Below are 110,377 nucleotides of genomic sequence, written 5' to 3'. Positions count from 1 at the left end.
CGGTCAGCGTCCCCGTCGCGGCCAGAGCCGTGTACAGGTCGCCGTGCCCGGGAGGACACCACTCGAGTTCGGGGTCGGCCGGCCACTCCACCGGAAGCCAGTCGTCGTCGCGCAGCTTCGGCTCGCGCCCCTGAAGGAAGTCCAGCGGCACGGACTCCGTCCGGTCATGCAGGCCTGCGTGACGGCCCAACGCCCGCAGCGACGGCCCCCGGGTCGCGAAGGAGTTCATCACGAGCAGGGGCAGCCGGGCGCCGTACTGCTCCCGAAGGGACAGCACCTGCATCGCCAGGATGTCGAGGAAGCTGCGCCCGGACTTGACCTCCAGCAGCGACTTCGGCCCGGACAGGCCCATGCTGGTTCCCAGCCCGCCGTTGAGCTTGACGACGGCCAGCCGGTCGAGGACGTCCCGGGCATGGGCGGCGCTCGGCTCCGGCAGGTCGTCCAGGCGGGGCAGGTCGTTGAGCGGCTCGAGGACGCTGCTGAGTAGTTGTCCGGCCTTGGGGTCGGCGAGCTGTTCCAGGCGCCGCCGCAGCGCGCTGAGCTCAGGTGTCGCGGCACCGGCCGCCTCTGCCTTCCTTACGGTCGCGGTGATGTAGTCCGTCATCGGCCCCTCGGGTCATGCCGGTCCGGCCATCGCCGCGAGCATCCGTGTCCCACGTCGGGAGGACGGTGGTGGCCAGTCGACTGACAGACCTTGTCGGCGGCGTTTCGGTAGGCGACGTGATGGGCCTGACCGGGGCCACCTTCCGCGACACTGAGGCCGCTGTGCCTTCGCTCGAGGACGACGACCCGAGGCTGTCTCGCCGCCGGAACAGTTGATACTCGCCTCACAACGCTGGCTGCCAAAGACGTCGTCGGACAGCGCGCGGCCGGGCTGGTCAGGGTCGCAGATGCCGGCAGCAGGTTGTGGGTGATCGCGGCGCCGATCGGCCACGAATGCCGGCGGCGAACTTGGCTGAGGTCGTGTGGAGCCGTTTCAGCGCGACGGCGCCGTTGCGTCGGGGCGGACGACCTTGAGCGACTGTGGAGGGACCACGTGAGCTTCATGTGCTGTACTCGCACAGCACGACGGAGAATGTTGCCGGTCGTGCTGCCAGCTGGTAGCGCGGAAGCACGCCAGGTCCGCACGCCGCCGTGCCGAGGCCGTGCTGCGAAACGTCGATGTTTACCCAAATATGGTCGCCAGGCACGAGATCGGTCGGGTGCAAGGCCGCGTCGAGGGCCTCGCTGGTCCAGCGCCGGGCGGTGAACTCGAAGTGCGGGAGCCCCTCGATCCGCAGGCCGTGGCCGTTCGAGTCGGTGAGCGTCGCCCAGCGGACCTCGGTTCGGTTGCCGTTCTCCTGCGGCATCACGTACGGCGTTTGCATCTCGTCAACCGACCGGGAGAACCGTCCGACGCGCGCGTGGTGCCGGCTGTCCGGGTACGCCTCGCCGGGACCACGGCCGACCCATTCGACGGCTCCCAGTGCGGCGGGCACGGCCAGCCGCAGGCCGAGCCGCGGCAGCGGCAGGTGCCAGGCGCCGTCCGGTGCGACCTCGAGCACCAGTATCAGCGCGTCCTCGTCGGCGGTCCAGGTGTACGTCGCGAAGAGACCGACGTCGGTGCCCGCCGGCGCCACCCGGGTGCGGATCACCAGCGCATCCTCCTCGACGGTGACGCCGATCGTGCGATGGCGCATGCGGTGCAGGCCGAGCTCACGCCACGGCGCCGCGAGCGGCAGCTCGCCGGGGGCAGGCCAGCGATCGTTGTCCGTGGGCGCCCGCCAGACGTCCAGGCGCGGGCCAGCGAGCTCGAGAGCGCCGAGTCTGCGTAGTGTGCCGCTGTACGGGTCGAAGTCGCCGGGGCCCAGGCTCAGGCGGTCCCGGTGCACCGCTGGCGCCGTCGTCCGGCGGGGCCTGGACACCGGCGGCGCCGGCGAGACCGGCATCTGGCCCCACGCCACCTCGTGGCCGGCCGCCGCCCAGTCGGTGTCGGCGGCGAGCACGGCCCGCACGGTCAGCCACGCCTCGCTCCGCGTCACCGGCAATGGCGGCAGCGGGAGTTCGACCTGGCCGCCGGGGGGCACCGCTCCCACGTCGAGCGTGCCGTGGGCGCGGGGCGTGCCCTGCTCCTCCAGCGTCCACTCGAAGCTGAGGTGCGACAGGGTGCAAAAGTCGTAGCGGTTGACGATGTGCAGCATGCCGGTCGCCGTGTCACCGGCGATGAGGACCGGCTCGATGACCTTCTTGAGCTCGAGCAGCCCGGGCGACGCGGTTCGGTCGGGGAACAGCAGCCCGTCAGCCACAAAGTTGCCGTCGTGCAGTGGCTCCCTGAAGTCGCCGCCGTAGGCGAAGAAGTCTCGGCCGTCGGGAGTGTGTCGCCGGATCCCGTGGTCGATCCACTCCCACACGAACCCGCCCTGGCAGCGTGGGTGGCGCTCGAACAGCTCCTGGTACTCCGCGAGCCCGCCCGGCCCGTTGCCCATCGCGTGGGCGTACTCGCACAGGATGAACGGCAGCTGCCGGCGCCGGGCGTCGAGCGCGGGGTCGGCCAGCGGCGGCTCCTCGCGGCGGCCGATCGCGTCGACCTCGGCGTGGTCGGCGTACATGCGACTGTAGACGTCGACATGGGCGCAGGTGGGATCGCCCTCGTAGTGCAGCGGCCGGGATGGGTCACGCATCCGAGCCCACCCGGCCATCGCTGCCAGGTTCTGTCCGCTGCCACTCTCGTTGCCCAGCGACCACATGATGATGCTGGGATGGTTCTTGTCGCGCTCGACCATCCGGCGCATCCGGTCCACCAGCGTATCCGCCCAGCGCGGGTCGTCGACGGGATTGCCCCGCCAGCAGACCGGCTCGAATCCGTGGGTCTCCAGGTCGCACTCGTCGATGACGTAGAGGCCGAGTTCGTCGCACAGCTCCAGGAAGTGTGGATGCGGGGGGTAGTGGCTGGTGCGCACGGCGTTCAGGTTGTGCGCCTTCATCATCCTCACGTCGCGGCTCATCAGCTCCCTGGAGACCGTCCTACCGTGATCGGTGTCGAACTCGTGCCGGTTGACCCCGCGCAGCAGGATTCTGCTGCCGTTGACCTTCAGCTGCCCGTCCTCAACGACCACCGTGCGGAAACCGATCCGGACCGGCACCCGTTCGCCATCGGTCGCCAAAGTCCCGTGGTAGAGCCGCGGCACCTCTGCGTTCCAAGGCTCGACGTGGTCGATCCGCACCGTGTCACCGGTCGCGATGTCGAGTCCGAGTTCGGGGACAATCAGCCTGGCAGGCACGCTGGCATCGACACGCAGCGAGCCCTGGCCAGTGGGATGGTCGTACCCGGCGTGTACGAAGAAGTCGTCCAGGGCGGCTGCCGGCCTGGCCAGCAACGCGACGTCGCGGAAGATCCCCGAGAGCCACCACATGTCCTGATCCTCCAGGTACGAGCCGGCGGACCATTGGTGCACGCGTACGGCGAGCACGTTCTCGGCACCGGGTCGTAGCAGTGCGCCGACGTCGAACTCGGTCGAGACTCGACTGCCCTGGGCCGAGCCGAGTTCCTCGCCGTTGAGCCAGGCCCGCAGGCTGGAGTCGACCCCGCCGAACCTCAGAATCGCGTCCAGGCCGGCCCATGCGTCTGGGACGGCGAAGGTTCGCCGGTAGTCGCCGGTCGGGTTCTCGTCCGGCACGTGGGGTGGCTCTACGGGGAACGGGTACCTCACGTTGGTGTACGCCGGAGCGCCGTACCCGTGGAGTTGCCAGTGAGATGGCACCGGCAGCCGATCCCAGTGGGCATCGTCGTACGTCGCGGTCACGAAGTCCATTGACGCGTCGGCCCGCTCCGAGAACCGGAATGCCCACTGACCGTCCAACGACAACGTCGGCGCGTCGGAGTCGAACCAGGCGCGAGGATCACGCGTGCCTCGACTCGGCACCATGTCGTCGTGGGTCATGTGGCGGTGCTGCCGGGGGCGTATCACCCCTTGACCCCACCCGCACCCAGTCCGCCTCGCCAGTAGCGCTGCAGCATCAAGAAGGCGGCGATGATCGGCACGACCGAGAGCAGGGACCCGGTGAGCACCGCGGTTGCGAGCGTGGGGTCCTGCTGGGTTTGGGAGTTCCAGGCATACAGGCCCAGCGTCATCGGGAACAGTTCTCGGTCGACCAGCATGATGAGCGGGAGGAAGAAGTTGTTCCAGATGACGACGAACTGGAACAGGAAGATCGTCACCAGAGCGGGTCTCATCAGCGCGGTCGCCATGGTGAAGAAGATCCGGAATTCCCCCGAGCCGTCCAGGCGCGCGGCCTCGATCAGGGCATCGGGCACCGAGGCCGATGCGTAGATCCGAGACAGGTAGACGCCGAACGGGCTCACCAGGCTGGGCAGGAGCACCGACCAGTAGGTGTTCGTCTGCCCGACCTCCGCGAAGATCAAGAACAGCGGCAGCGCGAGCGCGGTTGCCGGCACCAGCACCCCCGCGAGGATGGTGTTGAAGATCGCCTCGCGGCCGCGGAACTCGTACTTGGCCAGCGCGTAGCCGGCCATCGCGGCGATGACCGTCCCGATGGCCGCGCCGACCCCGGCATAGAGCACGCTGTTGAGCAGCCACTTCCAGAAGATGCCGTCGTCGCGAGTCACGGTGTCCGAGATGTTGGTGCCGAGCTGGAAGTCGGAGAACCACAGCCCGGGGGTGGTCGTCAGGTCCCCGCGGTCCTTGGATGAGGCGACGAAGAGGTACCACAGCGGCAGCATGAAGCACGCCATGGCCGTGAACATGACCGCGACCGGCAGTACCGACTCGAGCGGGGCTCGTTTCGATGCCTGCGTCGGTGAGCCGGCGGGTACCACCGATGTGCTCATGAGTCCTCCCATCGTTGGGTGAGCCTGAGGAACACGAACGACAGCACGGCCGTGGCCAGGGCGAGCAGGAACGACACGGCCGCTGCGTAGTTGTAGGCGTTGCCCGACGCGGCCGTGAAGGCGAGCAGGTTGGGTGTGTAGGTGCTGGAGATGCTCGTCGAGATGCTGCGTAGCACCTGTGGTTCGGCGAACAGTTGCAAGGTCCCGATGATGGAGAAGACCCCAGTCAGGATGACCGAGTCGCGGATCAGCGGGATCTTGATCCGCAAGGCGGTCTGCCAGGCGCTGGCGCCGTCGACGTGTGCGGCTTCGTAAATGTCCTGGTCGATCGCCTGGAGGTTGGAGTATATGATGAGCATGTTGTAGCCGGCGTAGGTCCAGGTCACGATGATGGCGATGGACCAGAGCACCCAGGTGTTGCCGAGCCAGTCGATCGGGATGAGGTCGGCGACCGGGCCGAGCCCTGGTGTGAACAGGAAGCCCCACACGATCGAGCCGATTACCACCGGGACGGCGTAGGGGACGAAGTAGGTGAGCCGGAAGAAGCGCTTGAAACGGGCGGTCCTGGAGTCAAGCAGGAGTGCGAAGGTCAGCGCGATCAGCAGCATCGCCGGCACCTGTACGAATCCGAAGAGCAGGACTCGCCCTACGCTCTCGATCAAGGCGGGATCGCTGAGAGCTTGGCGATAGTTCGACAGCCCCCCCCACGCGTCTTCGGCCGGACCGAACGCACCCTCACGCTCGGTCACGAAGAAGCTGCGCACGAACGCGTAGGAGATCGGCACGATGTAGAACAGCAAGAAGAGGATCCCGAACGGGGCGAGGAGCCCGGCGATTGCTCGGCGCTCGGCCCTCCGGGACGGGTTCCCGGCGCGAGCTGGGCCGCCTGCCGGTCCGTTGGCGTCGGTTCTCGCGCTGTCGGTCTCGGTGGTGTTCAGGCTCATTTGCGTTCCACCTCCAGCGCCTGCAGCCGCATGGCTGTCATGGTGTCCTCCTCTGCGCCATCGAGCGCCTCGGACAGGGTGGAGTCCCCGCCCAGGGCTCTGCCGAAACCGTCGGCGAGCGATGCGTAGGTCTGGGTCATCGTCGGGCTCCAGATGAATTCGGCGTCGACGTTCCCGGCGGCTTGTGCGAAGACGTCGAAGATGTGCTGACCCCCGTAGAACTCTGAAGGCTGCTTCAGGAACGGGAGGTCGAGCCCGTCCTTGGTGGCTGGGTAGAGCCCACCGTTCTCGTTGAGCAGTTTCAGCGAGTCGGGGTCGGTGTTCAGCCAGAGCGCGAACTGGGCCGCCTCGTAGGGGTGGTCGCTGCCACGCATCACTGCCGTGGTCGAGCCTCCCCAGTTGGCTGCCGTGTGCTCGCCCTCCTCCCAGATCGGCATCGGCGCCACCGCCCACTTGCCCGAGGTCGTCGGCACGTTGCTGGCGAGGGTGGCGTTGCCCCACACCGCGCTGACCCAGGTGAGCAACTTCCCGTCGGCGAGCGCCTTGTTCCACTGTTCGGAGAAGCCCTGCATGTTGGCGACCAGGCCACGATCGATCAGGTCCTGCCAGTATTTCGCGACCTCGTCGCTCGGCGCGTCATCGATGTCGACAAGCCACTTGTCACCGTCGATCTCTGCCCACCGCGCGCCGTTCTGTGATGCCAAGCCGGCGAACCAGCCAGTGTCGCGCTGCGGGAAGTGGGTGATCTGGACCGAGGAATCCTGGTCGTGCACCGCCTCGGCCACGGCCGCGAACTCGGCCCACGTCCTCGGCACGTCGACGCCGTACTCCTCGAACAGGTCCTTGCGGTAGAACATCGCCATCGGGCCGGTGTCTTGGGGGATCGCGTAGACGCCCGTGTCCTCGAACGTCACCTGATTCCAGGCGAAGTCGATGAACTGCTCACCGGTGTCCGCCTCCAGGCACTGCGAGACGTCGCGCAGCCCCTGTTGCAAGCGGAAACTGGGCAGGGTGTCGAACTCGATCTGGGCCAGGTCGGGCTCGGTCTCGGCCTTCAGCGCGTTCGACAAGTTCTGGTAAGTGCCCTGGTTGCCGCCGGCCACGGCATTCAACTCGACCTGAATGTCGGGGTTCTCAGAGTTCCACAGGTCGACGGCCTCGTCGATGCCCGGAACCCATGACCAGAACGACAGCCTCACGGCCCCCGACGAGGGCTCGCACTCCGTCGAAGCGGGCTCAAGGCCCGCTCCGCTGCACCCGGCCAGCGTCAAGGCCAAGCCGAACGCGGCACCAATGGCTCCGACGCGGCAAGGCCGACTCCACCCGCCAACCACTCGGTACCCCCGTTCGCACCTCACGTCGGTCCCACAGACCACTGAGGGTCCGAGGAGGCTCCGGCTCGGAGCGTCGAGCCCGACCTTCTCGATGGGGTGCCCGATGCCTGCCCGACGTGGAAGGTCGCCGCGGCGGTCAGGGTGCGAGTCAGGGGACCCGTGCTGGGTAGATGGGCCTCGGTCCGTGAGCGGCGCGGGATCGAGTGCCTGGCGATCGGGCGGACCGCAGGTCCGGCGCTCACCGTCGTCGCGACTGTTGAGACGTAGTTGTCCAGCAACGTGGGGCCGACGGGCGAGCCTTCCTCGAGACAGTCCGGTCGAGCTGGCATCAGCACAACACCTCCAACTTGGGTGCGGGCGCGAACTTCAACCCGTTCCTCACCGCACGAAACTGCGCGCGACCGGTACACTAACAGAAAAACGTGCAAGTGACCTAGTTTGAATGTGGAAGGACGGATCGCAAGTGTCGGAGGCACGACGGCGAGGGCCCTACGCCAAGACGGCCGAGCGCCGTCAGCAGATTCTCGACGCTGCACTCCAGGTCTTCACGTCCCGCGGCTACCGCGCCGGATCGATGCGAGAGGTAGCCAGAGTCGCGGACATGAGCCTGTCCACCCTGATGCACCACTTCAACACCAAGGAAGACCTGCTGCTGGCGCTCCTCGAAAGGCGCGACGCCGACAGCCCCGGACAGCGCAGCGGCACCAACGACCTAGTCGCCGACGTGCTCTCCCAAGCCCGGTGGAACCAGACCATCCCCGAACTGATCGCGCTGTACACGGTGCTGTCAGCAGAGTCCATCACCGACGGTCACCCCGGACGCGACTACTTCACTGAGCGGTTCACCACGGTCAGGCGCGGCTTCCAAGAAGAGTTCGAGAGGCTCCGAGCCGCTGGACGCCTGAGAGAAGGCGTGGACCCCCGACTCGCCGCCGGCTGCATCACCGCGTTGTGGGACGGGATCCAGTTGCAGTGGCTACTGCAACCTGACGAGATCGACGTCGTTGCCTACCTCCGGGCCTTCCTCGACCTCATCACCCACCCCGCCGGAGAGACCATCAGACCTCGGGGGTGACTGGTCACTGGCGTCCCTAGCTTGACCAGCCTGTTCACGATCGGGAAGTCTCCCTGCTCTCGGTAGCACCGGGGACGCGGCGATCTAGCTCCCACCTTGACCCAGCGATCCCCGCTACGTCACCGTCGCCCCCTGATGGCGCCCTCGACGACTCCCTCCTCCGCTTCGGCCCCTCATTCACGTCCAGATTGAAGGGCGGCTCCTACCTCGGCGCACATCGAATCCGATCCGCAGGGCCAGCGGTCAGGTCCCAGAAGGGAACCTGCTACGGCATAAGTCCAGGTCGCATACGGCGTCGCTTCTCCCGTGAGTCCCGTAAGGTCCGTCCGGTGACGCATCCCACACATGTACCCCTCCTTCCGAGACTACGGCGACCCGGGCTGCCCCCCCGCCGATGACCCGCCGACACCGGACCTCGAGACAGCGGATGCGCTCATGTCTCGCCTCTTGGGCTGCGAGGCACTTCGCGGGCGCGATTTCGCTGTGACCAACACGTCCGTCGTTACAAGCGTGGTACAAACGGTGGGAGATCTTCGACGTTTGCGCAGGTCATAGTGGGTCAGTCAGTCAGTACTACGACATCTAGCTCTAGATATGGGAGATCTGATCGAACTCAGACTCCCGAGGCGCCGGAAGTGGCGGCTGACCTGCGGAAACTCTCGCAGGGCCGGCCGCCACTTTCGCTTTGGGGGCAGCGCGGGGTGCACGAGTCTGATCAGTACGAGGAACGAGATCGACCTCGTCCTGCCCAAAGCGTCTCTGACTCGTTGCTCATGCAGAACCAGACAAACCCGTCTGTCACTCGTCCGTGCATCAGCACCGGCCGCGTGACCCGAGAGGTAGGTCAGGTCAACCTGTCACCGGATCTGCTGCAGACCCCATCAGCAGTACGGCTCGCTGGCGGGCCGGCAGGTGCTGAACCGCTGCGACGAAAGCGATCCGCAGCGTCTCGCGTCTGACCAACCCGTTCGTCCGGCATCCCCGCCAGGCGCTCGTCCGGGCAGGGGGTCCAGTGACTGAGTTATCTCACCCGTTTGAACCCACCGCCGCCTCTCGGCGCATAGGCCAATCAGGGCACGATCTGTCCGGGCGGAGTCAGCGCGGCGAGGACGGTTGCACGGATCAGCGTCGGCGCCTTGTCGGCGGCGAGCTCGCCGCGGTGGACGGCACTGGAGGCGGCATGAATCACCCCTTGGATGGTCGTGACCTGCCAGCTCAGCGGCATGTCGGTGCGCACGCTTCCCTCGCGGCGCGCGCGGCGCAGCACTCGCAGCACTCGTCGCGTCGGCTTGTGGTGCGCTTGGCGGAAGTCGCGTTCCGGCATGGCAGCTTGCGCGGCGAGCACGAGCCCGCCAACCCGGTGAGTCACGTGCCAGCTCGCCACCAGCAGCCGACCGAGGGCCTCGCGAGCGTCGCCGTCGAGGTCCACCGCCTCCAGCTCGGCGTCGGAGGCTGCCATCTCGCGATCGACGGCCTGGCCGACCAACGTCGCGCGGTTGGCGAAGTGGGCGTAGAGCGTCACGCGACCGACACCGGCCGCGGCCGCGATCTCGTTGATGCTCGCTTCCGGGTTCACCGCCAGGCAGGCCGTGGCCGCGTCCAGAATCGCCGCAATGTTCTTGCGGGCATCCGCGCGCTTCGCCGTTTGGCCGGTTGCTGCCGAGGACGGGCTCATCCGGGAAAGTGTACGCAGTCGTCCGGGTTCTGTTCTAACTCGAATACGTTTGTACGAGTTAGATTGACTTCATGCATGAGTACGACCCACGCTTCCGACACCGCGACGACGGCCCATCCGCGGCGATGGGCAGCGCTCGGGTTGCTTGCTGTCGCTCAGTTCGTGCTGATCCTCGACATCTGAGAAGAGGCCCTGCCGGGCCTCTGACCTGCGGGTTCTCCAGCCCCCGTTCACCGTTTCCCCGAGTTTTCCCCGGGGTGGCGGCGGCCGGGGGCTGCGCCGTTCCCGCGGTGACCGGGCCGGGGGTGGACGCGCGCCTCCCCCCGGATGGCCGGTCGGCTGACCCGCCGGTTGCGACTTGCCGCTGCTCGAAGGCCGCCGCGGCTACACCCGGCCCTGCGCTAGGGGCGAGCCTCCGGCGGTCGTGTGCGGCATCGTGGTGCGAGGCGACGCGGTGCCGGAACAACCGCAGGTGTGTCCAGCGTCGCGGGCGACCACCCGATGGGTGGCGGGCATTGCCCGCCGATCCGGCGGTCGGACGTTCCGGGTCATGAGTACCTCTCAGCCCCGGCCCCAGAGCCCGGCCCCCCAGTCCCTGTCCGCCCACTCCGATATCCCCACCTCGCCGACCTCCTCGACCACCGGCGGTCCGAACGACACGACCCAGAACTCGACCAGGGGGCCGATCATCATCGGCGGCGTCACCGTCACCGGCCCCAACGCGAAGGGCTACTACCGTCTCAAGTGGCACGAGCCTGACGGCACCGTCGGCGACACCTCAGGCTCCCGTGATGAGGCCTATGCGCGTCTCAAGGCTCATGACATCAACTCGCGCCTGACCCAGGCAGCCGGCCCCAAGGCCACCACTCCCCTGACCCACGTGGTCGCGGCGTTCCTCGCCGAGGGCAAGAGCCCCTACAAGGAGAAGCGGCCCTACAAGCAGGCCCAGCTCGACGGCCTTCAGCACAAGCTCCGGCGCGGGCTCCGCGGTCTCGAGCACGTGCGTGCGATGGACCTCGACCGCCGGCTCTGCGACGCCATCCGCTCGCAGGCCGGCACGCACAACGGGGTCGTCGAGAACACGAATGCCCTGCGCGCTCTGCTCCACTGGGGCTACCAGGACGGCTACTTCACCGCCGCCCAGGTCGAGCTCCTCCCCCGCTCGAGCGCCACCCCCCAGCCCGTCCACAAGACGACCCGGACCCTCATGACCAGCGATCGTCACGCGCAGCGCGCCCGCAAGGTCGGCCAGGCCGAGACCTACATCGAGGACGAGGACTGTCCCAACGAGGCGCAGATCGAGGCCCTCGCCAACGCCCTCGGCGAGCACTTTCCGCTGTGGGGAGTCCTGGCCTGTGAGCTCGCCGCCAACACGGGCATCCGGTGGGGCGAGCAGTTCCAGCTCACCGCCGCCGACGTGCATCTCGACGGGTGCCGCCGCTACCCCAGCCCCCACATCCACATCAACTGGCAGATCGCCTCCACCCGCAAGGCCGGCAAGGACGGCACCGGGGACCGGCGCGACCTGCCCAAGGGCCGCAAGACCCGGGTCGTCCCTGTCCCCAGGCGGTCCATCACCGACTACAAGCTCCGCAAGGCGCTGCGTGCCCGCGTGGCGGCCGCACAGGCCGAGCAGCTCACCGGCACCAACCGCGAAGCGCTGCTCTTCCCCGCCGCCCGCGGCGGCCTGATCTGGCACTCCTCCTTCAACAGCGACCACCTCCTGCCCGCGATGATCGCCGCCGGACTCCCCGTCGAGACCTACCAGGTCACCAGCCACCCGTGGGACGCGCGGCGGATGGTCTACGTGGAGACCGTGCAGACCGAACGGCACGCAATCTTCTCGTGGCACAGCTTGCGACATCGGTTCGCCCGCATCTGCGTGGACATCCGCGGGCTGCAGGACGGCGAGCTCATGGCCCTCGGCGGCTGGGAGAACATCGCCACCGTCCGCAACCGCTACTACGAGAGCGGCGACGACAACGCCAACAGCGGCCTCGCCAAGTTCGACTGACCGCCCCACCCGAGCCCCACCCGCGCAATCAGCACCCCCGACGGTGCGCAGCCCGTCACCCCGGCATCCACGGACGCCGGGGCGATTGGCATGCCCGCCCGACCGCCTACGTCCGACCGCCTCCGGTCCGACCAGCGGCCGGACGGACACCAGCGGTGACCCACCTCACATCAAGCACTCAGTGTGAACCATTGCGGGCCTCTTCACGGGTCGGGACCAGTACCTCCATGACGACCAAGCTCAAGCTCACCGGCACCCCCGACACCCTTCGCTACCTCGACCTCGCCGACCCGATTTGGCACGTGCAGCACCTCGCCAAGGCGAAGGGGGTCAAGGTCGACCGCGCCCGTCGCTACACGTATATGGAGGGCTTCCCGCGCCCGAAGGACGGCTTCGAGCGCAACTCCTACTGCCGCGAGGCGGTCCTCGCCTGGTTCCGCGGCCTGCCCGACGCACCGCCCGCGCGTTCTCGGGGCAAGCACGCGAGCCGCCCCCACTCGCGGCCCCACGAGCGGACCGACCCGCACCCCGCACGCGTGCACACCAGCCACCCCGCTGCTCTCGAACCTCAGCCCGATCCGCGGGACGAGAACATCCACGCCGGCGCGCCTACCCCACCGGCGACAACGTTCTACAAGCCGCGTCGCAAGCGGTAGCACCGACCCCGCCGCTGGCTGCGCGGGCCTCGCGAGAACAGGCTGCAACCGGTGCCCCGAGCGCACGGCACCAGGACCCCGCAGCCGGCGCCGCCGCAGGTACCCGGACGGGACCTCTTGCGGCCGGAAGCCGAGTCATCAGCCGACGTGCCCCGGTGGACGTACCGTAGGTGGATGGAAGACCAGCCCGGCACGCGCGAGGAGCTGCGACGTCAGCTGGAAGAAGCGGGTCTTGGGCCGAACCAGACGCGGGTCTGGCTGGACTCACCCACCTCGTACCTCTCGGGGCTGGTCCCTGCCGAGGCAATCACGGACCCAACGACGGCGGCCCGTGCCCGCAACGCCGTACGGCGGCTGATCGCCCGTCTCGGAGACCGGGTCCCGGACGGTGTCGAGGTCACGAGCGCGCGCGTCCGCGACGAGGGGACGTTCATGCTTGAGCTCACCTTCGCGTGGCCCGGCGGCACCGCGGTCCGCCACTGGGACGCCGAACCGTACCTCTACTCGTCCAGGGCGCACGAGCCGCTGCTCAGCGATCGCTCGAGATTCACCCAGCTGCGCATCGACAACCGCACCCTGTCGTGGCCCGGTGACCTCGACTTCGCTCCGGAGTTCCTCTACGCCGAGTCCTGGGCCCCGGATGACGGCAGCGTCACCGGGCGGCCCACCAGGTGACGCGACAGCCCCTCCTCGTCCACTGCCCCCCGATCGCATCATCCCCGGCAGAGGGGGCAGCCCCGGCCGAGAAGGTCACTCGCGCCAGAGCACGGGTATGTCGCCCGGGAGGAGTTCATGGCCCCCGAGGTCGAGGTCGAGACCGAAGCACTCGAGCCCGACCCCGACGGCGGCTGGACGCTCACCTGGAACGCGAACGCGACCGGCTCGTGGTCGTCACCCCACGCGGATTCGTCAACCTCGAAGCCAGGACCGCAAACAAGGCGGGACTGCACTCCGTCATCATCCGCGACACCACCTGCCACCGAGCCACCGTCCAGGCCGGCCGCTTCCTCCGGCTCTCCCGTCCGCTGCGTTTGCCGCGTCCGCGAGCCATGGAAGCGCGTTGGTGCGCGGCGCCTGCCTCGCCACCGGTGTCGGTGCCACGGTCCACGATGAACCTATGACCGATAGTCCTTCGCGTTCCGGGTTCCCTCCCAGCCCGGTACCGAGCGACGCCCGGCTGTGGCCAGGCGAGCTTCCGTTCACGGCCTTCGGTCACCTCGGCCCAGACAGGCTCGACCTCAGGGTGTTCGACCAAGACCTTGCTTGGATCGACCGGACTGGAAGACCGCACCTACTGGCGGAGATGAGCGAGGAGTACGTGTCTAACGTCATCGCGTTCCTGGTCGAGCTCCGAGAGCAGTACTTCGTTGACACTCAGCGCCGCTGGTTCATCCAGTCGCTGGGAGACCAGCTGCTGTTCGGGGAACCCGGATGCGATGTCATTGCTGTCGCGGCCGGTGGCCCGACATGGGGAGAGATGAGCGCTGAGACGTGGCTCGAAGCAACCCCCTTGATGAGAGCGCTGCGTCGCCGTGTTGCGTGAGCGGCGCCGCCGGCCGGCCTGCGGCGCCGGCGTTAGCCGACGTTCCATTCGGCGATGCGGCTTCCTTCGCCGTCGGTCATGTCAACGGTGACAGGCTGGTGTTCCTTGGGGCGCTGAGCAGCACCCACCGCGGACAGCCACCTGCTTGGAGCGATGGACAATCCCCCTCGGCAACCGGGCCGGCCCATTCGCCCCGGCGCTCGACGACTGCGTGTACTGGTCACCGGAGGCGTCGTAGTGCCCACCCGGGTCGCTGGCAAGCGGCCGCATCGCCTCCTCACGAGGAGTGACGCCGGGTCTAGAGGTCTCGCCAGCGACGACGAAGCGACGGTAGCGCCGCGTAGTGGTACACGTCGGCCACGCGCCCACACTTGGGGCAGATGCGCACCGATTCCGCGGGCCGGTTCATCCCGCACGCGTCGCAGGAGCGGTAGGACTCGGCGCGGTAGAACGGTGTCGGCAGGTGGCGGTAGGTGTAGATGGCCACGGCGAGCACCCAGAAGATGCCAGCGTAGTCACCGTAGGACTCGAACTGCACGGGCTCGTAGTTGGCGATGACCAGCAGGATGAGCACTCCCACCAGTGAGACCAGCGTGCGCAGCACACGCGGCAGCAGCTTGGCCTGCCACCTGGCGTACTTCCACTCCCCGGACCGGTCGAACCAGCGGTAGGTGTTCAGGTCCTCGTCGCAAGTCCAGCCACGGCAGGCGCGGCGGGACCACTCCTGCGGGAGGCGGTACAGCACGACCAGGAACGGCGCCCCGACGAGCAGACCGGTCCACAGGTCCGGTGCTGCGGAGAACAGCGCCGCGAGGGCGAACGCAGTGGGCAGGCCGATGAAGGCCCAGTCCCGCTTCGGGAGCTTGTAGTGCACCGAGTCGTACGGCTGGTACGGGCTGCTGTCGGCGCGAGCTCTTTCGAATGGCGCCTTGCGCTCGCGGGGTGCCACGGCAGTGCGGACGTGTTCAGGCAGATCGGGAAGGTCGGTCATGGGTGTCCGTTCTTGTTTGTGCCGAAGTCGCAGCCTCGGGGATCGTAGGCGGGTCCTGCGATCGTGTGGTGTTGAACGGCAACCTTGGGCGCACCCGGATCGCTCGAAGGCCGGTCGGGTCCGGGTGGCGGAGCCGAGTTCATGGTGGCTCACCGGGGCCCGCATCCCCGACGACGGGGGAGGACTCACGGCCCCACCGCGTCGACCGAGCCCTGCTCCGCGTGCGCGGCATCTTGGCCTGACCTGACGCCCATCGCGGTACGACGAGCTCGTGGTTCTTGCTGGTTCACGTCTGTGCCCGGTGCGCGGCGCACGCCGTCGCTGGCCCTGGATATCCCACGTCGAGGCCGCAGTCCATCCGCCGTCAGAACCGGCTGTTGGTACCCATGGCGGCGCGGCGCCGGCGAACGTCCCCCATGCAGGGGACGCGCCTCCCCGAGCATCGACCTACGGTCGAAGGGTGCAAGACGACCGCATCGTGCTCGCGAGCGCGGTTGTCCTGACGCCTGGGGCAGTGGCTCGGCTGAGAGCAGGCGTTGGGGCGTGCATGTCGCGTTCGGGTGACGGACGTCGGTGGGGTCTTCTACGGTGTTGACACATCGGTAGGCGAGGGCCCGCCGCACGTGGTTCATGGGGGAACACATGGTGAAGAGGTCATCGTCTGCCGTAGTGGCGCTGTTGCTCGCGCTGCTGGCTGGTCTGGTGTCGGTGGGTGCGGCGCCGGCGGGTGCCGTTGCGGCAGCGGAAGAGGAGATGTCGGAGCAGCGCGCGGGGCAGTACTACCTGCGCGTGGTGTGCCCGGCGAATGAGGCCACGCAGCGGTTCAGCCGGGTCGTGTTCGGGGGGCGTGACCGCATCCCTGGTCAGGTGGTTCGTCGGCGTCTGCCGGAGCTACGGCGGGCAGCGGGGGCGTGGGCGGCGTCCATCTACCGGGAGGTGCGGGAGTTGTTGAATCCGCCGAAGGCGTGGCCGTCGTCGGTGGCGGAGCAGGTTGACACGGCTGCGGCGAAGCGGCTGAAGGTGCATGACGCGGTGCGCGACATGTCGAAGGCGGACAGCGCGTTGGGGTACATCAACCACTACAAGCGCGCGTTGAAGTTCTACCGGCAGGGTCCGTCGGCTGGCATCCGCGCGCAGCTCGACCTGCCGCCGCCGGGACGAGGCTGCTGACGGGGGCCGAGCATGGGCGAGAAGGGCGACGCTGCCCCCGAACCGACTTCAGACGGTTCCTCAGCTGGGGACTCGGCTGGGCCGTCGGCTGCGGATGTCGGGTGGCGTGAGCGTGCGCGAACGGCGTGGCTGGGGGTGGCGGTGTGGAAGCGCCTGGTCGTGGTGCTGGCGGTGGTGGTTGGGGTTCCGGCGCTGGTGTACCTGGTGCGTGACCCGAACGGTGCCGGCGGGGCGACGCGTGAGTGCCGTGAACAGGTGGAGGAGCGGCTGAAGGCGCCGGCGTCGGCGGAGTTCGGCGACACCTACGACAGCTTGGACGATCAGGGTCGGTGGGAGATCGCGGGTGAGGTGGACTCGCAGAACGGGTTCGGGGCGATGGTCCGCAACGTGTACACGTGCACGGTGACGCGGGAGAACGGCTGGTGGCAGCTGGTGTCGTTGGAGTTCGCCGGTGACTGAACCTCCGCAGGGTGGCGCCCGGCGCTGCCGGGTCCGGTTGGGTGGCTTGACGAATGGTCTGGAAGGTCGGAGCGCGAAGGTGTCGCTGCCGGCAAACAACGGGGGAAGGTGTGGGAATGGCACGACGAGGGTTCTTCGCGGAGCTGAACTACCAGGCTCAGCAGGCGGAGAAGAGGCAGCGTCAGCAGCAAGCGGCGGCAGTGCGGGCCCACAACGCGGCGGTGCGTGAGTCCGACCGTGCCAGGAAGGCAGCTGAGCGGGCCCAGCTCGCGGCGCAGCGTTCCAACGAGGCCAACCGGAAGGCAGCTGAGAAGGAGGCCAAGCGGCTTCACATCGAGGCGCGTGAGGCCGAGGTGGAGGAACTGAACACCGAACTCACTTCCACGTACGACGAGATCGACCGGCTGCTTGAGGCGACGCTGGAGGTTGACGACTACATCGACCTCGAGACGTTGAAGTCGGCTGCCGTGCACCCGGAGTTCGCGCCCGGAGTCCTCGCGACGCCCATCAAGCCGCCGCTGGCACCGCACCTGCGTAACGCGCCTGTCTACACCGAGCCTGAACCACCGAAGGGACTCGCTGGGGCGTTCGGCGGGAAGAAGAAGCACGCTGCGGCCGTCGAGGCTGCGCAGGCCGCGCACGCTCTGGCGGTGCGGAACTACGAGGCGTACGTCGCGGAGCGCACCGCGGAGCACGACCGCGCCCTGGAGAAGCACGCACGTGACGAGGAAGACCGCCTGGCGAAGCTCGCCAAGGCCCAAGAGCAGTACCAGGTCGAGTGCCAGCAGCGTGAGGCTGAGGCTCAAGCGCGGAACGAGGAGCTGACGAAGTTCATCAACGACCTCGCCTTCGACGTGCCTGTCGCGATCGAGGAGTACGTCGGCATCGTGCTGTCGAACTCGGTGTACCCGGACGCGTTCCCGGTGGAGTACGACCACTCGTTCGACCTGTCCACCCGCGAGCTCACCATGTCGGTGTCCGTGCCAGAACCCTCGGCGTTGCCGACGGTGAAGGAGTACCGCTACGTGAAGGCGAAGGACGAGATCGTTGCCACGCAGCTCCCTGCGAAGGCGCAGAAGGACCGCTACTCCTCCGCCGTGCACGAGACGGCCCTGCGAACCCTGGACGAGATCTTCGAGGCCGACCGGGCCGCGAAGATCCAATCCATCGCCCTGACCGTCGGTGTCAACCGCGTCGCCCCCGCCACCGGACAGCCCGAGACGGTTCCCCTCGTCCAGGTCGCGGCTGGCCGCGACACGTTCAGCCAGTTCAACCTCGCCGACGTCGTCCCTGTCGCGACCCTCAAGCACCTCGGCGCCGCCTTGTCGAAGAATCCGTTCGACCTGGTCCCGGCCGACACCGCCCGCGGCGTACGACAGCAGGGCAAGTGATGCGGTTCAACCCGCCGCCTGGCTGGCCCCAGCCCCCCGAGGGGTGGGTGCCACCGGCGGGGTGGAACCCGGACCCGTCGTGGCCCGACCCGCCCGACGGATGGCAGCTCTGGGTCCCTGAGCAGGAGGCGGACGAGAGTCCCGACGCCGGTCGTGGCGAGGATGCAGGTTCGGCCGAACCCGGATGGGATCCGCTGTTCGACCCGATGCCCGCCACTGCCGGCAGCTCCCCCGGTGAAGGCCCCGCCCCTCAGGTCGCGCCTGCCGCGCGGGAGACATCTTCCGCTCCAGCTTCTGCTGCGGCCGCTTCGACCGCACCTATGAACGCTCCCGAGACGCCGTCGCCGTCACAGCCGGTGGCCACTGCTGTGCCCGGCAGCCGTGGGCCCGCGCCGACCGGTGACGACGCCCTTCTCGCCCGGATCCGCGAGCTCGAGCACGCACTCGCCGTCGCTCGTGCGAGCGGGGCCGGGGACGGCGGCGTGGTGGAGCTGAGCGACCAGCGGGTGCTGCAGGAAGTCGGCATCTACCGGTACCACCACCCGCTCGAGGACGCCGCCGCGTACAAGGCCCGCCTCGAGGCCATCAACGCGCGCATCGACGAGTTCGTGAAGACCGGCCGTGCGGTCTTGGCGTCGGACATGTTCACGTTCGACGGTTCGCTGGCCAAGGGCCGGAAGATGACCGCGGACTTCTCCAAGCTGATGTTGCGCGCCTACAACGCGGAGGCAGACAGCTGCGTCCGGTCACTGCGCTCGGGCAACGTGCGCACCGCAAAGGCACGCCTCGAGCGGGCAATGGCGGCCATCGAGCGGCTGGGCGCCATCATGGAGATGCGCGTGAACCCGGACTACCACCAGGTGCGCGTGGAGGAGCTCGAGCTCACCGCGGACTTCCAGATGAAGGTCCAGGAGGAGAAGGAACGGGCACGCGAGGAGCGCGCCGAGCTGCGCGAGCAGCAGCGCGTGGAGAAGGAACTCGCCGCCGAGCGGGAACGCTTGGACAAGGAACGCGCCCACTACGTCGGCGTCCTGGAGGCGTTGCGCGCGAAGGGCGACGACGCAGCGGCGGCGGAGCTTGAGGGGCGGCTGCACGACATCGACGCCGCCATCGAGGCCAACGACTACCGGGCCGCGAACATCCGCGCCGGCTACATCTACGTCATCTCAAACGTCGGCGCGCTCGGGGCGAACGTGGTGAAGATCGGCATGACGCGCCGCTTGGAGCCCCGCGACCGTGTCAGGGAGCTTGGGGACGCGTCGGTGCCGTTCCTCTACGACACGCACGCGCTGTTCTTCTCCGAGGACGCCATCACGCTGGAGAACGAGCTGCACAAGGCGTTCGCGGACCGTCGTGTGAACCACGTCAACGCACGGCGCGAGTTCTTCTTCGCCACACCGGCCGAAGTGCGGGAGCTTTTGCTGGAGAAGGTCGGTGGCCTGCTGGAGTTCAACGAGGAGCCAGAGGCGCCTGAGTACTTTCAGTCCCGCGGTCTCTGGCCTACGTTCGACGCATGACCGGCGGCGTTTTCCCTGTCGTCGACCTGGAGCTGTCGCCGATGGCGCGGCAGACCGGCGTCGCGTACCTGCACGACGTGTTCTTGGACGCCGGCGAGGAACTGGCGGTGTCCGACCGGCTGACGGTGCGCGACGAAGGGGGGACGCTGTGGGACGGGGAAGTGGTCGCGGTCGAGAAGGTCCGGCTCGGCAGGAAGTACCGGCTGCACATCCACCGCGCGGCTGCCCCGTAGGCGGTGGCATGTGGACGTCCCCGTCCGAGCTGTGCTCGGACGGGACGTCGTGGGTGGTGCGAGTCAGGACTCGTCCTGGGCGGTGGTGCGGCGCAGTGGCGGCCACCACGCGTCGTGCGGCGGTTCGGGTGCGAGGTCCCAGCCGTCAGCGACGAGCTGGTCGTAGTGGTCGGCGACCTCGAGCGCGCGGGCGGCGTGGTCACGTAGCGCTTGCGCGTACTCGGAGAGGGTGCCGTCCTTGTCGACCTTGGGGACGGAGAACGGCTGGAGGAAGCCGGCGTTCTGCTCGCCGATGCTGAGGGCCTCGGCGTCGACGAGGGCGCCGCAGCGGGTGACGTCGATACGGCCGAGGCCGTCGGTCTCTACGACGAATTCGACGCCCGGGGAGTTCTCCATCCGTGACAGGCACCGCTCGGGGAGGTCGGCGACGTCGAACGGGCCGCGGACGACGGTGACGGCGCCGTTGCGGATGACGGCCTTGCGGTCGAGGTCGACCGGGTCGTCGCGGTGCTCGTCGAGCCACTGGACCATGTCGTTGAACTCCTCGGTGGTCATGGGAGTCTCGAGGTGGTTGGGGTCGGGGTGGAACACGATGACGGGGAGCTGGTCCCAGGGGGCCTTGTCGCGGTTGACGCGACGGCGTGGGCGGGTGTGACGAGGCATGAGGATGCGCCTCCTTCGAGGTCTGTTGGCGTGTGAGTGCCGAGGACCGTTGAAGCCGCGTTGTCGGGGGCAAGCGTCAGACTCGAGCGCATGACCTCGAAGCACGCGAGCACGACCGCGCAGCGTGAGCTGTGGCGCCGCCGAGCGGTCTGGCTCTCCCAGCTCGGCCTCGCCCCTGGAGAAGCAGCACCCGTCGAGGTGCTCGAGGAGGTCGCCGATGCCGTCCTGTTGCTCCTGGCGGAGGTGCAGCGGCTCGAGCTGGAACGCGCCGAGGCGCGTGCCTGGGCGTGGGGGGACTACCACCGAGAGCTCGACTACGGCTGGGTGAGCGTCGCCGGCAACCGGTACACCGGCGAGCCCGACGAGCTCCCGGGCTGGCTGGCCGACCCCCGCACCCCTGACCAGCAGGAGTGGTGGCCCCACCAACGCTGACCGGCTGGACGAGAGGGCAGCGACCTAGCCGGCCGCCGCAGCGGGACCAGCGCGGTCGAGGCCGTCGGCGTGGCACAGGGGTGGCGTCACCTGTACCCCGGACAACTCGTTAGCCGTCGGTCTCATCCGCGCCGAGCTCTGCCGCGAGTTCGGCCTCGAGATCGGTGCGGGTGTAGCCGAACATGGTGATGACGTCGTCAAGGTCCGTGCGATGCCCCATGTCGGCTGCGGATCGACTTATGACCAGGGCGGTGTCGGCCAGATCGTCGACGATCACCCGCGGCCGGGCGTGAAGGCCGCTGCGGATGTGGTGTGCAAGGACGTTCTGCGACCAGCCGTGTTTGACTGCTCGGTCGGCGTACCAGTCACGGGTCGGACGGTCGTCGAGCTCTTCGAGCAGCACGCGGACGTGCCCCCAAGTCAGGGCGCCACCGCCGGGCAAGGGAGCGGGAGTGCCGTCGTCGTGCGGCGGGTAGGCGGCCGCGAAGCGGCGCATGGCCTCGACGTTGCTCTGCGTCAGTGTCCGCATCCCCGGGAACGCAGCACGGAGGTCAGCGGCGACCGTCTCGACGATCGACGCGTCGCCGTGCCCGCCGTCGTACCCGCCAACCTGCTGGGCGAGGACCGTGCGGCCGATGGTCCAGTACAGGCGCAACATCTCGGCATTCGCGGCTACACGCGCTCGCAGTTGCGCGGCGCGGACCTCTGCCGCGAGGCCGGCTAGGGCGTCCGGGTAGGGCTGCCCGCCCTCGGACGCTTGTCCTGCATGGGACGTGGGTTCGCCGGCGTTCATGTCAGGCATCGTGTCGGATGGGACCGACACCGCACCCTGCGCCGCGGGCACGGCCTCGCACAGGGCGCGGTCAGCCCGCTTCGGCCTCAGGGCTGTGGAAGCAACCGCCGTCACCGCACGGCGCCGGCGATGCCGGGCGCCCGTTGTCATCGCGCCTGCCCTCGCCGAGGTGCGACGGGAGGAGGGCCGCCGGCGCTGGGAGACCAACGATGCCGTGCGCGAAGGTCTCGCCGTGGGCCAGGGCATGGCGCAGACCGGTGAGCTTCATGCCATCGGTGTTGCCGCCCAGCCGGCCGGCTCTCGACGCGCTCAAGGGCGCCGGGCTGTGTCACGGGGCGAAGCCGCTTCGGCGCTCCGGCTCGAGCGGCTCAAGCCGCGGAGGCCCGCCAGCGATGGGACGGACTAGCAAGGGAGCTCGGGTTCGTTGATCTCGCGGCGTACCTGGCCGAACGTCGAGCGACCGGTGCAACTGCCTGGCAGGTGCGCCGTGAGCTCGGCTGCGGCTCGCCCATGGCCGCCCGGCTCCTCGAGGAGGGACGGTGACGGCGACGGACGACGACGAGCCGCCTAGCGCCGAAGACTTGGTGCGGGAGCTGATGAAGGCCGGCGCGTCCGAACGGTGGGCACGCCTATGGGTCACTAGCCCCACGGGGCTCCTATCCGGCCTCCGACCCGGCGACGCCATCGCCAACCCGGCCACCGCCGACCGCGCCAGGACCGCGCTCCGTCGGCAAGCCGCTCAACTGCCGGAGCCCATCCCGGCCGGCGTGTACGTCACCGGTGCCCGCATCCGCGACGAAGGCACGTACATGGTCGAGCTGACCTTCGCCTGGCCGAGCGGCATCGCTGTGCGGCACTGGGACGCCGAACCGTACCTAGCGGCGTCCCGCGCCCACGAGGTGCTGCTCACCGACTACGAGCGGTTCACGGAACTGCACGTCGCCGACCGCACCTTGTCCTGGCCAGGCGATCTCGATTTCGCTCCGGAGTTTCTCTACGGGGAGTCGTGGCCCGCGGGCACCCCGGGCCCGCGGTAGCGCTGCCCTCTCGACGTCCCGAACCCCGCGAACTCCCGCAGCAGTGTCGGTGGTGCCCGGCATCGTGGTGACCCGAAGACCTCCTCACCACCCCGCCCGCTCACCCCGCCGCCAGCCGACACCGAAAGAGATGCCCCGCCATGGACCTCTACTCCATCCAGAACGACCTCATCGCCAACCGCAGCGCCGACGCCTGGTTCACCCCGAACATCGCCGGCCCGACCTTCGGCTACCGGTGGCAGTACGGCACCGCCGGCCCCGACCCCGTCAGCTACATCATCGGTGAGCACACCGGTCACGCCGTCCTCCGCGAAGAGGTCGGCCTCACCGTCAACTGGGGCCTCGAGGTCGACGGTGACGACCGCCAGCGCCACTTCGACTGGGCCAAGCAGTTCCCCGACCCGACCGTGCGTCCCTTCTGGGCCGACTTCTTCTGGCACGGCGCCCTCATCGACCGCGTCGAGCTCACGTCCGTCGATGGCGGCCGCGGCATCATCCCGATGCCGCACTATGGCAAGACCGTCACGGACTACGAGCTCGCCGTCGCGGCCCTCATCCACGACCTCAGCGGCGCACACGAAGGCAGCCCGCGGCACCTCGTCGAGCAGCTCGGTTTCACCGTCGAGCGTGACGAGAACCGGTGGAGTGCCGCCGCTCCCGGCGTTCCGCAGATCTACTGACCCTCGCGGCCGTGGGCAACGTCTGCTGAAGGTGGCTCAAGCGTCATCGTCCGCGAGGCAGCTTGTGCGCGGATGGCCATGTCCACAAGCTCGAGCCTGTAGAACCGAGTAGACCCGTCAGGCCCTAGCGTGAACGGCAACCGGCCGCGGCGAGCGCGCTGGTGCACGGCCGTCACGCCCACGCCCAGGTGCGCCGCCACGACATCCGCGCGCACCCAGTCGTGCTTCTTGTCGGGCGGCTCTGGGGCCGGTGGCGGCGCCTTCGCTGGTAGCGGCAGCGCCTGCAGTCGGGCTTGCTCTGCGCGTGCATCCCGCAGTTTGAGCACCTCGGCGCGCGACAGGCTGGGCCGCTGGTCCTTGCGGGGGTGCAGGAGGCCGCGTCGCGTCATCTTGGGCACCGCCGAGTAGTGGACCCCGAGCAGGAGCGCGGCCTCCTTGATGGTGACCCACTCGCCAGCCCGATCTGACATGACAAGAACGGTACCCATGCCCCGCACCGCTCAACCAGTTCTCCTCAGGTCGATGTCGGTGACCCCGGCTAGCGTCCGGACATGGCCGGCAACGACAACCGCGAGAGCAGCCCTGACGCCCCCAACCACGCGGTCGACATCGACGCGCTGCGCGCGGAACTGGCTGAGGCCAAGCGCATCAGCCGATGGCTCTACAACCACGTGCCCTGGCCCGTCAGGCACTTCCTCGGAGACGTGTCCGAATGGCCCTACCTGCTCGACGAGGACGCACCGGCAGACGACACCGTCCCGACACCGTTCAGGGACGCAGAGCGTGACCAAGCCGTCCTCCACGCCTTCGCCCTCATCCAGGCAGCCGGTCAGGACCCGTACGACGCCGAGCACATCCCCGGCACCCTCGGCCTGACCTCCGAGGAGTTCGATGGCACCCTCCGCCGCCTCATCCACGACGGGCTGGTCACCGGCGGCCGGCTACCCAGCCGCGCCTTCGTCGAAACCGTCACCGGCCAAGGCATGGCCATCGCTGGCATGCTCGGCGCGGGCGGGGAGCCACTCCCTGTCATCAAGACCGACCTCGCGAGCTTCTCCGGAGCTGGTTACGGCAAGCTCAACATTCCCAAGGGCGTGCACCTCGAGGCGGGGCAGGCCATCGTGGTGACCGACGAGGAAGCCGACGTCCTCGAGGCTCGGGTGCTCGACGTCGCCGAGGGCACCGCTCACATCCGGGTCAACTGGAACGGGCGTCGGCGCTAGGAGTCCTGCCCGTCGTGTAGCTCGCGGCAGCATGTACGTGCGGGAAGCTGCGTCCAGCGACTGAGCTGCGCATCTCGTCAGCGAGCGACCACCACCTCTTGAGCCCCTACGGACCCGTTCTGCGGGTCGAGCAAGAGCGCACTCCGCTCCACATCGCGGTCGCACGTCTGGGGGTGAGGCGTTTCAGCGCAGAACGCCCGGTCGAATTCGCGGGTGACGGAACGGATCCGCTACCCCACTGTCGTGCAGTAGGTATGACCACCACCCACGACACCACCCCACCGACCAACCCGCACCCCACCGGAGACCCGATGGACCCCCACGACCAGCCCCACGAGGACCGCGAACCGACCGCGGCCGAACGGCTCGCGTGGCGTCGCAACGCCGTCCTCGCCGGCGACGACGCCCTCGACCCCGAAACGTTCCCGACGATGAAGAACCTGTCCGCCGCGTTCATGTACGACGCCGTCATCCGACCCGACGAGACCACCGCACCCGAGTTCGCGACCCTCACCCTCGACCCCGGACTCGGTACCGCGGCGAACACCCAGACGCTCGTCGCCGTCTCCAGCTGGAACACCCTGTGGGAAGCCGGCCAGTTCCGACGGCGCATGTTCGACCTCGACGACCTCCCACAGCACATGGCCGACATCGCCGACCTCGGCGACATCAACGTCACCTTCGTGCCCCGCACCCGGTCCCGCTACTTCGAGCACGCACCCCTACTCCACCTCCTCCCCACCCGCACCCTCGAACGCTTCGGCCTCCCCGCACTGAAGACCGGCCTGTGGCCCTTCATGACCGACTACGCCGGCGTGGACGACTTCCTGCCCGACGACTTCGACACCCGCCTATCGCGCGCCTGGGCATGGACCGTGTGGCGCCACCTCGACGCCGGCTCCAAGATGCGCGCCTTCACCCCCGACGACCCCATCAAGCTCCTCGCCCACAACCTCGACTTCTGGGTCCCGGCCGTCACCGCCACCATGCAAGACCGGCTCCGCGGCTACGACACCGTCGGCAAGGGCATCGACCCCGACCTGCTCGACGAGCCTGTCCGACTCCAGGACGGGTCCGTCCTGACCGGCGCAGTCATCGGCCACCCGCGCAAGGGCGGCCCCGTGTGGGTCGGCGAACAAGACGCCGCCGACGCCGTACGCGAGACCGTCGACAACGCCGACGCCACGGGCCGGCTCCGCGACATCATCGACACCGTCCGGTCCCACCGTGCCGAAGACGACTTCTCCGCCCACTGGTCGTACGCCCGCGAAGACTTCGAGCGCAAGCTCCACGGCAAGCGCCGCAAGGTCAAGGTCTCGTTCATCGAGGTGCCCGACACCATCCCCGTCCAAGGGCCCGAGAGCGACGTCATCGGCAACCTCGTCACCAACGACTTCCTCGCCATGCTCGACGCCCGCAACCGACAGATCGTCATCCTGCTCAACTCCGGCTACACCTCGAACACCGAGATCGCCGACATCCTCGGCTACGCCAACCACTCCGCCGTCTCCAAGCGCCTCAACCGCATCCGCGAAGCCGCCGCTCAGTTCTTCGACCAGAGCTGACGGCCCGGGTTCCACCCTCCACCTGCGGGACCACCAAGACCGCGCGCCTCGCCAGCCGACACCACCCGCCAAGGGGTCGGCACGCTAGCCCGCGACGTTGTCACTCTCCCTCCGGTAGACGTACGCCACCCCAGGAGTACACGCCAGAACCCCTACGAGCACACCAGGACCGAGATGACCGCCGACACCCCCATCGACACGCACACTCGCCGACGCCACGACGTCGCAGCGACCGTGGACGCGACGACCGACCACCCGGTCGGCCCCCGCAGGTGCGACGACCCAAGCGGCTCCGCGACACGGGCGACATCCCGCCACGACGTCCCCGCCTGAACGTAGGCTCCCCGGTTGCTGGCGCCACCCCGCCCACACCCGACCATCGCCACACCGTCACGCCCGCTTCCGAGCAGCCGTACAACGCAACCAACCGACACCACCAGGAGACCCGTGAAGACGACCAGGACGAGCGGCGCAACGACGCTGCCACCTGTTCGACCTCACGAGGCACAGGAGGAGTCGTGACCAAGCCGCTCTACAGCCCCTCGACCATCCCGCCCCGCCTCGTCATCCCGACACCCCGGCCGCCCGGCGGAGGCTTCGCGCGCAAGAACCCCGCGCCGCCCACCCTGACGGACCACCGCGACGCCGACGCGCTCTACATCCTCGACTCCGGCGTCGGCCTCTCCTTCGCACATGTCGACCAGCTCGACCTCCTCGCCCAGCACTACGCCGGCCAGCTCGAGTACGTCCACGACGTCGTCATCGAGTGGCAGAACCAGTCCAGGCTCCCGGACATCCACCTGCGGGAGGGCGACCCGGCAGAGAAGAAGACCGCGCGCGACAACGTCATCGCGCTCAAGGCCGCCGCAGCGAAGTGCCTCAAGGAGGTCCCCGTCCTCTTCGGCCCCCACGTCGACCTCGGCAACGACGAACTGGAGAACGTACAGAACCTCATCACCGAGCTCTGCGCCCTGCACCCCGAACGCGAGAACACCGGCGGCGACCGCGGCGAGAGCTCGTCAGTACGTCTCGGCGAACTCCGACGCACCGGCCAGCGCGTCATCGTGCTGTGCTCCAACGACGACCGCGGCCGCCGGCTCGCACACAACCACTCCATCGCCTGCCGCAACGTCGGCACCGTCCTCATCGAGATGGTCCGCGAAGAGCGACTCACAGCCGAGGAAGCGTTCGACCACTACCAGACGATGCTGAACCTCAGCGGAGTCAACAAGGACTTCGTGTTGGAGTCGGTAGACGACTTCCGCTGAGCCGCTCCCGGCAGCGCACGCAAGCCGGCCGACCTACGCCAGCCCGGAGTCAGGCGTAGGTCGGCGCCCAGCCGGCGTCTGCCAGCTGGGACCGCAACGCCTCCGCGTCCTCGGACTTCCACAGCTGCGCGAGCGGCTCGATGCCAACCATCCCCTCGGCATACGCGAACAGCGCCTGGCCCGTCAGCCCGGGCGGCGGCGCCACCACGTGCTCGAACTCCGAGAGCTGGGCACGGTCCTCGTTGCGGCCGGCCATCGCGATGAGTGACGTAGCCGTCCGGCCCTTCGCGAAGGCCTTGTCCCGGGGCTCCCACAGCTTCAGGTTGTCGAAGCGGTAGATCGCGGCGTCGATACTCACCCCGAACCGCAGTGACGTCTCCACCACCAGCCGCGCGACCCACTCGTTCCGCGCGCGCGTCTCTTCCGGCGCCGAGCCCATCTCCGACATCAGGGCACGCACCCCAGCCGCAGGCATCAGGAATGCGCTCGCGAAGCGGTTGGCCCGCAGCTCGGTCAGGTCCAGCTCGTCGTCTTGGCGGTAGTCCGCCCAGTACAGGTCGGCGTCGTCGAAGAGCAGGTGAGCCAATTCGTGCGCGAGCGTGAACCGCTGCCGGCCGTAGAGGTCCGCGCTGTTCACGAGCATCACCGACACGCGTCCGGCGTCCTCCGCAGGCGACGGGTCGGTGATGAAGACCCCATGCAGCGCCTCAGGCAGGGGCTCGAGAGACACGTCCACGCCGAACCGAGACTCGACGAGCTCGACCAGGTCACCGATCGGCTCATCGCCCAGGCCGAGCGCGACTCGAAGTCGCTCACCCATCTGGTCGCCAGCGATCTTGTACATCGACGTCGTCGGCCGGTTCACCTCGACGGCGGCCTCACGCGCCGGGGACTCCACCAGGCGGCTCAGCACGCCGCGCAGCTCCAGCAGAGTGCGGGCCCGCGCGAACACAGGGTCGAGCTCGGCCGCATGCTCCGTGCTACCCAGCCGGGCAGCGACCGCGAAGGGACGCACGTCAGCAGTCGTACGACCCAGCAGGTACCCGGTCGTCGTGCGGAGCCGGTCGGCGATGGCGCCGAGCTCGGCGGCAGCCAGCTTCCGCTCACCACTCAGCAGACGGCTCACCACCGCCTCCGAGACCCCCAGGGTCGCGGCAAGGTCGTTCTGCTTGACGCTGCGCTCCGCCATCAGCGCGCGGATGCGCTCAAGCACGTTCATCTCTGTCATGACACCTCGGCTGAAGAGTACCCAGACTTGCGGTTTCCGCAAGTCACCGTGCCTGGCAGACGTTGCGGCGCAACAAACCCCGACAAGTCGATCGCGCTCTCCTGGACGACGCCTGGTGGCGCCGACCTGGCGGCCAAGGACCATGCGACCTGTGGACACGAGCGCGCCTGCCAACCTCCAGCCGTCTACCGGGCTGGACGCGACAGCCATCGCTCGATGGGCCTGGGCCGACACCGACCGCGCGGTCGACTACTGGGAACGCTCCCCGTACGGCCAGGAGGTCATGGCAGCTTGGCTGGCAGCCGGGGCCGACCCGGATGAGATCTTCGGCTTGACCCTGACGCACCTCACGCAGTGCATCATGTCGGTGTACTTCACGCCGCGCATCGCCTTGTTCGACGACGCCGTTCGCCGCGCCCCCGGGATGCTCGGGATCTACCGCGCGGCCCAAACGCGTCACGAAGCCTGGCGCGCCAGCAACCTAGCCAGGTCGGCGGACAGGCCAGACTTCTCGAACAACGGCGAAACAGCGGCCAGCTCCGTGCCGCTGCAGTAGTGGCAGAGCTCGACCTCGATGTGACGTTCAGCCAGGTTGACGTAGTCGAGGACGGCCCGCTTGAGCGTCTCGGTGTGGGGGGGTAGTTCGTCGCAGAGCTGCTCAAGGCCCGCCTCGAGCGCGAGGACGTTGGCAGTTGGGTCGCCCGGCCGGTGGACTTCCCGACCATGGTCGAGGCCGTCCTGGTGGGCGCGTGTGCAACCCCAGATGTGCGCGTGCTCTCCCAGACCGCGGAACAGCGCCTGTTGCGTAGCGGTGAGGACGGCGCCGTCCGCGAGAAGCACGTCCCGGTAGGGGCTATGCCGGCTCCCGTTTGCGTCAGTCACGTGCAGGAGGCTACGTCCGACCAGGCAACATGATGCACACCTGGTCGCCGGCGGTCAGCACCGACCCGGTCAGGGCCCTAGCCATCTACGCGTCCCATCGGCTCCCCTGGGCGTTCGGCACGTTCGCGGCATCGCTGCGCTACTCCAGTCCCGCGACCTTCGGGGTAGGCCGCATCGCGTCCCCACGAGCACGACCACCGCCACGAGATCAACGCGCCTCGCGTCGTCGTCGGACGCCATGTGAGTGTCCCAGCGCGAACCATCTGTTGCCCGGAGTGTCCCTCTTGGAACCACGAGTGTCCCAACTGGAGCCCGGAGTGTCCCGTCGCGAAGGGAGTGTCCGCAAGCAAGCCCGGGACACTCGTCGGCTGCCCCGCAACGGCTGCGGAACCGCAGCTGAGTGTCCGGGCGCCGCGGCAGGACACTTTTGTTGCGCTGGGACAGTCGCGTTTGCACCGGGACACTCGGCGTGTGTCATCGGGACACTCGGTCCGCAACCACCCGCACGACCGGCCCAGCGCGGCTGAGAGCGCAGGGAGGGCCGAACGGCCCTCCGGCTTCCACGAGTTCGCCTCAGATGCCCTGCTTCAAGAGGTTGTTGACCGTCACATCCGAGAAGGACGTGGGCACTGCTGCTCCCGCCGGTCCTGGCGCGGCGACGGGTACCGTTGAGAACATGCCGACCCAGCGCGCGAGGGAGACGCAAGCCCTGCTGCAGGGGCTGCCAGTCGTGCCGGCGGACCTCACGTGGGTGAGGGTCAACGGCGGGCGTGGCTACGCGCAGATCGTGAACTGGGACGACGACAGGGCTCCGACAGTCGGCCAACGCGTCTTGACCGCAGACGGCGGTTCCGAGCGCTTTGAGGCGACCATCACTGAGGTGCGAGCCAACGGCACGCTCGTCCTCGAGTTCCCGGACTTCGCCCACGCCACGCGCCGCTTGAACGACGCTGACCCGAGAGGCCGCCAATGGTCATCGTGAAATCTGATCTTGCCAGCTTCAGCTCCGCCGGGTACGGCACTCTGCGTGTCCCCGCCGGCAGTCACCCCGACGCAGGCCAGGTCATCGCGGTCACCGATGACGAGGCAGACACCCTCGAGGCCGAGGTCCTTGCCGTCAACGGCGACAAAGCAGAGGTCCGCGTGCACTGGGACCGGATCGTGCGCGGGGCCTGAGCACGAGCACTGAAGAGACGACGGCCAGGGACGGGCCGCCCGGGCGACCGCCGGCACACCGCTGAAGAACTGGAGGGGCGCTCGTTGGCCAGCTCGGCACGGACAGGCCGGACCGGCCCTCTCTCGAGAAGGTCTTCATCGTTCACTCGTAGCTGTCTGCGCGGAGGAGGGCACACTGCTGCCATGGGTCCCCTCGGGTACGACGACGCGTTCCTCACCTACGAGCTTGCCCCGCCGTCGCCGTCGCCGTCGCCATCACCCGCCGGGGACGAGGACGGGGTTGTCCTCGACTACGTGCACTTCACGGTCGGCATGCACCCCATGCGCCGACTGGCGTGGTGGGTGGCGTGGAACATCGACGGTCTGACCCTGTACCCCAGCGACTCGATCAGCCGGTCCGGGCAGCGGTTCAAGCTCGACCCCAGACTCCGGGTCGACCAGCAGGCCGGCGAGGCCGTGTACGCCGACAACGACCTCGACCGTGGGCACGTCGCCAGGCGCTCCGACCTCCTGTGGGGCGCCACGCTCGAGGAGGCGTTGCAGGCGAACTCGGACTCGTTCTTCTTCACTAACGTCACTCCGCAGCGTGCCGGGTTCAACCAGTCCGGCCGCGGCGGTGTGTGGGGCCTCCTGGAGAACGCAGTCCTCGCCCTCGACGGGCTGGCTGATAGGCGGTTGAGCGTGTTCGCGGGTCCGGTGCTCGCCGACGCCGACCCGTCGTACCGGGACCTCGTGCAGCTGCCGCGGGAGTTTTGGAAGGTTGTCGTCTACCGCGTCGTCGACGAGCTGCGGTTCAAGGCGTTCCTGCTGACCCAGAACCTGGATGGCATCGAGCCGCTGCTCCCCGACGTCGACGACGAGTTCTTGGACGACTTCGACACCTACCTCGTCGGGCTGGACGTCCTCGAGGACCGCACCGGCCTGACGTTCGACGGGCTTCGGGACGTCGCGGGCCCAGCCGGTCTGCGGTCAGCCAGTCCGCAGCTGGTGACGGCGGTCGAGGACATCGACTGGTAGCAGTTGTGGGCGACTGCGGCCGCGGGTGTTCGCTGCCCGAGAGTTGTGGGACTTCGGTGCGGCTCACGGGCGCCCGAGCGGCCCCGCTGCGTCACACCTGTCGGTGCCAGCGCGCTCGGACGTGCGCCGAGGTGCCTTCGGCGGCAAGCACCTCGGCCTCGACGGGGTCGGCTTCCTCGTCAGTGAGGACGATGGTCTGTCCTGGCGAGAGCCGCATGCCGTCGGGGAGGCGGACGGTCCCGTGGCCGGCGCCGGTGAAGCTGGCGAGATCGGTGCGGAGGACGAGCAGGGGTCTGCCGTCGTGGTCGAGCATGCCGGCTGCGGCCATGCCCTCCGCGGTGACAGTGTCGACGAATGCACCAGACATCAGCCGGCCGCCGGTGACGAGGCCGGCTTGGAGGAGGCGGTAGATGGAGTCGTCGAACTCCTCGGGCGAGAGCCCGAGGGTGCTGGCGACGTCTTCCGCGTCGTACGGGTTGTCGCCGGACGCCTGAATGACGGCGAAGGTCCGGAGGACGGCCTGGTCGTGATCCGCCTCTGCCAGCTGCCGCGGTGCGGGTTCTCGGGGAACGTTCGGTTCATCGACGAGCCATGGCCACTCGCTGACGTCCCCGAGGAGGAGACGTAGCCCGGGCGCGCGGTCGTAGAGCCACCGTCCGATGCGCTTCGCCTCAGCTAGTTCGGCTCGTAGCGCCTCCGTCTCCCGGTCGTCCGCGTTGGGGTCCCCTTCACTGACCATGGCGGGACGCTAGCCGCGACCGCCGACAGTCACGACCGTCATCGAGCGTGGAGCGGGCTACCTCACACCTTCGACGCCTTCGATGCTGACGCTTTGGGCTGCTCCACCGATCAGCGGTTGGGTCGGGGGCCATCCCGGCGCTGCGACGATGCCGTTGTCGTCGGCCAGCCCGTCGGCGATGGCTTTGCGGAGGTGCGCCTCGAGTTCGACGGCGGAAGCGGTGGCAGGCACAGGGGCGTGTCGCGTCGGAAACGGAGGGGGTTCTTGACCGCGGCTCAAAGCGTCGATGATGCGGCCTGCTTCGACGTCGAGCCAGCCGCCGCAGTATCGGCCGGCTGCGTCGGGGATGGTGCCGAACGCGGCGATGTCTGTCTCGGTCGGGCCTGCGAGGAGTGGCTGCCCGACGGTGGCCCAGTGCCCCTGCTCGGTCGTGGGCTGCAGCACGACTGCGTGCGGTGTCGGGTGGAGGCCGCCAGCGACGACGGTGGCGAAAGCGTTGACCGGCGTGGACGGGCGCACAGAGCGCCGCCATGCTGCGATCGCGTGGGGCATCGTGGCGCGGGTGGTTTCGTTGAGCGCCCGGACCGCGTGCGGCACGTCGGTGGCGTGCGTTGCGAGGGCTTCGACGAGCGACAGGAGCGACCCGGCCGGGGTGTCGGCCGTTCCTGCCATGCCGGTGACGACGGCTGGACCGGCGAAGGTCTTGCGGACGCCCGTGCGGCTGGCGTTTGGGACGCCGTTCGCGTCGACCTCGACCCAGAGGCTGTCGCTGGCGACTGCGACCGCGTTTCGGGACACCGCGACCATCAGGAGCGTCACGGTGCGGGATGGTTCCACATGTCCCGCCGGGTAGATGCGCACCCCCGGACGGGCAGGCACGTAGGAGACCGCGGGTGTTGTCACGAGTTGAGTGTCGGACCACGCGAGGCTCCCATTTGGCGGTGTGTCGAGCGGCAGGATGTGAGCCGTGAACGTCTCGGGTTCGTGGGTCTCGTGGGACGAGGCCGCCCGCCTGGCGGGAGTGCGGGTGCCGACTGTGGAGCACGCGGTCCGGGTGGGGCGCATCGCCCGCAGGCCGGCGAAGGGTGCGCGGCCGTCGTTGGACCGGGAGTCGGTGCTGCGGTGGGCATCTTGGTATCGCGAGGTTCAAGCGGGTCGCGAGGAGCGGCGGGCGGCACGCGAGCGCGCGAAGGGCACCCGTCCGCGTGCACCGGGCCAGGGGCTTTCGACCGAGGCGGTCGGCCCGACGGGAAGCGCTGGTGGTGTGGCGTCGTGGGTGTCGGTGCCCGAGGCGGCCGCCGCGCTGTCGTGCTCGGAAAGCTCGGTGTTGCGGTGGGCGCGAGAGGGCGGGCTGGAGGGCGGGCTGGAGGGTCGGTTCGACGGGCAGGTGTGGGTCTCGGCCGAGTCGGTTGAGCGGCTTGCGGCGGCGCGGGCAGCCGACGCGGAGGCGTGGGTGAGCCAGGAGGCGGCGGCGGCCATCGTGGGTTGCTCGCATGCGCGGGTTCCCGAGCTGGTTGCGGAGGGCCTGCTGGTGCAGCGGCCTGGTCCGCGGTGGCGGGCGTCGATCAGCCGAGAGTCCGCTGTCCGGGCGGCCACCGCCTGGGCGGCTCGGCTCGCGGCCGAGCGGGAGGCGCGGGAGGAGCGCCGGCGGGCGCGGGCGACGAACTGGCCACCCGAGGACGGTGACGTGTGGGTGACGACCGGCACCGCGGCGCTCGCATTGGGTCTCACGCCTGGCGGGGTGGGCGCGCGCATCCGTGCCGGGACGCTGCCCGGGACGTTGCGGGGGAACCGGTACTGGCTGCGGCGCAGCGACGTCGAGGTGGCTGCAGCAGCGCAGGCCTTCGTCCGGCGACGGCACTCCTCGCCGTAGCGAACGGGCTGCGTTGTCGGGCGAGCTAGGTGCCGCAGCGGCGGCTGGTCGACGAGACAGCGCGGGCGAGGTTGGCGGCGTGGGCGGCCGGCATGGAGAGCTCGTAGTAGAGGGTGGTGGGTCCGTCGAGTCGCTGTGACGGCTCCGGTGGGGTGGTGAACCAGAGCTTCGCCCACGCGGCGACTGCCCAGTCGGACTCGGCTCTGGCGTGCATGAGCGCGGATGCCCTGACCTCGGCAGTCGCCAGGTCGTGCAGTGCGACGTGCGCCTGTTCGAGGTCGCCTGCGCAGCCGAACAGAATGCGCGCGCGTCCGTCGCTGTAGGCCTCGCAGCTGGCGAGGGTCGTGACGCCCAGGTCCCATAGATGCTGGATGAGCGGTGCGATCGTGGTGTCGATGAGGGCTGGCGTTCCGCCTGGTGATGTGAGCCGGACGGCCTCATGGGCTCGTGTTCGACCGTTCGCGACATGGCTGCCTTCCACCTGCGGCACGGTCCGCCGCGTTGTCAGGTGGGCGAGTAGGTGAGGAGCTCACCGGCTCATCGTTCTTCGCGGTCACGTCGTGGCGGCCTTCTACGCTCTGCCGCATGGGGCCTTTCGAGCAGGTTGTTGACGCGTACCGGCGGATGGCGAGCGAGGTGCGGTACCGGCCGGCGGCGCCGAGCGACGGGATGGGCAATATGGTCATGCCGGAGGCAGAACTGCTCCTCGATGAGGAGGCTGCCGCGTACGCACGCAGGTGGCTGGCGGTTGAGGATGACGACGGGACGTTCGACGTCGGCACACCAGACGTCGATGCACGCCCGGCGCTGGTGTTCACCGTCGAGGCCGCGCGACTGACGGCTGGCGCCGTGTTCGAGCCGGCGGTGCAGCTCCTGCGAATGGCAGCCGATGAGCTTGAGGCCCTTGCCACGCGCAGGCGAGCAGAGGAGGACGACCTCGGCCTGTAGCTGTCGGACGGCGTGCGGAAGGTCGTCAGGCGGTCGTGGGCGGGTGGCGCGGTGCCCAGGACGCGCCGAACAGGAGCTCAGGCGTGAAGTCGCCCCCCTGGCCGCCAGGTGTGGCCGGCGGCCAGGTGAGCTTCCGGTTGGCGATGTGGAGCCGCTCGAACCGCGGGTAGTCGGTGAGGAGCGGCTCGTGGATGCGGGATGCGGCGAGGAACGGCTCGGCGTCCCAGTGCCGCACGGAGGTCCCACCCGGCCATGCGAAGGTGAGCTCGAGCAGGAAGGTGCCTGGTTCGCGGATGGACGCTGCGGTGAGGTGAACGCCTGCCGGAACCGGGTCGGGTAGGCGGGCGATCAGCCTGGCGGTGGCCTTCCTGGATCGGGCGGCGGTCGCAGGGTCCGTGATGGCAATGCCGGGCACGAGTCCCGACAGCAGGGCCGTGGGCCGGAACACGAACGAGTGTCGCTGGTTGGGTCCAAGTCCGGCGTCCTCGAGGAGTCGGAGGAGCTCCTCGGCAGTGCCCGGTGCGTCCATGTCTGGGGTGTCTTGGGCACCGTCGTCCGACTCATTCACGGTCAGCGGCCCTCCTCGAGGAGCCTGGAGGCCATCTCGGATCCGCACCTGAGTTCATTGCGCACGCGCCACGGCGTCACGGCGGTGGCCCGCCGGTCGGCCAGGTACCCATCCAGGCTGTCGAACCCGAGCGCTTGGGCACGCTGCGTCCACCTCTCTCGCGCGTCGTCGGCTTGTGCCGACCGGTGGGCGGCCAGTGCCGGTGCAGCGTCAGCTCGCGATGCCGCCCGGCGGCCCTGCCGCCTCCGGGAGCCGGCCGGCTGGGCGGCGATGCCGATGGCGTGAAGCTCGCCGGACCGCGCCATCGCCTGGCCGACCGCGAGACCGTCGCGGACGCCGTCGTTGCTCTCCCAGCGTCTCAGTCCCTCGGCGCGCCGGGTCTCGACGAGTGCCGGTGCGATGAGGGAGGTCTTCCGGTTCAGGCCAAACCGCGCTCGATAGCCGGCCAGGTCCAGATCGTGTCGACGCACGTGATGGCGGGTGATGGCCTCGAGCGTGTCCCCGCACGCGTGACACACGATGCGCGCGCCGCCATCGACCACCAGGACTCCACCCACTGGGGCGTACACCCAGGTGTCGTCGTTGAGCCGATCCACGGGTACATGAGGTTCTAGCGAGCCGGCGCCCGCCGAGTGACGGCTTCGACCACAGGTGTGCACGACTCTCACGATGCCCTCGGCCACTGACATTCGGAAGCCGTGCGGGTCGCTGTTCCTGTGAACGCGCTTCCGGCTCTGCGTGGGCGCGCTTCTACGAGGGCGGGACCATCAGGTTCCAGAGCAGTTCGATGGTGCGGTCTAGCCAGCCGGGGGCGACTTCCCCGTGCCGGACGAGCTCGCCGACGTAGGCGCCGATCATCAGGCTGACCACCCCGTCGGCGTCGAGGTCGTGGCGCAGCACGCCTGCGTTGGCGTCCTCGTTCATGCGTTGCACGAGCATGTCGATGTAGGGGCGGAGCGCGGAGCGGAACAGTTCGGTGAATTCGGGGTCGCTGTTGGAGATGAGCGCTGCGAGACCGCCAGGTCCGAGGGCGTCGCTCATCTGGTGCCAGGCTTGTTCGAGGGCGGAGCGGAGCTTGTCGCGGACGTTGCCGTCGCGGGGTACGTCGGGGGCGCTCATGGTTTGGCGCAGGACGGCCGTGAGGAGTTCGCCGCGGTTGGAGTAGCGGCGGTAGATCGTCGTCTTGGCGACGCCCGAGTGGGACGTGACGCCGTCGATGGTGACTGCGCCTGGTCCGCCTTCGCGGAGGAGCTGGAGGACCGTCTCGTGGAGGCGGCGGTCGACGTCCGCGGCGCGCGGGCGGCCGGGCCGGCCTGGGTTGGTGGGCGCTGTGGTGCTGGCCTGTGCGGCGGGTGCTGCTGGGTCGTCAGCAGGGCACATGCGACCTCCGGTCGGGGGTGGGGTGGTCCGTCTGGCCGTGTTCGTGCCGGATGCGGTCGGCGGCGACGGCCGGGACCCATGGTGGCAGGGGTGTCGCGGAGCCCAGGTCGGGCCAGGCCGGTGCGTCGTCCCGCCCTTGGGAGTCTTCGTGCTCGTCCTCGTGGTGCGTCAGGGCGTCGAGCGCGGCAACGACGAGTGCAAAAGTCACGAGCGCCGCCAGGGTGAACGCGACGAGGACCATCAGCGGGTGCATGACGGTCACGCCGCCCGGTCGAAGGGGCTGGCCCGGGGCGTCTTGTTCGTGTCCTCGGCGTCGCGTGTGGCCTGGGCGGGGTCCTCACGCCACTTGTCGAGGAAGTAGACGAGCGTCACCGCCCCTATCGACAGGCCTCCTGCCACCAACGCGGCCACGATGAACACGACGATCTCCCAGCTGGGCACCTTTCCCACCTCTTCCCGCGGACGAGAACACCCGCGTACTTAGTTTCGATACGGCAAGCGTAGCGCAAGTGCGAGGGGAACCAAGTGGGCGTGAAGCCGGCCTGCCGTCGCATCTGTCTGCGGCCGTGACATGGGGCACATCTGACGCCGCGGGGAATCGCTACGGTTTGCGTGTCGTTATAGGTGGTGTGGCCGGCGGAGGACCTCCGCCGCGCACCTCAACCGACAACGCACATGTGCTCACGAGGCACGAAAGGAGCGTGGACGGCATGGTCGTCTACAACGAGCTGGTCGCACTGACGGCCGGGGCGGGACTGCTCGGGTTCGCCGCATTCCTGGCTCACCTGATCAAGGGCAAGCGCATCGACAGCGAGGGCTGGGCAGGCTTCTTCGCCGTCACCGGTGTCCTGCTGCTTGCGCTCGGCATCCACACGACCGTCACGTGGCCGTTCGGCGCGGGCGGGTTCGAGTACGCCAACATCGCGTTCGGTCAGCCGGCTGCCGGGTTCGGCGCCCTTCTGCTGTTCGCGGCGGTCTACCTGTGGCGTCACCGCAGCCTGTACGCCGGACCGGTCGAGGAGGCCAATGCCACCACGCTCGCGGCGTTCAAGCCGGTCGGCATCTTCGTTGGGGCGTTGGGCCTGGGCATGGCGGTCCTGGCCGTCGCGTTCGTCCGGTTCCAGCTTGGTGCGGCGCCGCCGGAGGAGCCCATCAGCGGTCGCTTCGGGCACCTGCCCATCCTCGAGGCGCTGTTCCTCGGTGGCCTGTGGGGCATCGTCGCCGTCGGCGCGCTGCTGTTCGCCATCGCCTTGTGGACCGACCGCCCGCAGCTGCTCCGTTGGGCCGTGCGGGCGTGGGTGATCGGCGGAACGGTGTTCTTGCTGTTCGGTGCGATGAACTTCTACACGCACATCGGCATGTACTACAACATCGAGCACGGCACGATGCACAAGTGGTGATGCCTGTTCGGCGCACTGCACGTCTCCCGCGGACCCGGCGTCCGCGGGGGACGTTCGTGCGGCGGCCCGAAGGTGTGTGTCGCATCGGTCCGCGGCGGAGTAGACAGGCCTGATGGACACCGCGTCGCCGTTGTTCTTGACGCTGGATCTGGCCGGCGTGTTCGCGTTCGCCCTCAACGGCGCGCTCACGGCTATTCGTCTCACCCGGCTCGACATCGTCGGGGTCGTCACGCTCGGCATGTGCACCGCCATCGGGGGCGGCATCATCCGCGACGTCATCCTCGACGCCCTCCCGCCGGCCACGTTCAGCGACTGGCGCTACCTCACCGTCGCGACCGTCGGCGGTCTGGTGGCGTTCGCGTTCGGTCGCAGCCTGGACCGGCTCACCAAGCCGATCATCGTGCTCGACGCGGCCGGGCTGAGCCTGTTCGCCGTCACCGGCGCCCTCAAGGCTCTCGACCACGACATGGGCGTCGCGCAGGCGGTCATCCTCGGCACCGTCACCGCCGTCGGCGGCGGCACCGTGCGCGACGTCCTCATCCGCGAGGTCCCCGCCGTGCTGACCAGCGGCCTGTACGCCATCCCGGCCCTCATCGGCGCAGCCGTGGTGGCCCGCGCCAGCGCCGCAGGCCTCGCCGAGGTTCCAGCAGCCCTCGTCGCGGCCGCCGCCTGCTTCTCGATCCGCATGGCCGGCGTCCGCTACGACATCAACGCACCCACTCCACCCGGAAGACGAGGCACCTGATGGAAGACACCACCGACCAGACATCTGACCAGACATCCGACCAGACATCCGCTCAGGCATCCACCCCGGCAGCGACCTCGGCCATCTTCGACGCACTCGACGACGTCCGCGGCTGGCAGGAGGACACCTACCGCGACCTCCACGCCCATCCCGAGCTGCCGCACCAGGAACATCGGACCGCGCAGAAGGTCGCCGAGCGGCTGAACGACATCGGCTGCGACGTCCACGAGGGCGTCGGCGGCACCGGCGTGGTCGGCATCGTGCGCAACGGCGACGGTCCCACCGTGCTGCTGCGCGCCGACATGGACGCGCTCCCGGTCAAGGAGGAGACCGGCCTCGACTACGCGAGCAGCGACACCGCCGACGACGGGTCACCGGTGATGCACGCGTGCGGGCACGACGTCCACGTCACCTGCCTGCTCGGAGCGGTGGCTCTCCTCGCCCAGGCGCAGGACCACTGGTCGGGCACCCTCGTGGCGGTGTTCCAGCCGGCCGAGGAGGCCGCCGACGGCGCCCGCGCGATGCTCGACGACGGGCTCACGTCCCTCGTCGGGGACGTTGACGTCGCACTCGCACAGCACGTCCTGCCCTACCCCGCAGGGTTCGTCGGCACACGGCCCGGACCCACGCTCTCGGCCGCGGACAGCATGCGTGTCACCGTCCACGGCCGCGGCGCCCACGGCTCCATGCCCCAGGCGGCCATCGACCCCGTTGTGCTCGCCGCGATGATCGTCGTCCGGCTCCAGACCGTCGTCGCCCGTGAGGTCGCTCCCGGCGACACCGCGGTCCTCACCGTCGGGAGCATCCAGGCCGGCACGAAGAGCAACGTCATCCCCGACCACGCCGTCCTGCAGCTCAACGTCCGCACCTACGACGACCACACCCGCACCGCCGTCCTGGCCGCGATCGAGCGGATCGTGCGCGCCGAGTGCGACGCCTCCGGCTCGCCCCAGCCACCGGAGTTCGAGCTGTTCGACCGCTACCCCCTCACCGACAACGACCCCGACGTGACCAGCCGCGTCGCCGCCGCGTTCACCGACCTGTTCGGGGACCAGGCTGGCGAGCTGCCGCAGCAGAGCGCCAGCGAGGACTTCACCGACCTGCCGCGCGAGCTGGGAGCCCCCTACACGTACTGGGGCATCGGTGGCGTCGACCCGACGGCCTACCGCGAGGCCCAGGAAGCGGGGCGGCTCGACCAGGACATCCCCGTCAACCACTCCGCGACCTTCGCGCCGGTCATGCAGCCGACGCTCGACACCGGCACCCGGGCCATGGTTGCCGCGGCCCTCGCGTGGCTGCAGCCGTCGCCGTAAGCGTGGCGTCTACGCGGCGCCGGGCCATCCGCGTGCGGTCTGTCGCCGGCCAGTGCCTCGCAGTGGAGCACTTCAGGCGCTGGCGCCGTCAGGGGTGGTGCTGTCCCGGCCGGTCGCATACGTGACGAGCGCCTGGGTCGTGCGTTCGATGTGACGCCCGAGCGCGTCGGCAGCTGCGTCCGCGTCCCGGGCCAAGGTGAGGTCGGCGATCTCCCGGTGCTCGGCGGCGACGTCACGGCCAGTGTCGTCGGCGAGCTCGCGGGACCAGTGGATGTACAGGCTCGAGCAGTCGCGGAGGTTGTCGGCGATGTTCGTCAGTCGACTACTCCTCCCCCCGGAGAGAAGCACGTGGTGGAACTCCGCGTGCGCGTCGGCCCACTCGTCGCTGACGTGGCCCTCGGACGTGGTCATGGTGGTGCGGTTGAGCCGGTGATGGGCCGCCAGGACGGATGACTCCCAGGAGAGGTCACCGTCAGCGATCGACTCACGCAGCGCCATCATCTCGATGAGCTTCCGCGCCCGGGTGAGGTCCTCGAGGTCGGCGATGGAGAGCTCCATGACGGCGAACCCGCGCTGCGGCATGGCCAAGATGAGCCCTTGCTCGGCTAGTCGCGCCAAGACCTCCCGCACGACGCTCGGGCTGACGGCGTACCGACCAGCGATGTCGTTGATGCGCAGTTTCGAGCCTGGAGCGAGGTCACCGCGAAGCAGCTCGCTGCGCAGTCGTAGGTACGCACTTTCGGCCAGCGTTGCTGAAGGCGTGGTCGCAACCATGACCTGAGCATAACTACGGACCGCTCAAATGAAGATGTCCAAACTAAAAATCTTTTTTGTCTTGCAATGTCAGACGGGTTCAGCGCAGACTGTGGCGGCCGTCACTGTGGTGGCGGTCACTTTCCGGTAGCCGAGTCCAGACGCTCACCGGTCAGCCCGAACCCGACACGTGCCGAGGAGCCATCCATGTCCGACATCGAAGTTTCTGTCCTGATCGTCGGCGGCGGCGGCGCCGGCCTGACCGCGTCGATGACCCTGTCGACGCTGGGCGTCGACTCGCTGCTGGTGAGCTCCCTGCCGCACACCTCGGTGCTACCGAAGGCGCACGTGCTCAACCAGCGAGCGATGGAGATCCTCACCGAAGCCGGCGTCGCGCCGGAGATCTACAAGCGCAGCACACCCGCAGAGAACATGGTGCGCACCGGCTGGTACGCCGGCCTCAACGGCGGGCATGAGGACTACGGGCGTCTCATCGGCGCGCTCGAGGTGTGGGGCGGCGGCTACACCGACCCCGACTACATCGCCGCCAGCCCGTACCGCACGTGCAACCTGCCGCAGATCCGCCTCGAGCCGGTCCTGCGGGACCACGCCGAGAAGCTCAACCCCGGCAACGTGCGCTTCAACAACGAGCTCATCCACCTCGAGCAGGACGACGACGGCGTCACCGCCCGCATCCTCGACAAAGACACCGAGACTGAGTACACGGTGCGGGCCAAGTACGCGATCGCCGCCGACGGCGGCCGCACCGTCGGCAACATGGTCGGCGTCACCCTCGAGGGCCCCCGCGACATCATGAAGCTGGTCTCGTGCCACATCACCGCCGACCTCTCCCAGTGGGCCACCGACGACGACGTGCTGATCCGCTGGCTGGTCAACCCCGACTTCGGCGGCGCCTGGTCCGGCGTCCTCGTGCCGATGGGACCCGACCACTGGGGCCCGCAGTCGGAGGAGTGGGTCTTCCACATGCAGTACGCCAACGACGACCCCGACGCTATGAAGCCCGAGGCCGTCAAGCAGCGCATGTACGACACCCTCGGCCTGCCCGAGGACCACCCGGTCGAGATCCACAAGATCAGCCCGTGGGTGATGGAGGGCGTCATCGCCGACCAGTTCCGCGTCGGCCGCGTCTTCATCGCAGGTGACGCCGCACATCGCCACCCCCCGACCGGTGGCCTCGGCCTGACCTCGGCGATGGCCGACGTGTACAACCTCGGCTGGAAGCTGGCCGCCGTGCTGGCCGGCCGCGCCGGCGACGCCCTGCTCGACACCTACGAGGCCGAGCGCAAGCCGGTCGACCAGAACAACATCAACAACGCCATCGCGAACGCGATGAACCACTCCGTGATCGACCAGGCGCTCAGCCTGTCGCACGACAACACGCCCGAGCAGAACTGGGCCGAGCTCGCGCCGCTGTGGCACGACGGACCGAAGTCGGTCGAGAAGCGCCAGGCCGTCAACCGCGCGGTCGCCTCGCAGACCATCGAGTTCCACCACCACAACACCGAGTTCGGCTACCACTACGACTCCAGCGCCGTCGTCCCGGACGGAAGCCCCGAGCACGTCGCCCTCGACCCGGTGCGGCTGTACGAGCCCAGCACGAGGCCGGGCGCACCGCTGCCGCACGCCTACGTGGAGCGTGAGGGCGAGCGGTTCCCGCTCGTATCCCTGGTCCACGGCGGCAATTTCCTCGTCCTCGCGGGCCCCCAGGGCCACGACTGGGTCGACGCCGCGAACAAGCTCGCCGCCGAGAACGACCTCCCCCTGGTGGCGGGCACGGTCGGCATCGACGGAGCCGACTTCGTCGACGTCCGTTTCTCGTTCCTCAAGCAGCGCGAGATCGCCGACGACGGGGTGCTGCTCGTCCGACCGGACCGCTACATCGCCTTCCGCTCGATGTCCGCCGTCGACGACCCGCAGGCCACCCTCCGCGACGCGCTGAGCACGGTCCTCGCGACCGAGCTGCGCTGAGCCGAACCCCCCTTCTCAGGAGACACACATGCGTATCGCCAACCTCGCCGGCCGCGCGGTGCTGATCACCGACTCCGGTGCCGTCGACATCGCCGAAGCCAGCCACGGCCGGTTCGGCCCCGACCCGACCGCCATCTACCGCGACTGGGCCGACCTCACCGCCTGGGCGTCGACGGCCGAACTCCCCGCCGGCACGCCCTACGACGAAGCCGACCTCGGCGCCCCAGTCCCCGAACCGGGACAGGTCTTCGCCATCGGCCTGAACTACCGCGGGCACGCCCTGGAGAGCGGCATCACCGACTTCCCGGTCGAGCCGCCGGTGTTCACCAAGTTCCGCAGCTCCATCACCGGACCGTACGGCCAGCTCGAGCTGCCCACTGCGACCGTCGACTGGGAGGCCGAGCTCGTCGTGGTCATCGGCGCTGAGGCCCACCACGTCGCCGCCGCCGACGCCTGGGACCACGTCGCCGGCCTCACCATCGCGCAGGACTACTCCGACCGCACCCGACAGCTCGTGCCGCCTGTGCCGCAGTTCAGCCTCGGCAAGTCCTTCCCCGGCTTCACCCCGATGGGGCCGGCCGTCGTCACCCTCGACGAGCTCACCAGCGTCGGCCGCGACTACGAGGATCTGGAGATCGGCTGCACCATCGACGGCGAACAGGTCCAGAAGAGCCGCACCAGCGACCTGATCTTCTCGGTGCCGGTTCTCATCGAACGACTCTCGGCCGTCCTGCCGCTCCAGCCGGGCGACGTCATCCTCACCGGCACCCCGGCCGGCGTCGGCGGCGGCATGCAGCCGCCCCGGTTCCTGCAGGCGGGTGAAGAGGTCGTCACCTGGGTCGAGGGCATCGGCGAGCTCCGCCAGCACTGCGTACCCGGACGCCCGCACACCACCGCCTCAGCGTCCTGACCGGCGTCCTGACCGAGCCCAGCCGGCTCCCTGAGCGCACAATCCTCTGAGAAGGAGAACCTCATGGCACTTCACCGCCTCACCTCGATCACCGTCGGCGTCCCCAACGTGGACCAGACCGCCGCCTACTACACCGACTTCGGCCTCACTCCTGTCGGCGGTAACAGCTTCGCCACCTCCGACGGCGGCGAGCAGTTCAAGCTCACCCACGCACCGCAGCGGCGGCTGATGGAGATCGGCATCGGCGCCGACGACCCCGACGACCTCGACCGCATCGACCGGCAGCTGCGCGGGCTCGGCCTCGCGGCCGAGCGCACCGAGAGCACGCTGGTCACCGAGGAGCCGATCGCCGGCTTCCGTGCCGTCGTCTCCATCGCGCCCCGCCTGCAGCAGGACAGCGAGCCAACGCCGTACAACGGCCCCGGCCGCATCGAGCGCTCCAACGGTCGAGCACCGGGCGTCCTGCGTGAGGACCGGGTCAAGCCCCGTAAGCTCGGCCACGTCGTCATCGGCTCCACCGACCAGGAAGCCACCCAACGGTTCTTCACCGACGGCATCGGCTTCAAGGTCAGCGACACCGTCCCCTCGCTGGCGGCGTTCATGCGGTGCTCGACCGACCACCACAACGTCCTGGTCCAGCAGGCACCGTTGAACTTCCTGCACCACACCTCCTGGCAGGTCGACGACATCGACGAGATCGGCCGCGGAGCGACCGCGATGCTCGAGGCCGACCCCGACCGGCACGTGTGGGGCCTGGGCCGCCACCACATCGGGTCCAACTTCTTCTGGTACCTCAAGGACCCCGCCGGCAACTTCTCGGAGTACTACTCCGACATCGACTGCATCGTCGACGACGCGCTCTGGGAGCCCGGCGTCTTCGATGGCGCCAAGGGTCTCTACAACTGGGGTCCGCCGCCGCCGCCGTCATTCCTCGCGCCCGAGGACCTCGCCGCGCTGATGACCGGCGCCCACTCGTCGTGACAGCCAGTCAGCCGTCGTACGACGTCGTCATCGTCGGTGCCGGCCCGGTGGGCCTCTTCCTGTCGCTGGACCTGGCCCGTCGGGGCCACGACGTCGCCGTCGTGGAACGGCGCGCGACGCCGTACCCGCTGCCGCGTGCGGTGCACTACGACTTCGAGATCGCCCGGGCGTTCGCAGCAGTCGGTCTGGCAGACGATCTCGCCAAGATCACCCAGCCGGCGTCCACCTACGACTGGCAGAACGCCGAGGGCAAGACCCTCCTGCACTTCGACTGGTCTGGGGTTGGCCCGACCGGATGGCCGATGGCGACGATGTTCTCGCAGCCGGACCTCGAAGCCGTGCTGCTCAGCCACGCCGTGGCAGCCGGGGTCACCGTACTCCGCGGGAGTGCTGTCGACGGTCTGTCCCAAGACGAGGAGACAGTCCGCCTCGCGCTCCAGGACGGCGCGGAGCTCGACGCGCGCTACGTCGTCGGATGCGACGGTGCCCGCAGTTTCGTCAGGGAACACCTTGCCCTTCCCGCCCACGAGCTGGGCTTCGCCTTCGACTGGCTGGTGGTGGACCTCAAGCCGAGGGACGACTTCACCTGGACCTACCCGCTCAACCTGCAGATCTGCGACCCGGCCCGACCGACCACGGCTGTCGCAGGCGGTCCGGGCAGGCGCAGGTTCGAGTTCATGCGGCTTCCAGACGAGTCTGTCGCGGACCTGGAACGGGCCGACAGGGTCTGGGAGCTCGTCCAGCCGTGGGGCTTGAACCCGACCAACGCCGAGTTGGAACGCGCCGTGGTCTACCGGTTCGAGGCCTGCTGGGCAGAGCGCTGGCGCGAGGGTCGCGTCTTCATCGCCGGCGACGCCGCCCACCGAATGCCGCCGTTCGCCGGCCAAGGCATGTGCTCAGGCATCCGCGACGCGAGCAACCTGGGGTGGAAGCTCGATCTGGTCCTGAGAGGTGTCGCCGGGGACGACCTGCTCGACACCTACGACACCGAGCGCATCGCACACCTGCAGTCGGCGATCGAGCAGTCAGTCGCCTTGGGCGGCGTCATCTGCGTGACCGACCCCGAGGCAGTAGAAGCCCGTGACACGGCCATGCTGGCCGGAGGGGGCGACCCTGCCGTCGTCCTTCCGCCGGTGGCTCCGCCCACGCTCGGGCCCGGGCTGACCCACCGCACCACGGGATCGCCAGCTCCCTCGGCGGGCACTCTCGCGTTCCAGCCGACGGTCCAGACGCCCGAGGGACGCGTCGGCCTGTGGGACGACGTCCTCGGCAGCTGCTTCGACCTCATCGGCACCATCAACCTCCATGAGCTCCTGGGCGAGGACCGCGTCACCGACCTCGACCGCCTAGGAGTCCGTCTGACCACCGTGGTGCCAGCCGGTGCGCCGGTTCCGGAGGGCGCAGTCGGTGACATCGACGACGTCCTGCTGCCACACCTGCGGGAGATGGCGCACGACGTCGTCGCGGTGCGCCCCGACGGATACCTGTACGGCGCCGTCGCCGCCAGCGAAGCCGTCGACCTGGTCGACGGTCTTCGCGCAGGCCTCCGAGCGGGGCTTCGCGGCCTCGAGGCCGGTCTCGGCGCCAGTCTCGAGGTCGACCTCAAGGCCCGTCTCGGGGCCGCGGGTGCACCGGTCGGATGAGCATGGGACGAGAGGAAGACTGATCCAGATGGTGGAGCCCACGTGGACACCGGACCCGACCGCGGTGGCTGGTACGGCGATCGCGCAGTTCAGCCATGGCGCCGCGGCGCGCGCTGGACGAGAGCTCGGCACCTACCGCGACCTGTGGACGTGGTCCGTCGAGGACCTCGACGGTTTCTGGGCCGCGGTGTGGGACTTCTTCGACATCCAGGCCGATGGAACCCGGACGTCGGCGCTGGCCGAGGACACCATGCCCGGCGCCCAGTGGTTCCCCGGCGTCCGGCTCAACTACGCCGAACACGCCCTGCGTCACGCCAACGACCCGGCCCACGCCGACACCATCGCGGTCACCTCGATCAGCGAGGACGGGTCCACCAGCCGCACCACCTGGCGCGAGCTGAACGCGCAGGTCGGAGCCCTGTCCGCATGGCTGCGCAGCGTGGGCGTCGGACCGGGCGACCGGGTCGTCGGCTACCTGCCCAACACCACGCCCACGCTCGTCGCCTTCCTCGCCACCGCCAGCATCGGCGCAACCTGGTCGGCGTGCGCCCAGGACTACTCCGGCGCCGGAGCTGCCGCACGGTTTGCCCAGCTCGAGCCCACGGTGCTGGTCGCCGCCGACGGCTACATGTGGAACGGCCGCCCGCACGACCGGCGCAAAGAGGTCGCAGCACTCCGAAGCGCCCTCCCGGCCCTGCGAGCCGTCGTTGAGGTGCCCAACCTCGACCTCCCGCCATCACCCGACACCGTGCCGTGGGCGCACGCCACCTCGGTGCCTGCAGAGCCCACCTTCGAGCGGATGGCGTTCGACGCACCGCTGTGGGTGCTGTTCTCCTCCGGCACCACTGGGCTGCCCAAGGGCATCGTCCACGGCCACGGAGGAGTGCTCCTCGAACACCTGAAGACCCTTGGGCTCCACATGGATGCCGGCCCGGCCCGACCGTTCTTCTGGTACACCACCACCAACTGGATGATGTGGAACCTCGTCGCTTCCGCCCTGCTCGTCGGCGCCCCCGTCGTCCTCTACGACGGGAGCCCCGCCCACCCCGGACCCGACCGGCTGTGGCGCATCGCCGCCCAGGAGAAGGTCGCCATCCTCGGCGTGAGCCCGGGCTACCTGCTCGGCAGCGCTCAAGCGGACCTCTGGCCCGGCCGAGACCTCGACCTGTCACACCTGCGTACCATCGGCGTCACCGGCGCTCCCGTCACCGAGAGCTCGTACCACTGGGTGGCCGAGCACGTCGGGCCCGTGCAGCTCGCCTCGACGACCGGCGGCACCGACGTCGTCGCCGGGTTCGCTGGCAGCGCCCCCACCACCCCCGTGTGGCCCGGCGAGATCTCCGCTCCGAACCTGGGCGTCGCCGTCGAAGCCTGGAACTCCGACGGGCGCCCTGTCGTCGGCGAAGTCGGCGAGCTGGTCATCACACGTCCCATGCCCTCGATGCCCCTCAGGTTCTGGAACGACCCCGACGGAGTGCGCTACCGCGACGCGTACTTCTCCACCTACCCCGGCGTGTGGCGTCACGGAGACTGGATGCTCGTCACCCCGCGAGGCAGCTTGGTGGTGTCCGGGCGCTCGGACTCCACGCTCAACCGTCACGGCGTACGACTCGGCAGCGCCGACATCTACGCCGTCGTCGACCAGATCGCCGACGTCCGCAAATCCCTCGTCATCGGCGCCGAGATCGGCGACGGCAGCTACTGGCTCGTCCTCTTCGTCGTCCTCGCAGACGGCATCGAGCTCACCGACGACCTCGCAGCCGACATCAAGGACGCCATCCGCGTCGGCGCCTCACCCCGGCACGTGCCAGACGACGTCATCGCCGTGCCCGCCATTCCTCACACCCGCACCGGGAAGAAGCTCGAAGTACCCGTCAAGAGGCTCATCCAAGGCCACCCGCTGGAGAACGTCGCCAGCAAGGACGCCGTCGACGACTTCGACTCCCTCGCCCGCTTCCAAGACTTCCGCCGCTTCCCCGCGACCACTGGTGACAGCCGATGAACCACCACCGCGTCCGCGCGCTCGCCCACCTGCTCACTGGTTCGACGTACGTCCTTCTCGGATACGACGCCTTCCGCGCCCCCGGAGGGCGAGTCGGGCTGGCCGCCCCCACGCTCGCAGCCATGCGCCGCGTGGCGCCAATTCCCGAGGATGACGAGCTCGTCGTCCGAGGCAACGCGGCAGTCCAGGTGCTTGCGGGAGCCGCTCTTGCCTTGAGCATCGCCCCGCAGCCTGCCGCGATCGCCTTGGTCGGCTCGCTGGTGCCCACGACCGTCGCCGGGCATGGGTTCTGGGCGATCGAGGACCCCGCAGATCGCAAGGTCCAGAAGGTTCAGTTCATCAAGAACATGGCGTTGGTCGGCGGTCTCCTCGCCATTGCCGCTTCCGCAGGCGGTAGGAGTGCCCGTCGGCGTTCGACCTGAAGCCTCTCGAACTACAGGCCGGCGCGGCGCGCTTCCCGCACCAGCACGCCCACGCGCGTCTTCGACAGGCCGGTCGCGTCTGCGACCTTCTGGTAGCTGCCGAGGTCCTCGTACAGCTCGATGACGGCGCGGTGTCGGGACTCCGCGACGGCCTCGAGGGCCCGCTCGAGGCCGCTGAAGAACTCCGTCACGGCCTGGACGGCGAGGGCCGGGTCCTCGATCGCGGCCAGCCGGGCGGCCTCGTTGTCGAGCGCTGCTTCGAGGACCGGGTCGAGGTGATGGTGGTCCTGGTAGCCGTGGTGGCGTCGACGGCGGGGTGGCACGCGCACACCGCATCGCGGACACACCTGTGCACGCTCGGAGGCGCGCCGCGCCCGTTGCGAGTCGGGCACACCAGTGCACGGCCCGGCCATGCGACCTCGGCGTTGAGCACGGCTGCGCAGCACCATCGGTGTCCGCACGCGCCGGTAGCCTGCACGCGTGGTGGAGTACCTCGACAACCCGGCGGGCCGGCTCAAGCAGTGGGTCGACCGGTTCCAGACCGTCTCAAATAGGGACACGGCCGTCAGCGACGTGCTCGGCTCGATGCTCGGCGTGGAAGTCGCGGAGGTTGCCGGCAAGGTCGAGGTGACGCGGTTCGCCATGCAGCTGGCTGCTCTCGGCGACGACATCCGCGCGAAGGCCGCCCTCCTCCCGGAGAGCGTCGACGCGGACGTGCTCCTCGAGGACTTCGAGCAGTTCGACAGGGTCTTCGACCACCTGACGATGGCGCGCCAGGTGCGCGTCGGCGACATGATGGCTCAGGTCGATGCTGCCGCCGTCCGCAGCCTCGACCTCCTCAGCCGCCAGTTCCACCGGCATTGCCCCGAACCGGTGATGAACGAAGCCAGCCGCGAGAAGCTCCTCGAGGACGTCCAGTCCTTGCGCGAGCAGGTCGAGCAGGAGGAGGGCCTGGCGGACGACCTCCGGGAGTTCATCCTGGTTCGCTTCGGCGAGGTGGAACGCGTTCTTCGTGACGTTCCCGTCGCTGGCTCCGTCGCCGTCGAGGTCGTCACCGACAGCCTCATCGGGTCCATCCAGAGGCAACCGCAGATGTGGCAGCGCATCACCGAGTCGACAGTTTCCGGCATCGTTTCCGGCATCGTCGTCGCCCTTTTCTCAGCGCTGGTCACACCGCCGCCGCCGGACGCGCTGCCGCCCGCGACGCCGCAACCGGTCGTGACCAACTACGTGCAGGTGTACAGCGAGCTCCCCGACGGCCGAGGCGGTGACGACACGGGCAAGGACTCCGAAGGTGTCGGCACTGCAAGCGACGGTTCGCTGACTCCGCCGGACTAGCGCAGCGTTCACGAGGTGGGCGGTGGGGGCCGCCGCTAACCTCACGGCGTACCGGCGAGCAGGCCCGTTCGACCTGAGGTGGCGCGATGCTGACGTTCAACGACCTACTGGCGCTTGAGCATGTCGACGTCGCGCGTGTTCGGCTGGTGCGTCATCAGGACCGGCGACTGGCTCCGGGTCGCCTCTACGAAGCGTGGCGCAACGACCGCGCGTCGTTCGACAGCTATCAGGCCGTGCAGGCTCGCGACGTGTTCCGCGTCGGCGACCTGCTCGCCAGCTTCATCGTCACCGAAGCCGGCAAGACCGTCTTCGTCGGCATGTACTCCGTCGACGGCGTCGGAACGTGCCCGGAGGGGGCAGTCGACGCTCTGCTGACGCACGACATCTCCGGACAGGTCGCCTATCAGCTGCAGCACGGCGACCACCTGGTCGACTACGTCGACCGGGTCGTCATCGACTGGGGCGCCGGCACCCGGTCGTGGGTCCAGAGGGCAGCGAACCAGCCGAAACCGGTCGTGGAGATCGCTGAGCAGTACGAGCCGAAGTTCCCGGGCTTCCGCATCTTCACGCGCCTCGTCGACGACATCCCCGCCCTCCCGGCCGGGTGGCAGCAGGTGCTGCGCAGCGTGAAGGGCGTCTACCTCCTCGTCGACGTCGAGTCCGGGCACCAGTACGTCGGGTCCGCCAAGGGCGCGGACAGCCTGTTCGGGCGGTGGATGGACTACGCCGCCGACGGGCACGGCGGCGACGTCGCCCTGAAGGCCGCCGCCGCGGCCGGGGGTCGTAGGTCCTACCAAGTGTCGGTCTTGGAGGTCGTCGACGCCAACGTTCCCGACGAGACCATCGAGCAGATCGAGTCCTACTGGAAGACGAAGCTGCTCACTCGGACGTTCGGACTCAACCGCAACTGACCCCGAGTCCGTAAGTTCGTCCCTCCAGCTGGTCAGGACTTGGTGCCGGGGATCTTGTAGGCGCGGGAGAACACCTTCTGGCCGTTGCGGGTGATGGCGACCCGTACCCGCTTCGTCCGCTTCTTCTTGGGCAGCCGAACGGTCACGTAGTCGGACTCCGCCCACGACTGCGTCAGCGTCCGACCGAGCCGACCGTTGACGAAGATCTTCCACGTGACCGGGATGCCGGGCGCGGACCCCGTGCTGGTGTCGCTCTCCAGCATGGCACTGAACTTCCGCGTGTACTTGTACACGTGCGTCTCGGCGACCTGGCCGCCGATCTGCACCGGCGGCGGCGCGGGCGGGCCGTTGAACGTGAACGTGTCGGTGGCGGTGCGGGTGTCGATGGGCACGTTGCCCTCATACCCGTAGAACCTCACCGTCGCGGTCACCGTGTACGTGCCGTACTCGTGGATGCTCGGGAGCAGGTAGTTGTTCCACTGCCAGTGCCCGCCGTAGTACGCGGTGTCGGCCCACCTGGCGTGGAAGTTACCGGCCGGGTCCGTGACGAGGACCTCGTACGTGTACTTCAGGTACTCGGTGGAGTCCGGCGTCACCACCTGGAAGTCCACCGTGTTCCCTGCGCACGGGCAGCCGTACGTCGGCTGCGCGACGTCCGGCGCGGACACCGTCACCGTCGCTATGACGGCTGCGGCCGGCGCTTGCACGAGCGCCACACCGGTAAGCGCCAACGTCAACGTCGTCACCAGCACTGTGACGATCTTCTTCATCCCGTTCCCCCTCAGAACCCGTGGCGCTGCCCAGTCGGTGCGCCGGGGTCAACCGTAGGAGAGCAGTGCGACAGTCGCTGCCGAACGCCCAGACAGTCCAGCGCCGCAGTCGATGCAGCTCCGGAGTCTGGGTACCGCCGTCGCTCACCCTGCGAACCTTCAGGTGCCGGTGGGGGCGGGGTCGCTGGCGACGGACGGCGGCAGGTACGCGCCGTGAACGGTCCTCAGGCGGTCGACACCAGCGTCGGCGCTGGTGGTCACGTTGAGCGCTTCCTGAACGAAGTTGAGCTGGTGGAGACGCGACTGCAGCAGCTGGTTCCACGTCATGACCCGAACCCGGAACTCCGGCGTCGCGGACAACTCGAGCTGCTCGGCCTCGTCCTGCGCGAACGGGTCGAGGCGGGTGCCGATGAGGACGAAGTCCCACCTGACGTCCTGATGGTGGAACCGTGAGTCCTTGCGGATCTCGTAGGCGTACTTCTTCAGCTGGGTGATCTCCTCGGCGCCGATGAGGCCAGGACGCTTGAGCTCGACAACGAGATGCTGGTGAACCGTGGAGCTCAGCGGCGAGACCCGGGACAACATCAGGTCCACGCGCCCAGCCTTGCCGCTCACGAGTACTGGCGCCAGGTCCGGGCCGCTCCCGCTACCCGGGTCGAGGATGACGCGTTCGCTGCCGAGGATGCGCTGATGCGCACGCAGAACTTCCGTCAACGACTTCTCGTTCACGGCGACCGTGTACTCGTCGCCGAACAGCCACGGCTCCTCAGCGACGATCTTGTGCAAGTGGTCGCGCTCGAGGACGTTCGGCGCTTCGTCGATGTCGTGAAGCAGCTGCTGAAGGCCGTTGATGATGTCGAGACGATGTGTGACGACCCTGCCAGCCGTGATGAGAGCCGGCAACGTGGTGCGTTCAAGGAGGTCGTGCAGCTCGGCAAGCTGATCCTCGTCGAGGTTCAAGACGCTGGTCAGTACGACGCCGAGTTGAGAGGGGTCGCTGGTCAGCGCCTCCCGCATGAGCCGCAGGGAGAACGTCCTGGCCGGCGGGTCCATGTCCTCGAGGACAGGCGCTGCGGTGACGGCGATGACGTCGAACAGGTCTCGCTCCGCCTCCTCGAGAGCGCCGTGGGGCTCGTCGGCATACGGGTAGGAGCCGTCCGCCTTCCATCCGGCGACCAGCCGCGCGCGGTCCTGGTCACGCCTGCCACGCACGTAGCCGGTGAGCGCGTCCAACGCGGCGGTCACGACGACCTTCATGTCCTCAGCCCACCCCGGCGTGTACCCGAGGTCGTCACCCAGCTGCTCGCGCGCGCCCGCGAAGCCGTCCCACGACAGGTACGCGGTGTACGGCCACGACGCCCGTGGCAGACCGTTGTGATGGTCGTGCAACGGGTTCCCGGCACCATCGGTGAACACCAGCACCGGCCGCACGTGCTTGGCCTTCTTCGACCACTCCACCACCGTCAGACGCACGAGCGCGTCCCCGTTGTCGTCGTACAGGTGTGCGAGCTCCGGCGCGTCCTCCCGGTCGGAGGAGGGGTCCGGAAGGTCCAGGGGTATCGGGAACGAGTCGAGCATGACGTCGCTCGCGCGCAGCTCGTGCCCGTCGTACACGATCGTCAGGCCTGGCTCACGACGCAGCATCAACGCGTACTCACCCGTGAGCATGCGAGCCATCTCGTCGACCTGCTGGCCGGTTTCGGTGACGTCATCCACCGTCACCACCGTGCCGGTGGCGGCCGCGGGAGCAACCGCGTCGACGTCGAACTCACCGATCGTGCGCACCGAACCGGTCACCTGAGTGCCTGCAACCGTGCTCGTGTCGTACGACATGTCGATCCGCATGACCGGGTGCGTCGTTGACGTCCAAGTGACGGTGTCGCCGATGGAGAACGCAGCCCACCGGCCCGTACCTCGTCGTCCGCGGCGGTGACGACCACGGCGAGTGCGGGGCTGGTTGACCTTCCACGAGTTCCCGAACTCCGCGAACGCGCGACGGGCAGTGGCTTCGCTCATTCCTTCGCCGTTGTCGCGCACGACGACCGTCTTGATGGCCCCGGCCTCGGTACGGACGAGGTCGACCTCGACGCGGGTCGCGTCGGAGTCCAGCGCGTTGTCGACGAGCTCGATGAGCCCTTGACGGGCGCTCTTCAGGTGCTTGCGGAGGTGCTCCTCCGACACCTCCACGTGGACTCTGGTCACGGGCGGCAGTCAAGCACGCGTTGACGGTCACTGGAGTCGAACCCGACGGTCGGTTCGCCGAAACGCGCCGCGATCACAGGTGTGTCCGAGTCGTTGGCCGGCCTCATGGTGCCATCAGCTGCAGTCGGTACTTGCGACCGAAGCGGACCGGCTCGACCCCTGTCACCGTCGCCTCCCGCGTGGTGCCGCCCTCGTCCCGCAGACGGACCATGTCGCCAACGAGCAGCTCGACGCCGGCATCGAGGTCGACGTCGTGCAGGTACGTGACGCCGAGCTGCCGCGTCACAGGTGAGAGCTCGACGTCGAAGACGAGAACCGCAGCGGTCATGAGCCGACGGTAGCCAGCACCGCCGACACCTGTCCGGCCAGCTGCGCCTGTGGATGACGCGAGCGGGGCGCACGGCACTTCTGCGACGGTTGCGCCATGACGTACGAGCACCCTGAGCCAGGACCTGGGCCGGCCCCCGACCTGCCCGATGGCGACGAGCGGGACGACGACCCGCGCGTCTGGTGCGACTTCGACCTCGAGACCATCCCCGCATCGCACGTGTGGGACCGCGGGTCGTTCGAGTGGGCGCTGACCGTGAACTGGGAGCTCGTGAACACGCTCGTGCGCGAACACCTCAACGAGCTCACCCCCACCCTGGGTGGAGCCCGGCTCGCCGCGACGCCGCAGTGGGAGGCCCTGTCGGCGGCCGACCAGCAGGGGCTCGCGTCGCTGTACCGCGAACCGCCGTACGCCACCACGCTGCAGATCTCGGGCGGCGGGCACCGCTTCGCGGCCATGCGTCAGCAAGGCGTCCGGTGGGCGCTCGGCCAGTGCCACGTCAGCGACATCGGCGAAGGCGTTCCCGAACTCCACGCCTACCTGCCCCTCGACGGCTGACCGTGGGCCTGAGCTCCGGTCACACGTGTGACCACGCATCGGCGGAATGGCGTGCCTCGCGGGCGGAGGTCACCCGCGTGGTCACCCGCGTGGTCACCCGCGGGTCACCCGCGGGTCACTCAGTGCGTGCCGCAGCCTCGGCTGCGTCGTGCAGCAGGCCGGTGCCCTTCACCAGGTCACGCTCTACCTTGTCCCGGTTGCACATCTCAACGAAGTCGCACGCCGTGTAGCCGGCGTTGGCGCGCGCAAGGAAGTACACGCCCATCGACATCGGCTCCTTCACCGTCGTCGAGCAGAACGAGTCCGCATCACCGCGTAGCGCCTGCATGCGATCGAACAGCTGCGTGAACTGCGCCGGCTCGTCCACGACCAGCGTGTCCATCTCCGACGCCAGGTCATCCATCCGGCTCACGGCCGTCTGGCACTCCTCGACCTCCGCCGGCCGGGCCGTCTCCGACGGGCTCGACGACGCTGCAGTCGGTTCGGCGCCGGTCGACGACCCGCCCCCACCTTCGCCCCCACCGTTGCTCCCGCCGCCACACGCCGTCAGGACCGTGCAGCCGGCCAACACCACCAGCGCGCGCTTCACCACCATCGAGACCCCCGTCATGCCGGCGAGCGTACGGCCTGCATCCGACATGCGCTTCCCCTCGAGGGGCCGGACGAACGCAGGGGGCGTAGAACGTCAGCGTCCGGTCCGGGCCTTGCGCGCCTTGAGCCGCTTGGTGATGCCGGTGTCGAAGGCCGCCATCTGGTTGTAGACCTGGTCTGCGGTCAGCCCGTTCTTGATCCACCCCTGGTGCTTCTCAGCCTCCAGCAGCACCTGCCGCGACCCCCACAGCGTGAGGGTCCCCGGCGCCTTGTTGGCCTGCAGCCACAGCTGTTCCTTCTCGGTGCGCTTGCGGCCGTCGCCCTCGTCGATGAGCACGAACACGTCTGTGCCGTTCTGGGCGTACACCGACGCATGCGCCAGCACCAAGATTTCCCCGAGACTGGCCTTGGAACGAACCCGGTCGGCAGCCGGCATGCCGCTGATGCGTGTCACCGCGTCGATGAACTGCTGGCCGGTGAGCGTGTCGTCGAGGATGCGCAACCGTCCGGTCGACTTCAACGTGGCCCACGTCCCGAGCACGGCGGTGCGCGCGAAGAGCGGGTCCCGGGTCTTGCCGAGAACCTCCGTGTCGACGCGCTGTGGGGCTTCGAGCTGAAGGCCGTTGGCCTGGGCGATCTGGATGAGAGCGTTCTGCTGGCCGACCGCGAGGAAGTTCAAGCTCGGGCCAGCGTCAAGAAGGATGCTCACGAACCGGCGCCCGCCGACCGACCCTGGGCGGGGTCCTGCCTCGAGTCCCGGGCGGGATCTGCGGCGGGGTCTGCGGTGGGGTCTTGGCCGCGGTTGGGGAACAGGGGTGCGTCGTCGTCATCCCAGTCGTCCCAGTCATCACCATCGCCATCGCCATCGCCATCGGGATCGTCCTCGCCGAGCGCCGGCGGCCCTAGTTCGGCCTCGAGCTCGCGCGGGTCCAAGTCGTACCAGCGAGCCAGCTCAGCAAGCCCGAGAACGCCGCGGCGGTAGCCCTCCACGGCGCGCGCCATCAGGTCCTGCGGCGACTTCGGCATCGACGAGTCGACAGACAGGCTCCGGTACTGACTCCTCCACCCGTAGTCGTTCGCAAGCGTGAGCGCGCTGACCTTCGACCACTCCGCGCACGTCGCCGGCGACAGCAGCTTCGCCGTCCGCAACTGGATGGCGGCAATGTGCGGCGAGACCTCGAACTCCTGAACGAGGTCGGAAAGCTGCCGCTTGTCCGTCACCGGATGCTCGTGACGTTCCGTGACGGCCTCCAACGGCAGGAGCAGGTGCCGAGCGAACGCGTTCGCGAGGATCTCCTCCGGCGTGTTCGCCCCGGGAACGAGCGGCTCGTCCAGGTAAAGGTCACCGGCGACGACGTGACCGATCTCGTGAGCGATCGTCGACCGCTGCCTCATGGCGTGCGCGGTCGTCGCAACCGCGATCGCGACACGCCCCGTCGTCGGGTCCAACATCGTCAACCCATGCTCGGCCTCGTCGGCGTCCATCGACAACACGTCGACGCCGAGCGTGATGTGAGCGAGCTCGAACAGGTCCTTGATGGGCTGGTTGCCGAGGTGATGGTCGTCGCGGAACCTCCGCACAAGCCGAAGGGCCTGCGACTCGTTGCTGGACACAGGCAGGTCAGCCCCTGCTGAGGCCCTGGGCGAGGCCCTGCGCGAGGCCCTGCGCGAGGCCCTGGCCGGCCAGATAGGAGTCGAGCTCAAGGTAGGCGTAGAGCCGGTTCCGCATCGCGTTCATCGCAGAGTGCGTGCCATCGGTGCGTGCCGCGAACCGCGCCCGCTCCTGCACCGCACCAAGACCCGTGATGGCCGCCGCCCGCACACCGAAGAGGTCGGCCAGGATGACGAGCTCGTCACCCTTCAGGGGCCGTGCACCAGCCTCGATGCGGTGGTACGTCGGCTGCGAGACGCCGACCGCTGCCGCGGCCGCCTCCTGTGAAACGTCCGCGGCGACTCGCGCCTCGCGGATGCGCGCACCCAGTGCTGCCATGTCCATCTGAATAGAACCTCCTAGTCCATTCATTGTGCCGCGGTCAGCCCGTTCACGCAAACATCCGACGGCGCGACTTCCACCCCGGCCGGCCCGGCGCCAAGCCCACGGCCCGGGCACACCCGAGCCATCCCAGGTCACATCCCGGCAGCTTCCGGGACGGCACCCAGGCGCGCTGCACGGCTTGCCGCACCCGCACCCGCTTCGACGGTCCACGGCACCAACCGCCAACCGACCCTCAGCCCCAAGAAGAGGAGGCACCCCATGCCTCAGCCCAAGCGCAAGCAGCGCCGCGTCAACCCGCACAAGGCCCCCTGGGACAAGTACCCCATCATCGTGTGGACGCCCGACCCCAACTACGTCGAACCCGAGCTCACCGTCGAGGACTGGGACGCCATCTTCAACGACCCCAGCTTCGACCTCAACGCCCCCACCCCCGCCCGCGTCGTCGGCGACCTCGGCGACATCCACGGCACCCTCACCGTCACCCGCGGCCAGTTCGACACCACCCAGCTGCCCGAACGCTGCCTCGACGCCATGAAGGACCGCCCCGGCATCGAGTTCATCATCCAGACCGACGGCACCGGCCACGCCCGCGTCCTCGGCACCGGCCGGCTCGTCGACGCCGAACTCGCCGACACCGACCCGAAGGACACCGGGCACTTCCCCACCGGGAGCACCCACGTCCCCGTCCTCAACCGCGACATCCCCGGCGCCAACCTCACCGACTGGGCCGCCGCCCTCCGCCTCAAGGCGCAGGACCTCCTCGACGTCGCCGACCAGTACGACCAGCTCGCCGCCGACGGCTGGGAAATCGTCCCCACCCAGCCCGAGATCGGGTACTACCCGCCGCCGCTGCGCCGCCGCCCCGCCGACGACGCCTGACCCGCACCACCTGAGCAGCCACCAACGTCCCGCCCGAGCAGCAGCTCGGGCGGGACGTCCCGTTCGCAGGTGAAGATCGCGCAGGGTGTTGCAATCGAACAGACGTTCGATCTACGGTCTCCGAAAGGGTCGAGCAGTTGAGCGAGGAGGAACCGTGCACACCTGTGACCGACCCGATCCCGACGCGAGCGCCGTCACGGCTCGACCGTCCCCCATCGACGCCCGGCAAGGCCGCACGGATGCCGAGCTGAGCGGGAAGTTCCTGCCTCAGCCGCTCGCTTGGCCCTCGGCCTGCTTGCGACGCCTCTCGAGGGCGCTCTCGACCTGGTCCTTGAAGTCGTCGTTGCGCATGGCGGCCGCGGTGGGGACGCGCGTGCGCAACATCAGGTACGTCGGCAGGGAGACGAACGCACGACCCTTGCGCACGTTCCCAACGGCCTTGGTGGAGACCATGCAGGACTTGGCCAGCGTCTTCTGTGTCGTCTGCTTGTCGGCCGCGGGCAGGTACTCGTTGATGTCGAGGGCGAGCTGGCGCAGCAGGTTCACGGCCATGAGCGCGTTTTGCATCTGGCTCGCGTTGGGCTTGCGATCGAGGAACTCCTGCGGGAGACGAACGCGGCCGCTGGGCCAGTTCTTCGCGAAGTCCCTGGGGGCAAGGTTCTCAAAAAGCCTCAGGCCGCCGGTGCTGTCGTCGTCCGAGTTGTCGTCGCCGGAGGCTGCACTCTTGTCGTCCTTGCCAGCCACGGCCGGAACCTTGGCAGGAACCGGTGCGCCGGTGCGCTCGATACGACCAGAAGTGGCCGTGTACGACCACTTCCGGTCGCACACGGCGATATCACCTGGGTTCGACCGGCGTTCTGGGAGGCGGGCGACACCTATCCGGCCATGTCCAACTCACTCAGCACCTCAGCAGCCCTCCAGAACCGGCCGGCACGCCACGACGACGTCGAGCAGGCCCGCCTCAGCGGAGAGGACTTCCTCAGCCTCCTGGCCATCGACCACCGCGTGGCAGGACGCGCTCTCGTGAACGCCATCAACGGCAACCAGCCCATCCCCGACCCGCAGTTCGGCTACGACTTCGACGCCACCATGCGAGCAGCTCTCGCCGAGGCGACCGTCCCCGCACCCCACGAGACTGCCGTCCCCAACGGCGGACGCCTGCCCGGCTCCATCACGTTCAACCGCACCAGCACCCCCGCCACGACCAACGTCCACGCCGCTCCGACGAAGGCCGACATGGCATGGGTCCTCGCAGCCGAGCGGTTCAGCCACGACATCCTCAAGGTCGGCGTCCCCACCACCCTGACCGCACGCGCCGCCCTCTTCGCGACCCTGTGCGAGCCCATCAAGACGGCCTTCCGCCGCCACGGCCTCGACCGCCGCGGCGCCATCGTCATGGAAGCAGCCACCAGCTACCTCATCCACCACGCCCAGCCCACCACCCTGCGCTTCGTCACCCCCGGCCAGCTCCGCCGCTGGACCGCCGACCAGTGCGACCTCCACGACGAGACCACCCACGGCTGGTGCGACAACGACGGCCTGCCCGCCCACGCCGCCGCCCGCACCGCCACCACCCGCCTCACCCGCCGGCGCCGCGTGCTCTGGGCCCACCCCGACGGCATCGGCCACGGCCTCATGCTCGACCGGTTCCACCACACGCACATCCCCAACCTCGTCCCTCTCGACTCCTGGGCGCGCCGCAAGGTCGCCGAGGACCTCACCAGCCTCGCCGACCTGCTCCGCCACACCGCGCCCGCCGCCGGCGACGTCCAGCTCCCCACCACCGACGCGTGGCCGGCCGTCCTCGGAGTCCGCGTGCTCTCGCACCGGGCGCCCAACACCAGCGTCCACTTCACCGCGACCGTCGAGAACGGCCGCATCCGCGTCGGACGCCACCACCGCCTCGGCGGCTGCGCGGTGTGCACCCCGCAGCACCTGCCCGCGAACGACGGCGCCACGCCGTCCACCACCCCGGGGCCGGTCCTTGCCCTCGCAACGGGAGCGCGGGCATGAGCGCACAGGTCATCAACTTCGAGCTGGCCGCCCAACGTGCCCCGGGTGCGCGGTGTGTCGAGCTGCTCTCCGACGGCCGCCGCAAGGGCAACCACGGCAACCGGATGTCACCGGCCATGCGGCAGCGCATCATCAACGAGCTCACCGAGACCCTCGAGGAGTTCGGCGAGGTCACCACCGCCGACAAGAAGCAGTGCGCCGCCGACGCCGACGTCACCCTTCGCACCGTCAACCGCCTGTGGGAGAAGTGGAACAACGAAGCGCTCGCCCGCGCCCGTACCCCCGCCGACACCGACGGCGAGGCGGACGGCGAGCAGGACGGGTCCGACCACGCTGCCGCCGGGTGCGCGCACACGTGCGCCGGGTCCCGGCACGGACGCGGATGCCGGAAGGACCTCCACCCCGAGGGACTGCCCGGGTGGCTCTACAAGTTCAACGAGCACGGCCGAGCCCTCCAGCTCACCCCCGCCGAGGTCGCGCTGTTCGCGTCGTACACCTACGTCTCCCACGCCCTCGAGGAGGTCCGCGCTACCGAAGGCCACCGGTTGAACAACTTCTCCGAGGCCACCATCCGTCGCGCCTGGAACAACGTCTCCGAGCCCATCCGCGTCGGCGCCCGCACGGACGCCAAGACGCAGCGGTCCGTCGAAGCGACCTGGCCGCTGACGGGACGCGAGCGCGTCAACGAGTCCTGGTCCATCGACGAGTACGACCTCAAGACCCGAGCCAAGCTCCGGGGCCATGACGTCGAACCGAAGATGCTCGTCGTCCGCGAGCGGCTCAGCGGCCTCCCGCTGGCGATGCACGTCATCCACCGGGCCGCGACCTCCGTGGACACCGCGAAGGTCCTCGCAGCCGCCGCCATCGGCTACACCGTCCCCGGCTTCCACGACGACGGGTCCGACCTCCGCGTCGCCGGCGTCGCCCGCTACCTGAACACCGACCAGGGGCAGCGTCATCGTCGGCGACGCCGGTCTCGCCGCCGCGCGCAAGCTCGGCATCAGCCCCGACCCCAGCCCGTCGCACCAGCCCCAGGCCAACGGCGACCACGAAGTGATGCACCTGTCCACGCTGCGGTACTTCGCAGACGACAGCGGCTGGCGCCGCGGATGGGCCGACCGAGCCGGCCAGCGCCTCGACCACGGCACCCCACCGTTCGAGGCCATCGTCGAACGAGCCCACGAGTGGTTCAACCACATCGTCCACGCCGCCATCACCAAGGGCCCCCACAAGGGCAAGAGCCGCCTCGAGGTGTACGCCGAGGCGGTCGCCGACGGCGTCGTCTACACCGGGCCCACCCTCACCGTCGAAGACGAAGCAGACCTCGCCGAGTTCGTCTGCACCCGCAAGTACGACGAGACCCGCGGCATCTACTTCAACAACGCCTACTACCTGTCCCGGCAGCTCGCCAGCCGTGCCGTGGAGGGTCAGGAGCTGCACATCCGTCAGCTCCTGAACCCCGACGTCCTCTACGTCTTCGACGAGTCCGGCAAGTTCCTCGCGTCCGCCACCGCGCGTGACGACGCGGACCCGGCCGACCAGCACGGTCTCCTGCAGGACCGCGCCGCCCGCGAGCAGTTCGTCGAGAAGGCACGCACCGTCCGCGCCATCCGCTCGCAGGCCCAAGCCGTCGAGGAGGAGAACCAGTGGGCCGAGGTGGCCGACGCGCTCGCCGACGCAGCCGAGGTCGCCGAAGCCCTCGCGGACACCCAGCACGACGACACCCGGCACGACGACACCCGGCACGACGACACCCGGCACGACGACACCGCCAGCGACGAGCCGGCTCCCCACGACTCCGGCACGCACGTCGACGAGTAGGAGGTGGTCCGCACGTCGACCGGCCGGCGCCGCAAGCCCGCCGAAGAGAACACCGACGACCTCGAAGCAGATGCGGAAGCGCTGGCCGCCCGCATCGCAGCCCGCCGCCGCACCCGCGATACCGACGACAGCTGACGTCCACCGCACCACGACGCCAGCACCACACCCAGCCCTGCAGCGAACTGCTGCGCCTTCGACCAGCAACAGGAAGACCAAGACCATGCTCACCGAGAACCACCCCCACGCCTGGAAGCCCGAACACGCGAACGAACACCTCGACCCCGACTTCCGGCGCACCTACATGCCGCCCGGGTCGCGCCTCGTCGTCACCCCCGACATGACCCGCCTCATCGGAGGCATGCCCACCGCCCTCGACCGCTGCACCGCCACCGTCGTCTCCGGACCCTGGGGCTCCGGGAAGTCGACCCTCCTGCAGTCCCTTGCCGCCGTGTCCGACGTCAACACCGTCCTCGTCGAAATCCCCGAGAGCGCAGGCGCCACCCGCGCCCAGTGGGACGTCCTCACCACCGCCATCACCGGCTCTGCGACGGGCACCGCGCACCAGCTCCAGCACGCCGCCCGCGACTACCTCGCAGCCGTCCCCACCCTCCTCATCGTCGACGAAGCACAGCACCTCTCCCACGCAGCGCTGCGCCAGCTCCGTTGGCTCTGGACCAGCCGCCTGCCCCGGTTCGCCATCGTCCTCGCCGGGTCGAACCTCAACGCGCACCTCGACAAGGAGCCGTCGCTGGCCACCCGCGTCAACCAGCGCATCCTGCTGCGCACCCACTCCACCGAGCTCATGGTCAAGCGGCTCCAGGCAAGCCACCCCGACCTCGCCGCCACACGCCCGCAGCTCCTCGAGCTCATCGACCAGGCCTACGGCAATGGCGTGTGGCGAAACCACTCCGAGATGCTCCTCAAGGCCGCCCTCGAGCTCGGACACACCGGACCTCTCACCCACGAGGTCGCCGAAGAGGTCATCTACGACCGCACCGGCGCACCGCTCGCCCTCACCCCTGCCGGCGCCCGTACCAGCGCACTCAAGAAGGCCGGCCGATGACCGCAGCCGACCAGTGGTACGAACCGCAGCCCGGACCCATCGCCGCTCTCGCTCATCCCGACGAACTCGGCCACGTCGTCGAGCGGCTACGCCACGTCGCCTCCCGCCACGGCGACACCGCCTGGGTCCACCCCGCGCCCGTCGCCAACGCCAGCAACGCCAAGTCCATCCTGCCCAACCTGAGCCACGACCTCCTCGACGCCATCGGAGCGGTCGGCCGTCGCGAACCACGCGCCGCCGGCGACCGCCACCTGCTCCGCGCGCTCACCCACCTCATTCACGGTCCCGTACGGCACGTCATCGTCGACGACGCGAACCACCTCAGCCTCGACGCGCTCGCCGCACTCCACGAGACCGCCCTGCTCAGCAGCGTCCAGTTGTGGCTCATCTTCGACGCCTCCCAGCGAGCCGACCGGGCCGGCGCGGGCGCCGACCGTCACCACTGGATGCAGGACACCTGCCAGCTCACCCGACCCGCCGCGCTCGTCTCCCTGTGGCAGCACCGCCCCACTGGCGACGAATGCCCGCTGCAGACGCCGGCTTGGTGGCAGCAGACCTACAGCCCCGAGGAGGCTTGGACCTGCCAGCGACCGCACAACAGCGCTCACGAACAAGCCGGGTGCCTGCTCAGCCGGGCCCGACGTGCCATGACCGCGGGACACGCGACGGCCAGTCAGGTTCGTCACCGGCTCGCCTGCGCCCTCGAGCACCCCGACACCAACGCCGACCACTACTGGACCCTCACGGCGCTCGACCGAGAACCGTGGACCGCCGGCATGGACGCCCTCGGGCAGACGCATCCCGAGGCCCAAGGCGCGCGCATCGCCGACGTCACTCCCGACGGCGGAGCTATCCGCATCCGCGACGGTCACGGGCTCACCGGCCCATGGGTGGAAGTCCACCATCGCCACCGGCTCGCGGTCGCCCGGCTGCGCACACTGCGGCGCCTCGCCGGGTGCATCGCCATCGAGCCTCTCGACGGTGTCTTCGACGAAACCCCGGGGGTTCGAGGTCACCGCGCACGCCAGACCGCCACGTGAGAGCGAGGTCAGGTCTCGGAGCGAAAAGAAAATGAAGTGCCCTCGACCTTTTCTTATTCCTTTCTCTTTACCTCACGGCCGCTCAGCGGCCGCGCCACGTGTGGACCTTCTCCCCGGTCAGGAGCGGGGCACCTTCGGGGCCCTTCACGTACGGCGCTACCCACACCGGCCGGTGCATGCCGAGCGACGGGTACCACTGCTGACGCCAGTGACCCTTCACCATCCACCGGTGCCGGTACGCACGAGTCGTCCCCGCGTACGCTGCCGCGTGGTCCGTGCCTGACCGGAGCTCGATGATCCGCACCGCGTCGAGCTGCTTCCTCAGCGGCGCCTGACGGCGGCGCGCAGCCTTGTTCTTCGGCTCCGGCACACCGGTCGTCGTCGACGCGAGACCGCGCTGCCCCATCAGCAGCCACACCGTCGACAACATGAACCCCGCCGGAGCGCCCTCGCCCGGATGCTCCTCCAACCGGTACGGCCGGTCGATCGGGTAGGCGTCACCCGTCGCCGGCGAGAGCCACTTCATCCCCAGCTCAGCAGTGAACGACGCGACGCGCTCGCGATGACGCGCCGGGTCCACCTCGCCATGAACCCGCATCAACGTCGCGGAGACCATGTCGTCCAGGTCGACGAACATCAGGACCGTCACCTCGCTGCCGTCGAGGTACCAGCCCAGGGCCCGGATGGGTTCGAGTGCAGGGTCGTTGTCGTTCTTCCACTCGTGGCCCTCCACCTGCACCGGGGTCGCGAAGACCATGAAGCCGTAGTCCGCCGGCCATAGGTCTCTGCCAAGATGCGCCTCAGTGAGGCCGTCGACCGCATCTCGGCACAGCTCGGACATCTCCTCGGAGATCCAGAACAGCTCTGCCTTCGCCATCGCCTCGAGTGCCCGCTGGTCGTCACCGCTCAGCTCGTCGAAGCCCTTCTCCGTCGCCCGGAACCGCGCGTCCGTCCGGATGCCCCGCACCGCGTCGTCCCGCAGGGCCGGCGTGCTCGCCGGCCGGCACTCGTCAACCTTCACGAAGCCCCCATCTCGTCGTGCGCTGAGCGCGCAGGTCGTCCCAGGAGAGTACGAACGACCGGCGACATCCGTGTCGACCAAGTGACTGCAGCACCACGCGACGAGGCGAGTGTCCGACTGCGAAGTCGGAGTGTCCCGGTGCGAAATCCGAGTGTCCGCGCTGGAGGACACCTGTCAACGACGGCGAGTGTCCAAGTGCGAACTCCCGCAGCGGTCCCGGGACAGTCCGCTGCGGTTCCGCAACGGCGGCGCGGAGGATGTTGCAGGGACCTCCGAGCCGCGCTGAACACGGGGCATGGAGGCGGAGGCCGGGCCGTCCCAGTCGCACGCTTGGACCAGATCGCCTGAAATCAGCAGCGGGGACCATTGCGACACCCAACGCGACATCACACGTTCGGCTGTAGGCCGGTTCTCGCGGCACTGCGGACACAGCCCCAAAGCCGCGGCACCGGCATGGTTCGCCGAGTACCTTGCGCGGCCGCGTCCGGCCCACACAGTGCCCTGCTGACGCTCAGATCGGGCGTCGAAGGGCAAGGGAAGAGCTAATCCTTTGCCTTTCACAATCGGTGGGGTCAACCCGCCAGAAGGGCTCTTAGAGTGAGCACCATGGTCACCGCGGGACCACCCGCACCCCCCGGCAAGCCCCCCGGCGCCGAGGGGCCGAGGCTCGTCCAAACGTCCGGCGCACAGACCGCCGACGCCCCCAAGAACCGGCCCGCCAACCGGCCCGCCAACATGCCCGCCAACCGGCCCGTCAGCCAGCACGACATCCAGCCTGACGACCAGCACGGCAGCCACCGGGGCCACCGCTCGGGTAGCCCAGACGCACGCCACTCCCCCACAAATCCAGCAGAACCGATCACGACGGACCCGTCGAACCGGACCGTCGCATCGCCCTTCGCGCGCCTGGTGGCCGCCGGCAACTTCCGGATCTCCAACACCAAGGACTCGACCGGCCCGGACGGCAACGCCGACTGGCATGACCCCGACCCGGACGCCGGACTCCTTCTCGGGGAGGGACGCACCCCGTACGACCGCGCCCTGAGCCGGTGGACCGACGGCGTCAGCCGCGACCGGGCGCGCACGAAGTTCCGGATGGCCAAACGGCTGCTCCTCAACGACCTCCACACCTCAGTCGGCGCCGCAGACATGCGCGCCTACCCCTGGCACCAACTCACCGTCGAGGACGCCGAGGACTTCCACCAGCTGACCTACCGGCGCTACAACAACCAGAGCACCCGCAACGACTACGTCTGCGCCGTGCGCGCCGTGGTGGTCCAGTGCTACAAGGCCGGACTCATCAGCGCCCTGCGACGCGAGCTCCTCCTTGAGGCTCTGTACACGATCGCCCCGGGCCGCTCGACCCGGCGGCACCGCATCACCGACGACGAGTTCGACCAGCTCATGGACGCCTGCCTGAGCACCGGCACCGAGTTCGCTCGCGCCCGCAACAGCGCCATCATCGCCCTCTTCCGCACCACTGGGCTTCGGGTGGGCGAGCTCGTGAGGATCGACCTCACGGACTGGGACCAGCGCCACAACCTCATCCACCTGCGCACCACCAAGAACACCGACCCCCACGTCGTGTTCTTGCATCCGGCCACCAAGGCGCTCCTGCTCGCCTGGCTCCGCGAGCGCGGCACCAAGGCAGGCAAGCTCTTCACCGCGGCACACGCCCCCATCACCAGGGCCATGGCGCCCACGTCCGTCCGCGACATGCTGGACTCCCGCTGCGACGCTGCCAGCATCGAGAGGTTCGGCACTCACGACTTCAGGCGGACCTTCGCAACCGAGATGCTTCGCACGTACGACGCAGCGCTGGTCAGCAAGCTGCTGAACCATCGCAAGCTCGGCAGCACCCTCATCTACGACATGACCTCCGACGACGAGATGCGGAACGCTATCGGCTCGATCAACCTCACGTCGCGCCGGATCGGCGGGGCAGCATGAACAGCAGCCCCCACGGAGAGGCCATCGCGGACCTGGCCGCCCGCGCGATCACCCCGAGAACGATCGTCACCACCGTGCAGTTCGACGTGGCGACGCGCGACGGGCACGGGAACGGGCTGACCCTCGACAAGCTGATCGGCAGCATCCTGGAAGATCGGAGCGACTCGTGAGCATGGAGGGACAACGACACCAGCGCGCCAGGCGGTTGCACGTCGTGAGCGAGCAGGAGGCACACGTCCTGACGATGCGCGCCGAGGCCTTCGACCGCTTTCGGCGCCGGTACCGGCACAACCCGAGCAGTCAGCAGACGATGGTGCGAGCGCTAGAGGCATTCGCCCGGCTCAGCAGCGGAGGCGACTACAAGGCTGCTGACTACCCCTGGGAGCTCCTCACCGACGAGCTCGACGTCGAGGACCTCTGGCGTTCCGCCATCGGGGACCGGTCCCACAACACCGCCATGAAGTGGGCCAGCGCTGTCCGGGTGATGCTGACCTGCTGCCGCCGCGTCGGCCTACTCACCCACGACGAACTCCTGCACGGCTCCTCGTTCGAGACCAAGAACGCCGGCAGAGTCCTTCTCCCGGCCGGACGGTACCTCTCCGAGAAGCACGTCGACTCCCTCCTCGAGGCCTGCATGACCGGCGGCGACTGCAACGATGCGACCCGCATCCGCGACCACGCACTGCTTGCGGTGCTCGCATCCTCCGGCATCCGGTCCGTCGAGATCACAGGGCTCAACCTCGCGAACATCACTCCCGGCGAGCAAAGGGTGAACCTGACGATCACCAAGGGCGGTCGTCCGCGCGAGTCCTGGCTGCACCCAGCGGCGGTCGATGCCCTTTCTGCGTGGCTCGAGATCCGGGGCCACGAGCCGGGTCCGCTGTTCCTGCCGCTCTCACGGACCGGCCGTCCTCTCCTGCGCTACGGCGCCAAGCGCATGTTCGCGTCCCGGGAGCTGAGCTACCACCAGGTTTGGAAAATCGTCCGCCACCGGGGCGAGCAGGCCGGACTCGGAGTCGTCACCCCGCACGATCTCCGCCGGTTCATGATCACCACGCTGCTCTCCAACGGATATGACCTCGTGCTCGTGTGTCGCATCGCCGGGCACGTGCGTCCTGAGACGACCGCCGGGTACGACCGCCGGCCTGCTGACGCTCAGCGCGAGGCCATCGAATCGTTGCAGTTGCGAGCATTCAACACACGGCGCTCCCGCACACTGGAGGGGGTCGACTTGGCGTCAGGGGCCGGTTCCTTCATCTGACGTCGAGGTCCGGCAGGTGCTGTAGGTAGGTGATCCCTCCCTGATTGACGCAGTCGAGCCCCAGCTCGATCGTCTGGCGCACGAACTCGCTCTCCTCAGCGTTCACCACGATCGTCCGTTCGACCCGCGTGAAGCGAGGCAGCGGTGGCGGTCACACCGACCGTCGACGCCATCAGGATCGGGCCGGGAAGAAGAGCACATGACCGTCGTCGAGATGGAAGTTCAGCAGTCGTCGGACCTGGAGCGTGACGTGGTGCCCTCAGTCACCAAGGCACTCCAGCTGCTCGACACGTTTCGCCTCCACGGCCCCACGCTGGGAGTCAGCCAGATTTCCCGCCTGGCCGGCGTCCCCAAGTCGACCGCCTTCCGGCTGCTGGCCTACCTCGAGCAGAGCGGCTTCGTCGAGCGCGACGGTCGCGGCTACTGCCTCGGTCGGCTGCTCTTCGAGCTCGGCAACAGCGTGCCGCTGTGCCGTCCCGAGGGCCTGCGCGAGACCGCGGCACCCCACCTGACCGACCTCTTCCTCGCCGCCTCCGGCAAGGCCGCGGTCCACCTCGCCGTTCTGGAGCAGACCGACGTGGTCTACCTCGAGAAGATCGCCGGGCCCCAGACCATGAGCGTCCCCACCCGCGTCGGTGGCCGGATGAACGCCGCGTGCTCCGGGCTGGGCAAGGCCATCCTCGCCTTCAGCGAGCGCGACGTGATTGCGTCCGTCCTGGACGAGGGCCTCCAGCGCCGGACGCGCTACTCCGTCGCGGACCCTGCCCGCTTCCTCCAGACGCTGCGCCGCGTAAACGCGGAGGGAGTGGCGCACGACCGCGAGGAGGTCGTGCTCGGCCTCGTGTGCACCGCCGCCCCGATCCTGCTGGACGGCCGCGCCGTGGGCGCGATCTCCATGTCCGGCAACGCGATCGGCTTCAACCCGACCACCGCCGCACCCTTGGTGCAGCGGACGGCGGCCGCGATCTCACGCGACCTCGCTGCCTGATCCGCGAGCCTGACCTCCGAATGGCACCGGCCCCCGACCGCGAAGGTCGGGGGCCGTCGCGCTCGGTGTCTCAGTTGTCGTTGATGAAGGACCGCACCAGGCGGTTGAACTCCTGCGCGTGCTCGAGCTGGGCCCAGTGGCCGCAGCGGTTGAGCAGGACCAGGCGCGAGTCCGCGATCATCGACACGAGGCGCAGCGAGTGCTCGAAGTGCACGACGCGGTCGTCGCGGCCGTGGATCAGCAGCGCCTTCGTGGTGATGATGGTGATCTCCTGCGGCGTCGCCGCGGTCGGGACCGGCCCCTTGTTCGCAAAGCTCGACAGGAAGTTGGCCAGGTGGTCCGGGCGCGAGGACGCGTTGTCGGCACGCTGCTGGGCGAGCTCGTCGGTGGCGTGCTCTGACGAGAAGGACATGATCTCTACGAGCCGCTTCATCACCTCGGGGGTCGGGTTGCGGTAGCCCTCCTGCAGGATCTTGAGGCCTTCGCTCGGGCCGTCGCCGGGGCCGAACATGGCGGGCACGGAGAAGAAGCTGCCCGGGCCCATCGTGATGAGGTGGGAGATCCGGTCGGGGTAGCGCGCGGCGAAGGTGATCGCGGTCATCCCGCCCATCGAGTTGCCGACCAGCGCAGCCTTCTCGATGCCGAGGGTGTCCATGAACTCCAGCACCGCGGCGGGGTGGTCATAGTCGTCGGACGTCGCCGCGTCGGACTGGCCCCAGCCCGGGGCGTCGAGCGCGAGCACCCGGAAGTGCTCGGACAGCGCGCCGATGTTGGGCGAGAAGTTGCTCCAGCCCGTCGCGCCCGGCCCGCTGCCGTGCAGCAGGATCACGGGGTGGCCCTCGCCGGCCTCGTTGTACTTCAGCTTCCAGCTGGCGGTCTCGACGAAGCGGGTGGTGCCCTCGTCGGTGAGTGGTGCACTCATGCTTGCTCCTGTTCGGGTCTGCAGTGTCTGCAGCGATTGAACGCCCGGCCGGGGCCGCGACGTGTGGACCGCGTGCCGCACAGCGGACCGCGGTCCGCGACCGGGAGGCGGTCGCGGTGGCACGGTTCGCCGCATGTTGCTGGAGCACCCTGCCGTGAACGGGGCGGACACCGGACACCTCACCGGCGTCGGCCCGATGCCGAGCGCCCACGAGCGCCGCCTCGCACTGCGTGCCGCCCTCGCCGCCGAGGAGCCCCTGGTCCTGCCGGGCATCACCGACGCCCTCGGCGCGCGGCTGGTCGAGACGTCCGGCTTCGCCGCGGTGTACGCCACCGGAGCGGGCCTGGCCAACGCCCAGTACGGCGTCCCCGACCTCGGGCTGATCTCGCTCGGCGAGGTCGTCGACCACGTCGGCCGACTCACCGAGGCGACGCGCCTACCGGTGGTCGTCGACGCGGACACCGGCTATGGCGGTCCGCTGGCCGCGATGCGCACGATCCGCCTGCTCGAGCGGGCCGGCGCCGCTGCCATCCAGCTCGAGGACCAGGAGATGCCCAAGCGGTGCGGACACTTCGACGACCACGCCCTCATTCCGACCGGTCACATGCAGACCAAGCTCGCCGCCGCCGCCGACGCGCGCACCGACGACGCCCTCGTGATCATCGCCCGCACCGATGCGCGCAGCGCGCACGGCATCGACGAGGCGATCGCCCGCGGCCGGGCGTACGTCGAGGCGGGCGCCGACCTCCTCTTCGTCGAGGCGCCGCGGACCGTCGCGGAGCTGGCGAGAGTCGGCCGCGAACTCGCCGGGGTGCCCCTGCTGGTCAACGTCGTGGAGGGCGGCAAGACGCCCGAGCTGGCGTTGAAGGAGTACGCCGACCTCGGCTTCGGCGTCGTCCTCTTCGCCAACTACCTGATGCGCTCGATGATGCTGGCCGGCCAGGAGGCCCTCACCCACCTCGCCGCGCACGGCGAGACCGGCACACGGTCCGACCGGATGGCGACCTGGCCCGACCGCCAGTCGCTCGTCCACCTGCCGGAGTTCGCCGCAGCCGAGGCGGCGCTCGATCAGCCATGGGACGGACGCCGATGATCCCCGGGCTGCCCTACGACACCGAGCTCCCCGAGCGCGTCGGCGTCCTCGTGCTGGGCTCTGGCCTGGCCGGCTGCGCGGCGCTGCTCGCCGCCGCCGAGGCAGGCCAGTTCGCGGTGATGCTGGAGAAGACCTCCGCGATCGGTGGCTCGACGGTCAAGTCGGCCGGCCTGTCCGCCTTCGCCGGCACCGCCGAGCAGCAGGCACAGGGCATCGCCGACTCCGTCGAGCTGCTGCGCAAGGACCTGCTCGAGGTCGGCCAGCACCGCAACGACGAGCGCCTCGTCGACCTCTACTGCGAGCACCAGCTCGAGACCTACGACTGGCTCAAGCGCCACGGCGTGCAGTACGGCGAGGTGCACGCCGCGTCAGGCCAGTCCGCCCCCCGCTCGCACCCGACCGACACCACCGCGATGCTCGTCCACCTGCTCAAGGCGGCCGGCCGGCTCGGCGCACGACTGGTGCTGGACAGCCCGGCCGAGCGGCTCGTGCTCGACGGCGGCCGCGTGGTCGGTGTCGACGTGCGCACCCCCGACGGGACACAGCGCGTACTCGCCGACGCGGTCGTGCTCGCGACCGGGGGCTTCTCCCAGAACCCCGACCTGCTCGCGCGCTTCGCCCCCCAGATGGAGCACGCGCTGCGCGCCGGTGGCGACGGCTGCGAAGGCGACGGACTGCTGATGGCGTGGCAGCTAGGCGCCGGCGTCGTCGACACCCCCTACGTCAAGGCGACCTACGGCCACTTCCACGAGATGCACCCCGACGAGGACGGCACCGGCATCCTCGCCGTCTACAAGGGCGCGATCGCGGTCAACCACGAGGGCAGGCGCTTCGTCGACGAGTCCCGCAACTACAAGGAGCTCGGCGACCGCGCGCTCGCGCAGCCGGGCGTCACGACCTTCCAGGTCTTCGACAGCCGGGTGCTCGCCGCGTCCAGCGACGAGGTGCCGATCTACGACTTCGTCGGCCGCGAGAGCTCGGGCCTGCTCGTCCGCGCCGACACGATCGAGGAGCTCGAGGCCAGGCTCGGGCTCCCCCCGGACTCCCTCGTGACGACCGTCGACGACTACAACACCGCGATCCGCGCCGCCTCCCCCGACCCGCTCGGCCGCACCCACCTGTCCGGCTCGGTCGGCGAGCCCTTCCCGCTCGAGCAGGCGCCCTACTTCGCGCACCCGTCGGGCAGCGTCGTGCTGGCGACCTACTGCGGCCTCACCGTCGACACCGACCTCCGCGTCCTGGACGTCTTCGGCGATCCCATCGACCGGCTGTACGCCGCCGGAGAGGTGATCGGCGGCTTCCACGGCGCCGGCTACATCACCGGCACGTCCATCGGGAAGGCCGGCATCTTCGGGCGCCTGGCCGGCACCCACGCCGCGGCCGAAGAGAGTGAGCTCGAGTGGTGAGCCGCTTCGACCTCACCGGTGACGTCGCCCTCGTCGTCGGCGCCGGGCCCGGCGGCCTCGGCGAGCGTGCCGCCCAGGCATTGGCCGCCCACGGCGCGACCGTGGTCCGTGCCGACGTCCACGGCGACGGCCTCCTGCACGTCGACGTGACCGACGAGGCCTCGGTCAAGTCCCTGGTCGCGACCGTCCTGGAGCAGCACGGACGCATCGACATCCTGGTCAACGCCGCTGGCGTGATGCTGCGCAAGGCCTACGACGAGACCACCGTCGCGGAGTTCGAGCACGTGGTCCGCGTGAACCTGACCGGGAGCTGGCTGCTCGCCCGCGAGGTCGCGCCGGCCATGCGCGACACGGGCCGGATCGTCACCCTCAGCACGGTCTACGCCGAGCGCGTCGGCCCCATCCCCGAGTCCGCCTACTACGCGTCCAAGGCCGGCGTCGCCAACGTGACCCGCGCCCTCGCCGCCGAGCTCGGTCCACGCGGAATCACGGTCAACTGCCTGGCACCGGGCGTCTTCTACCCGACCAAGATGACCGCCGCCCTCGGCGCGGACCCCGATCGGCTGCAGTGGTTCTCCGACCGCACGATGCTCGGCCGGCTCGGCGACCCGGCCACCGACTTCGCCGGCCCCCTCCTCTTCCTCGCCTCCAGCGCATCGTCTTACGTGACCGGACAGGTCCTGTACGTCGACGGCGGCTGGTCTGCCTGGTGACACCCATCCACCCGCACCCCACCCGCAAACCGCACCGAAAGAGACCCACCATGACGAACACCCCCCGCCGCGCACTGCTCCTGATGGACTACCAGGTCGCGCTCTGCGAGGAAGGCCCGCACCTCCGGATGCCGCCACTGGCCGCCCAGGTCGCCGAGCGCGGCGTGCTGGCCACGGCCGAGAAGGTGCTGTCGGCGGCTCGCACCGCCGGCTGGCTGGTCGTGCACGTGCGCCTCGCATTCGACCCCACGTACACGCTACGCACCAATCGCCTTCCCCGCTTCGACGCCTACCCCGATCAGAAGGCGATGCTCGCCGACTCCCCCGAGGCCCAGATCGTCGCGCAGCTCGCGCCGGTCGAAGGAGAGCCCGTGGTGGACAAGGGCTGCGTCGACCCGTTCGTCGGTACGCCGCTGCGCGACGTGCTCGCCGCCGAGGGCATCACCGAGGTGGTGCTGGGCGGTGTGGCCACCAACCTCGTCGTGGAGTCCGCGGCTAGGCACGCCAGCGATGCCGGACTGCAGGTCACGGTGGTGGAGGACATGTGCGCGTCGTTCCGTGCCGACTTCCATGACTTCTCGGTGCAGAACATGCTGCCGCTGTTTGGCACCGTCACCACGGCGGCCGACCTGCTGGGTGGGCTGTGATGGGCCGCCACAACGAGCACGACTACGACGTGGTGGTCGTCGGAGCCGGCGTCGCCGGCCTGACCGCAGCCTGCGCCGCTGCGGAGGCCGGTGCCCGGGTCGCGATCCTGGAGAGGTCCACCGAGCCCGAGACGGGCGGCAACACCCGCTACACCGAGGCGTTCCTGCGGATGAAGTCGCTCGAGGAGACCGCCGACGGCTTGGAGGACACGCTCGTCGACGACTTCATGGGCCACCCCGACCCGTCGATCATGGCCGACGCCGCACGCCCCCCCAAGCGTCAGTCGCCGCTCTACAAGGCGCACCACGCCGTCGATCCCGACTACGTCGCCGAGCTCGCGGCGTCTGCGCCCGACACGCTGGCCTGGATGGGCGGGCACGGCATGCGCTACGACTTCCTGCCCACGCCGTTCCTCACCACCTCGACGACCCGGATGGCGCCGGTCGGCGGGGGTCTCGCCATCGTCGAGACCATGGGCAAGGCGGCCCGCGGGCTCGGCGTGGAGTTCCGCTTCGAGACCACCGCCCGCTCTCTCGTCACCGGCGCCACCGGCGTCGAAGGCGTCGTCGCGGACACCCCCGCCGGCCGGGTCACGTTCGGTGGCCGGGTGGTGCTGGCCTCGGGCGGCTACCAGGGCAACGCCGAGATGATGGCGCGCTACCACGGCGACCGTGCGCTCACGTCTCGACCGGTGGCCCGCGGCGGCAACTACAACAAGGGTGAGGGCATCGAGATGGCGCTGGCGGTCGGCGCCGCCACGGCCGGCAACTTCTCGCTCTTCCATGCCGAGCCGGTCGACCCGCGCTCCGGCGAGCCCGAGGCCGCGATCTTCGCCTTCCCCTACGGCGTGCTCGTCAACGCGGAGGGCGAGCGGTTCGTCGACGAGGCCCGCGGCCCGATCGACGCGTGGTACGAGCGCACCACCCGGGACATCGCCGCCCAGACCGGCGGCGTCGCCTGGGCGGTCCTCGACCAGCAGGCGCTGTCGGTGCCCAACATCCGCTCCGGGATCCGCACCGAGGTCCCGCCCGTGGTCGCCGGGACGATCGAGGAGCTGGCGGCCGGGATCGGCGCGCCCGCGGAGGCGCTCGCGCGGACGCTTTCGGCGTACAACACGGCGTGCGGCGAGGGTGAGTTCTCGCCGCTGGCGCCGGACGGTCTGGCGACCAGCGGTCTCGTCCCCCCGAAGTCCCACTGGGCACGGCCGGTCAGCGAGGGTCCGTTCGAGGCCTACCCGATCATGGCGGCCAACGTGTTCACCTTCGGCGGGCTCAAGACCACTGCGGCAGCGGAGGTCGTCGACAACGACGGCCGCGTGGTTCGCGGGCTGTGGGCTGCGGGCGAGATGACCGGGCTCTACTACTCCAACTACACCGGTTCCACGTCGGTGCTGCGCGGGGCGACGTTCGGCAGGATCGCCGGACGTGAGGCGGCTCGCGGATGAGGATCTGGCACCAGAGCTTCACCGTCCTCGACGACGTGCCGCACTACCGCGACGCGCTGCACCGGCACTTCGCCGCACAGGTCGGTGCGGGCACGACGATCGACCTGCACGGAATGGCCGCGGGCACCTACCCGAGCGACTACCCCGGCACACACATCGGCTATGCCTACCTCGCAGGACTCCACCGCGAGCAGTTCGTGCACGCCGCGCTTCGGGCGCAGGACGAGGGCTACGACACGTTCCTCATCGGCACCATCCCCGACACCGGGTTCGAGGAGGTCCGCACGCTGGTCGACATCCCGGTCGTCGCCTTCGGTCAGACCTCGGTGCTCATGGCGGCCCAGCTCGGCGACTGCGTCGGCATCGTCAACTTCATCGGGGCCCTGGTCCCGCAGCTGCGGCGCAACTTCCGCAACTACCGCCTGGAGGCACTCGTCGGCCCGATCGTTCAGGTGGAGGCGGGCTTCACCGACGTCATGGCGGCGTACGCCGACCCGATGCCGCTGCTCGACGCCTTCGCGTCGGCAGCCCGACGAGCCATCGCCGAGGGCGCGACGGTGATCGTGCCGGGCGAGGGCCCTCTTAACGTGTTCCTCGCCGACCAGGGCATGGTCGAGGTGGATGGCGTCCCCGTCCTCGACTCGCTCGGCACCTGCGCCCGGGTCGCCGAGCTGCGCGGCGCCCAGCACCGCGCGAGTGGCATCCGGCCCAGCCGGGTGGGGTTCTACGGCGCGCGGCCGCCCCGCGAGCTCGTCGACGCGGCACGCTCGTTCTACGGCGTACCGGAGTCATTGGCATGACCGACGTCGACGTCGACGTCGTCGTGGCGGGCGGCGGCGCTGCCGGACTGATGACCGCGCTGCGCGCGTCGCTCGACGAGGACCTGGTCGTGGCAGTCTTCGAGAAGTCGACGCGCGAGGGCTGCAACGCCGCCATCTCCAGCGGCTCGCTCGCCGCCGGCGGCACCCGGTTCCAGCGGGACGCGGGCATCAAGGACTCGCCGCAGCAGCACGCCGACGACATCCTTAAGGCCAGCGGCGACGAGGAGTGGCGCCCGGTCGTCGAGGCTCTCTGCGCGGTCGCACCCAACCTCGTGGAGTGGATCGCCGACACCGGCTACCCGATAGAGATCGGCGCCGACATGCCACGCGCCGGGATGTCCGTCCCGCGCCTGCACACCGACGTCGGTCGTGTCGGCGGCGGCCGGCTGGTGCGACACCTGCGCGACCTGCTCGCCGCTCGCCCCAACGTGGCCTTCGTCGATGAGAGCCCGGTCGTCGACCTCCTGGCCTCGAAGTCCGGCATCGACGGGGTGGTTGTCGAGCAGAACGGCGCCCGTGAGGAGGTCACCGCACACGCGACGGTCCTCGCCACCGACGGCTTTGCGGCCCACCCCGCGCTGATGGCCGAGCACCTGCCCCACCTCGGCGAGCCGTTCCACGGCGGCACGTCGACTAACACCGGTGACGCGATCGGCTGGCTCGCCGGTGTCGGCGCGCAGCTCCGCAACATGGGTGCGGCACTTCGCTCAGGCTTGGTCGTCGTGGGCCACGGCACCCGCGTCTCCCCCGCCCTCCAGTTCAACGGCGCCGTCCTGCTGGACACGTCGGGTGCGCGGTTCGTCGACGAGGAGGCACACGGCTACTCCTCGATGGCGGGCATCCTCCAACGCCAGCCGGGCGAGCGTGCCGCGATGGTGTGGGACGCAACCGCGATGGCAGCCACCGCGGAGTCCGAGATGATGCGCGACTGCCTGGCTGCCGGAGCGATCTCCGAAGTTGAGTCCCTCGCCGACTTGGCCGGTCGGCTCGGCCTGTCTGTCGCGACCACCGAACGCGCACTCACGCCCCACCCCGGACGCCGCGCTCTCCAGGCGCCGTACCACCTCGCATGGGTGACCCACGGCGTCCTCACCACCCAGGGCGGCGCCGTCATTGACCCGACCGGCCGGGTGCTCGACATCTCCGGAGCCCCCATCCCCCGGCTCTTTGCGGCTGGCGGCGCCGCCTGTGGCCTGGCCGGGACGAGCTCGGACGGCTACAGCTCAGGCAATGGCCTGCTGTCGGCCTTCGGCATGGGCTGGATCGTCGGAAACGCGCTGGCCGGCGTCCCGGAATGTCCCACCACCCATCAGAGGAGCACCAGCTGAGCAACCGCGTCAGTCGAGCGAGCGGTGGATGGATTTGTACGTGACGTACTGCGACAGGCCCTCGATGCCGTACTCGACCCCGAGGCCGGAGTCGTGGCGGCCACCGAAGGGCGCATTGTGGTTGGAGCCGAAGAAGTTCAGGCCTACGGAACCGGTGTCCATCCGCTCGGCGACCGCGAGGGCGCGGGCGGGGTTGGCCGAGAAGACCAGCCCGCCGAGGCCGAACGGAGTGTCGTTGGCGATCGCCACGGCTTCATCGAGGTCGGTGTAGCGCAGCACGCTCACGACGGGGCCGAAGATCTCCTCCTTGGCCACACGCATGTCCGGGGTGACGTCGGCCAGGACCGTGGGCTCGATGAACCAGCCGCGCTCGGTCGCGGCCGGGCGACCGCCCGTGGTGGCCCTCGCGCCCTCGGCACGGGCCGAGTCGAGGAAGCCGCGCACCACCTCGTACTGCGCCCGGGACGCCATCGGGCCGAAGACGGTGGCCTCGTCGAAGGGGTCGCCCTGCCGCGCGCCCGCGACGGTTCGGGTGACCATGTCGACCACCTCGTCGTACCGCGAGGACGGGGCCAGGATGCGGGTCGAGATGTAGCAGGTCTGACCGGTGTTGCGCAGGCAGCTGCGGACCAGCACGGACGCGACCTGGTCGAGGTCGGCATCGTCCAGCACGATCGCCGATGACTTCCCGCCGAGCTCGAGCGTGACCGGGCGGAGCAGCTCGCCGCAGGCGGCGGCGATCCGACGCCCGACGGGCGTCGACCCGGTGAATGCGACCTTGGCGGTGAGGGGGTGGCGCACCAAGCGGTCGCCGACCTCTCCCCCGCCCGTCACTAGGTTGACGACTCCCGCCGGGAGGCCGGCCGCCTCGCACGCCTCGACGACGAAGCGGATCGACAGCGAGGTGCCGGGGGCCGGCTTCATCACCACGGTGTTGCCGGCGAGCAGGGCCGGCGCGAGCTTGACCACCATGAGGTTGATCGGGAAGTTCCACGGGGCGATGAGCGCGCAGACACCGAGGGGGTCCTTGCGCACCACGGACTCCGCGCCACCCGCGGGGAACGGGCGCATGTCCTCGTCCTCGAGCCACGGCGCAAGTCCGGCGACGTGACGGAAGATGCCGGCGGCGTTGGCGGCGGCGCCGCGCGTCTCGTTGACCGGCGACCCGTTCTCCAAGGTGTTGGTGACCGCCATGTCCCCGGCGCGGGCCTCCAGTTCGTCGGCGACGCGCAGCAGGAGGGCTGCTCGTGACGAGGGGGTGCTCGTCGACCACGGACCCGCCCGGAACGCCCGGTCCGCAGCGTTCATCGCCGCGTCCACGTCCTCGGCCGAGCAGTCCGGGACCGATCCCCACTCACGCTCCGTCGCCGGGTCGACCTGCGCGATCCGCGAGGACGACGACGACGCGCGCCAGCCCCCGTCGACGTAGAGGTCATCGGCGTGGGTCCACCGCGGTACGTGCGTCTGCGCGGTGTCCGCCGCGCTGGTCGCGGTCACCGGATCACCGCGGTCTTGAGGAGCGCGCGGGAGCGACCGAGGTCGGCGGACGCCATCTCGACGGCCGCGGCGGTGATGAGCTCGGGGATGATCTCCGCCTGGAGCCGGTCGGTGTAGGTGGCCGGGTCCATCCGGAACCAGCCCGACGCGAGGGCGATGCCCGCGTGGTCGAAGCGCCAGAGCCGGTCGGCGTCACGGACCAGCGCGTCTTCCAGGGAGTAGGCGTCCTGCCGGGTGTCGTGCCCGTCGATGATCGCGCACACCGCGTCGACGAAGGGCTCGGCGTAGCCGAGTCCGGGCAGCACCTCGCGGGCGATGATGCAGCCCTGCTTCTCGTGCTCGAAGCGGATCGCGGCCTTGCGCCAGTCGCCGGTGAAGCCCTCGGAGATGATGCGGCTCTCGTCGACGCGTCCCCACCCGGTGTCGTGGAGCAGGATGGCCACACGCACGAGGAGGCGGTCGGCGTCGGGGTGGGCGTCGCACAGCCGCTCGGCGTAGGCCAGCGAGATCGGCAGGTGGATGTCGTTGCCCCGGGTGCGGGTCTCGGTGACGACCGAGCGCCACACGGGGTCGAGGTCGTCGCCGGCCGCCGGGGTCAGCGAGATCGGTGAGGCATCGACCGGTCCGGCGGCGGGGACCGGGCGCTCGGCGGGCAGGTCGGCGGTCCGGTGGGCTTGGGCGGGCTGGGCGGTCATGGGGTCCTCATTCCGCCGCGACGAGCGCGGCCGGGTCGACGGTTACGGACTTGAGCGGGACTGCGGGGTCGACGGCGTCGTCGTAGCCGATCACCAGTCCCTTCGACAGCGCGTTGCGCACGGCCATGAAGTCCAGGGGGTGGTTGATGCAGTCGGCGGCGAGCAGCCGGTCCCCGCGGTAGTAGAGGACCGAGTGCTTGCCGCGCTCCGGGTCGGCGCGTACCAGCGTGCGGTCGTGGCCGGTCGACAGCCCGGCGATCTGCAGCTTGATGTCGCCCTGGTTGGACCAGAACCACGGGATGCCGGCGTACTCCTCGCGCCGGCCGGTGATGGCGTAGGCGGCCACCTTGGCCTGCTCGATGGCGTTGTTGACGCTCTCGAAGCGCACCCGGTCACCCTCGGGGGCACCGGGGATGGGGTTCGGCTGGTTGGCACAGTCGCCGACCGCCACGGTCACGCCGTCCGAGGCGAGGGCGGAGGAGTCGACGCGGATGCCGTTGTCGCACTCGAGGCCGATCGACTCGGCGAGCTCGGTGTTGGGGATCACTCCGACGCCGACGAGCACGAGGTCGGCCGGCACGACCCGTCCGTCGCCGAGCTCGACGCCGCCGACCCGGTCGCCGTGCGCGACGATGCGGCGCACGTCCGCACCGAGCACGACCTCGATGCCGGCGGATCGGTGGTGCTCGAGGAGGTAGGCCGACGTCTGCTCCCCCACGGCGCGGGCCACCAGGCGGGGAGCGGCCTCGAGCAGTGTGACGGTGCGTCCCATCTTGTGCAGGGAGGCCGCGGCCTCGATCCCGATGAACCCGCCGCCGATGATGACCACGTCGCGCACGGCCGGCACGCGTGCCTTCAGCTCGAGGGCGTCGTCGGCGTTGCGCAGGTAGAGCACGCCGGGCAGGTCCACGCCTTCGAGGAGGAGCCGTCGCGGCCGGGCCCCCACGGCGAGGGCGAGTCGGTCGAACGCGAGCTCGCGCCCCGACAGCGCATGGGCCACCCCGGAGCCGTCGTCACGCTTGTTGATGCGGATGATCCGCTCGTTCTTCACCACCTCGATGCGGTGCTCGTCCCAGTAGTCCTGGGTGCGGAACATCAACGACTCGTTGGTGATCTCCCCCTGCAGCCACTCCTTCGACAGCGCCGGGCGCTGGTAGGGACGGTGGTTCTCGTCGCCCAGCAGGGTGATCGGCTCGTCGTACCCGAGGGCACGCAGCGAGGTGGCGAGGGAGACGCCGGCCTGGGAGGAGCCGACGACGAGGAGTCCGTGGGTCGCGGGCACGTCGCTCACACTTGCGTCGCCGGGGTCGTCACGTGCAGGTCGCAACCCTCGGTCACCTTGATCTGGCACGACAGGCGCGAGTTGTCCTCCCGGTCCTGGGCGGCGCCCCAGAGCATCTCGTCCTCCATCTCCTCCATGGGAGGGATCGAGGCGAGGTCCGCCTCGTCGACGAAGACGTGGCAGGTGGCGCAGGACAGGGACCCGCCGCACTCGGCGACGATGCCCGGCACGCCGTTGCGGACCGCGGTCTCCATGACGGAGTCGCCCACGGTCGCCTCCACGACGCGGGCCTGCCCGGTGTGGTCGGTGTAGGTGACGGTCGACATGTGCTTCCTCCAAGTGGCGGTGCGGTGGATGTGCGGGGGTGGTGGGTCAGATGAACTGGCGGCCGCCGTCGACGACCAGGGTCTGGCCGGTGACGAAGCCGCTGTCGGGACCGGCGAGGTAGAGCGCGGCGCCGACGATGTCCTCGGGCTGGCTGGCCCGTCGCAGCGCGCCGCGGTCCACGCCGTACGACGCGGCGTCCTCGAGCAGGCCCTTGCTCGCCTCGGTGAGCGTGAAGCCGGGCGCGATCGTGTTGACGGTGATGCCACGACGGCCGAGCTCCTTGGCCATCACCCGGGTCAGGGCGATGACACCTCCCTTGGAGGCGACGTAGTGCGCCCAGTTCTCCGAGCCGGAGTAGACGGTGGCCGAGGAGAGGTTGACGACCCGGCCGCCCTCGGGCAGGTGGGGGCTGGCGGCCCGGGTCATCAACCAGGGGCCCTTGAGGTTGACGCCCATCACGAGGTCCCACTCGTCGGGGTCGATCTCCTCGAGGGGGGACCGGGTGACGGTGCCGTAGACGGCGGCGTTGTTGACGAGCACGTCGATGGACCCGCCGCCGAAGTCCGCCACCTGCGCGGCGAGGTCCTCGGTCGACGCCGGGTCGGTGACGTCGACGCGTCCGGCCCAGCCCTCGGCGCCGGCGTCCTTGACGAGCCGGGCCGTCTCGTCGGCCCCGTCCGTGTCGATGTCAGCTACCGCCACGCGGTAGCCGCGAGCAGCGAAGCCGAGGGCGAAGGCGCGGCCCAGGCCTCCGCCCGCACCGGTCACCAGGACGGTGCGGACGGGCCCCCGGTCGGTCTGCACGGTCATGCGGGGTCCAGGATCTCGACGCGGCCGGTGTTGCCGTCGACCCGGATCATCTGCCCGGTGCGGATCGTGGTCGACGCCGATCCGGTCCCGGTGACCGCAGGCAGTCCGTACTCGCGGCACACGATCGCTGCGTGGCTCATCATGCCGCCGATGTCGGTGACGGTCGCCTTGATCTTGCCGAAGATGGGTCCCCAGGACGGCGCGGTGATGGTGGCGACCAGGATCTCGCCCTCCTGCACGTCACCGAGCTCGTCGGCCGAGGTGATCACCCGGGCCGGACCCTCGACGACGCCGGGCGAGGCGGCCATCCCGGTGATCGCGCCGTCGTCGCTGCCCTCGTCGCCGGCGAGCCACTGCTGGACCTGCTCGGTCGTGATGCCGTAGAGCATCATCGTGAAGGGTTCGGTGATCTGGGCCGGAGGCGTGTTGAGCGCCGGCTGCGGGCGGTTCGTCGAGAGCGCGTCGATGATCCCCCGGCGCCGCTCGATCTCGGCCGGCCAGTAGTGCGGACCGGTGGACTCGGCGCCCACCGCCCAGCCGGTCACCAGGTCGAAGATGGCGTCGCGGACCTCGTTGCGGTTGAGGTACAGCATGTCGGCCGGGTCGGCCCAGAAGCCGGCGTCGGCGAAGACACGGGCGAGCTCGCGCACCTTGCGCCAGAACACGCCCATCGTCCAGTGCTCGATGTAGAAGTTGTGGTTCTCCACGTAGGGGTACGCGGTCGCGGCGAGGCCCAGCTTGGCGTCGAACTGCGCCTGGACGTCGGGGGCGAGGAGCTCGCGGTACTCCGCGATGATCCGCTCCTTCTCCGCGGTCAGCTCAGCGACCGGCCGCATGATGTCCTGGCCCGCTTCGACCCGTCGGACGTAGTCCTTGATGTAGCCGAGCGGGATGTCCTGGTGCTCGAGCCAGTACTTGTCGTGGCCGTAGAAGCCGTTGCCGACAGTGAAGTTGAACCACGGGTCGTGCGCGGCCTCGTAGTCGGCCAGCCACTCCTCGCCCCCCGCCTCGCGGACCGCGCGCAGGGTGCCCTCGACGTCGTCGGTGTCGGCGAACGCCGACTGGATGCCCATCGCAACCGCCTTCACGGCCAGCTTCTTCAGCTCGTCGTCGGGACGGAACAGCTCCATGTCGACGCCCTGCACCATCTTGGCGATCGCCTGGTCGGGGATGCCCGGGAAGACCTCCTTGCAGAAGCCGAAGAAGTCGAGGTAGGCCAGGTATCCCAGGTTGAGGAACTCGAAGTGGTACTGCCAGTTGCGGTAGAGCAGGGCGATCAGGCGGTCGTAGTTCTCCATCAGCACCTGGGAGCCGTCCATCGCCTTGCCCGAGACGATGTCGTCGAACGGCACGACGTCGGGCAGGGGCTCGAACGTCAGCTCCTCCATCTCGTCGATGGTCGCGCGGACCTTGTGGTGCCAGGCCTCGAGCAGGCTGTCCCAGTTCTGGAAGTAGTGCCCGGCGCGGCGCTCGAACTCCGGCACCCGCGCCGCGACCTCCTCCTCCGGGACCGCGACGGGGCTCATGTAGAGGTAGCCGAGGTGGATCTTGAACTCGATGCCGTTGGCCGGCGGGATCAGCAGGTGGCGGGTGTTGTACTGCCCGAGGCACTTGACCGCGAACTCGCCGCCGATCGTCTCGAAGGGCTTGAACACCGTCGGCCAGTGCTGGCTGTCACAGAACCAGAACTTCTCGTCGCCCCCGGGCGCGTTGTCGAAGACCAGGTTGTAGGGGTAGAGGTCCTCCCAGCCCTCGGCGCCGGCCGGGACCTCGATCTCGGAGGGCTTGGGGAAGGACTTGAGGGTCTGCTCGATGGTCATGTGGGTTCCTTGGGTGTGGCTGGGCCGAGGCTCAGCGGGCGAGGAGCGAGGAGGTGAAACCGGACATGGAGAAGCCGGTCGGTCCCGAGGTCGAGGGGGTGGCGGGGGCCGGCGTGGCCCCCGGGGCGGAGTGGACGGTCTCCGGGCGGGACTGGAGCAGCAGCAGGTTGTCCCCGTCGGGCAGGTCGGCGTCGAGCGCCCACTCGATGTCCTGGGGGCAGCCGTAGTGCTTCTCGGCGCGCTTGGCCATGCTGGCGACGGCGTGTAGCTCGGCGTCGTCGAGGCAGCGGACGACCTGCCGCTCGTGCTCGACCTCCCGCTCCAGGAGTGAGCCGCTGGCCGCGTCGGGGACCAGCTCGGCGTGCTTGTCACCGATGTGCTCGCGCACGACCGTGAGCATCACCTTGTCCAGCAGCAGGTTGTCGGGCGTCACCTGCCCGGAGACGACCATCTCCCCGACGCCCCAGGAGGCGTCGATGACGATCTTCGAGCGGTCTCCGTTGGAGGGGTCCATGGTCATGGCCACGCCCGAGACGCGTGCGTTGACCATCTTCTGCACCGCGACCGCCATCGACAGGTCCTCCTCCGGGATGCTGTTGCGCAGCCGGTAGGTGATGGCGCGACTGGTGTACAGCGAGGCCCAGCAGCGGCGCACGTGCTCGCTGACGGCGGGGTAGCCGGTCAGCCACAGGTAGGTGTCCTGCTGGCCGGCGAAGCTCGCGTCGGGCAGGTCCTCGGCCGTGGCCGAGGAGCGCACCGCGACCGGCACCTCCTCGCTGAAGCGCGCCATTAGCTCGTCGTACGCCGTGTGCAGCACGCCGTGCATGTCGTCGGGGACCTCGCGCGACTCGATCGCCTCGCGGATCTCGGCGGACGCCCGGTCGACGGACGCGACGTCGTCCGGGTCGATGCGGGCTAGGCAGGCCGTGATCTCGGCGCGCAGCCCGCTGCCGTCGACGAAGTGGTCGAAGGCGGCGGTCGTGACGGCGAACCCCGGCGGCACCGGCATGCCGGCGGTGGTCATCGAGACCAGGGAGGCGCACTTGCCGCCCAGCAGCTCGAGGGTCGGCTCGTGGCCGCTGTCGAAGAAGACGATGTAGTCGTTCACTGCGAGGCCTCCTGGGCGTCGGACCACGTGACCGGCACGGCGACCGGGGCGCGGAAGGAGAGGTTGTCACCGAAGTGGATGTCGGCACCGTCGACGAGGCGCAGGCCCGGGGCGAGCCGTGCGGTCTCCTCGAGGGCGATGCGGGCCTGGAGCTTGGCGAGCATGTTGCCGAGGCAGTAGTGGATGCCGAAGCCGAAGGACAGGTGCTCGCGGGAGTTGGGGCGGGCGATGTCGAAGGACTCGCCGTCGGGGAACCGGTTCTCGTCGCGGTTGGCCGAGCCCATCAGCAGCAGGATGTCGGCGCCCTCGGGCACCGGTACTCCCCCGATCTCGGCGTCGCGCAGGGCCCGGCGACGCCACCCGACGATGGACCCGCTGTAGCGCAGGACCTCGTCGACGGCGCCGGCGATGAGTGCGGGATCGGCCACGACCTGCGCCCACTGGTCGGGGTGCAGCAGCAGCACGCGCAGGGCGTTGGAGATCAGCGTGGTGGTGGTCTCGTGGCCGGCGAACAGCAGCGAGTAGCAGATGGAGGCGATCTCGTGGTCGGTGATCGGGTCGCCCTCGCCCTGCATGCGCACCATGTCGCCGACCAGGCTGTCGCGCTCGCTCGCGTGGGCCTCCTCGACCAGGCGCCGGCACTCGGCCCAGTACTCGACCAGGTTGTGCGCGTGCGGCACCTGCTCCTCGTCGGTCAGGTCGCCCCAGGTCATGGCGGCACGCGAGTCCGACCACCGCTTGTAGGTGTCGACCATGCCGAGGTCGGCGCCGATGAGGGTGAGGATGGTGATGGTCGGCACGTCGTAGGCCAGGTCGCGCACCAGGTCGCCGCGGCGCTCGGGGCGGGCCAGCATCTCCTCCAGCAGGCGCACCACGTTGGCGCGGATCTGGGGCTCGAGCACCTTGAAGCGGCGGGGCGTGAAGGCCTTGGCCGCGACCTTGCGGATCCGCGTGTGGTCCGGGGGCACCCGGGCGGAGAGGCCGGAGTAGGCGGTGAAGCCACCCTCCTCCATGATCTGCTTCGCCTCGGGGCCGCGCTGGCGCACCGGGGCCTGGGCGTTCTCGGAGGAGAAGGTCTCCCAGTCCTCGAAGACGGCCTTGACGTCGTCGTAGCGACTCACCACCCAGTAGCCGATCCGGTCGTCGAACATCACCGGCTCCTCGGCGCGGAGGGCGGCGTACGCGGGGAACGGGTCGTCCATCGCGAACGGCTGGTATCCGTGGTGGACGGGGCAGCCCGGAGCCGTCCCGGCCGGGGCCTGGGCGGGGGTGTGGGTCGACGTCATCGCGCCTCCTGGGGGTGCTGCTCGGATCGTGGCTTCGTCGGGTGACGACCACCACATCGTGACCCCGGGCACATCACCCGGTCCATCGGGTGCTTCCGTTGGACGGAAGTGGCCGCTGCCCGCCGGCCCGGTCTAGCGCGACGCGCGTCGTGGGAGTCGGAGCACGCTCGGCTGGGGGCGGGCGGCGGCTACCTCGATGCGGTGGGCGACTCCGCGCAGTGCGGGCAGGTGGCGGGTCATCACCGTGCCCTGGGTGGACAGCATGACCAGGCCGATGGCGGCCGGGTGCGGGTCGAGCCGCACCGGCACGGCGATGGAGCAGGAGCCCTCGCGCACTTCCTCGGAGGTCGTCGCATAGCCCTCGTCACGCACCTTGCGCAGCTCGGCGGCGAGCCGGCCGGGGTTGACGTGGGTGTGCCGCGTGGCCGGCTCGAGGCGGTGGGTCAGGTAGGCCTCGCGGACCCACTCCTCCTCGAACGCCAGCAGCACTTTGCCGACCGCGGTCGCGTGCAACGGCAGTCGGCCACCCACGCGGGAGGCGCGGGGCACCCGGGTCGAGCCGTAGATGCGGTCGATGTAGAGCGCCTCGTCGCCCTCGCGGATGGCGATGTGCGCCGTCTCGTGGGTCAGGGAGAACAGGTCTTGCAGGTAGGGGCGCGCGGTGTCGCGCAGGTGCCGGCCGGCGTTCTGCGCGACCTCCCAGAGGCGCAGGCCGACGGTGTAGCGGCCCTGGGTGTCGCGTTCCAGGGCGCCCCACTCGACGAGCTCGCCGACGAGCCGGTGCGCCGTCGGGAGGGGGACGTCGGCGCGGGCGGCGAGCTCGCTCAGCGAGAGCGCGGCCGGGCCCTGCTCGTACGCCGCCAGCAGCGCGAGCGTCTTCGAGGTGACCGTGCGTCCGTCCCCGCGCATCCCCTGCTCCTCATCGACGGCGTCGTGACGCCCGACCCACTCCGATGCGGTCGAGGTCCCGCCCGACGACGAGTTCTCCGGAGAAGCCGGCGCGGGCGCGACGCCATTTGTGCTCGGGCCAGTTGCCCGGCACCAGGTGGGACAGCACGAGCGTACGCGCGCCGGCCGCCTCCGCCACCGCACCGACGGCGGTGACCTCGGTGTGCGCGTGCAGCAGGTGCTGGAAGAGGCCGTCCTGGGCGGGGGTGCGCGGCTCGGGCAGCAGCGTCTCGACCCACTCCCGGTCGATGACCTCGTGCACCAGGACGTCCGCGTCCTGGGCGAGCTCGACCAGGTTGTCGGTGGGACCGGTGTCCCCGGAGAACACCACGCTGCCGTCCTCGGTGTCGAAGCGGAAGGCGAGCGCGGGGAAGACGGGAGCGTGCTGCACCAGCGTCGCCGAGACCCGCACCAGGTCGTCCTCGTAGAACGTCACCGGCGACATGCGCGGGCACGGGTCCCCGTTCGGGTCGGCGAGGCGCTCCGCCGGGATCGGGACGTCGTGGCCCGCGAAGAGCTGGCTCGGCACGGGCTTGCGGTTGTCGAATGCGCGGTCGTTGTAGTCGGTCGCGAACGTCCGGACCATCAGGTCGACCATCTCACGCGTGCCGGGAGTCGGGTTGTCCGGAGTGACCACCGGCGGGGCCGGAGGCGGGCCGAAAAGCGGCGGGATCGCCCCGCGGTTACCGGGTCCCCAGATGGGCACCTGGCGGTCGACGAGGTGAAGACCGTTGTAGAGGCCCTCGGTCAGCACGTTGTTGAGGTCGACCACGTGGTCGGAGTGCAGGTGCGTGAGGAAGATGCCACGCAGCGCGTCCAGCGGCCCGTCGGTGTCGTGCGAGGCGTTGCCCAGTTGCGCCGAGCGTGCCTGCCGCAGGACACCGGAGCCGCAGTCCACGAGGTAGAACCGGTCGCCCACGACCACGGCCGAGGCGATGCCCGCGCGCGTTGTCCCGGGCCAGTACGCCGGTCCGCCGGAGGTGCCCAGGAGGACGAGCTGGGTGCGGTGGCCGTCGGCCCTCCGCGGCGCCCTCGACGGGACGGCTCCTGCGGCTTCGGCGGGCCCGCTGCTCGCGGCCAGGGCCGCGGCCGCGGTCCCCGTGCCGGCGAGCAGTCCTCGGCGGCTCAGGGTCGCTCGGGCGAGGTCGTTGACGGATCCACACATGGGGGTCTCCTGAAAAGGGGGTGTCGGTCGATGGATGGGTGAGGCAGGGTCAGCCCAGCGCGATCCGCTGGGGGACGGTGTCGATACGAGCCACGGCGGCCAAGGCCCGCGCCATGGCCCGGGCCGGTTCGGTGAAGAGGTGGCCGTGGACCCGGCTGCCGATCAGCACGAGGGCCTGCTCGCGCGTCAGGCCGAACCAGTCCATGACCGTGTCCACGCCGTGCGGGGTCAGCCGCCAGAGCTTGTCGGCGTCCTTCACGATGGCGTCGTCGAGGGAGAGCGCGGTCGTGCGCGAGTCGTGGCCGTCTACGATTGCCACGATCTCGGCGACCTGGGCCGGGTCGCGACCCAGCCGGGCGAGCACGTCCGCCGCAATGGCCGCCCCCTCCTTCTCGTGCCTGATGACCAGGTCTGGCCGTCCCCCACCGGGGCGGATGGCCTCGAGCACCTCGTCCTCGGGCACCCGGGACCATCCCGTGTCGTGCAGGATGATCGCCGGCAGCACCACGTCCCGGTCGGCCTCCGGGTGGAGGTCGCACAGGGCGGCCGCCAGCCCGTAGGAGTACGCCGTGTGCCCGTCGTTGCTGCGCACGTGGAGGTACTCCACGGCCAGGCGCCACACGTCCGCGTCGCCGGGGCGGAACCCGGACGTCCCGGCGACCGAGGCAGGGTCGGGGAGGTGGGCGGTGACGTCCTGCCCGACGTGGTTCGCGTCGGGGTGCTGTCGCGGGACGACCATCATCAACGTCCTCCCGGCCAGCCCGTGTAGGCCTCGGCGAGGTACGTCGACCCGGCGACGGACCCGGTCACCGCGGCGAGCTCGCCTTCCTGGCGTCGTACGTCGAACGGCGTGGCGTCGGGGAGGGTGTGCAGCATGGTGGTCATCCAGTAGGAGAAGTGCTGCGCCTTCCACACCCGGGCGAGGGCACGGCGGCTGTAGTCCTCCAGCGGCGCGGGGTCGTCCTTTCCGATCGCGCGCTCGAGCTCCTCGGCCAGCACGCGCACGTCAGCGAGGGCGAGGTTGAGCCCCTTGGCACCGGTCGGCGGCACCGTGTGGGCCGCGTCGCCGGCCAGCACCGTGCGGCCGTGGTGCATCGGCTCCTGGACGAAGCTGCGGAACGGCAGCACCGTGCGCGAGGTGATCCGTCCCTCCCGCAAGGTGTGGCCGTTGGCGCCGACGCTGGTCTGCAGCCGTTCCCAGATCCGGTCGTCGGACCAGGTGCTCGCGTCCTCGGTGGGGTCGCACTGGAAGTACATCCGCTGGAGGGTCTCGGTGCGCTGGCTGATCAGCGCGAAGCCGTGGGGCGAGTGGCTGTAGATCAGCTCCGGGGCGCTGGGCGGCGCCTCGGCGAGGATGCCGAACCAGGCGAACGGGTACTCGCGGAAGTACTGGCGACGCTCCGCCTCGGGCACCAGGCGTCGGCACAGGCTGCGGGACCCGTCGGCACCGACGAGGAAGTCGGCGCGGACCTCCTGGGGCTGCCCGTCGCTGTCGATGAAGCGGACCACCGGCTCGTCGGCGAGCCCCGCGACCTCGACGTCGGTGACGCCGAACCGGACGTCTCCCCCGTCGCGCCGGCGGGCGTCGGCGAGGTCCATGAAGACATCGGTCTGCGGGTAGAGCTGGGCCGACGCGCCGACCAGGCCCTGGAAGTCGATGCGGTGCGACCCGCCCCCGAAGGCCAGTTCGATGCCCCCGTGGCGGAAGCCGTCACGCAGCACCCGGTCCGAGACCCCGGTGTCGACGAGGAGGTCCACCGAGTCCTGCTCCAGGATGCCAGCCCGGTGCGTCTGCTCGATCTCCTCGCGGCTGCGCAGGTCGATGGCGACCGAATCGATCCCGGAACGGGCGAGTAGGTGGGACAGCATCAGGGCGGCGGGGCCGGCGCCGACGACGGCGACCTGGGTGCGCTGGACGCGGGGCGATGACGACATGACCGGCAGTGTGGGCGCTGCGCTGAGGTGCGGGCCACACCCGGCTTCCGCCCAGCGGAAGCCCGTCAGGACGGCGGGCGGGGCAGCGACCGCCCCACCCCGCGGGCGGCCACCTGCAGGGCACTGACCATCCGGTCACGCCGGCGGGGCTCGAGACTGGGCACAACCACGCCGAGCGCGGCCACCACGTCGTCCCCCGCCCGAATCGGCACGGCGACCGAGCAGGCCCCGAGCGTCATCTCCTCCACGGTGGTCGCGTGGTCGCGACGCCGTACCTCGTCGAGCTGACGGCGCAGCCGGCCCGGCTGGCTCACCGTGTAGGGCGTGATCCGGCTCAGGGACCCCAGCACCGCCTCCTGCACGTCGCTCGGAGCGTGGGCCAGCAGGACCTTGCCGACCCCCGTCGCGTGGAGGGGCAGCCGGGACCCGATGGAACTGACCACCGGCACCGAGGCGTGCCCGGACAACCGGTCGACATAGAGCGCCTGCAGCCCGTCCCGCACCGCGAGGTGGACGGTGGCGAGCGTGGCGCCGTAGAGGTCGTGGAGGTACGGAGAGGCCAGCTCCCGCAGCCCGGTCTGCACCGGGGCCAGGAGTCCGATGTCCCACAGCCGGCGGCCGACGACGTACTGCCCGGAGGGCGTCCGGTCCAGCGCGCCCCAGGCCACGAGCTCGCCGACGAGCCGGTGGGCGGTGGCGGGCGGCAAGCCGGCGCGGTCGCCGATCTCGGTCAGAGTGAGCCGCCGGTGACGCGCGTCGAACGCGGCGAGGACGGCCAGGGCTCGGCTGGTGACCGACAGCCCGGGTCGCGTCGCGTTGCCTGCCATGATCACTATGATTCCGCCCAGTGGAATAGTTGGCAAGCCAGCGGGGCGAAACCGCCGCTACCGTCCCCAGCGTGACCCAGACCACGACCCAGACGACGACCGAGATGCCCGGGCCCCGCGGTCCGGACTCGGCCGCTGACAGCCAGGCCGCTGTCGATGCCGAGATGGCCGAGATCAGCGCCGACTATGCGGCGTCCGGCACGGTCGAGGACCAGCCCCGCCTCGACTACCCGCCATACCGCAGCAGCCTGTTGCGGCATCCCACCAAGAGCCTGCACCACGCCGACCCCGAGGGCATCGAGCTGTTCTCGCCCGTCTTCGGCCACCGCGACGTCGGGCGTCTCGAGTCTGACCTCACCATCCAGGACGGCGGCGAGCCCGTGGGCGAGCGGCTGGTGGTGACGGGCCGCGTGCTCGACGGCGAGGGCCGACCGGTCCGCCACCAGCTGGTCGAGATCTGGCAGGCCAACGCCGCCGGCCGCTACATCCACAAGCGCGACCAGCACCCGGCACCGATCGACCCGCACTTCACCGGCGTCGGTCGGATGCTCACCGACGACGACGGCCGCTACCGGTTCACCACGATCAAGCCTGGGCCCTACCCGTGGAAGAACCACCGCAACGCCTGGCGCCCCGCCCACATCCACTTCTCGCTGTTCGGCCACGACTTCACCCAGCGGCTCGTGACCCAGATGTACTTCCCGGGTGACCCGCTGTTCGCGCTCGACCCGATCTACCAGGCGATCCTCGACCCCGCCGCGCGGGCACGCCTCGTGGCGACGTACGACCACGACGTCACCCAGCACGAGTGGGCCACGGGCTACAGCTGGGACATCGTGCTGACCGGCAGCCACCGCACCCCGATGGAGGAGTCGGCATGAGCGGCACCTCCCCACGGCTCTCCCCCACCCCCGGCCAGACCGTCGGTCCGTTCTTCGGCTACGCGCTGCCCTTCGACGGCGGCGCCGACCTGGTCCCGCCGGGTCACCCGCGGGCGGTCCGGCTGCACGGCACGGTGTATGACGGTGCTGGCGAGCCGGTCCCCGACGCCCTCATCGAGGTCTGGCAGGCAGACGAGGGAGGCCAGGTGCTGCAGGTGGAGGGTTCCCGGTCCCGCGACGGGTGGACGTTCAGCGGTTTCGGGCGCACGTCGGTCGACGACACCGGCCACTACTCGTTCACCACGCTCCGTCCGGGGTCGACCGTTGCGGGCACCGCGCCGTTCTTCGCGCTGACAGTGTTCGCCCGCGGCCTGCTGCACCGCCTGCAGACCCGGGCCTACCTCCCGCTCGACGACGCGGCCGCCGCCGACCCCGTGCTGAAATCGGTGGAGGAGTCGCGCCGAGCCACCCTCGTGGCCGTTCCGGACGAGCACGGCTACCGCTTCGACATCCGCCTCCAGGGTGAGGGCGAGACCGTCTTCCTCGACTTCGGGAAGGGCTGATGCCGGACCTGCTCTGGCCCGGCGACCACCGCGCCGGCGAGCACCTGTCCGACGCCGACGTCGTCCGCGCGATGCTGCGGGTCGAGACCGCCTGGCTCGCCACGCTGGTCGACGCCGGCGTCGCACCCGCCGCGGCCGCCGTCGACCTGGCAGGAGAGGTCGGGACCATCGACCTTGCCGCGCTGTCGATCGCCTCGGAGGCCGGCGGCAATCCAGTGATCCCGCTCCTCGCGGTGCTCCGCGAACGACTGGGCGAGAAGCACCCGGAAACCGCAAGGTGGGTGCACCGCGGGCTCACCAGCCAAGACGTCCTCGACACCGCCCTCGTGCTGGCGCTGCGCGAGAGCATCGACGCGACGCTGGTCCTGGTCGACGAGCAGGTGGCGTCGTTGACGGGCCTGGCTCGACGGCACCGGGCGGACCCGATGGTGGGTCGCACCTTGACCCAGCACGCCGTGCCCATCACCTTCGGCCTCAAGGCCGCCCACTGGCTGACCGGCGTCCTGGACGCTCGCGACGACCTGGTCGCCGTCCGTGACCGGCTGCCCGTCCAGGTCGGCGGTGCCGCCGGGACCCTGGCCGCACCCTCCGAGCTGCTCGCCGGGGCCGGCGTGCCCGGCGACGCGATCGCCCTGGCCCGCAACCTGGCGGACCGCCTGCGCCTCCCTTGGTCCCCGCCGTGGCACACCAGCCGCGCGCCCCTGACCCGCGCCGCCGACGCACTCGTGCGGAGCACCGACGCCTGGGGCAGGATCGCCGCCGACGTGCTCCTGCTCTCCCGCCCCGAGGTCGCCGAGGTCGCCGAGCCGGTCGGTGACGGGCGCGGCGGCTCGTCGACCATGCCGCAGAAGGCCAACCCCGTCCTGTCGGTCCTCGTCCGGCGTGCCGCGCTCGCCGGTCCCGCCCTCGCGGCCCAGCTGCACGTGGCGGCCGCGACAAACGTCGACGAGCGGCCCGACGGCGCCTGGCACGTCGAGTGGTCGGCGTTGGCCCAGCTCGGCAGGCACACGCTGACCGCGGCCTCCCAGACCGCCGAGCTGTTGGCCGGGCTGCACGTCGACACCGGCCGGATGGCCCGCCTGGTCCAGGCCGCGGGCTCCGCGCTGCTTGCCGAGCAACGCTCCATCGCCGCCCTGGGCCTGGGCCGCGATCCCGACTTCGATCCGACCCACTACCTCGGGAGCACCGGCGCGCTGATCGACGCCGTGGTCGACCGAGCACAGTCAGGAGCACAGCGATGACCCCCACGATCGTCGGCGTCGAACTCGCCGGCTCCGCGGACCTGCCGCTCCTGGTGTGTGGTCCGTCGCTCGGCACGTCGGCAACCGCGCTGTGGTCGCCGGTCGCGGCGTTGCTCGGCGACGAGCTGCACGTGGTCGCCTGGGACCTCCCGGGCCACGGCGTCAACCCCCACGTGCCTGACGGCGACCTCACGATGGAGGAGCTGGCGGCGGGCGTGCTGTCGTTCGTCGACGGCGCCCTGGCCGGTCGCGGGGACGAAGGCTCGTCCTTCCTGTACGCCGGCGACTCGGTCGGCGGCGCGGTCGGCCTCCAGCTGCTGCTCGACGCGCCGGACCGGGTCCGCGCCGCCGTGCTGGCCTGCACCGGCGCGCGGCTCAGCGACGAGCAGGGCTGGCGTGAACGGGCCGAGACCGTGACGCGCTCCGGCACCCCCGTGATGGTCGAGCCGTCGGCCCGACGCTGGTTCGGCCCCGGCTTCGTCGACAAGCAGCCCGAGGCGGTCGCGGGGGTGCTGCACGCCCTGCAGGACGCCGACCGGTTCGGCTACGCCGCCGTGTGCGGCGCGCTGGCGACCTTCGACGTGCGCGACCGGCTCGCCGAGGTCACCGCGCCCGTCGTCGCGCTCGCCGGTGCGTACGACGTCGCCGCGCCGGTCGCCGGCATGGCCCAGGTGGCCCACGGGGTCGCCGACGGCCGGCTGGTCGTGCTGGACCGCGTCGGCCACCAGGCGCCGCTGGAGGCACCAGCAGAGACCGCGCACGCCATCCGCGACGTCGCCGGCGTGGGCATCGGCAGCGACACGATGCCGGACACAAAGCGGGACACGGCGCCGGACACGATCGCCGGGCGCCGGGCCGCCGGCATGGTGGTGCGCCGCGAGGTCCTGGGCGACGCGCACGTCGACCGGGCGAGCGCCGCAGCCACCGACCTCACCCGGGAGTTTCAGGAATTCATCACCGACTACGCCTGGGGCGGGATCTGGACCCGGCCGGGCCTGGACCGGCGCAGCAGGTCCATGATCACCCTCACCGCCCTCATCGCCCGCGCGCACCACGAGGAGCTTGCGATGCACCTGCGCGCCGCGCGCACCAACGGCGTGAGCACCGACGAGATCAAAGAACTCATTCTGCAGTCGGCGATCTACTGCGGCGTGCCCGACGCCAACACCGCGTTCCGCATCGCTCAGACCACCCTCGAGCCCACCCCCGACGACTCGCCCATCGCCCCGAAGGACCCCTCCTGATGAGCATCACGCCCCAGGCCCACCTCTACGCGACCGTGCGCACGCCTTTCGGCCGCTTCGGCGGCGCGCTGGCGAAGACGCGCCCCGACGACCTGGCTGCAGGGGTGCTGCGCGCCGCGCTGGAGCGGACCCGTCTCGAGGGCGGTGACGTGGACGAGGTGGTCCTCGGCAACGCCAACGGTGCCGGGGAGGACAACCGCAACGTCGCGCGGATGGCCGCGCTGCTGGCCGGCCTGCCGGTCTCGGTCCCGGGCACGTCGGTCAACAGGCTGTGCGGGTCGTCGCTCGACGCCGCCATGGCCGGCGCGCGCTCGATCGAGACCGGGGACGCCGACATCGTGCTCACCGGCGGCGTGGAGTCGATGACCCGCTCCCCGTGGGTGCTGCCCAAGCCGGAGCGCGCATTCCCGGCGGCCAACGCCGAGCTGGTCTCTACGACGCTGGGCTGGCGGCTGGTCAACCCGCGCATGCCGGCGGAGTGGACGGTCTCGCTCGGCGAGTCCAATGAGCAGCTGCAGGAGATCCACGGAGTGTCCCGCGAGCGGCAGGACGCCTTCGCCGCCCGCTCGCACCAGCTCGCCCACGCCGCCTGGGAGTCCGGCTTCTACGACAACCTCGTCGTCGGTGTCGACGGCGCCGACCTGACCCGCGACGAGGGCATCCGGCCGGAGGCAACGATCAGCTCACTGGCCGCGCTCAAGCCGTCGTTCCGGCCCGACGGCACCATCACCGCCGGCAACGCTTCCCCCCTCAGCGACGGCGCGTCCGCCGTACTCCTCGGCTCCGCCGCGGCCGCCGACCGCATCGGGCACGACCCACTGGCCCGCGTCGCCGGACGCGGCACCCACGCCGTCGAGCCGCACCGCTTCGGCTACGCGCCCGTCGAGGCCGCGCAGAAAGCCCTGGACCGCGCCGGCATCGGCTGGTCGGACGTCGGCGTCGTCGAACTCAACGAGGCCTTCGCCGTGCAGTCGCTCGTGTGCGTCGACGCTTGGCTCGCCCGCGGCCTGTCCGACCCCGAGGTCGTCAACACACGCGGCGGCGCCATCGCGCTCGGCCACCCCCTCGGCGCCTCCGGCGGCCGGATCCTCGGCACCCTCGCCGCCGCGATGCGCGCCGACGGCCACCGCTGGGGCCTGGCCGCGATCTGCATCGGCGTGGGCCAGGGCCTCGCCGTGGTGCTGGAGAACGAGGACGCCGCGTGACTACCACCCACCTCACCGACCCGAACGAGGCCGTCGCCGACATCCCCGACGGCGCGACCGTGCTCATCGGCGGCTTCGGCCTCGCCGGCCAGCCCACCGAGCTCATCGACGCCCTGCGCCTGCACGGCGCCACGGACCTCACGGTCGTCAACAACAACGCCGGCAACGGCGACCACGGCCTCGCCGCGCTGCTGGCCACCGGCCACGTCCGCAAGATCATCTGCTCCTTCCCCCGCCAGAGCGACTCGTGGGTCTTCGACGACCTCTACCGCACCGGCCGCATCGAGCTCGAGGTCGTCCCGCAGGGCAACCTGGCCGAGCGGATGCGCGCCGCCGGGGCCGGCATCGGCGCGTTCTACTCCCCCACCGGCGTCGGCACCCTGCTCGCCGAGAGCAAGGAGCAGCGCACCATTGACGGACGCGACTACGTCCTCGAGCACCCCATCCGCGGCCACTACGCCCTGATCAAGGCCCACCGCGCCGACCGGATGGGCAACCTCGTCTACCGCAAGACCGCCCGTAACTTCGGACCCGTCATGGCGACCGCGGCGGCCACCACCATCGTCCAGGTCAGCGATGTCGTCGAGACCGGCGACCTCGACCCCGAGAACATCGTGACCCCGAGCATCTTCGTCGACCGCGTGGTGCACGTGAGCGGCGAGAGCGCGCTCGCAGAGCAAGGAGCGGCCGGATGACCGTCGAGCACACCGACCGCGGTCCCCTCACCAAGGACGAGCTCGCCGCACTCGTCGCCGCCGACATCCCCGACGGCGCCTTCGTCAACCTCGGCATCGGCCAGCCCACCACCGTCGCCGATCACCTCACCCCCGCCCAGGGCGTCGTGCTCCACACCGAGAACGGGATGCTCGGCATGGGCCGCGCCGCCGTCGGTGACGAGATCGACCCCGACCTCATTAACGCCGGCAAGGTCCCCGTCATCGAAACCCCGGGGGCCTCCTACTTCCACCACGCCGACTCCTTCGCCATGATGCGCGGCGGCCACCTCGACGTATGCGTCCTCGGCGCCTTCCAGGTCTCTACCACCGGCGACCTAGCCAACTGGCACACCGGCGCACCCGACGCCATCCCCGCCGTCGGCGGAGCGATGGACCTCGCCATCGGCGCGAAAGACGTCTTCGTGATGATGTCTCTCTTCACCCGCGACGGCGCCTCCAAGTTGGTCGACGCGTGCACCTACCCGCTGACCGGCCGGGCCTGCGTCAGCCGGGCTTACACCGACTACGGCGTCTTCGACCTCGGACCCGCAGGTGCAACCGCACGCGAGACGTACGAGCTCTCCCTCGACGAGCTTCGCCAGCGCACAGGACTGCCCCTCACCTCCTGATGTCCGATGGCGATGGCCGGCGACAACTGGCGCCGATCCACTCCCAATCCCGGTCATCCACAGGACGAAGTCGCCACGGGTCCCACGCAAGGCGCGAGCGACTAGCTACTCTGGCCCGAATAGAAGGTGCGAGTTGGAGGTGTCGCGCGCCCGGCCGTGGGGTGCGTGGCCCCAACCGTTGGCGAGTGCAGTACGCGGTCACGAGTGGTCGCAGCTTGGCGTCGACCCACAGCTCGGTGGGTCTAGCCAGCCGGCGTCGACCGATCAAAGGGGCGCCATCAGGATCCACAGCATCTCGATGGTGCGGTCCAGCCAGTCAGGCTCCACCTCACCGTGGCGGACGAGCTCGCCGAGGTAGGCGCCGATCATGAGGCTGACCACTCCGTCGGCGTCGAGCTCCGGGCGCAGCAGGCCCGCGTCGGCGTCCTCACGCATGCGGCTGACGAGCATGTCGACGTGCGGTCGCAGGGCGGCGCGGAACAGGTCGGTGAACTCGGGGTCGCTGTTCGCGACGAGCGCGGCGAGACCACCGGGGCCCAGGACGTCGTCCATCTGGTGCCACACCTGCTCGAGCGCGAAGCGGATCTTGTCCCGCACGCTCCCGTCGCGGGGTACCTCCGGCGTGCTGACGGCGCTCGCCAACACGGACGTGAGCAGCTCGCTGCGGTTGGAGTGGCGGCGGTAGATCGTCGTCTTCGCGACGCCTGAGCGGGACGTGACCCCGTCTACGGTGACCGCGCTGGGCCCGCCTTCGCGGAGCAGCTGGAGCACCGTTTGGTGCAGGCGTTGGTCGACCGAGGCTGCTCGCGGACGACCGGGCCTTGCCGGGCTGGGTGTGCCCTCAGCAGTGGACATGTGACCTCCGGTCGGTAGCGGGTGCGTCGGACGGGTCGCCCTGGTGGAGGGTGCGGTTGCGGCTGACGGGTACCCATGGTGGCAGGGGCGGGCCGGCCACCAGCTCCGACCTGGGAGGTGGACGCTCGCCAGGGTGGTGGCGTTCGCCGCTGGCGTCGTCCCGGTTCTCATGCGAGAGCGCCGATGTGGCGCTGAGAGCGACCAGCACCAGCGAGTAAGTGACGAGCGCCGCGATGGCGAAGGCCACCAGGACCATCACGGGGTGCATGAGGTTCACGCTGCCTGGTCGAACTGGCTCGCGCCGCGCTCGTCGCCCGCGACGGCCGATGCTTCGCGCGGATCGTCTCGCCACTTGTCGAGGAAGTACACCAACGTCACTCCTCCCATCGTCAGTCCCCCGGCCACCAGTGCGGCCACGATAAACAGCAGGATCTCCCAGCTGGGCACCTCTCTCACTCCTTCCCGGAGACGGGGTTCCGCCTCGTTCCATTCGATACGATTATCGTAGCGTAATGGTGGCGGCAGCCCAAGCGGACGCATTGGGACCGCCTGAAGATCGGGCACCGCGTTAGGGAATCGCTACGATTCCCGTAGCGTTATGCCGGGCAGTACGGGTGGATGACCTCCGCCCGGACATCTCACACCGGAAGCAACGCACACGAGTGCCCCACTGGGCACGGAAGGAGCGTGGACGGCATGGTCGTCTACAACGAACTGGTCGCACTGACGGCCGGGGCCGGACTGCTCGGCTTCGCCGCATTCATGGCCCACCTCATCAAGGGCAAGCGCATCGACAGCGAAGGCTGGGCAGGGTTCTTCGCCGTCACCGGCGTCCTGCTCCTCGCCCTAGGCATCCACACGACCGTCACCTGGCCGTTCGGCGGCAACGGCTTCGAGTACGCCAACATCGCCTTCGGCCAGCCCGCCGCCGGCTTCGGCGCACTGCTGCTGTTCGCAGCCGTCTACCTGTGGCGCAGCCGCAGCCTGTACGCCGGCGCGGTCGAGGGGGCCAACGCCACCACCCTGTCGGCGTTCAAGCCGGTCGGCATCTTCGTCGGGGCACTCGGTCTCGCGATGGCAGTCCTAGCCATCACGTTCGTCCGCTTTCAGCTCGGTGCCGCACCGCCGGAGGAGCCGATCAGCGGGCGCTTCGGCCACCTTCCGATCCTCGAGGCGCTGTTCCTCGGCGGCCTGTGGGGCATCGTCGCCCTCGGGGCGCTGCTCTTTGCGATCGCGCTGTGGACCGACCGACCGCAGCTCCTGCGCTGGGCCGTGTGGGCCTGGGTCATCGGCGGAACGGTGTTCCTGCTCTTTGGCGCGATGAACTTCTACACGCACATCGGCATGTACTACAACATCGAGCACGGCACCATGCACAAGTGGTGACCCTCGCTCAGCCGCTCGGTCGGCCCCCGAGATCAACGGTCTCGGGGGCCGGCCCGACTCCGAGCCGCCGATCGCGTCCTGCGGCCACTTCGGGAGGGCGACATGGGGAGCGTTTCCCGCGTCGATCCTCGCTGTCCGATCTCGCGACCAGGAGGTAGACAGTGCTCGTGGACACCACGCCGCCGTTGTTCTTGACCTTGGATCTGGCCGGCGTGTTCGCGTTCGCGCTCAACGGGGGGCTGACCGCGCTCAGACGACTTGCGCTACCTCACCGTCGCCGCGGCAGGCGGGTTGACCGCCTTCCTCGTCAGGCCGAGCTTCGCCCCGACCACGCGCTCGCCGCGACGGAGCAGTTCGCGCGGTCCTCGTCCTGGACCGCGTACGCCCGTCACAATCCCGTTCGAGGAGACCGGCACCGCCGTCGACCCGTTCGGCAACACCCGCGTCGGCTTCGAGGGCGCGACCACGATCAACCGCAAGGACTGGGACCTCACCTGAAACGGCGCGATCGAGACCGGCGGCGTCCTTGTCTCCGACAACATCAAGGTCGAGTTCGACATCTCCGCGATCAGGAACGCCTGACACCCGGCTTCTCCCAGCGACCCCCGCCCGGCCCCCACCGGCTCGGGCGGGGGTCGTGCCGTCACGGCCGAAGCACATGCCGACGCGCGCCGAGTCGCCGGTGGCTGGCTAGTCGGGCGAGACAACTGGGTGGGGAGCGTCAAGGGCGCGCAGGTTGCCCTCGTGCGAAGCCGCTGACCTCGGCTGAGTTCCCCGCGATTTCCCCTAAATCAGCACCTACCAGGCACCTACTGGACGCCCACCCTGCTTAGGCGTAACGTCGCGATCCCCCACCTGACCTGCGACGACGCCGAACTGGAGTAGGCGATGTGACATGACTCTGGGTGTACTACGACATCTAGCTCTAGATATGGGAGATCTGATCGAACTCAGACTCCCGAGGCGCCGGAAGTGGCGGCTGACCTGCGGAAACTCTCGCAGGGCCGGCCGCCACTTTCGCTTTGGGGGCAGCGCGGGGTGCACGAGTCTGATCAGTACGAGGAACGAGATCGACCTCGTCCTGCCCAAAGCGTCTCTGACTCGTTGCTCATGCAGAACCAGACAAACCCGTCTGTCACTCGTCCGTGCATCAGCACCGGCCGCGTGACCCGAGAGGTAGGTCAGGTCAACCTGTCACCGGATCTGCTGCAGACCCCATCAGCAGTACGGCTCGCTGGCGGGCCGGCAGGTGCTGAACCGCTGCGACGAAAGCGATCCGCAGCGTCTCGCGTCTGACCAACCCGTTCGTCCGGCATCCCCGCCAGGCGCTCGTCCGGGCAGGGGGTCCAGTGACTGAGTTATCTCACCCGTTTGAACCCACCGCCGCCTCTCGGCGCATAGGCCAATCAGGGCACGATCTGTCCGGGCGGAGTCAGCGCGGCGAGGACGGTTGCACGGATCAGCGTCGGCGCCTTGTCGGCGGCGAGCTCGCCGCGGTGGACGGCACTGGAGGCGGCATGAATCACCCCTTGGATGGTCGTGACCTGCCAGCTCAGCGGCATGTCGGTGCGCACGCTTCCCTCGCGGCGCGCGCGGCGCAGCACTCGCAGCACTCGTCGCGTCGGCTTGTGGTGCGCTTGGCGGAAGTCGCGTTCCGGCATGGCAGCTTGCGCGGCGAGCACGAGCCCGCCAACCCGGTGAGTCACGTGCCAGCTCGCCACCAGCAGCCGACCGAGGGCCTCGCGAGCGTCGCCGTCGAGGTCCACCGCCTCCAGCTCGGCGTCGGAGGCTGCCATCTCGCGATCGACGGCCTGGCCGACCAACGTCGCGCGGTTGGCGAAGTGGGCGTAGAGCGTCACGCGACCGACACCGGCCGCGGCCGCGATCTCGTTGATGCTCGCTTCCGGGTTCACCGCCAGGCAGGCCGTGGCCGCGTCCAGAATCGCCGCAATGTTCTTGCGGGCATCCGCGCGCTTCGCCGTTTGGCCGGTTGCTGCCGAGGACGGGCTCATCCGGGAAAGTGTACGCAGTCGTCCGGGTTCTGTTCTAACTCGAATACGTTTGTACGAGTTAGATTGACTTCATGCATGAGTACGACCCACGCTTCCGACACCGCGACGACGGCCCATCCGCGGCGATGGGCAGCGCTCGGGTTGCTTGCTGTCGCTCAGTTCGTGCTGATCCTCGACATCACGGTGGCTACTGTCGCTCTTCGCACCAGGCCGGAGAACGTCGCGGCACGCCGCACGGCCGAACGAGTCGGATTCGTGGATGAGGGGACGGTCCCAGGCGACACCACCATGCAGCTGCTTCGCTCCCGAGCGGCCGATGCCATGCCGCACGACGAGCAAGAGCGAGCGACGTCCTATCGAGTCATGGGAGGTTCTACATGCCTGCATCTCTGAAGTACGCCGTCGTGGAGCGCGAGCGCCGGTACCTGGTGTCGAGGCTGCCCCCCGGAGTGACGAGCACCAAGGACATCGCCGACCGCTACATCACGGGCACCCGCCTTCGCCTCCGTGAGGTGCGGGAGCAGGACGGAACCGTGACACGGAAGCTCGGTCACAAGGTACGCCTCACCCCGGGCCCAGAGGAGGTTGCCTGCACCACCTTCTACGTGGACGACCATGAGTGGGCCCTCCTGTCCGCGCTCCCGGCCCGAACGCTGCGGAAGAAGCGGCACCTGGTCGACGCCGACGGCTGGCTCATCGCCATCGACGAGTTCCCGGACGGCTCACTGCTCGCCGAGATCGACGATGGTGACCAGCCGTCCGGCGAGGTTCCGGACTGGCTCGACGTGGTCCGTGACGTCAGTGCCGACGAAGCTTGGACCGGTGGAGGGCTGGCGCGGTAGCGCAGTCGCGCGAGCGCGTCATCCCGGGGTTGACACATCGCCTACCGCACGCCATGCTCAGCGACGTGAAGCGTCAACTCGGGGATGACACGCCTCCGTGGAGCGAGGTCCTCGCCCACCGCAATCCCGACGACCTGGAGCTGACGGTCGCTCGGTTCGAGCTCGCGCGAGTTCCCGCGAACCTCGTCAGCGCGACCTTGGGAGACCTCGGCGACGCCTTATTCACCGCCTGTCGATCGGGCGAAGCGGATTGGGCGCGGGAGTTCGGCGGCAGCGTGGCGGTTGCCTTGCTTGCCGCGGAAGTGTCGGCCCTCGCGGCCCACCTCAACTCCCGGGCGGCATCGGTGCGAGCCGCCGCTGTCGAGCTCCTCCTGGACGACTTCAGTGCCGTCTCGGTCGCCGAGGAGCTGGGCGTCTCCCGACAGAAGGTCTACGACATCGCGCGGGCGTCGCACCGCACCGCCACCTACATCCCACTCGTCCCTTGGAGGAGCCATGAGCGCCATGTCTGAGCGAGTCTCGTTGCCCGACCCGAGCGCCCAGCGGCTGCTCCATCCTGCAGACGTCGCCCAGGCCCACCCTGCATACGTCCGGGGCTGGGTCATGTCCGTCCTCGCGGCGCCCGAGGTGCTTACCTTGGTGGCGGCGCTGGCTTGGGTCCTCTCCGGATCTTGGATCACTGCAGCGCTCGCAGTGCTGAGCACGGGCGTCGTCGCCGAGCTGGCGCGACGCCACCTGATGAGCGAGGCCTGGGCGCACATCCCGCGCAAGCGTCAGGACCGCACCCGGGACACCCCGGCGCCGTACGCACTCGTCGAGGCAGTCATCCGGCCCGCTGCCATGGCGGCGGGCGTGGTGCTGGCGCTGATAGGCCTGACGGACCACGCTGCCGGCGTCCGCTCGTGGGCGCTCGGGTCAGCGGCCGGCGTGGGACTGGCACTGGTCGGGGTGCCACTCCTGCGCTGGGTGCGGGCACGATCCTCGACCGCCGCGCTCGAGACCGCAGCCGCTCTCGTTCTCACCGCCGCTGCGTCCGCGGCGACCCCGTTTGCGAGCTGGGTCCCTGAGCCGCTCGACCCGGTCGCCTTCCTGATGGGACTCGGCGTTCTCGTCGGGGTGTACGCCACATGGCTGGCCCGGGGTCGATCAGACAGCGCGTGAGGCGGCGACCTCGACGAGCAGGTCTGTGAGTCGATCCGGGACGCTCAGCATCGGCCAGTGGCCCGCATCCAGGTGACGAACGTCCCAGCCGTGCTCGCGACGGAGCTTCTCGAGGTGAGGTTCGGTGTGTGCTCGGGCGATGACGGTCGAGGTGTGGTCGGCGATGGCGCTGGACAGCTCGGCGGGCTCGGCGATCGTCCGCGCCGGGTGCGGCAACAGTCTGGTGACCAGCCACTGGACGTGAGCGCTAGTGAGGTCAGGCTCCTGAGCGATGGCTGCGGCGGGCGGGGGTGGCCACCAGCCGTCGTTCGCCCGTATGTCCCCCAGCTCCAGGGCTTTCTGCTCTGCGCCGAAGGCATCGAGGAGTGACTCGCCGTCACGAGCCAGGAAGCCTTCGACGTACACGGTGCGGACGACGTGGCGTGGCGCCTGGTCGGTGACCATCCCTGCGACCAGTCCTGAGTACGAGTGTCCGACCACGATGATGTCGGTGAGGTCGTGTCGAGCGATGGTGCTCAGTGTGTCGTCGACGTGGGTCTGCAGGGTGACGGTGTCCACGTCCACGTCACCTCGTGGCTGCAGCCCGGAGAACGACACGGTGAGCACCCGGTGGCCGCGTCGGATGAGACGTGTGTGGACGGGCTCCCAGGCCCATGGGCCGGACCAGGCGCCGGGCAGGAGCACGAAGGTGCTGCGCTCGGCGTCGGTCGCATGGCGGGTGGCGATGGTCATGGTTGGCTCCTCTGGTCGATTTCGGTGGGGTCGTGCTGGGAACTGATGGCGCGCGGCGCTCGCCCTGGCGGGACGCGTGATCGATCGGGTGCCGGGCGGGACGCTCGCCGGATGACCACGACAGCGACAGTCGCGGCGACAGCACACAGCGCGGAAGCGGACAGGGATGCGGCTTGCAGAGCGTCGACGAAGGCGGCGTCGGCCGCGCGGAGCACGTCTTCGGGCACGGACGCGGTGAGGCCGGCCGCCCCAGCGCGGGAGTCGGTGACCGTGGCCGTCGATGACGCCGAGAGGCTCGCAGGCAGCGCGTCGGACACTCGAGCGCGGTAGACCGCCGTACCCAGGCTGCCGAGCAGCGCGACGCCCAGGGCGCCCCCGAGCTCGCTCCCGGTTTCCGTGACCGCCGAGGCTGCGCCGGCGCGCTCGATCGGCGCGGCACCGATGATGCTGTCGGTCGCGATGGTGCCTGCCGCGCCGGCTCCGAGCCCCACCAAAGTCGAGCCCGCGATGAGGGAGGTGAAGTCGTCCGCCCTCAGCATCGCAGCCATGGCCAGCCCGAGGCCGGCCAGTCCCAGGGCACCCGCCAGGAGTGGCAGCGGGCTCAGCCGTTCGAGGAGCGCGGGCGCCGACATCGATCCGGCAATCGTCGCAACCATGACTGGCAGCGTCCACACACCAGCCTCAAGTGGTCCTCGTTGCGCCACCAGTTGCAGCAGTTGGGCCATGTAGAACAGCAGCCCCGCTACGACAAAGGCGCTGAGGACGATCGCCACCAGGCACACCGCGAAGCCGGAGGTTCGAAACAGCGAAAGGTCCACGAGGGGATGCGAAGCGGTCTTCTGCTGCCGAATGAAGGCACCACCGACCGCGGCGCCCGCGGCCAGGCTGACGACCGCGACGACGTCGAGACCTTCACTGACCGCCGTCTTCAAGGCGTACGTCACGAGCAAGATGGCGACGAGAGACATCACGGCTCCGCGGAGATCGAGCTGCGCCCGTCGCCGGGCCGGTGGCGCTGGCAGCACGGCGGCTCCGCCGACCAGGAGCACCGCCATGACCGGCACGTTCAACAGGAAGGCCGAGCCCCACCAGAAGTGCTCCAGCAGTGCACCGCCGACCAGTGGACCTACTGCGGCGCCGGCCGCGAAGCAGCTCATCCACACCCCGACGGCCTGTCTGCGCTGTCGCTCCTGACGGAACATCGAGCGCAGGATGGCCATGGAGGAAGGGGCCAGCGTCGCGCCAGCCACGCCGAGGATCGCCCGCGCGGTGATCAGGGCCTCAGGAGTGGACGCGAACGCGGCGAGGAGCGACGCTGCGGCGAAGGCCGTCGCGCCGAGCATGAGCAGTCGGCGCGGTCCGGCACGGTCGCTGACCGCACCCATGGTGAGCAACGAACCCGCGATGACAAACCCGTAGATGTCGCTGATCCAGAGCAGCTGGCCGGCCGTGGGTGTGAGCGACACGGTCAACGACGGCACCGCCAGGAACAGGATGGACACGTCCATCGTCACCACCAGAGCCGGCAGTGACACAACCGCCAGCCCGACCCACTCGCGCCACCCCGCGGCATCTTCGGATTCGTCACGGGAGGTCGTAGAACGTTCACGTGCGCCAGTCACGATGGAGATCCCCCACGCCAGTAAGTTCCTTCAAGAGATGGACCCGACCGTAGGCGTATGCTGTGAGTTCCGTCAAGGAACTGACCGTCCGGAGGACCCATGCATCGCACCGACTTCTCGCTGATGGAGTGCTCGATCGCGCGCAGCCTGCCGGTGGTGGCGGAGCCGTGGTCGGTGCTCGTGCTGCGTGACGTGCACGTCGGGATCAGACGTTTCGAGGAGCTTCGGCAGGACTTGGGGGTGTCGCGAAAGGTGTTGGCTGAGCGACTGCGGCACCTGGTCGAGCTGGGACTGCTCGAAGCCGTGGCCTACTCCGAGCGCCCGCCGCGTCACGAGTACGTCCTCACCGAGAAGGGGGCGGACTTCATCGACGTCCTCCTCGCGATCGCGGCATGGGGTGATCGGTGGACCGCCGGCGAGGCAGGCCCCCCGACGCTGTACCGGCACCACGCCTGCGGTCAGGTGACGCACGTGGAACCCCACTGCGCGGCCTGCGGCGAGGTCATGCGTGCCGGCGACATCGACGTCGAGACCGGCCCGGGTGCCGAGGCCCCGGTCTTGTCCTGAGCTTGCTCGACATCACTCCCCCGCCGTCGACGAGACCTACTATTCCTCCGATGCCAGCACGTGTACCGAAGCAGAAGGTCGTCTGCTACGTCGTCCGAGACCGTCGGCTTCTGGTGTTCCGACACCTGGACGAGCCTTGGGACGAGTCAGGGCTGCAGGTTCCTGCGGGCAGCATTCGGCCGGGCGAGCCACCCGCAGCCGCGGCTCTACGCGAGGCAGCGGAGGAAACGGGACTGGACGGATTGCGCGTGACGCGCAAGGTGGGCGAGACCACGTACGACATGGCTCCGTACCGGTGGGAGACGCATCATCGACACGTCTTCATCCTCGAGGTGGACGGTCCGGTTCCGGAGCGGTGGGTGAGCAGCGAGGACGACCCTGACGACGGGAGCGACCCCAAGCGGTTCGAGTGCTATTGGATTCCCTTGACCCAGGGGCACGCCCTTGCTGGCGGTCAAGGTGCCCTGCTCGGCGAGGTGTAGCAACTCCAAAGGTCGAGAGGCACTTTTCAGGCGAAGGCGCGATGCACGCATGGTTCGTGCCAAGTGCACGGGTCGAAGATGCGGTGACCGGACGCAAGGTCAGTGCCATGCTCACTCACGAGAACGTCCACAACAATCCCCGGCCGGCGCGACCTCTCCCGACCAGACCAGCACCTCTGCCCCGCCCCACCAGCCCGCGCGCCGTCGACGCCCGCATCGACAACGCCACTCCCCCGTCAGTGCGCACGCCGTCCCCCACAGCCCAGGAGCTCGGACCCGTGGGCGGGGGTCGCTCATGAGGGCCGCCGCAGCTGCCAGGTTCTTGGCGCACTACGTCGAGATGGTCGTCGCGATGGCGGCGGGGATGCTCGTCCTGCACCCGGCCTGGACGTTGGCCATCGCCGGCACGGCTCCGACGAGTGTCCTTCGGTCGGTCGAGGTCGACACCATCGTGATGGCCACGGCGATGTCGGTACCGATGGTGGCCTGGATGCGGTACCGGGGACACGGCTGGGCGCCTGCATGGGAGATGAGCCTGGCCATGTACGCCGGGTTCATCGTGCTCTACCCGTTGCACTGGGCAGGCGTCGTGAACGACGCCGCGGTGATGTCATACGGGCATGTGCTGATGCTCGGCTTCATGCTGCTGGCCATGCTCTTGCGTCGCCACGAGTACACCACCGCGCATCACGACCACCACCGGACGAGCCTCGAGAAGATCAGGGATCCCGCCTCGACAAGGTTGTCGTCGTGACGACTCCCGACCACGTCACGACCGACACTGGACCAGTCCACGCGTCCGCGCGACGGGCCGCTTGGGGCCACTGGCCCAGCATCGTGGGTCTTCTCGTCGCCGCATGGCAGATCGTGGTCGGCGTGAACACCGAGGGCACCGCGATCACGGTCGCAGCAGCGGCGTCCTGCTACCTGGCCGCCGCCGCCCTGGACCGGCGGTGGGTCGCCTGGGCCGGGATCATCGCGAGCAGCGTGGCCGTCACCGTGACCGAGCTCGCTGGCGTCCCCTGGTGGTGGGGCCTCGCCGGATACGTGGGCGTCATGGTCGTCGTTGGGCTGGCCCTCGGCTCACCCCGTCGGATGCTGTCCGAGCAGAGCCTGGCGATGCTTGGCTTCGGCGGTCTGGCTGTCGTCGCATTGCTGATTGCACCGCGGGTCGGACTCGCCCTGGCGGGACTCGTACTGCTCAGCCACGCACTGTGGGACTACCGGCACTGGCGCCGCAACGACGTCGTCCCCCGTTCGATGGCCGAGTTCTGCATCCTCCTAGACGTGCCCCTCGGTGCTGCAGCGCTCATCGTCGCGGTCGCCGGATGACACCAGGACCGACCGCACCACCCCTGTGGCCCCTCCCGGTCTGGTGCGGTCGGTCACCGGACGCTGCACCACGTGCTACCTGATCCACCCGTGAGCTCGGGCGATCGCAATGGCCTGCCCCTTCGACTGGGCGCCCAGCTTCGCGGTCGCGGCCGCGACGTAGTTGCGCACGGTCCCTCCAGCGAGGTTCGTACGACGCGCGATCACCGCGGTGGGGAGGTCGAGCGCAGCGAGGCGCAACACCTCTAGCTCCCGCTCGGACAGGGGGTTGGGCGGTGCGGTGATCGCGTCGGCGGCCAGCGCGGGGTCGACGTAACGCTCGCCGTGCCGCACATCCCGGATGACCTCGGCGAGGGTGCCAGCCGGTGCGCCCTTGGCCACGAACGCAGAGGCACCGGCCTCGAGGGCGTCGCGGAGGTGGGCGGGGCGCCCGCGGCCGCTCAACAGCACCACCGCGCAGTCAGGCACCGAGCGACGCAGCTCCGCCGCTGTGGCGATCCCGTCCGGCCCGGGCATCTCGAGGTCCAGGACGACGACGTGGGGACGATGGCGACGAGCCTGGTCGATGGCCTCCCGGCCGTCAGCGGCCTGCGCCACCACCTCGAGGTCGGCCTCGAGCGACAGCAGCGCCGCGAGGGCTGC

The 110,377-nt window shown here is 69.7% G+C and carries 119 protein-coding genes and 3 pseudogenes (2 of these 122 running past the window's edge); 69 read left to right on the top strand and 53 right to left on the bottom strand.

Annotated elements, in window-relative coordinates:
- The 5 genes from ACNKF0_RS09610 to ACNKF0_RS09590 all read right to left on the bottom strand — a co-directional run.
- Nucleotides 1-604: the 5' portion of a UTP--glucose-1-phosphate uridylyltransferase gene (locus ACNKF0_RS09610; RefSeq protein ID WP_416957847.1), read on the bottom strand. 767 nt of this gene lie to the left of the window's left edge; the window shows 604 of its 1,371 coding nt (coding positions 1-604); its start codon is at nt 602-604; its stop codon lies beyond the left edge, outside the window.
- Between the two features lie 439 nt (nt 605-1,043).
- A complete protein-coding gene (locus ACNKF0_RS09605) occupies nt 1,044-3,920 on the bottom strand; it encodes a glycoside hydrolase family 2 TIM barrel-domain containing protein (RefSeq protein WP_416957845.1) in 2,877 nt (958 codons plus the stop codon).
- A 23-nt stretch (nt 3,921-3,943) separates the two neighbouring features.
- Nucleotides 3,944-4,828, bottom strand: a complete 885-nt coding sequence (locus ACNKF0_RS09600) for a carbohydrate ABC transporter permease (protein WP_416957844.1) — start codon at nt 4,826-4,828, stop codon at nt 3,944-3,946.
- The gene (locus ACNKF0_RS09595; protein ID WP_416957843.1) at nt 4,825-5,772 is read right to left on the bottom strand and encodes a carbohydrate ABC transporter permease; all 948 of its coding nucleotides are present in this window, start codon (nt 5,770-5,772) and stop codon (nt 4,825-4,827) included. Before ACNKF0_RS09595 ends, ACNKF0_RS09600 begins: the two co-directional genes overlap by 4 nt.
- On the bottom strand, nt 5,769-6,971 hold the full coding sequence (locus ACNKF0_RS09590; protein ID WP_416957841.1) for an extracellular solute-binding protein: 1,203 nt from the start codon (nt 6,969-6,971) through the stop codon (nt 5,769-5,771). Before ACNKF0_RS09590 ends, ACNKF0_RS09595 begins: the two co-directional genes overlap by 4 nt.
- Nucleotides 6,972-7,548: 577 nt before the next feature.
- On the opposite strand from ACNKF0_RS09590, the pseudogene ACNKF0_RS09585 reads away from it, so the two are divergent.
- Both ACNKF0_RS09585 and ACNKF0_RS09580 read left to right on the top strand, forming a co-directional pair.
- Nucleotides 7,549-7,707: pseudogene (locus ACNKF0_RS09585) on the top strand (TetR family transcriptional regulator); the annotation flags it as partial.
- On the top strand, nt 7,708-8,181 hold the full coding sequence (locus ACNKF0_RS09580; RefSeq protein ID WP_416958468.1) for a TetR family transcriptional regulator C-terminal domain-containing protein: 474 nt from the start codon (nt 7,708-7,710) through the stop codon (nt 8,179-8,181).
- A gap of 1,069 nt (nt 8,182-9,250) precedes the next feature.
- On the opposite strand, the gene ACNKF0_RS09575 is transcribed toward ACNKF0_RS09580, so the two are convergent.
- Entirely contained in the window at nt 9,251-9,856 is a 606-nt protein-coding gene (locus tag ACNKF0_RS09575; RefSeq protein ID WP_416957651.1) for a TetR/AcrR family transcriptional regulator, read from the bottom strand.
- A 550-nt stretch (nt 9,857-10,406) separates the two neighbouring features.
- On the opposite strand from ACNKF0_RS09575, the gene ACNKF0_RS09570 reads away from it, so the two are divergent.
- From ACNKF0_RS09570 to ACNKF0_RS09555, 4 genes are all read left to right on the top strand, one after another.
- Nucleotides 10,407-11,870: a hypothetical protein gene (locus tag ACNKF0_RS09570; protein ID WP_416957839.1), complete on the top strand. Its 1,464-nt coding sequence runs from the start codon at nt 10,407-10,409 to the stop codon at nt 11,868-11,870.
- A gap of 227 nt (nt 11,871-12,097) precedes the next feature.
- Nucleotides 12,098-12,526: a hypothetical protein gene (locus ACNKF0_RS09565; protein ID WP_416957837.1), complete on the top strand. Its 429-nt coding sequence runs from the start codon at nt 12,098-12,100 to the stop codon at nt 12,524-12,526.
- Nucleotides 12,527-12,700: 174 nt separating this feature from the next.
- The gene (locus tag ACNKF0_RS09560; protein ID WP_416957835.1) at nt 12,701-13,201 is read left to right on the top strand and encodes a hypothetical protein; all 501 of its coding nucleotides are present in this window, start codon (nt 12,701-12,703) and stop codon (nt 13,199-13,201) included.
- Between the two features lie 442 nt (nt 13,202-13,643).
- Nucleotides 13,644-14,069: a hypothetical protein gene (locus ACNKF0_RS09555; protein ID WP_416957833.1), complete on the top strand. Its 426-nt coding sequence runs from the start codon at nt 13,644-13,646 to the stop codon at nt 14,067-14,069.
- A gap of 298 nt (nt 14,070-14,367) precedes the next feature.
- On the opposite strand, the gene ACNKF0_RS09550 is transcribed toward ACNKF0_RS09555, so the two are convergent.
- A complete protein-coding gene (locus ACNKF0_RS09550) occupies nt 14,368-15,060 on the bottom strand; it encodes a hypothetical protein (RefSeq protein ID WP_416957831.1) in 693 nt (230 codons plus the stop codon).
- 669 nt (nt 15,061-15,729) lie between these two features.
- On the opposite strand from ACNKF0_RS09550, the gene ACNKF0_RS09545 reads away from it, so the two are divergent.
- The 5 genes from ACNKF0_RS09545 (at nt 15,730) to ACNKF0_RS09525 (ending at nt 19,830) form a co-directional block, all read left to right on the top strand.
- Nucleotides 15,730-16,230, top strand: a complete 501-nt coding sequence (locus ACNKF0_RS09545; RefSeq protein ID WP_416957829.1) for a hypothetical protein — start codon at nt 15,730-15,732, stop codon at nt 16,228-16,230.
- 12 nt (nt 16,231-16,242) lie between these two features.
- Nucleotides 16,243-16,689, top strand: coding sequence for a hypothetical protein (locus ACNKF0_RS09540; RefSeq protein WP_416957828.1), 447 nt, complete (start codon nt 16,243-16,245; stop codon nt 16,687-16,689).
- A 116-nt stretch (nt 16,690-16,805) separates the two neighbouring features.
- Entirely contained in the window at nt 16,806-18,080 is a 1,275-nt protein-coding gene (locus ACNKF0_RS09535; RefSeq protein WP_416957827.1) for a hypothetical protein, read from the top strand.
- 320 nt (nt 18,081-18,400) lie between these two features.
- On the top strand, nt 18,401-19,597 hold the full coding sequence (locus ACNKF0_RS09530) for a DUF4041 domain-containing protein (protein ID WP_416957826.1): 1,197 nt from the start codon (nt 18,401-18,403) through the stop codon (nt 19,595-19,597).
- Nucleotides 19,594-19,830, top strand: a complete 237-nt coding sequence (locus ACNKF0_RS09525; RefSeq protein WP_416957825.1) for a hypothetical protein — start codon at nt 19,594-19,596, stop codon at nt 19,828-19,830. The genes ACNKF0_RS09530 and ACNKF0_RS09525 overlap by 4 nt, the downstream gene beginning before the upstream one ends.
- Nucleotides 19,831-19,893: 63 nt before the next feature.
- On the opposite strand, the gene ACNKF0_RS09520 is transcribed toward ACNKF0_RS09525, so the two are convergent.
- Nucleotides 19,894-20,493: a hypothetical protein gene (locus tag ACNKF0_RS09520; protein WP_416957824.1), complete on the bottom strand. Its 600-nt coding sequence runs from the start codon at nt 20,491-20,493 to the stop codon at nt 19,894-19,896.
- A 90-nt stretch (nt 20,494-20,583) separates the two neighbouring features.
- On the opposite strand from ACNKF0_RS09520, the gene ACNKF0_RS09515 reads away from it, so the two are divergent.
- On the top strand, nt 20,584-20,925 hold the full coding sequence (locus ACNKF0_RS09515; protein ID WP_416957822.1) for a hypothetical protein: 342 nt from the start codon (nt 20,584-20,586) through the stop codon (nt 20,923-20,925).
- A 109-nt stretch (nt 20,926-21,034) separates the two neighbouring features.
- On the opposite strand, the gene ACNKF0_RS09510 is transcribed toward ACNKF0_RS09515, so the two are convergent.
- Entirely contained in the window at nt 21,035-21,718 is a 684-nt protein-coding gene (locus ACNKF0_RS09510) for a DUF1016 N-terminal domain-containing protein (protein WP_416957820.1), read from the bottom strand.
- A gap of 539 nt (nt 21,719-22,257) precedes the next feature.
- Here ACNKF0_RS09510 and ACNKF0_RS09505 point away from each other — a divergent pair.
- Together ACNKF0_RS09505 and ACNKF0_RS09500 are read left to right on the top strand one after the other, a co-directional pair.
- A complete protein-coding gene (locus ACNKF0_RS09505) occupies nt 22,258-22,755 on the top strand; it encodes a hypothetical protein (RefSeq protein WP_416957819.1) in 498 nt (165 codons plus the stop codon).
- 140 nt (nt 22,756-22,895) lie between these two features.
- Nucleotides 22,896-23,435, top strand: coding sequence for a hypothetical protein (locus ACNKF0_RS09500; protein WP_416957818.1), 540 nt, complete (start codon nt 22,896-22,898; stop codon nt 23,433-23,435).
- Here ACNKF0_RS09500 and ACNKF0_RS09495 read toward each other — a convergent pair.
- Nucleotides 23,429-23,905: a hypothetical protein gene (locus ACNKF0_RS09495; protein WP_416957816.1), complete on the bottom strand. Its 477-nt coding sequence runs from the start codon at nt 23,903-23,905 to the stop codon at nt 23,429-23,431. The two genes, ACNKF0_RS09500 and ACNKF0_RS09495, sit on opposite strands and share 7 nt — an antisense overlap.
- An 81-nt stretch (nt 23,906-23,986) precedes the next feature.
- Between ACNKF0_RS09495 and ACNKF0_RS09490 the strand changes: the two genes are divergently transcribed.
- From ACNKF0_RS09490 to ACNKF0_RS09480, 3 genes are all read left to right on the top strand, one after another.
- The gene (locus ACNKF0_RS09490; protein ID WP_416957814.1) at nt 23,987-24,658 is read left to right on the top strand and encodes a hypothetical protein; all 672 of its coding nucleotides are present in this window, start codon (nt 23,987-23,989) and stop codon (nt 24,656-24,658) included.
- Between the two features lie 254 nt (nt 24,659-24,912).
- Entirely contained in the window at nt 24,913-26,223 is a 1,311-nt protein-coding gene (locus tag ACNKF0_RS09485; RefSeq protein WP_416957812.1) for a hypothetical protein, read from the top strand.
- Between the two features lie 518 nt (nt 26,224-26,741).
- Nucleotides 26,742-27,491, top strand: a complete 750-nt coding sequence (locus ACNKF0_RS09480; protein ID WP_416957811.1) for a hypothetical protein — start codon at nt 26,742-26,744, stop codon at nt 27,489-27,491.
- A gap of 49 nt (nt 27,492-27,540) precedes the next feature.
- Here the strand turns inward: ACNKF0_RS09480 and ACNKF0_RS09475 are convergent, their stop codons facing one another.
- Nucleotides 27,541-28,761 (bottom strand): helix-turn-helix domain-containing protein, encoded by a 1,221-nt coding sequence (locus ACNKF0_RS09475; RefSeq protein WP_416957809.1) that lies wholly within the window; start codon nt 28,759-28,761, stop codon nt 27,541-27,543.
- A gap of 414 nt (nt 28,762-29,175) precedes the next feature.
- The gene (locus ACNKF0_RS09470) at nt 29,176-29,601 is read right to left on the bottom strand and encodes a hypothetical protein (RefSeq protein ID WP_416957806.1); all 426 of its coding nucleotides are present in this window, start codon (nt 29,599-29,601) and stop codon (nt 29,176-29,178) included.
- A 676-nt stretch (nt 29,602-30,277) separates the two neighbouring features.
- Here ACNKF0_RS09470 and ACNKF0_RS09465 point away from each other — a divergent pair.
- The 3 genes from ACNKF0_RS09465 to ACNKF0_RS09455 all read left to right on the top strand — a co-directional run bounded on the left by ACNKF0_RS09465 (nt 30,278) and on the right by ACNKF0_RS09455 (nt 31,794).
- Nucleotides 30,278-30,583: a hypothetical protein gene (locus ACNKF0_RS09465; RefSeq protein WP_416957804.1), complete on the top strand. Its 306-nt coding sequence runs from the start codon at nt 30,278-30,280 to the stop codon at nt 30,581-30,583.
- Nucleotides 30,580-30,777 carry a hypothetical protein gene (locus tag ACNKF0_RS09460; protein WP_416957802.1) on the top strand — a complete coding sequence of 66 codons (198 nt, stop codon included), beginning with the start codon at nt 30,580-30,582 and terminating at the stop codon, nt 30,775-30,777. The genes ACNKF0_RS09465 and ACNKF0_RS09460 overlap by 4 nt, the downstream gene beginning before the upstream one ends.
- A gap of 183 nt (nt 30,778-30,960) precedes the next feature.
- Nucleotides 30,961-31,794: a DNA/RNA non-specific endonuclease gene (locus tag ACNKF0_RS09455; RefSeq protein ID WP_416957801.1), complete on the top strand. Its 834-nt coding sequence runs from the start codon at nt 30,961-30,963 to the stop codon at nt 31,792-31,794.
- Between the two features lie 91 nt (nt 31,795-31,885).
- On the opposite strand, the gene ACNKF0_RS09450 is transcribed toward ACNKF0_RS09455, so the two are convergent.
- A complete protein-coding gene (locus tag ACNKF0_RS09450) occupies nt 31,886-32,533 on the bottom strand; it encodes a hypothetical protein (RefSeq protein ID WP_416957799.1) in 648 nt (215 codons plus the stop codon).
- Between the two features lie 57 nt (nt 32,534-32,590).
- On the bottom strand, nt 32,591-33,352 hold the full coding sequence (locus tag ACNKF0_RS09445) for a hypothetical protein (RefSeq protein WP_416957797.1): 762 nt from the start codon (nt 33,350-33,352) through the stop codon (nt 32,591-32,593).
- A 148-nt stretch (nt 33,353-33,500) separates the two neighbouring features.
- Here ACNKF0_RS09445 and ACNKF0_RS09440 point away from each other — a divergent pair, with 148 nt between their 5' ends.
- Nucleotides 33,501-34,406 carry a hypothetical protein gene (locus tag ACNKF0_RS09440; RefSeq protein ID WP_416957795.1) on the top strand — a complete coding sequence of 302 codons (906 nt, stop codon included), beginning with the start codon at nt 33,501-33,503 and terminating at the stop codon, nt 34,404-34,406.
- 25 nt (nt 34,407-34,431) lie between these two features.
- On the opposite strand, the gene ACNKF0_RS09435 is transcribed toward ACNKF0_RS09440, so the two are convergent.
- Entirely contained in the window at nt 34,432-34,896 is a 465-nt protein-coding gene (locus ACNKF0_RS09435; RefSeq protein WP_416957793.1) for a hypothetical protein, read from the bottom strand.
- 95 nt (nt 34,897-34,991) lie between these two features.
- Between ACNKF0_RS09435 and ACNKF0_RS09430 the strand changes: the two genes are divergently transcribed.
- Nucleotides 34,992-35,354 (top strand): hypothetical protein, encoded by a 363-nt coding sequence (locus ACNKF0_RS09430; RefSeq protein ID WP_416957791.1) that lies wholly within the window; start codon nt 34,992-34,994, stop codon nt 35,352-35,354.
- A 25-nt stretch (nt 35,355-35,379) separates the two neighbouring features.
- Here the strand turns inward: ACNKF0_RS09430 and ACNKF0_RS09425 are convergent, their stop codons facing one another.
- From ACNKF0_RS09425 to ACNKF0_RS09405, 5 genes are all read right to left on the bottom strand, one after another.
- Nucleotides 35,380-35,883: a hypothetical protein gene (locus tag ACNKF0_RS09425; protein ID WP_416957789.1), complete on the bottom strand. Its 504-nt coding sequence runs from the start codon at nt 35,881-35,883 to the stop codon at nt 35,380-35,382.
- Nucleotides 35,884-35,924: 41 nt separating this feature from the next.
- Nucleotides 35,925-36,518, bottom strand: a complete 594-nt coding sequence (locus tag ACNKF0_RS09420) for a MucR family transcriptional regulator (protein WP_416957788.1) — start codon at nt 36,516-36,518, stop codon at nt 35,925-35,927.
- A 154-nt stretch (nt 36,519-36,672) separates the two neighbouring features.
- The gene (locus tag ACNKF0_RS09415) at nt 36,673-37,302 is read right to left on the bottom strand and encodes a TetR/AcrR family transcriptional regulator (protein ID WP_416957786.1); all 630 of its coding nucleotides are present in this window, start codon (nt 37,300-37,302) and stop codon (nt 36,673-36,675) included.
- Nucleotides 37,289-37,564, bottom strand: a complete 276-nt coding sequence (locus tag ACNKF0_RS09410; RefSeq protein ID WP_416957784.1) for a hypothetical protein — start codon at nt 37,562-37,564, stop codon at nt 37,289-37,291. The genes ACNKF0_RS09415 and ACNKF0_RS09410 overlap by 14 nt, the downstream gene beginning before the upstream one ends.
- The gene (locus ACNKF0_RS09405; RefSeq protein WP_416957782.1) at nt 37,561-37,743 is read right to left on the bottom strand and encodes a hypothetical protein; all 183 of its coding nucleotides are present in this window, start codon (nt 37,741-37,743) and stop codon (nt 37,561-37,563) included. The genes ACNKF0_RS09410 and ACNKF0_RS09405 overlap by 4 nt, the downstream gene beginning before the upstream one ends.
- A gap of 269 nt (nt 37,744-38,012) precedes the next feature.
- Here ACNKF0_RS09405 and ACNKF0_RS09400 point away from each other — a divergent pair, with 269 nt between their 5' ends.
- From ACNKF0_RS09400 to ACNKF0_RS09390, 3 genes are all read left to right on the top strand, one after another.
- On the top strand, nt 38,013-38,702 hold the full coding sequence (locus ACNKF0_RS09400) for a DUF981 domain-containing protein (protein ID WP_416958466.1): 690 nt from the start codon (nt 38,013-38,015) through the stop codon (nt 38,700-38,702).
- 112 nt (nt 38,703-38,814) lie between these two features.
- A complete protein-coding gene (locus tag ACNKF0_RS09395; RefSeq protein WP_416957780.1) occupies nt 38,815-39,447 on the top strand; it encodes a trimeric intracellular cation channel family protein in 633 nt (210 codons plus the stop codon).
- Nucleotides 39,447-40,760: an amidohydrolase gene (locus tag ACNKF0_RS09390; RefSeq protein WP_416957778.1), complete on the top strand. Its 1,314-nt coding sequence runs from the start codon at nt 39,447-39,449 to the stop codon at nt 40,758-40,760. Before ACNKF0_RS09395 ends, ACNKF0_RS09390 begins: the two co-directional genes overlap by 1 nt.
- Nucleotides 40,761-40,832: 72 nt before the next feature.
- Here the strand turns inward: ACNKF0_RS09390 and ACNKF0_RS09385 are convergent, their stop codons facing one another.
- A complete protein-coding gene (locus ACNKF0_RS09385; RefSeq protein ID WP_416957776.1) occupies nt 40,833-41,534 on the bottom strand; it encodes a GntR family transcriptional regulator in 702 nt (233 codons plus the stop codon).
- Nucleotides 41,535-41,720: 186 nt separating this feature from the next.
- Between ACNKF0_RS09385 and ACNKF0_RS09380 the strand changes: the two genes are divergently transcribed.
- The 6 genes from ACNKF0_RS09380 (at nt 41,721) to ACNKF0_RS09355 (ending at nt 49,460) form a co-directional block, all read left to right on the top strand.
- Entirely contained in the window at nt 41,721-43,502 is a 1,782-nt protein-coding gene (locus ACNKF0_RS09380; RefSeq protein ID WP_416957774.1) for an FAD-dependent monooxygenase, read from the top strand.
- Between the two features lie 28 nt (nt 43,503-43,530).
- Nucleotides 43,531-44,412: a fumarylacetoacetate hydrolase family protein gene (locus ACNKF0_RS09375; RefSeq protein WP_416957772.1), complete on the top strand. Its 882-nt coding sequence runs from the start codon at nt 43,531-43,533 to the stop codon at nt 44,410-44,412.
- A gap of 63 nt (nt 44,413-44,475) precedes the next feature.
- Entirely contained in the window at nt 44,476-45,393 is a 918-nt protein-coding gene (locus tag ACNKF0_RS09370; protein ID WP_416957770.1) for a VOC family protein, read from the top strand.
- Nucleotides 45,390-47,036 (top strand): bifunctional 3-(3-hydroxy-phenyl)propionate/3-hydroxycinnamic acid hydroxylase, encoded by a 1,647-nt coding sequence (locus ACNKF0_RS09365; RefSeq protein WP_416957767.1) that lies wholly within the window; start codon nt 45,390-45,392, stop codon nt 47,034-47,036. The genes ACNKF0_RS09370 and ACNKF0_RS09365 overlap by 4 nt, the downstream gene beginning before the upstream one ends.
- A gap of 28 nt (nt 47,037-47,064) precedes the next feature.
- Nucleotides 47,065-49,038 (top strand): acetoacetate--CoA ligase, encoded by a 1,974-nt coding sequence (locus ACNKF0_RS09360; RefSeq protein ID WP_416957765.1) that lies wholly within the window; start codon nt 47,065-47,067, stop codon nt 49,036-49,038.
- Nucleotides 49,035-49,460: a DoxX family protein gene (locus tag ACNKF0_RS09355; protein ID WP_416957764.1), complete on the top strand. Its 426-nt coding sequence runs from the start codon at nt 49,035-49,037 to the stop codon at nt 49,458-49,460. The genes ACNKF0_RS09360 and ACNKF0_RS09355 overlap by 4 nt, the downstream gene beginning before the upstream one ends.
- Nucleotides 49,461-49,471: 11 nt before the next feature.
- On the opposite strand, the gene ACNKF0_RS09350 is transcribed toward ACNKF0_RS09355, so the two are convergent.
- Complete coding sequence (locus tag ACNKF0_RS09350) at nt 49,472-49,783, bottom strand: hypothetical protein (protein ID WP_416957762.1); 312 nt, start codon at nt 49,781-49,783, stop codon at nt 49,472-49,474.
- A gap of 157 nt (nt 49,784-49,940) precedes the next feature.
- Here ACNKF0_RS09350 and ACNKF0_RS09345 point away from each other — a divergent pair, with 157 nt between their 5' ends.
- Nucleotides 49,941-50,798 carry a hypothetical protein gene (locus ACNKF0_RS09345; RefSeq protein WP_416957760.1) on the top strand — a complete coding sequence of 286 codons (858 nt, stop codon included), beginning with the start codon at nt 49,941-49,943 and terminating at the stop codon, nt 50,796-50,798.
- An 86-nt stretch (nt 50,799-50,884) separates the two neighbouring features.
- Nucleotides 50,885-51,709: a GIY-YIG nuclease family protein gene (locus tag ACNKF0_RS09340; protein WP_416957758.1), complete on the top strand. Its 825-nt coding sequence runs from the start codon at nt 50,885-50,887 to the stop codon at nt 51,707-51,709.
- 32 nt (nt 51,710-51,741) lie between these two features.
- Here the strand turns inward: ACNKF0_RS09340 and ACNKF0_RS09335 are convergent, their stop codons facing one another.
- The 4 genes and pseudogenes from ACNKF0_RS09335 to ACNKF0_RS09320 all read right to left on the bottom strand — a co-directional run bounded on the left by ACNKF0_RS09335 (nt 51,742) and on the right by ACNKF0_RS09320 (nt 55,009).
- On the bottom strand, nt 51,742-52,479 hold the full coding sequence (locus ACNKF0_RS09335) for a hypothetical protein (protein ID WP_416957756.1): 738 nt from the start codon (nt 52,477-52,479) through the stop codon (nt 51,742-51,744).
- 159 nt (nt 52,480-52,638) lie between these two features.
- Entirely contained in the window at nt 52,639-54,324 is a 1,686-nt protein-coding gene (locus tag ACNKF0_RS09330) for a hypothetical protein (RefSeq protein WP_416958661.1), read from the bottom strand.
- Between the two features lie 57 nt (nt 54,325-54,381).
- Nucleotides 54,382-54,660 (bottom strand): annotated as a pseudogene (locus ACNKF0_RS09325) (ATP-binding protein); the annotation flags it as partial.
- 124 nt (nt 54,661-54,784) lie between these two features.
- Nucleotides 54,785-55,009, bottom strand: coding sequence for a hypothetical protein (locus ACNKF0_RS09320; protein ID WP_416957754.1), 225 nt, complete (start codon nt 55,007-55,009; stop codon nt 54,785-54,787).
- 96 nt (nt 55,010-55,105) lie between these two features.
- Between ACNKF0_RS09320 and ACNKF0_RS09315 the strand changes: the two genes are divergently transcribed.
- The gene (locus ACNKF0_RS09315; RefSeq protein WP_416957752.1) at nt 55,106-55,567 is read left to right on the top strand and encodes a hypothetical protein; all 462 of its coding nucleotides are present in this window, start codon (nt 55,106-55,108) and stop codon (nt 55,565-55,567) included.
- A gap of 115 nt (nt 55,568-55,682) precedes the next feature.
- Here ACNKF0_RS09315 and ACNKF0_RS09310 read toward each other — a convergent pair whose 3' ends face one another.
- The 4 genes from ACNKF0_RS09310 to ACNKF0_RS09295 are packed head-to-tail and all read right to left on the bottom strand — an operon-like array spanning nt 55,683 to nt 58,148.
- Nucleotides 55,683-56,207, bottom strand: coding sequence for a hypothetical protein (locus ACNKF0_RS09310; RefSeq protein ID WP_416957750.1), 525 nt, complete (start codon nt 56,205-56,207; stop codon nt 55,683-55,685).
- 45 nt (nt 56,208-56,252) lie between these two features.
- A complete protein-coding gene (locus tag ACNKF0_RS09305) occupies nt 56,253-56,837 on the bottom strand; it encodes a hypothetical protein (protein WP_416957748.1) in 585 nt (194 codons plus the stop codon).
- Nucleotides 56,838-56,863: 26 nt separating this feature from the next.
- Nucleotides 56,864-57,772, bottom strand: a complete 909-nt coding sequence (locus ACNKF0_RS09300) for an ImmA/IrrE family metallo-endopeptidase (protein WP_416957746.1) — start codon at nt 57,770-57,772, stop codon at nt 56,864-56,866.
- 7 nt (nt 57,773-57,779) lie between these two features.
- A complete protein-coding gene (locus ACNKF0_RS09295) occupies nt 57,780-58,148 on the bottom strand; it encodes a helix-turn-helix domain-containing protein (protein WP_416957744.1) in 369 nt (122 codons plus the stop codon).
- A gap of 264 nt (nt 58,149-58,412) precedes the next feature.
- Here ACNKF0_RS09295 and ACNKF0_RS09290 point away from each other — a divergent pair, with 264 nt between their 5' ends.
- Nucleotides 58,413-59,033: a hypothetical protein gene (locus ACNKF0_RS09290; protein WP_416957742.1), complete on the top strand. Its 621-nt coding sequence runs from the start codon at nt 58,413-58,415 to the stop codon at nt 59,031-59,033.
- 267 nt (nt 59,034-59,300) lie between these two features.
- On the opposite strand, the gene ACNKF0_RS09285 is transcribed toward ACNKF0_RS09290, so the two are convergent.
- Nucleotides 59,301-59,777: a hypothetical protein gene (locus tag ACNKF0_RS09285; RefSeq protein WP_416957740.1), complete on the bottom strand. Its 477-nt coding sequence runs from the start codon at nt 59,775-59,777 to the stop codon at nt 59,301-59,303.
- Nucleotides 59,778-59,918: 141 nt separating this feature from the next.
- On the opposite strand from ACNKF0_RS09285, the gene ACNKF0_RS09280 reads away from it, so the two are divergent.
- Nucleotides 59,919-61,046 carry a hypothetical protein gene (locus ACNKF0_RS09280; protein WP_416957738.1) on the top strand — a complete coding sequence of 376 codons (1,128 nt, stop codon included), beginning with the start codon at nt 59,919-59,921 and terminating at the stop codon, nt 61,044-61,046.
- Between the two features lie 107 nt (nt 61,047-61,153).
- On the opposite strand, the gene ACNKF0_RS09275 is transcribed toward ACNKF0_RS09280, so the two are convergent.
- Nucleotides 61,154-62,005: a hypothetical protein gene (locus ACNKF0_RS09275; protein ID WP_416957736.1), complete on the bottom strand. Its 852-nt coding sequence runs from the start codon at nt 62,003-62,005 to the stop codon at nt 61,154-61,156.
- A gap of 97 nt (nt 62,006-62,102) precedes the next feature.
- Here ACNKF0_RS09275 and ACNKF0_RS09270 point away from each other — a divergent pair, with 97 nt between their 5' ends.
- From ACNKF0_RS09270 to ACNKF0_RS09255, 4 genes are all read left to right on the top strand, one after another.
- Nucleotides 62,103-62,867 (top strand): hypothetical protein, encoded by a 765-nt coding sequence (locus ACNKF0_RS09270; RefSeq protein WP_416957734.1) that lies wholly within the window; start codon nt 62,103-62,105, stop codon nt 62,865-62,867.
- A gap of 3 nt (nt 62,868-62,870) precedes the next feature.
- Nucleotides 62,871-63,002 carry a hypothetical protein gene (locus ACNKF0_RS09265; protein WP_416957732.1) on the top strand — a complete coding sequence of 44 codons (132 nt, stop codon included), beginning with the start codon at nt 62,871-62,873 and terminating at the stop codon, nt 63,000-63,002.
- 85 nt (nt 63,003-63,087) lie between these two features.
- Nucleotides 63,088-63,930, top strand: a complete 843-nt coding sequence (locus ACNKF0_RS09260; RefSeq protein ID WP_416957730.1) for an AAA family ATPase — start codon at nt 63,088-63,090, stop codon at nt 63,928-63,930.
- Nucleotides 63,927-64,970, top strand: a complete 1,044-nt coding sequence (locus ACNKF0_RS09255; protein WP_416957728.1) for a hypothetical protein — start codon at nt 63,927-63,929, stop codon at nt 64,968-64,970. Before ACNKF0_RS09260 ends, ACNKF0_RS09255 begins: the two co-directional genes overlap by 4 nt.
- A gap of 82 nt (nt 64,971-65,052) precedes the next feature.
- On the opposite strand, the gene ACNKF0_RS09250 is transcribed toward ACNKF0_RS09255, so the two are convergent.
- Nucleotides 65,053-66,162 (bottom strand): hypothetical protein, encoded by a 1,110-nt coding sequence (locus ACNKF0_RS09250; protein WP_416957726.1) that lies wholly within the window; start codon nt 66,160-66,162, stop codon nt 65,053-65,055.
- A 435-nt stretch (nt 66,163-66,597) separates the two neighbouring features.
- On the opposite strand from ACNKF0_RS09250, the gene ACNKF0_RS09245 reads away from it, so the two are divergent.
- The 4 genes from ACNKF0_RS09245 to ACNKF0_RS09230 all read left to right on the top strand — a co-directional run bounded on the left by ACNKF0_RS09245 (nt 66,598) and on the right by ACNKF0_RS09230 (nt 70,190).
- Nucleotides 66,598-67,941 (top strand): tyrosine-type recombinase/integrase, encoded by a 1,344-nt coding sequence (locus ACNKF0_RS09245; RefSeq protein WP_416957724.1) that lies wholly within the window; start codon nt 66,598-66,600, stop codon nt 67,939-67,941.
- A complete protein-coding gene (locus ACNKF0_RS09240; protein WP_416957722.1) occupies nt 67,938-68,111 on the top strand; it encodes a hypothetical protein in 174 nt (57 codons plus the stop codon). Before ACNKF0_RS09245 ends, ACNKF0_RS09240 begins: the two co-directional genes overlap by 4 nt.
- Nucleotides 68,112-68,155: 44 nt before the next feature.
- On the top strand, nt 68,156-69,202 hold the full coding sequence (locus tag ACNKF0_RS09235) for a tyrosine-type recombinase/integrase (RefSeq protein WP_416957720.1): 1,047 nt from the start codon (nt 68,156-68,158) through the stop codon (nt 69,200-69,202).
- A gap of 199 nt (nt 69,203-69,401) precedes the next feature.
- Complete coding sequence (locus ACNKF0_RS09230; RefSeq protein WP_416957718.1) at nt 69,402-70,190, top strand: IclR family transcriptional regulator; 789 nt, start codon at nt 69,402-69,404, stop codon at nt 70,188-70,190.
- A gap of 70 nt (nt 70,191-70,260) precedes the next feature.
- On the opposite strand, the gene ACNKF0_RS09225 is transcribed toward ACNKF0_RS09230, so the two are convergent.
- Nucleotides 70,261-71,112, bottom strand: a complete 852-nt coding sequence (locus ACNKF0_RS09225; RefSeq protein WP_416957716.1) for an alpha/beta fold hydrolase — start codon at nt 71,110-71,112, stop codon at nt 70,261-70,263.
- 133 nt (nt 71,113-71,245) lie between these two features.
- Here ACNKF0_RS09225 and ACNKF0_RS09220 point away from each other — a divergent pair, with 133 nt between their 5' ends.
- The 7 genes from ACNKF0_RS09220 to ACNKF0_RS09190 are packed head-to-tail and all read left to right on the top strand — an operon-like array spanning nt 71,246 to nt 78,565.
- Nucleotides 71,246-72,205: an isocitrate lyase/PEP mutase family protein gene (locus ACNKF0_RS09220; protein ID WP_416957714.1), complete on the top strand. Its 960-nt coding sequence runs from the start codon at nt 71,246-71,248 to the stop codon at nt 72,203-72,205.
- Entirely contained in the window at nt 72,187-73,611 is a 1,425-nt protein-coding gene (locus tag ACNKF0_RS09215; RefSeq protein ID WP_416957711.1) for an FAD-dependent oxidoreductase, read from the top strand. The genes ACNKF0_RS09220 and ACNKF0_RS09215 overlap by 19 nt, the downstream gene beginning before the upstream one ends.
- On the top strand, nt 73,608-74,324 hold the full coding sequence (locus tag ACNKF0_RS09210; protein ID WP_416957709.1) for an SDR family NAD(P)-dependent oxidoreductase: 717 nt from the start codon (nt 73,608-73,610) through the stop codon (nt 74,322-74,324). The genes ACNKF0_RS09215 and ACNKF0_RS09210 overlap by 4 nt, the downstream gene beginning before the upstream one ends.
- 50 nt (nt 74,325-74,374) lie before the next feature.
- Nucleotides 74,375-74,971: a cysteine hydrolase family protein gene (locus tag ACNKF0_RS09205; RefSeq protein WP_416957707.1), complete on the top strand. Its 597-nt coding sequence runs from the start codon at nt 74,375-74,377 to the stop codon at nt 74,969-74,971.
- Nucleotides 74,971-76,416 (top strand): FAD-dependent oxidoreductase, encoded by a 1,446-nt coding sequence (locus ACNKF0_RS09200; protein ID WP_416957705.1) that lies wholly within the window; start codon nt 74,971-74,973, stop codon nt 76,414-76,416. The genes ACNKF0_RS09205 and ACNKF0_RS09200 overlap by 1 nt, the downstream gene beginning before the upstream one ends.
- A complete protein-coding gene (locus ACNKF0_RS09195; protein ID WP_416957703.1) occupies nt 76,413-77,216 on the top strand; it encodes an aspartate/glutamate racemase family protein in 804 nt (267 codons plus the stop codon). Before ACNKF0_RS09200 ends, ACNKF0_RS09195 begins: the two co-directional genes overlap by 4 nt.
- Nucleotides 77,213-78,565 (top strand): FAD-dependent oxidoreductase, encoded by a 1,353-nt coding sequence (locus tag ACNKF0_RS09190; protein ID WP_416957701.1) that lies wholly within the window; start codon nt 77,213-77,215, stop codon nt 78,563-78,565. The genes ACNKF0_RS09195 and ACNKF0_RS09190 overlap by 4 nt, the downstream gene beginning before the upstream one ends.
- A gap of 9 nt (nt 78,566-78,574) precedes the next feature.
- Here ACNKF0_RS09190 and ACNKF0_RS09185 read toward each other — a convergent pair whose 3' ends face one another.
- The 13 genes from ACNKF0_RS09185 to ACNKF0_RS09125 form a co-directional block, all read right to left on the bottom strand.
- Nucleotides 78,575-80,062, bottom strand: coding sequence for an aldehyde dehydrogenase family protein (locus ACNKF0_RS09185; protein ID WP_416957699.1), 1,488 nt, complete (start codon nt 80,060-80,062; stop codon nt 78,575-78,577).
- The gene (locus ACNKF0_RS09180; protein ID WP_416957697.1) at nt 80,059-80,757 is read right to left on the bottom strand and encodes an HD domain-containing protein; all 699 of its coding nucleotides are present in this window, start codon (nt 80,755-80,757) and stop codon (nt 80,059-80,061) included. The genes ACNKF0_RS09185 and ACNKF0_RS09180 overlap by 4 nt, the downstream gene beginning before the upstream one ends.
- Before the next feature lie 7 nt (nt 80,758-80,764).
- A complete protein-coding gene (locus ACNKF0_RS09175) occupies nt 80,765-82,039 on the bottom strand; it encodes an NAD(P)/FAD-dependent oxidoreductase (protein WP_416957695.1) in 1,275 nt (424 codons plus the stop codon).
- A 5-nt stretch (nt 82,040-82,044) separates the two neighbouring features.
- A complete protein-coding gene (locus ACNKF0_RS09170) occupies nt 82,045-82,365 on the bottom strand; it encodes a 2Fe-2S iron-sulfur cluster-binding protein (protein ID WP_416957693.1) in 321 nt (106 codons plus the stop codon).
- 46 nt (nt 82,366-82,411) lie between these two features.
- Nucleotides 82,412-83,176, bottom strand: a complete 765-nt coding sequence (locus ACNKF0_RS09165; protein ID WP_416957691.1) for an SDR family NAD(P)-dependent oxidoreductase — start codon at nt 83,174-83,176, stop codon at nt 82,412-82,414.
- The gene (locus ACNKF0_RS09160) at nt 83,173-84,996 is read right to left on the bottom strand and encodes a PEP-utilizing enzyme (protein WP_416957689.1); all 1,824 of its coding nucleotides are present in this window, start codon (nt 84,994-84,996) and stop codon (nt 83,173-83,175) included. The genes ACNKF0_RS09165 and ACNKF0_RS09160 overlap by 4 nt, the downstream gene beginning before the upstream one ends.
- Nucleotides 84,997-85,027: 31 nt before the next feature.
- On the bottom strand, nt 85,028-86,104 hold the full coding sequence (locus ACNKF0_RS09155) for a PEP/pyruvate-binding domain-containing protein (protein ID WP_416957687.1): 1,077 nt from the start codon (nt 86,102-86,104) through the stop codon (nt 85,028-85,030).
- Nucleotides 86,101-87,390 carry a cytochrome P450 gene (locus tag ACNKF0_RS09150; protein ID WP_416957685.1) on the bottom strand — a complete coding sequence of 430 codons (1,290 nt, stop codon included), beginning with the start codon at nt 87,388-87,390 and terminating at the stop codon, nt 86,101-86,103. Before ACNKF0_RS09150 ends, ACNKF0_RS09155 begins: the two co-directional genes overlap by 4 nt.
- 132 nt (nt 87,391-87,522) lie before the next feature.
- On the bottom strand, nt 87,523-88,299 hold the full coding sequence (locus ACNKF0_RS09145; protein WP_416957683.1) for an IclR family transcriptional regulator: 777 nt from the start codon (nt 88,297-88,299) through the stop codon (nt 87,523-87,525).
- Between the two features lie 10 nt (nt 88,300-88,309).
- Nucleotides 88,310-89,503 carry an MBL fold metallo-hydrolase gene (locus ACNKF0_RS09140; RefSeq protein WP_416957680.1) on the bottom strand — a complete coding sequence of 398 codons (1,194 nt, stop codon included), beginning with the start codon at nt 89,501-89,503 and terminating at the stop codon, nt 88,310-88,312.
- Nucleotides 89,504-89,552: 49 nt separating this feature from the next.
- Nucleotides 89,553-90,242: an HD domain-containing protein gene (locus ACNKF0_RS09135; RefSeq protein ID WP_416957678.1), complete on the bottom strand. Its 690-nt coding sequence runs from the start codon at nt 90,240-90,242 to the stop codon at nt 89,553-89,555.
- Between the two features lie 2 nt (nt 90,243-90,244).
- Complete coding sequence (locus ACNKF0_RS09130) at nt 90,245-91,438, bottom strand: 4-hydroxybenzoate 3-monooxygenase (RefSeq protein ID WP_416957676.1); 1,194 nt, start codon at nt 91,436-91,438, stop codon at nt 90,245-90,247.
- Nucleotides 91,439-91,503: 65 nt separating this feature from the next.
- Nucleotides 91,504-92,265 (bottom strand): IclR family transcriptional regulator, encoded by a 762-nt coding sequence (locus ACNKF0_RS09125; RefSeq protein ID WP_416957674.1) that lies wholly within the window; start codon nt 92,263-92,265, stop codon nt 91,504-91,506.
- Between the two features lie 71 nt (nt 92,266-92,336).
- Here ACNKF0_RS09125 and pcaH point away from each other — a divergent pair, with 71 nt between their 5' ends.
- The 8 genes and pseudogenes from pcaH to ACNKF0_RS09085 all read left to right on the top strand — a co-directional run bounded on the left by pcaH (nt 92,337) and on the right by ACNKF0_RS09085 (nt 98,744).
- On the top strand, nt 92,337-93,146 hold the full coding sequence (gene pcaH, locus ACNKF0_RS09120; protein WP_416957672.1) for a protocatechuate 3,4-dioxygenase subunit beta: 810 nt from the start codon (nt 92,337-92,339) through the stop codon (nt 93,144-93,146).
- Nucleotides 93,143-93,709 (top strand): protocatechuate 3,4-dioxygenase subunit alpha, encoded by a 567-nt coding sequence (gene pcaG, locus ACNKF0_RS09115; protein ID WP_416957670.1) that lies wholly within the window; start codon nt 93,143-93,145, stop codon nt 93,707-93,709. The genes pcaH and pcaG overlap by 4 nt, the downstream gene beginning before the upstream one ends.
- Nucleotides 93,709-94,950 carry a lyase family protein gene (locus tag ACNKF0_RS09110; protein WP_416957668.1) on the top strand — a complete coding sequence of 414 codons (1,242 nt, stop codon included), beginning with the start codon at nt 93,709-93,711 and terminating at the stop codon, nt 94,948-94,950. The genes pcaG and ACNKF0_RS09110 overlap by 1 nt, the downstream gene beginning before the upstream one ends.
- A pseudogene (locus ACNKF0_RS09105) lies at nt 94,947-95,651 on the top strand (alpha/beta fold hydrolase); the annotation flags it as partial. The gene ACNKF0_RS09110 and the pseudogene ACNKF0_RS09105, both read left to right, overlap by 4 nt.
- Nucleotides 95,652-95,753: 102 nt before the next feature.
- Complete coding sequence (gene pcaC / locus ACNKF0_RS09100) at nt 95,754-96,194, top strand: 4-carboxymuconolactone decarboxylase (protein WP_416958465.1); 441 nt, start codon at nt 95,754-95,756, stop codon at nt 96,192-96,194.
- The gene (locus ACNKF0_RS09095) at nt 96,194-97,399 is read left to right on the top strand and encodes a thiolase family protein (RefSeq protein ID WP_416957666.1); all 1,206 of its coding nucleotides are present in this window, start codon (nt 96,194-96,196) and stop codon (nt 97,397-97,399) included. The genes pcaC and ACNKF0_RS09095 overlap by 1 nt, the downstream gene beginning before the upstream one ends.
- Complete coding sequence (locus ACNKF0_RS09090; protein WP_416957664.1) at nt 97,396-98,094, top strand: 3-oxoacid CoA-transferase subunit A; 699 nt, start codon at nt 97,396-97,398, stop codon at nt 98,092-98,094. The genes ACNKF0_RS09095 and ACNKF0_RS09090 overlap by 4 nt, the downstream gene beginning before the upstream one ends.
- Nucleotides 98,091-98,744, top strand: a complete 654-nt coding sequence (locus tag ACNKF0_RS09085) for a 3-oxoacid CoA-transferase subunit B (RefSeq protein ID WP_416957662.1) — start codon at nt 98,091-98,093, stop codon at nt 98,742-98,744. The genes ACNKF0_RS09090 and ACNKF0_RS09085 overlap by 4 nt, the downstream gene beginning before the upstream one ends.
- Nucleotides 98,745-99,008: 264 nt before the next feature.
- Here the strand turns inward: ACNKF0_RS09085 and ACNKF0_RS09080 are convergent, their stop codons facing one another.
- Nucleotides 99,009-99,515 (bottom strand): TetR/AcrR family transcriptional regulator, encoded by a 507-nt coding sequence (locus tag ACNKF0_RS09080; RefSeq protein ID WP_416957659.1) that lies wholly within the window; start codon nt 99,513-99,515, stop codon nt 99,009-99,011.
- A 357-nt stretch (nt 99,516-99,872) separates the two neighbouring features.
- Entirely contained in the window at nt 99,873-100,046 is a 174-nt protein-coding gene (locus ACNKF0_RS09075) for a hypothetical protein (protein ID WP_416957657.1), read from the bottom strand.
- A 249-nt stretch (nt 100,047-100,295) separates the two neighbouring features.
- Between ACNKF0_RS09075 and ACNKF0_RS09070 the strand changes: the two genes are divergently transcribed.
- The gene (locus ACNKF0_RS09070; protein WP_416957655.1) at nt 100,296-100,985 is read left to right on the top strand and encodes a DUF981 domain-containing protein; all 690 of its coding nucleotides are present in this window, start codon (nt 100,296-100,298) and stop codon (nt 100,983-100,985) included.
- Nucleotides 100,986-101,243: 258 nt separating this feature from the next.
- Complete coding sequence (locus ACNKF0_RS09065) at nt 101,244-101,483, top strand: hypothetical protein (protein ID WP_416957653.1); 240 nt, start codon at nt 101,244-101,246, stop codon at nt 101,481-101,483.
- Between the two features lie 908 nt (nt 101,484-102,391).
- Here ACNKF0_RS09065 and ACNKF0_RS09060 read toward each other — a convergent pair.
- Nucleotides 102,392-102,997 carry a TetR/AcrR family transcriptional regulator gene (locus tag ACNKF0_RS09060; protein ID WP_416957651.1) on the bottom strand — a complete coding sequence of 202 codons (606 nt, stop codon included), beginning with the start codon at nt 102,995-102,997 and terminating at the stop codon, nt 102,392-102,394.
- A 75-nt stretch (nt 102,998-103,072) separates the two neighbouring features.
- Here ACNKF0_RS09060 and ACNKF0_RS09055 point away from each other — a divergent pair, with 75 nt between their 5' ends.
- From ACNKF0_RS09055 to ACNKF0_RS09040, 4 genes are read left to right on the top strand one after another with little or no spacing between them, the layout of a single operon-like run.
- Nucleotides 103,073-103,390: a hypothetical protein gene (locus tag ACNKF0_RS09055; RefSeq protein ID WP_416957649.1), complete on the top strand. Its 318-nt coding sequence runs from the start codon at nt 103,073-103,075 to the stop codon at nt 103,388-103,390.
- A gap of 11 nt (nt 103,391-103,401) precedes the next feature.
- Entirely contained in the window at nt 103,402-103,839 is a 438-nt protein-coding gene (locus ACNKF0_RS09050; RefSeq protein WP_416957647.1) for a hypothetical protein, read from the top strand.
- A 53-nt stretch (nt 103,840-103,892) separates the two neighbouring features.
- Complete coding sequence (locus ACNKF0_RS09045) at nt 103,893-104,351, top strand: hypothetical protein (RefSeq protein WP_416957645.1); 459 nt, start codon at nt 103,893-103,895, stop codon at nt 104,349-104,351.
- Nucleotides 104,344-105,000: a hypothetical protein gene (locus ACNKF0_RS09040; RefSeq protein ID WP_416957643.1), complete on the top strand. Its 657-nt coding sequence runs from the start codon at nt 104,344-104,346 to the stop codon at nt 104,998-105,000. The genes ACNKF0_RS09045 and ACNKF0_RS09040 overlap by 8 nt, the downstream gene beginning before the upstream one ends.
- Here the strand turns inward: ACNKF0_RS09040 and ACNKF0_RS09035 are convergent.
- The gene (locus tag ACNKF0_RS09035) at nt 104,986-105,732 is read right to left on the bottom strand and encodes an alpha/beta fold hydrolase (RefSeq protein ID WP_416957641.1); all 747 of its coding nucleotides are present in this window, start codon (nt 105,730-105,732) and stop codon (nt 104,986-104,988) included. The genes ACNKF0_RS09040 and ACNKF0_RS09035 overlap by 15 nt on opposite strands.
- Entirely contained in the window at nt 105,729-107,240 is a 1,512-nt protein-coding gene (locus ACNKF0_RS09030) for an MFS transporter (RefSeq protein ID WP_416957639.1), read from the bottom strand. The genes ACNKF0_RS09035 and ACNKF0_RS09030 overlap by 4 nt, the downstream gene beginning before the upstream one ends.
- A 270-nt stretch (nt 107,241-107,510) precedes the next feature.
- Between ACNKF0_RS09030 and ACNKF0_RS09025 the strand changes: the two genes are divergently transcribed.
- The 4 genes from ACNKF0_RS09025 (at nt 107,511) to ACNKF0_RS09010 (ending at nt 109,735) form a co-directional block, all read left to right on the top strand.
- Complete coding sequence (locus tag ACNKF0_RS09025) at nt 107,511-107,921, top strand: winged helix-turn-helix transcriptional regulator (protein WP_416957637.1); 411 nt, start codon at nt 107,511-107,513, stop codon at nt 107,919-107,921.
- Between the two features lie 50 nt (nt 107,922-107,971).
- A complete protein-coding gene (locus ACNKF0_RS09020) occupies nt 107,972-108,403 on the top strand; it encodes an NUDIX domain-containing protein (RefSeq protein ID WP_416957635.1) in 432 nt (143 codons plus the stop codon).
- Between the two features lie 340 nt (nt 108,404-108,743).
- Complete coding sequence (locus tag ACNKF0_RS09015; RefSeq protein WP_416957633.1) at nt 108,744-109,157, top strand: hypothetical protein; 414 nt, start codon at nt 108,744-108,746, stop codon at nt 109,155-109,157.
- A complete protein-coding gene (locus ACNKF0_RS09010; RefSeq protein ID WP_416957631.1) occupies nt 109,154-109,735 on the top strand; it encodes a hypothetical protein in 582 nt (193 codons plus the stop codon). The genes ACNKF0_RS09015 and ACNKF0_RS09010 overlap by 4 nt, the downstream gene beginning before the upstream one ends.
- A 75-nt stretch (nt 109,736-109,810) precedes the next feature.
- Here the strand turns inward: ACNKF0_RS09010 and ACNKF0_RS09005 are convergent, their stop codons facing one another.
- Nucleotides 109,811-110,377 carry the 3' portion of a response regulator gene (locus tag ACNKF0_RS09005; protein WP_416957629.1) on the bottom strand. It continues 51 nt past the right edge of the window, so only the last 567 of its 618 coding nucleotides appear in the window; the start codon falls outside the window, past its right edge; its stop codon occupies nt 109,811-109,813.

It is taken from the genome of Nocardioides sp. T5 (genome assembly GCF_048161455.1).
GTDB lineage: Bacteria > Actinomycetota > Actinomycetes > Propionibacteriales > Nocardioidaceae > Nocardioides.
Note: the sequence above shows the minus strand (reverse complement) of the source record. Positions and strands in the feature narration are given on the sequence as shown.

Coding starts and splice junctions, on each gene's coding strand:
- ACNKF0_RS09230 (WP_416957718.1), top strand. CDS start 69,402: ATGACCGTCGTCGAGATGGAAGTTCAGCAGTCGTCGGACCTGGAGCGT.
- ACNKF0_RS09195 (WP_416957703.1), top strand. CDS start 76,413: ATGAGGATCTGGCACCAGAGCTTCACCGTCCTCGACGACGTGCCGCAC.
- ACNKF0_RS09015 (WP_416957633.1), top strand. CDS start 108,744: ATGGTCGTCGCGATGGCGGCGGGGATGCTCGTCCTGCACCCGGCCTGG.
- ACNKF0_RS09355 (WP_416957764.1), top strand. CDS start 49,035: ATGAACCACCACCGCGTCCGCGCGCTCGCCCACCTGCTCACTGGTTCG.
- ACNKF0_RS09400 (WP_416958466.1), top strand. CDS start 38,013: ATGGTCGTCTACAACGAGCTGGTCGCACTGACGGCCGGGGCGGGACTG.
- ACNKF0_RS09315 (WP_416957752.1), top strand. CDS start 55,106: ATGACGTACGAGCACCCTGAGCCAGGACCTGGGCCGGCCCCCGACCTG.
- ACNKF0_RS09045 (WP_416957645.1), top strand. CDS start 103,893: ATGCTCAGCGACGTGAAGCGTCAACTCGGGGATGACACGCCTCCGTGG.
- ACNKF0_RS09055 (WP_416957649.1), top strand. CDS start 103,073: ATGAGTACGACCCACGCTTCCGACACCGCGACGACGGCCCATCCGCGG.
- ACNKF0_RS09430 (WP_416957791.1), top strand. CDS start 34,992: ATGGGGCCTTTCGAGCAGGTTGTTGACGCGTACCGGCGGATGGCGAGC.
- ACNKF0_RS09560 (WP_416957835.1), top strand. CDS start 12,701: ATGGAAGACCAGCCCGGCACGCGCGAGGAGCTGCGACGTCAGCTGGAA.
- ACNKF0_RS09070 (WP_416957655.1), top strand. CDS start 100,296: ATGGTCGTCTACAACGAACTGGTCGCACTGACGGCCGGGGCCGGACTG.
- ACNKF0_RS09385 (WP_416957776.1), bottom strand. CDS start 41,534: ATGGTTGCGACCACGCCTTCAGCAACGCTGGCCGAAAGTGCGTACCTA.
- pcaG (WP_416957670.1), top strand. CDS start 93,143: ATGAGCGGCACCTCCCCACGGCTCTCCCCCACCCCCGGCCAGACCGTC.
- ACNKF0_RS09320 (WP_416957754.1), bottom strand. CDS start 55,009: ATGACCGCTGCGGTTCTCGTCTTCGACGTCGAGCTCTCACCTGTGACG.
- ACNKF0_RS09595 (WP_416957843.1), bottom strand. CDS start 5,772: ATGAGCCTGAACACCACCGAGACCGACAGCGCGAGAACCGACGCCAAC.
- ACNKF0_RS09110 (WP_416957668.1), top strand. CDS start 93,709: ATGCCGGACCTGCTCTGGCCCGGCGACCACCGCGCCGGCGAGCACCTG.
- ACNKF0_RS09510 (WP_416957820.1), bottom strand. CDS start 21,718: ATGAACGCCGGCGAACCCACGTCCCATGCAGGACAAGCGTCCGAGGGC.
- ACNKF0_RS09330 (WP_416958661.1), bottom strand. CDS start 54,324: ATGCGGATCGACATGTCGTACGACACGAGCACGGTTGCAGGCACTCAG.
- ACNKF0_RS09570 (WP_416957839.1), top strand. CDS start 10,407: ATGAGTACCTCTCAGCCCCGGCCCCAGAGCCCGGCCCCCCAGTCCCTG.
- ACNKF0_RS09485 (WP_416957812.1), top strand. CDS start 24,913: ATGACCACCACCCACGACACCACCCCACCGACCAACCCGCACCCCACC.
- ACNKF0_RS09085 (WP_416957662.1), top strand. CDS start 98,091: ATGACCGTCGAGCACACCGACCGCGGTCCCCTCACCAAGGACGAGCTC.
- ACNKF0_RS09030 (WP_416957639.1), bottom strand. CDS start 107,240: ATGGACGTGTCCATCCTGTTCCTGGCGGTGCCGTCGTTGACCGTGTCG.
- ACNKF0_RS09555 (WP_416957833.1), top strand. CDS start 13,644: ATGACCGATAGTCCTTCGCGTTCCGGGTTCCCTCCCAGCCCGGTACCG.
- ACNKF0_RS09280 (WP_416957738.1), top strand. CDS start 59,919: ATGTCCAACTCACTCAGCACCTCAGCAGCCCTCCAGAACCGGCCGGCA.
- ACNKF0_RS09180 (WP_416957697.1), bottom strand. CDS start 80,757: ATGACCGCCCAGCCCGCCCAAGCCCACCGGACCGCCGACCTGCCCGCC.
- ACNKF0_RS09295 (WP_416957744.1), bottom strand. CDS start 58,148: ATGGCAGCACTGGGTGCGCGCATCCGCGAGGCGCGAGTCGCCGCGGAC.
- ACNKF0_RS09190 (WP_416957701.1), top strand. CDS start 77,213: ATGACCGACGTCGACGTCGACGTCGTCGTGGCGGGCGGCGGCGCTGCC.
- ACNKF0_RS09605 (WP_416957845.1), bottom strand. CDS start 3,920: ATGACCCACGACGACATGGTGCCGAGTCGAGGCACGCGTGATCCTCGC.
- ACNKF0_RS09425 (WP_416957789.1), bottom strand. CDS start 35,883: ATGGACGCACCGGGCACTGCCGAGGAGCTCCTCCGACTCCTCGAGGAC.
- ACNKF0_RS09540 (WP_416957828.1), top strand. CDS start 16,243: ATGGGCGAGAAGGGCGACGCTGCCCCCGAACCGACTTCAGACGGTTCC.
- ACNKF0_RS09380 (WP_416957774.1), top strand. CDS start 41,721: ATGTCCGACATCGAAGTTTCTGTCCTGATCGTCGGCGGCGGCGGCGCC.
- ACNKF0_RS09565 (WP_416957837.1), top strand. CDS start 12,098: ATGACGACCAAGCTCAAGCTCACCGGCACCCCCGACACCCTTCGCTAC.
- ACNKF0_RS09035 (WP_416957641.1), bottom strand. CDS start 105,732: ATGACCATCGCCACCCGCCATGCGACCGACGCCGAGCGCAGCACCTTC.
- pcaC (WP_416958465.1), top strand. CDS start 95,754: ATGCCGGACACAAAGCGGGACACGGCGCCGGACACGATCGCCGGGCGC.
- ACNKF0_RS09395 (WP_416957780.1), top strand. CDS start 38,815: ATGGACACCGCGTCGCCGTTGTTCTTGACGCTGGATCTGGCCGGCGTG.
- ACNKF0_RS09145 (WP_416957683.1), bottom strand. CDS start 88,299: ATGCGCGGGGACGGACGCACGGTCACCTCGAAGACGCTCGCGCTGCTG.
- ACNKF0_RS09335 (WP_416957756.1), bottom strand. CDS start 52,479: ATGAAGAAGATCGTCACAGTGCTGGTGACGACGTTGACGTTGGCGCTT.
- ACNKF0_RS09465 (WP_416957804.1), top strand. CDS start 30,278: ATGCCGACCCAGCGCGCGAGGGAGACGCAAGCCCTGCTGCAGGGGCTG.
- ACNKF0_RS09360 (WP_416957765.1), top strand. CDS start 47,065: ATGGTGGAGCCCACGTGGACACCGGACCCGACCGCGGTGGCTGGTACG.
- ACNKF0_RS09275 (WP_416957736.1), bottom strand. CDS start 62,005: ATGACGCTGCCCCTGGTCGGTGTTCAGGTAGCGGGCGACGCCGGCGAC.
- ACNKF0_RS09390 (WP_416957778.1), top strand. CDS start 39,447: ATGGAAGACACCACCGACCAGACATCTGACCAGACATCCGACCAGACA.
- ACNKF0_RS09130 (WP_416957676.1), bottom strand. CDS start 91,438: ATGTCGTCATCGCCCCGCGTCCAGCGCACCCAGGTCGCCGTCGTCGGC.
- ACNKF0_RS09270 (WP_416957734.1), top strand. CDS start 62,103: ATGCACCTGTCCACGCTGCGGTACTTCGCAGACGACAGCGGCTGGCGC.
- ACNKF0_RS09125 (WP_416957674.1), bottom strand. CDS start 92,265: ATGGCAGGCAACGCGACGCGACCCGGGCTGTCGGTCACCAGCCGAGCC.
- ACNKF0_RS09205 (WP_416957707.1), top strand. CDS start 74,375: ATGACGAACACCCCCCGCCGCGCACTGCTCCTGATGGACTACCAGGTC.
- ACNKF0_RS09455 (WP_416957801.1), top strand. CDS start 30,961: ATGGGTCCCCTCGGGTACGACGACGCGTTCCTCACCTACGAGCTTGCC.
- ACNKF0_RS09490 (WP_416957814.1), top strand. CDS start 23,987: ATGGCCGGCAACGACAACCGCGAGAGCAGCCCTGACGCCCCCAACCAC.
- ACNKF0_RS09340 (WP_416957758.1), top strand. CDS start 50,885: ATGCTGACGTTCAACGACCTACTGGCGCTTGAGCATGTCGACGTCGCG.
- ACNKF0_RS09170 (WP_416957693.1), bottom strand. CDS start 82,365: ATGTCGACCGTCACCTACACCGACCACACCGGGCAGGCCCGCGTCGTG.
- ACNKF0_RS09135 (WP_416957678.1), bottom strand. CDS start 90,242: ATGGTCGTCCCGCGACAGCACCCCGACGCGAACCACGTCGGGCAGGAC.
- ACNKF0_RS09255 (WP_416957728.1), top strand. CDS start 63,927: ATGACCGCAGCCGACCAGTGGTACGAACCGCAGCCCGGACCCATCGCC.
- ACNKF0_RS09020 (WP_416957635.1), top strand. CDS start 107,972: ATGCCAGCACGTGTACCGAAGCAGAAGGTCGTCTGCTACGTCGTCCGA.
- ACNKF0_RS09220 (WP_416957714.1), top strand. CDS start 71,246: ATGTTGCTGGAGCACCCTGCCGTGAACGGGGCGGACACCGGACACCTC.
- ACNKF0_RS09450 (WP_416957799.1), bottom strand. CDS start 32,533: ATGGTCAGTGAAGGGGACCCCAACGCGGACGACCGGGAGACGGAGGCG.
- ACNKF0_RS09165 (WP_416957691.1), bottom strand. CDS start 83,176: ATGACCGTGCAGACCGACCGGGGGCCCGTCCGCACCGTCCTGGTGACC.
- ACNKF0_RS09515 (WP_416957822.1), top strand. CDS start 20,584: ATGACCTCGAAGCACGCGAGCACGACCGCGCAGCGTGAGCTGTGGCGC.
- ACNKF0_RS09140 (WP_416957680.1), bottom strand. CDS start 89,503: ATGTGTGGATCCGTCAACGACCTCGCCCGAGCGACCCTGAGCCGCCGA.
- ACNKF0_RS09500 (WP_416957818.1), top strand. CDS start 22,896: ATGGACCTCTACTCCATCCAGAACGACCTCATCGCCAACCGCAGCGCC.
- ACNKF0_RS09225 (WP_416957716.1), bottom strand. CDS start 71,112: ATGAGTGCACCACTCACCGACGAGGGCACCACCCGCTTCGTCGAGACC.
- ACNKF0_RS09525 (WP_416957825.1), top strand. CDS start 19,594: ATGACCGGCGGCGTTTTCCCTGTCGTCGACCTGGAGCTGTCGCCGATG.
- ACNKF0_RS09375 (WP_416957772.1), top strand. CDS start 43,531: ATGCGTATCGCCAACCTCGCCGGCCGCGCGGTGCTGATCACCGACTCC.
- ACNKF0_RS09245 (WP_416957724.1), top strand. CDS start 66,598: ATGGTCACCGCGGGACCACCCGCACCCCCCGGCAAGCCCCCCGGCGCC.
- ACNKF0_RS09520 (WP_416957824.1), bottom strand. CDS start 20,493: ATGCCTCGTCACACCCGCCCACGCCGTCGCGTCAACCGCGACAAGGCC.
- ACNKF0_RS09535 (WP_416957827.1), top strand. CDS start 16,806: ATGGCACGACGAGGGTTCTTCGCGGAGCTGAACTACCAGGCTCAGCAG.
- ACNKF0_RS09310 (WP_416957750.1), bottom strand. CDS start 56,207: ATGTCGGATGCAGGCCGTACGCTCGCCGGCATGACGGGGGTCTCGATG.
- ACNKF0_RS09600 (WP_416957844.1), bottom strand. CDS start 4,828: ATGAGCACATCGGTGGTACCCGCCGGCTCACCGACGCAGGCATCGAAA.
- ACNKF0_RS09550 (WP_416957831.1), bottom strand. CDS start 15,060: ATGACCGACCTTCCCGATCTGCCTGAACACGTCCGCACTGCCGTGGCA.
- ACNKF0_RS09495 (WP_416957816.1), bottom strand. CDS start 23,905: ATGTCAGATCGGGCTGGCGAGTGGGTCACCATCAAGGAGGCCGCGCTC.
- ACNKF0_RS09370 (WP_416957770.1), top strand. CDS start 44,476: ATGGCACTTCACCGCCTCACCTCGATCACCGTCGGCGTCCCCAACGTG.
- ACNKF0_RS09095 (WP_416957666.1), top strand. CDS start 96,194: ATGAGCATCACGCCCCAGGCCCACCTCTACGCGACCGTGCGCACGCCT.
- ACNKF0_RS09150 (WP_416957685.1), bottom strand. CDS start 87,390: ATGACGTCGACCCACACCCCCGCCCAGGCCCCGGCCGGGACGGCTCCG.
- ACNKF0_RS09290 (WP_416957742.1), top strand. CDS start 58,413: ATGCCTCAGCCCAAGCGCAAGCAGCGCCGCGTCAACCCGCACAAGGCC.
- ACNKF0_RS09415 (WP_416957786.1), bottom strand. CDS start 37,302: ATGTGCCCTGCTGACGACCCAGCAGCACCCGCCGCACAGGCCAGCACC.
- ACNKF0_RS09260 (WP_416957730.1), top strand. CDS start 63,088: ATGCTCACCGAGAACCACCCCCACGCCTGGAAGCCCGAACACGCGAAC.
- ACNKF0_RS09575 (WP_416957651.1), bottom strand. CDS start 9,856: ATGAGCCCGTCCTCGGCAGCAACCGGCCAAACGGCGAAGCGCGCGGAT.
- ACNKF0_RS09240 (WP_416957722.1), top strand. CDS start 67,938: ATGAACAGCAGCCCCCACGGAGAGGCCATCGCGGACCTGGCCGCCCGC.
- ACNKF0_RS09580 (WP_416958468.1), top strand. CDS start 7,708: ATGAGCCTGTCCACCCTGATGCACCACTTCAACACCAAGGAAGACCTG.
- ACNKF0_RS09060 (WP_416957651.1), bottom strand. CDS start 102,997: ATGAGCCCGTCCTCGGCAGCAACCGGCCAAACGGCGAAGCGCGCGGAT.
- ACNKF0_RS09040 (WP_416957643.1), top strand. CDS start 104,344: ATGTCTGAGCGAGTCTCGTTGCCCGACCCGAGCGCCCAGCGGCTGCTC.
- ACNKF0_RS09200 (WP_416957705.1), top strand. CDS start 74,971: ATGGGCCGCCACAACGAGCACGACTACGACGTGGTGGTCGTCGGAGCC.
- ACNKF0_RS09160 (WP_416957689.1), bottom strand. CDS start 84,996: ATGACCATCGAGCAGACCCTCAAGTCCTTCCCCAAGCCCTCCGAGATC.
- ACNKF0_RS09530 (WP_416957826.1), top strand. CDS start 18,401: ATGAACGCTCCCGAGACGCCGTCGCCGTCACAGCCGGTGGCCACTGCT.
- ACNKF0_RS09215 (WP_416957711.1), top strand. CDS start 72,187: ATGGGACGGACGCCGATGATCCCCGGGCTGCCCTACGACACCGAGCTC.